This window comes from Kitasatospora sp. NPDC023118, assembly GCF_055560875.1.
Map to the genome: position 1 here is coordinate 306,978 of NZ_JBVHHW010000003.1, position 89,479 is coordinate 396,456.

Annotated in this window: 81 protein-coding genes, 3 tRNA genes and 6 pseudogenes (1 of these 90 running past the window's edge); 54 read left to right on the plus strand and 36 right to left on the minus strand. The window is 72.3% G+C overall.

Translation table 11 applies throughout. The features are described from left to right. The 10 genes and pseudogenes from ACZ3UD_RS05875 to ACZ3UD_RS05920 form a co-directional block, all read left to right on the plus strand. Positions 1 to 151 carry the 3' portion of an MBL fold metallo-hydrolase gene (locus ACZ3UD_RS05875; protein ID WP_465582668.1) on the plus strand. 815 nt of this gene lie to the left of the window's left edge, so only the last 151 of its 966 coding nucleotides appear in the window; its start codon lies off the left edge, out of view; its stop codon occupies positions 149 to 151. A gap of 46 nt (positions 152 to 197) precedes the next feature. After that, positions 198 to 779, plus strand: a complete 582-nt coding sequence (gene mobA / locus ACZ3UD_RS05880; protein ID WP_465582670.1) for a molybdenum cofactor guanylyltransferase — start codon at positions 198 to 200, stop codon at positions 777 to 779. A 106-nt stretch (positions 780 to 885) separates the two neighbouring features. Then, positions 886 to 1,167 (plus strand): annotated as a pseudogene (locus ACZ3UD_RS05885) (DUF6457 domain-containing protein); the annotation flags it as partial. Continuing rightward, positions 1,164 to 2,372 carry a molybdopterin molybdotransferase MoeA gene (locus ACZ3UD_RS05890; RefSeq protein WP_465582673.1) on the plus strand — a complete coding sequence of 403 codons (1,209 nt, stop codon included), beginning with the start codon at positions 1,164 to 1,166 and terminating at the stop codon, positions 2,370 to 2,372. The pseudogene ACZ3UD_RS05885 and the gene ACZ3UD_RS05890, both read left to right, overlap by 4 nt. A gap of 130 nt (positions 2,373 to 2,502) precedes the next feature. Further along, complete coding sequence (locus ACZ3UD_RS05895) at positions 2,503 to 2,682, plus strand: hypothetical protein (protein ID WP_465582675.1); 180 nt, start codon at positions 2,503 to 2,505, stop codon at positions 2,680 to 2,682. A 36-nt stretch (positions 2,683 to 2,718) separates the two neighbouring features. After that, the gene (locus tag ACZ3UD_RS05900; RefSeq protein WP_465582677.1) at positions 2,719 to 3,696 is read left to right on the plus strand and encodes an NAD(P)H-quinone oxidoreductase; all 978 of its coding nucleotides are present in this window, start codon (positions 2,719 to 2,721) and stop codon (positions 3,694 to 3,696) included. A 141-nt stretch (positions 3,697 to 3,837) separates the two neighbouring features. Further along, complete coding sequence (locus ACZ3UD_RS05905) at positions 3,838 to 4,509, plus strand: hypothetical protein (RefSeq protein WP_465582679.1); 672 nt, start codon at positions 3,838 to 3,840, stop codon at positions 4,507 to 4,509. A gap of 259 nt (positions 4,510 to 4,768) precedes the next feature. Beyond that, on the plus strand, positions 4,769 to 5,383 hold the full coding sequence (locus tag ACZ3UD_RS05910; protein WP_465582681.1) for a bacterial proteasome activator family protein: 615 nt from the start codon (positions 4,769 to 4,771) through the stop codon (positions 5,381 to 5,383). A gap of 270 nt (positions 5,384 to 5,653) precedes the next feature. Beyond that, on the plus strand, positions 5,654 to 7,078 hold the full coding sequence (locus tag ACZ3UD_RS05915) for a protein kinase domain-containing protein (RefSeq protein ID WP_465582683.1): 1,425 nt from the start codon (positions 5,654 to 5,656) through the stop codon (positions 7,076 to 7,078). 112 nt (positions 7,079 to 7,190) lie between these two features. Beyond that, positions 7,191 to 8,933, plus strand: coding sequence for a protein kinase domain-containing protein (locus ACZ3UD_RS05920; protein WP_465582685.1), 1,743 nt, complete (start codon positions 7,191 to 7,193; stop codon positions 8,931 to 8,933). 18 nt (positions 8,934 to 8,951) lie between these two features. On the opposite strand, the gene ACZ3UD_RS05925 is transcribed toward ACZ3UD_RS05920, so the two are convergent. Both ACZ3UD_RS05925 and ACZ3UD_RS05930 read right to left on the minus strand, forming a co-directional pair. Beyond that, positions 8,952 to 10,040, minus strand: a complete 1,089-nt coding sequence (locus ACZ3UD_RS05925) for a phosphotransferase (protein WP_465582687.1) — start codon at positions 10,038 to 10,040, stop codon at positions 8,952 to 8,954. Positions 10,041 to 10,105: 65 nt separating this feature from the next. Continuing rightward, on the minus strand, positions 10,106 to 10,765 hold the full coding sequence (locus tag ACZ3UD_RS05930) for a response regulator (protein WP_380608838.1): 660 nt from the start codon (positions 10,763 to 10,765) through the stop codon (positions 10,106 to 10,108). A gap of 426 nt (positions 10,766 to 11,191) precedes the next feature. Here ACZ3UD_RS05930 and pdhA point away from each other — a divergent pair, with 426 nt between their 5' ends. From pdhA to ACZ3UD_RS05945, 3 genes are read left to right on the plus strand one after another with little or no spacing between them, the layout of a single operon-like run. After that, on the plus strand, positions 11,192 to 12,346 hold the full coding sequence (gene pdhA / locus ACZ3UD_RS05935; protein ID WP_465582689.1) for a pyruvate dehydrogenase (acetyl-transferring) E1 component subunit alpha: 1,155 nt from the start codon (positions 11,192 to 11,194) through the stop codon (positions 12,344 to 12,346). Beyond that, positions 12,346 to 13,320 (plus strand): alpha-ketoacid dehydrogenase subunit beta, encoded by a 975-nt coding sequence (locus ACZ3UD_RS05940; RefSeq protein ID WP_465582691.1) that lies wholly within the window; start codon positions 12,346 to 12,348, stop codon positions 13,318 to 13,320. The genes pdhA and ACZ3UD_RS05940 overlap by 1 nt, the downstream gene beginning before the upstream one ends. A 15-nt stretch (positions 13,321 to 13,335) precedes the next feature. Beyond that, on the plus strand, positions 13,336 to 14,760 hold the full coding sequence (locus ACZ3UD_RS05945) for a dihydrolipoamide acetyltransferase family protein (protein ID WP_465582693.1): 1,425 nt from the start codon (positions 13,336 to 13,338) through the stop codon (positions 14,758 to 14,760). An 88-nt stretch (positions 14,761 to 14,848) separates the two neighbouring features. On the opposite strand, the gene ACZ3UD_RS05950 is transcribed toward ACZ3UD_RS05945, so the two are convergent. Further along, positions 14,849 to 15,787, minus strand: a complete 939-nt coding sequence (locus ACZ3UD_RS05950) for an LAETG motif-containing sortase-dependent surface protein (RefSeq protein WP_465582695.1) — start codon at positions 15,785 to 15,787, stop codon at positions 14,849 to 14,851. Between the two features lie 204 nt (positions 15,788 to 15,991). Between ACZ3UD_RS05950 and ACZ3UD_RS05955 the strand changes: the two genes are divergently transcribed. From ACZ3UD_RS05955 to ACZ3UD_RS05965, 3 genes are all read left to right on the plus strand, one after another. Beyond that, complete coding sequence (locus ACZ3UD_RS05955; protein WP_465582698.1) at positions 15,992 to 17,221, plus strand: benzoate/H(+) symporter BenE family transporter; 1,230 nt, start codon at positions 15,992 to 15,994, stop codon at positions 17,219 to 17,221. A 144-nt stretch (positions 17,222 to 17,365) separates the two neighbouring features. Beyond that, a complete protein-coding gene (locus ACZ3UD_RS05960) occupies positions 17,366 to 18,598 on the plus strand; it encodes a M64 family metallopeptidase (RefSeq protein ID WP_465582700.1) in 1,233 nt (410 codons plus the stop codon). A 60-nt stretch (positions 18,599 to 18,658) separates the two neighbouring features. After that, positions 18,659 to 20,011, plus strand: coding sequence for an MFS transporter (locus ACZ3UD_RS05965; protein WP_465582702.1), 1,353 nt, complete (start codon positions 18,659 to 18,661; stop codon positions 20,009 to 20,011). 71 nt (positions 20,012 to 20,082) lie between these two features. Here ACZ3UD_RS05965 and ACZ3UD_RS05970 read toward each other — a convergent pair whose 3' ends face one another. Then, complete coding sequence (locus tag ACZ3UD_RS05970; RefSeq protein ID WP_465582704.1) at positions 20,083 to 20,904, minus strand: maleylpyruvate isomerase family mycothiol-dependent enzyme; 822 nt, start codon at positions 20,902 to 20,904, stop codon at positions 20,083 to 20,085. A 173-nt stretch (positions 20,905 to 21,077) separates the two neighbouring features. Here ACZ3UD_RS05970 and ACZ3UD_RS05975 point away from each other — a divergent pair, with 173 nt between their 5' ends. The 3 genes from ACZ3UD_RS05975 to ACZ3UD_RS05985 all read left to right on the plus strand — a co-directional run bounded on the left by ACZ3UD_RS05975 (position 21,078) and on the right by ACZ3UD_RS05985 (position 23,773). Continuing rightward, positions 21,078 to 21,875, plus strand: a complete 798-nt coding sequence (locus ACZ3UD_RS05975) for a carbon-nitrogen family hydrolase (RefSeq protein ID WP_465582706.1) — start codon at positions 21,078 to 21,080, stop codon at positions 21,873 to 21,875. Between the two features lie 138 nt (positions 21,876 to 22,013). Next, a complete protein-coding gene (locus ACZ3UD_RS05980; protein ID WP_465582708.1) occupies positions 22,014 to 23,009 on the plus strand; it encodes a GntR family transcriptional regulator in 996 nt (331 codons plus the stop codon). Positions 23,010 to 23,125: 116 nt separating this feature from the next. Next, positions 23,126 to 23,773 carry a hypothetical protein gene (locus tag ACZ3UD_RS05985; protein WP_465582710.1) on the plus strand — a complete coding sequence of 216 codons (648 nt, stop codon included), beginning with the start codon at positions 23,126 to 23,128 and terminating at the stop codon, positions 23,771 to 23,773. A gap of 73 nt (positions 23,774 to 23,846) precedes the next feature. Here ACZ3UD_RS05985 and ACZ3UD_RS05990 read toward each other — a convergent pair whose 3' ends face one another. Further along, positions 23,847 to 24,632: an SLATT domain-containing protein gene (locus ACZ3UD_RS05990; protein WP_465582712.1), complete on the minus strand. Its 786-nt coding sequence runs from the start codon at positions 24,630 to 24,632 to the stop codon at positions 23,847 to 23,849. 363 nt (positions 24,633 to 24,995) lie between these two features. Here ACZ3UD_RS05990 and purD point away from each other — a divergent pair, with 363 nt between their 5' ends. The 4 genes from purD to ACZ3UD_RS06010 all read left to right on the plus strand — a co-directional run bounded on the left by purD (position 24,996) and on the right by ACZ3UD_RS06010 (position 31,223). After that, positions 24,996 to 26,243, plus strand: coding sequence for a phosphoribosylamine--glycine ligase (gene purD, locus ACZ3UD_RS05995; protein WP_465582714.1), 1,248 nt, complete (start codon positions 24,996 to 24,998; stop codon positions 26,241 to 26,243). A 592-nt stretch (positions 26,244 to 26,835) separates the two neighbouring features. Further along, complete coding sequence (locus ACZ3UD_RS06000; RefSeq protein WP_465582716.1) at positions 26,836 to 28,419, plus strand: hypothetical protein; 1,584 nt, start codon at positions 26,836 to 26,838, stop codon at positions 28,417 to 28,419. Positions 28,420 to 28,695: 276 nt separating this feature from the next. Continuing rightward, positions 28,696 to 30,234 (plus strand): N,N-dimethylformamidase beta subunit family domain-containing protein, encoded by a 1,539-nt coding sequence (locus tag ACZ3UD_RS06005; protein WP_465582718.1) that lies wholly within the window; start codon positions 28,696 to 28,698, stop codon positions 30,232 to 30,234. An 89-nt stretch (positions 30,235 to 30,323) separates the two neighbouring features. After that, positions 30,324 to 31,223 (plus strand): phosphoribosylaminoimidazolesuccinocarboxamide synthase, encoded by a 900-nt coding sequence (locus ACZ3UD_RS06010; protein ID WP_465582720.1) that lies wholly within the window; start codon positions 30,324 to 30,326, stop codon positions 31,221 to 31,223. Positions 31,224 to 31,248: 25 nt separating this feature from the next. On the opposite strand, the gene ACZ3UD_RS06015 is transcribed toward ACZ3UD_RS06010, so the two are convergent. The 7 genes from ACZ3UD_RS06015 to ACZ3UD_RS06045 form a co-directional block, all read right to left on the minus strand. Next, positions 31,249 to 31,869, minus strand: coding sequence for a response regulator (locus tag ACZ3UD_RS06015; protein ID WP_465582722.1), 621 nt, complete (start codon positions 31,867 to 31,869; stop codon positions 31,249 to 31,251). Between the two features lie 28 nt (positions 31,870 to 31,897). Continuing rightward, positions 31,898 to 33,124 (minus strand): sensor histidine kinase, encoded by a 1,227-nt coding sequence (locus tag ACZ3UD_RS06020; RefSeq protein WP_465582724.1) that lies wholly within the window; start codon positions 33,122 to 33,124, stop codon positions 31,898 to 31,900. Between the two features lie 91 nt (positions 33,125 to 33,215). Beyond that, positions 33,216 to 34,052, minus strand: a complete 837-nt coding sequence (locus ACZ3UD_RS06025) for an ABC transporter permease (protein WP_465582726.1) — start codon at positions 34,050 to 34,052, stop codon at positions 33,216 to 33,218. Further along, positions 34,049 to 35,059: an ABC transporter ATP-binding protein gene (locus ACZ3UD_RS06030; RefSeq protein ID WP_465582728.1), complete on the minus strand. Its 1,011-nt coding sequence runs from the start codon at positions 35,057 to 35,059 to the stop codon at positions 34,049 to 34,051. The genes ACZ3UD_RS06025 and ACZ3UD_RS06030 overlap by 4 nt, the downstream gene beginning before the upstream one ends. Before the next feature lie 169 nt (positions 35,060 to 35,228). Further along, positions 35,229 to 35,304 (minus strand) — tRNA-Gly (locus ACZ3UD_RS06035). A 40-nt stretch (positions 35,305 to 35,344) separates the two neighbouring features. Continuing rightward, a tRNA-Gly gene (locus ACZ3UD_RS06040) sits at positions 35,345 to 35,417 on the minus strand. Positions 35,418 to 35,559: 142 nt separating this feature from the next. Beyond that, positions 35,560 to 35,877: a histone-like nucleoid-structuring protein Lsr2 gene (locus ACZ3UD_RS06045; protein ID WP_238860361.1), complete on the minus strand. Its 318-nt coding sequence runs from the start codon at positions 35,875 to 35,877 to the stop codon at positions 35,560 to 35,562. A gap of 468 nt (positions 35,878 to 36,345) precedes the next feature. Between ACZ3UD_RS06045 and purS the strand changes: the two genes are divergently transcribed. The 4 genes from purS (at position 36,346) to ACZ3UD_RS06065 (ending at position 40,410) form a co-directional block, all read left to right on the plus strand. Continuing rightward, complete coding sequence (gene purS, locus ACZ3UD_RS06050; protein WP_465582730.1) at positions 36,346 to 36,600, plus strand: phosphoribosylformylglycinamidine synthase subunit PurS; 255 nt, start codon at positions 36,346 to 36,348, stop codon at positions 36,598 to 36,600. Further along, a complete protein-coding gene (purQ, locus tag ACZ3UD_RS06055) occupies positions 36,597 to 37,274 on the plus strand; it encodes a phosphoribosylformylglycinamidine synthase subunit PurQ (RefSeq protein WP_465582732.1) in 678 nt (225 codons plus the stop codon). Before purS ends, purQ begins: the two co-directional genes overlap by 4 nt. Further along, entirely contained in the window at positions 37,274 to 39,529 is a 2,256-nt protein-coding gene (gene purL / locus ACZ3UD_RS06060; RefSeq protein ID WP_465582734.1) for a phosphoribosylformylglycinamidine synthase subunit PurL, read from the plus strand. The genes purQ and purL overlap by 1 nt, the downstream gene beginning before the upstream one ends. Positions 39,530 to 39,597: 68 nt before the next feature. Beyond that, positions 39,598 to 40,410 (plus strand): maleylpyruvate isomerase family mycothiol-dependent enzyme, encoded by an 813-nt coding sequence (locus ACZ3UD_RS06065; RefSeq protein ID WP_465582736.1) that lies wholly within the window; start codon positions 39,598 to 39,600, stop codon positions 40,408 to 40,410. Here the strand turns inward: ACZ3UD_RS06065 and ACZ3UD_RS06070 are convergent. Next, on the minus strand, positions 40,407 to 41,117 hold the full coding sequence (locus ACZ3UD_RS06070) for a hypothetical protein (RefSeq protein WP_465582738.1): 711 nt from the start codon (positions 41,115 to 41,117) through the stop codon (positions 40,407 to 40,409). The two genes, ACZ3UD_RS06065 and ACZ3UD_RS06070, sit on opposite strands and share 4 nt — an antisense overlap. A gap of 61 nt (positions 41,118 to 41,178) precedes the next feature. Then, positions 41,179 to 41,973, minus strand: coding sequence for a DUF3152 domain-containing protein (locus ACZ3UD_RS06075; protein WP_465582740.1), 795 nt, complete (start codon positions 41,971 to 41,973; stop codon positions 41,179 to 41,181). A 309-nt stretch (positions 41,974 to 42,282) separates the two neighbouring features. Here ACZ3UD_RS06075 and ACZ3UD_RS06080 point away from each other — a divergent pair, with 309 nt between their 5' ends. Beyond that, the gene (locus ACZ3UD_RS06080; protein ID WP_465582742.1) at positions 42,283 to 42,702 is read left to right on the plus strand and encodes a DUF3151 domain-containing protein; all 420 of its coding nucleotides are present in this window, start codon (positions 42,283 to 42,285) and stop codon (positions 42,700 to 42,702) included. 160 nt (positions 42,703 to 42,862) lie between these two features. Here the strand turns inward: ACZ3UD_RS06080 and fbaA are convergent, their stop codons facing one another. Further along, complete coding sequence (fbaA, locus tag ACZ3UD_RS06085; protein ID WP_380608809.1) at positions 42,863 to 43,885, minus strand: class II fructose-bisphosphate aldolase; 1,023 nt, start codon at positions 43,883 to 43,885, stop codon at positions 42,863 to 42,865. Positions 43,886 to 44,208: 323 nt separating this feature from the next. Between fbaA and ACZ3UD_RS06090 the strand changes: the two genes are divergently transcribed. After that, on the plus strand, positions 44,209 to 44,922 hold the full coding sequence (locus ACZ3UD_RS06090) for a DedA family protein (RefSeq protein ID WP_465582744.1): 714 nt from the start codon (positions 44,209 to 44,211) through the stop codon (positions 44,920 to 44,922). 89 nt (positions 44,923 to 45,011) lie between these two features. Here ACZ3UD_RS06090 and pyrE read toward each other — a convergent pair whose 3' ends face one another. The 4 genes from pyrE to ACZ3UD_RS06110 all read right to left on the minus strand — a co-directional run bounded on the left by pyrE (position 45,012) and on the right by ACZ3UD_RS06110 (position 49,093). Continuing rightward, a complete protein-coding gene (gene pyrE, locus ACZ3UD_RS06095) occupies positions 45,012 to 45,548 on the minus strand; it encodes an orotate phosphoribosyltransferase (protein ID WP_465582746.1) in 537 nt (178 codons plus the stop codon). Positions 45,549 to 45,619: 71 nt separating this feature from the next. Beyond that, complete coding sequence (locus tag ACZ3UD_RS06100) at positions 45,620 to 46,639, minus strand: CoxG family protein (protein WP_465582748.1); 1,020 nt, start codon at positions 46,637 to 46,639, stop codon at positions 45,620 to 45,622. A gap of 140 nt (positions 46,640 to 46,779) precedes the next feature. Next, a complete protein-coding gene (locus tag ACZ3UD_RS06105; RefSeq protein WP_465582750.1) occupies positions 46,780 to 48,411 on the minus strand; it encodes a polyamine aminopropyltransferase in 1,632 nt (543 codons plus the stop codon). A 154-nt stretch (positions 48,412 to 48,565) separates the two neighbouring features. Then, the gene (locus ACZ3UD_RS06110) at positions 48,566 to 49,093 is read right to left on the minus strand and encodes a DUF2617 family protein (protein WP_465582752.1); all 528 of its coding nucleotides are present in this window, start codon (positions 49,091 to 49,093) and stop codon (positions 48,566 to 48,568) included. A 618-nt stretch (positions 49,094 to 49,711) separates the two neighbouring features. On the opposite strand from ACZ3UD_RS06110, the gene ACZ3UD_RS06115 reads away from it, so the two are divergent. Next, positions 49,712 to 50,299, plus strand: coding sequence for a histidine phosphatase family protein (locus tag ACZ3UD_RS06115; RefSeq protein WP_465582754.1), 588 nt, complete (start codon positions 49,712 to 49,714; stop codon positions 50,297 to 50,299). 176 nt (positions 50,300 to 50,475) lie between these two features. Then, positions 50,476 to 50,886 carry a PPOX class F420-dependent oxidoreductase gene (locus ACZ3UD_RS06120; RefSeq protein WP_465582756.1) on the plus strand — a complete coding sequence of 137 codons (411 nt, stop codon included), beginning with the start codon at positions 50,476 to 50,478 and terminating at the stop codon, positions 50,884 to 50,886. 154 nt (positions 50,887 to 51,040) lie between these two features. Here the strand turns inward: ACZ3UD_RS06120 and ACZ3UD_RS06125 are convergent. From ACZ3UD_RS06125 to ACZ3UD_RS06135, 3 genes and pseudogenes are all read right to left on the minus strand, one after another. Next, positions 51,041 to 51,238: pseudogene (locus tag ACZ3UD_RS06125) on the minus strand (NUDIX hydrolase); the annotation flags it as partial. Positions 51,239 to 51,373: 135 nt separating this feature from the next. After that, the gene (locus ACZ3UD_RS06130; protein WP_465582758.1) at positions 51,374 to 52,534 is read right to left on the minus strand and encodes a pyridoxal phosphate-dependent aminotransferase; all 1,161 of its coding nucleotides are present in this window, start codon (positions 52,532 to 52,534) and stop codon (positions 51,374 to 51,376) included. A 117-nt stretch (positions 52,535 to 52,651) separates the two neighbouring features. Next, positions 52,652 to 53,206: a type III secretion system chaperone family protein gene (locus tag ACZ3UD_RS06135; RefSeq protein WP_380608803.1), complete on the minus strand. Its 555-nt coding sequence runs from the start codon at positions 53,204 to 53,206 to the stop codon at positions 52,652 to 52,654. Between the two features lie 333 nt (positions 53,207 to 53,539). Here ACZ3UD_RS06135 and ACZ3UD_RS06140 point away from each other — a divergent pair, with 333 nt between their 5' ends. Next, positions 53,540 to 53,821, plus strand: a complete 282-nt coding sequence (locus ACZ3UD_RS06140) for a helix-turn-helix domain-containing protein (RefSeq protein ID WP_465582760.1) — start codon at positions 53,540 to 53,542, stop codon at positions 53,819 to 53,821. 119 nt (positions 53,822 to 53,940) lie between these two features. On the opposite strand, the gene clpB is transcribed toward ACZ3UD_RS06140, so the two are convergent. Both clpB and ACZ3UD_RS06150 read right to left on the minus strand, forming a co-directional pair. Then, entirely contained in the window at positions 53,941 to 56,547 is a 2,607-nt protein-coding gene (gene clpB, locus ACZ3UD_RS06145; RefSeq protein ID WP_465582762.1) for an ATP-dependent chaperone ClpB, read from the minus strand. A 197-nt stretch (positions 56,548 to 56,744) separates the two neighbouring features. Continuing rightward, a complete protein-coding gene (locus tag ACZ3UD_RS06150) occupies positions 56,745 to 57,677 on the minus strand; it encodes a LysR family transcriptional regulator (RefSeq protein WP_465582764.1) in 933 nt (310 codons plus the stop codon). A 70-nt stretch (positions 57,678 to 57,747) separates the two neighbouring features. On the opposite strand from ACZ3UD_RS06150, the gene ACZ3UD_RS06155 reads away from it, so the two are divergent. Together ACZ3UD_RS06155 and ACZ3UD_RS06160 are read left to right on the plus strand one after the other, a co-directional pair. Then, entirely contained in the window at positions 57,748 to 58,866 is a 1,119-nt protein-coding gene (locus ACZ3UD_RS06155; RefSeq protein WP_465582766.1) for a TDT family transporter, read from the plus strand. A 641-nt stretch (positions 58,867 to 59,507) separates the two neighbouring features. Next, positions 59,508 to 60,500, plus strand: a complete 993-nt coding sequence (locus ACZ3UD_RS06160; protein ID WP_465582768.1) for a LuxR C-terminal-related transcriptional regulator — start codon at positions 59,508 to 59,510, stop codon at positions 60,498 to 60,500. Positions 60,501 to 61,038: 538 nt separating this feature from the next. Here ACZ3UD_RS06160 and ACZ3UD_RS06165 read toward each other — a convergent pair. Then, the gene (locus tag ACZ3UD_RS06165; protein ID WP_355668839.1) at positions 61,039 to 61,656 is read right to left on the minus strand and encodes a hypothetical protein; all 618 of its coding nucleotides are present in this window, start codon (positions 61,654 to 61,656) and stop codon (positions 61,039 to 61,041) included. Between the two features lie 356 nt (positions 61,657 to 62,012). Between ACZ3UD_RS06165 and ACZ3UD_RS06170 the strand changes: the two genes are divergently transcribed. After that, positions 62,013 to 62,174, plus strand: a complete 162-nt coding sequence (locus ACZ3UD_RS06170) for a hypothetical protein (RefSeq protein ID WP_465582770.1) — start codon at positions 62,013 to 62,015, stop codon at positions 62,172 to 62,174. A 70-nt stretch (positions 62,175 to 62,244) separates the two neighbouring features. Here ACZ3UD_RS06170 and ACZ3UD_RS06175 read toward each other — a convergent pair whose 3' ends face one another. The 5 genes from ACZ3UD_RS06175 to dnaK form a co-directional block, all read right to left on the minus strand. After that, complete coding sequence (locus ACZ3UD_RS06175) at positions 62,245 to 63,231, minus strand: hypothetical protein (protein WP_465582772.1); 987 nt, start codon at positions 63,229 to 63,231, stop codon at positions 62,245 to 62,247. 198 nt (positions 63,232 to 63,429) lie between these two features. After that, entirely contained in the window at positions 63,430 to 63,942 is a 513-nt protein-coding gene (locus tag ACZ3UD_RS06180) for a heat shock protein transcriptional repressor HspR (protein WP_465582861.1), read from the minus strand. A 22-nt stretch (positions 63,943 to 63,964) separates the two neighbouring features. Continuing rightward, on the minus strand, positions 63,965 to 65,116 hold the full coding sequence (gene dnaJ / locus ACZ3UD_RS06185; RefSeq protein WP_465582774.1) for a molecular chaperone DnaJ: 1,152 nt from the start codon (positions 65,114 to 65,116) through the stop codon (positions 63,965 to 63,967). A 223-nt stretch (positions 65,117 to 65,339) separates the two neighbouring features. Continuing rightward, entirely contained in the window at positions 65,340 to 65,960 is a 621-nt protein-coding gene (gene grpE / locus ACZ3UD_RS06190) for a nucleotide exchange factor GrpE (protein ID WP_465582776.1), read from the minus strand. Next, a complete protein-coding gene (gene dnaK / locus ACZ3UD_RS06195) occupies positions 65,957 to 67,798 on the minus strand; it encodes a molecular chaperone DnaK (protein WP_465582779.1) in 1,842 nt (613 codons plus the stop codon). The genes grpE and dnaK overlap by 4 nt, the downstream gene beginning before the upstream one ends. A 378-nt stretch (positions 67,799 to 68,176) precedes the next feature. Between dnaK and ACZ3UD_RS06200 the strand changes: the two genes are divergently transcribed. The 4 genes and pseudogenes from ACZ3UD_RS06200 to ACZ3UD_RS06215 all read left to right on the plus strand — a co-directional run bounded on the left by ACZ3UD_RS06200 (position 68,177) and on the right by ACZ3UD_RS06215 (position 73,954). Continuing rightward, positions 68,177 to 70,399 (plus strand): (Fe-S)-binding protein, encoded by a 2,223-nt coding sequence (locus ACZ3UD_RS06200; protein ID WP_465582781.1) that lies wholly within the window; start codon positions 68,177 to 68,179, stop codon positions 70,397 to 70,399. Positions 70,400 to 70,689: 290 nt separating this feature from the next. Continuing rightward, positions 70,690 to 71,763: pseudogene (gene manB, locus ACZ3UD_RS06205) on the plus strand (mannose-1-phosphate guanylyltransferase); the annotation flags it as partial. A gap of 182 nt (positions 71,764 to 71,945) precedes the next feature. Beyond that, positions 71,946 to 72,977: a Yip1 family protein gene (locus ACZ3UD_RS06210; protein ID WP_465582783.1), complete on the plus strand. Its 1,032-nt coding sequence runs from the start codon at positions 71,946 to 71,948 to the stop codon at positions 72,975 to 72,977. 86 nt (positions 72,978 to 73,063) lie between these two features. Continuing rightward, positions 73,064 to 73,954, plus strand: a complete 891-nt coding sequence (locus ACZ3UD_RS06215) for an alanyl-tRNA editing protein (protein ID WP_465582786.1) — start codon at positions 73,064 to 73,066, stop codon at positions 73,952 to 73,954. A 67-nt stretch (positions 73,955 to 74,021) separates the two neighbouring features. Here ACZ3UD_RS06215 and dcd read toward each other — a convergent pair whose 3' ends face one another. Next, entirely contained in the window at positions 74,022 to 74,597 is a 576-nt protein-coding gene (gene dcd / locus ACZ3UD_RS06220; protein ID WP_465582788.1) for a dCTP deaminase, read from the minus strand. A gap of 72 nt (positions 74,598 to 74,669) precedes the next feature. Then, positions 74,670 to 74,891 (minus strand): hypothetical protein, encoded by a 222-nt coding sequence (locus tag ACZ3UD_RS06225; RefSeq protein WP_465582791.1) that lies wholly within the window; start codon positions 74,889 to 74,891, stop codon positions 74,670 to 74,672. A 278-nt stretch (positions 74,892 to 75,169) separates the two neighbouring features. On the opposite strand from ACZ3UD_RS06225, the gene ACZ3UD_RS06230 reads away from it, so the two are divergent. The 6 genes and pseudogenes from ACZ3UD_RS06230 to ACZ3UD_RS06255 all read left to right on the plus strand — a co-directional run bounded on the left by ACZ3UD_RS06230 (position 75,170) and on the right by ACZ3UD_RS06255 (position 78,817). Further along, positions 75,170 to 75,243 (plus strand) — tRNA-Gly (locus tag ACZ3UD_RS06230). A 288-nt stretch (positions 75,244 to 75,531) separates the two neighbouring features. Next, positions 75,532 to 75,927 (plus strand): hypothetical protein, encoded by a 396-nt coding sequence (locus ACZ3UD_RS06235; RefSeq protein ID WP_465582794.1) that lies wholly within the window; start codon positions 75,532 to 75,534, stop codon positions 75,925 to 75,927. Continuing rightward, complete coding sequence (locus ACZ3UD_RS06240) at positions 75,920 to 76,492, plus strand: hypothetical protein (protein WP_465582796.1); 573 nt, start codon at positions 75,920 to 75,922, stop codon at positions 76,490 to 76,492. The genes ACZ3UD_RS06235 and ACZ3UD_RS06240 overlap by 8 nt, the downstream gene beginning before the upstream one ends. 4 nt (positions 76,493 to 76,496) lie before the next feature. Then, positions 76,497 to 77,270, plus strand: a pseudogene (locus tag ACZ3UD_RS06245) (putative T7SS-secreted protein); the annotation flags it as partial. A gap of 369 nt (positions 77,271 to 77,639) precedes the next feature. After that, complete coding sequence (locus ACZ3UD_RS06250) at positions 77,640 to 78,218, plus strand: scabin-related ADP-ribosyltransferase (protein ID WP_465582863.1); 579 nt, start codon at positions 77,640 to 77,642, stop codon at positions 78,216 to 78,218. Positions 78,219 to 78,268: 50 nt separating this feature from the next. After that, positions 78,269 to 78,817, plus strand: a complete 549-nt coding sequence (locus ACZ3UD_RS06255) for a type VII secretion system-associated protein (RefSeq protein ID WP_465582799.1) — start codon at positions 78,269 to 78,271, stop codon at positions 78,815 to 78,817. A 21-nt stretch (positions 78,818 to 78,838) separates the two neighbouring features. Here the strand turns inward: ACZ3UD_RS06255 and ACZ3UD_RS06260 are convergent, their stop codons facing one another. Further along, complete coding sequence (locus tag ACZ3UD_RS06260) at positions 78,839 to 79,159, minus strand: hypothetical protein (RefSeq protein WP_465582800.1); 321 nt, start codon at positions 79,157 to 79,159, stop codon at positions 78,839 to 78,841. Positions 79,160 to 79,435: 276 nt separating this feature from the next. Beyond that, positions 79,436 to 79,573, minus strand: a complete 138-nt coding sequence (locus tag ACZ3UD_RS06265) for an alpha/beta fold hydrolase (RefSeq protein WP_465582802.1) — start codon at positions 79,571 to 79,573, stop codon at positions 79,436 to 79,438. Positions 79,574 to 79,882: 309 nt separating this feature from the next. Here ACZ3UD_RS06265 and ACZ3UD_RS06270 point away from each other — a divergent pair, with 309 nt between their 5' ends. Next, positions 79,883 to 80,344 carry a hypothetical protein gene (locus ACZ3UD_RS06270; protein WP_465582805.1) on the plus strand — a complete coding sequence of 154 codons (462 nt, stop codon included), beginning with the start codon at positions 79,883 to 79,885 and terminating at the stop codon, positions 80,342 to 80,344. A 471-nt stretch (positions 80,345 to 80,815) separates the two neighbouring features. Here the strand turns inward: ACZ3UD_RS06270 and ACZ3UD_RS06275 are convergent. Continuing rightward, positions 80,816 to 81,373: pseudogene (locus ACZ3UD_RS06275) on the minus strand (LuxR C-terminal-related transcriptional regulator); the annotation flags it as partial. On the opposite strand from ACZ3UD_RS06275, the gene ACZ3UD_RS06280 reads away from it, so the two are divergent. The 6 genes from ACZ3UD_RS06280 to ACZ3UD_RS06305 all read left to right on the plus strand — a co-directional run bounded on the left by ACZ3UD_RS06280 (position 81,273) and on the right by ACZ3UD_RS06305 (position 87,116). After that, positions 81,273 to 81,698: a YunG family protein gene (locus ACZ3UD_RS06280; RefSeq protein WP_380608779.1), complete on the plus strand. Its 426-nt coding sequence runs from the start codon at positions 81,273 to 81,275 to the stop codon at positions 81,696 to 81,698. The pseudogene ACZ3UD_RS06275 and the gene ACZ3UD_RS06280 sit on opposite strands and share 101 nt — an antisense overlap. A 153-nt stretch (positions 81,699 to 81,851) precedes the next feature. Continuing rightward, on the plus strand, positions 81,852 to 82,739 hold the full coding sequence (locus ACZ3UD_RS06285; protein WP_465582807.1) for an NAD(P)-dependent oxidoreductase: 888 nt from the start codon (positions 81,852 to 81,854) through the stop codon (positions 82,737 to 82,739). 95 nt (positions 82,740 to 82,834) lie between these two features. Further along, positions 82,835 to 83,413 carry a flavodoxin family protein gene (locus ACZ3UD_RS06290; protein ID WP_465582810.1) on the plus strand — a complete coding sequence of 193 codons (579 nt, stop codon included), beginning with the start codon at positions 82,835 to 82,837 and terminating at the stop codon, positions 83,411 to 83,413. A 306-nt stretch (positions 83,414 to 83,719) separates the two neighbouring features. Next, positions 83,720 to 84,895 (plus strand): LPXTG cell wall anchor domain-containing protein, encoded by a 1,176-nt coding sequence (locus ACZ3UD_RS06295; protein ID WP_465582812.1) that lies wholly within the window; start codon positions 83,720 to 83,722, stop codon positions 84,893 to 84,895. 136 nt (positions 84,896 to 85,031) lie between these two features. After that, the gene (locus ACZ3UD_RS06300; protein ID WP_465582815.1) at positions 85,032 to 86,261 is read left to right on the plus strand and encodes a hypothetical protein; all 1,230 of its coding nucleotides are present in this window, start codon (positions 85,032 to 85,034) and stop codon (positions 86,259 to 86,261) included. Positions 86,262 to 86,339: 78 nt separating this feature from the next. Then, the gene (locus ACZ3UD_RS06305) at positions 86,340 to 87,116 is read left to right on the plus strand and encodes a MerR family transcriptional regulator (protein WP_465582817.1); all 777 of its coding nucleotides are present in this window, start codon (positions 86,340 to 86,342) and stop codon (positions 87,114 to 87,116) included. A 110-nt stretch (positions 87,117 to 87,226) separates the two neighbouring features. Here ACZ3UD_RS06305 and ACZ3UD_RS06310 read toward each other — a convergent pair whose 3' ends face one another. Then, complete coding sequence (locus ACZ3UD_RS06310) at positions 87,227 to 88,303, minus strand: helix-turn-helix domain-containing protein (RefSeq protein ID WP_465582820.1); 1,077 nt, start codon at positions 88,301 to 88,303, stop codon at positions 87,227 to 87,229. Between the two features lie 233 nt (positions 88,304 to 88,536). On the opposite strand from ACZ3UD_RS06310, the gene ACZ3UD_RS06315 reads away from it, so the two are divergent. Both ACZ3UD_RS06315 and ACZ3UD_RS06320 read left to right on the plus strand, forming a co-directional pair. Continuing rightward, positions 88,537 to 89,214 carry an RNA polymerase sigma factor gene (locus tag ACZ3UD_RS06315; protein ID WP_465582823.1) on the plus strand — a complete coding sequence of 226 codons (678 nt, stop codon included), beginning with the start codon at positions 88,537 to 88,539 and terminating at the stop codon, positions 89,212 to 89,214. Next, positions 89,211 to 89,479 (plus strand): annotated as a pseudogene (locus ACZ3UD_RS06320) (hypothetical protein); the annotation flags it as partial. The gene ACZ3UD_RS06315 and the pseudogene ACZ3UD_RS06320, both read left to right, overlap by 4 nt.

Genomic DNA, 89,479 nt, shown 5'->3' on the forward strand with positions numbered 1-89,479 from the left:
GGAGGCGCTGGTCACGGCGATGAACGAGCGGTACGGGGAGCTGACCCTGCCGTCCTTCCTGGAGCTGGGCGCGGCGGCGAACACCGCCCGGGCGGCGGCGGAGGACGGGATCATCGACGCGGAGATCGTCGAGGACGACCCGGCCGAGTAGCGCCCGGCCGAGTAGGGCCCGGCGCGGCCGGGCGGATACTGGCCGCATGACGCCGTACGACGTGATCGTCCCCGCGGGTGGGGCCGCCCGCCGCCTCGGCGGGGCCGACAAGCCCGGTCTGACCGTGGGGGAGACCACCCTGCTCGACCGGGTGCTCGCCGCCTGCGCGGGCGCCCGCACCACCGTGGTGGTCGGCCCCGCCCGGCCGACCACGCGCGACGGGGTCCGCTGGACCAGGGAGCAGCCGCCCGGCGGTGGGCCGGTCGCCGCCGTCTCAGCCGGGCTCGACCTGGTCACCGCGGACACCGTGCTGCTGCTCGCCGCCGACCTGCCCTTCCTGGACCGGCGGACGGTGGACCGGCTGGTCGGCGCCCTCGACGCGGCCGACCCGACCGTGGCGGCCACCGTCCTGGTCGACGCCGGCGGACGCGAGCAGCCGCTCGCCGCCGCCTACCGGACCGCCCCGCTGCGGGCCGCGCTGGCCGGGCTCGGCGACCCGGACGGGCTGCCGCTGCGCCGGCTCGTCGGAGGGCTGTCCCGGCTGCTGGTGGCCGACACCGACAACGTCGCGTACGACTGCGACACCTGGGAGGACCTGGAGCAGGCCCGGGAGCGGGAGAAGTCCTGAGGGTTCGCCGCGCGGCGGTCGGCGGGGACCTCACGGGGTCCGGCGTCGGCCCGTGAGGGAAACGACGCGCCTCGCACACGGGGTGAACACCTCGGGGAAACCGCCGATCAGGCAGCATGGGCGCATGGAGCGCACGCTGGAAGACTGGATCGCCGAGGTCAAGGCCGACCTGGGCATCGACCTGGACGTGGACGTCCGGGGCCTGCTCGACACGGCCCGGGTGGTCGCGCACGGGGTCGCCCGGCCGGCCGCACCCCTGACCGCCTTTCTGATCGGCTACGCGGCCGCGCAGCGGGGCGGCGGGTCGCAGGCCGTGGCCGAGGCGTCCCGGCGGACCGCGGCGCTCGCCGAGAGCTGGAGCGCCGCCGCCGGGCCGGGCGAGCCGTGAGCGCGGTCGGGCAGACCACGGTGGCCGCCCCGTCCACCGGCCCCGGTCTGCTGAGCTGGCCGCGGGCCCGGGAGGCCGCGCGCCGGGCCGGGCTGCGCCCGCTGCCGGTGGTCGGGCTGCCGCTGGCCGAGACGCTCGGCCACACCCTCGCCGAACCGCTGGGCGCGCTGACCGACCTGCCCGCCTTCGACACCTCCGCGATGGACGGCTGGGCGGTCGCCGGCCCCGGGCCCTGGCGGGTCGCCGGGCGGGTGCTGGCCGGCCGCACCGAGGTGGCGCCGCTGGCCGACGGCAGCGCCGTCGAGATCGCCACGGGGGCCCAACTGCCGCCCGGCGCCACCGCCGTACTGCGCCGCGAGCACGGTCGGACGGACGGCACGCTGCTGCGCGACCGCGGCCAGCAGCCGCTGACCACCGGTCAGGACGTCCGCCCGCGCGGCCAGGAGTGCCGCCGGGGCGAGGAGTTGCTGCCGGCCGGGACGGTGATCGGCCCGGCGGTGCTCGGCCTGGCCGCCGCCTGCGGCCACGACCGGCTCGCCGTCCGCCGCCGTCCGGTGGTCCAACTGCTGGTGCTGGGCGACGAGTTGCTCGCCTCCGGGACTCCCGGGCCGGGGCTGGTCCGGGACGCACTCGGTCCGCTGCTGCCGCCCTGGCTGCGGGCGGCCGGTGCGGAGGTGGCCGAAGTCCGGTGCGTCCGCGACGACTTCGGGCTGCTGCGGGACGCGCTGCGGCACTCCACCGCCGACGTCGTGGTGACCACCGGCGGGACGGCCGCCGGGCCGGTGGACTTCCTGCACCGGGCGCTCACCGAGTCCGGTGCCCGGCTGCTGGTGGACGGCGTCGCGGTGCGGCCCGGGCACCCCATGCTGCTGGCCGAACTCTCCGGCGGGCGCCACCTGGTGGGCCTGCCGGGCAACCCGCTGGCCGCGGTCGCCGGGATGGTCACGCTCGCCCTGCCGCTGCTGCACGCCTGCGGCGGGCGGTCCGTCGCCGCCCCCGCGCTCGCGCCGGCGGCCGTGCTGCTGCCCGGGCACCCGGCGGACACCCGGCTGCAGCCGGTGCGGCGCACTGTCGAAGGGGTCGTACCGCTCGCCTTCGACGGGCCCGCGATGCTGCGCGGCCTGGCCCGGGCGGAGGCGCTGGCCGTGGTCCCGCCCGGCGGGGCGGCGGCCGGGCAGACCGTCGAGCTGGTGGAGGCGCCGTGAGCGCGTGATGGGGGTACCGCCGGCCGGAGGCTGGGGGGAGCGAACCGTTGAGAGGTGCGCGTGAGCGAGCGGAGCGAGGTCACCGTCGAGAGGTGCGCGTGAGCGGACGCCGGGATCGTACGAACTGGACGTGGTGGAGCGGCCGGTCACCCGGGCCGGGGCCGGGCACGGTCCGCGCGAGTGCGCGGACCTGGTGGTCGCGGTGGTCCGGGGCCGACGGGTGCTCGACTGCACCGAGCCGGAGGCCGCCGTGCCGCAGCTGACCGACCGGGTGATCGTCATCAAGTCGACCGGCCGGGGAGGGGGCTGACCCCCGAACTGCCGTGAGGCGCAGTAGGTTCGGGGCATGTATGCGATGACGATTCCCGTACCCGGCGGCCCCGAGGCACTGGTGTGGGCCGAGGTGCCCGACCCGGTGCCCGGCGAGGGCGAGGTCCTGGTCGAGGTGGCGGCCACCGCCGTCAACCGGGCCGACCTGCTTCAGCGGCAGGGCTTCTACAACCCGCCGCCCGGCGCCTCGCCCTACCCGGGGCTGGAGTGCGCCGGGCGGATCGTCGCGCTCGGACCGGGGGTGTCCGGCTGGGCGGTCGGCGACGAGGTGTGCGCGCTGCTGGCCGGCGGCGGGTACGCGCAGCGGGTCGCGGTGCCGAGCGGGCAGCTGCTGCCGATGCCGAAGGGGCTGAGCGCGGAGCAGGCCGCGGCGCTGCCGGAGGTGGTCTGCACGGTCTGGTCCAACGTGTTCCTCACGGCCCACCTGCGGCCCGGTGAGACGGTGCTGCTGCACGGCGGCGCGAGCGGCATCGGAACGATGGCGATCCAGCTGGCCAAGGCGGTCGGCGCGCGGGTAGCGGTGACGGCGGGCAGCGCGGAGAAGCTGGCCCGGTGCGTCGAGCTGGGCGCGGACATCGCGATCGACTACCGCGAGCAGGACTTCGTCGAGGTGCTCCGGGAGGCCACCGACGGGGCCGGGGCGGACGTGATCCTGGACATCATGGGCGCCAAGTACCTGCAGCGGAACGTGGACGCGCTGGCGGTCAACGGACGGCTGGTGATCATCGGGCTGCAGGGCGGGGTGAAGGGCGAGCTCGACCTCAACGCGCTGCTGCGCAAGCGGGCGGCGGTGATCGCCACCAACCTGCGCGGGCGGCCGCTGGCGGAGAAGGCGGCGATCGTGGCGGCGGTGCGGGAGCACGTGTGGCCGCTGGTCGAGTCCGGCGTGGTGAAGCCGGTGGTGGACCGGGTGCTGCCGCTGGTCGAGGCCGGTGCGGGGCACCGGGTGCTGGAGGCGGGGGAGCAGGTCGGAAAGGTCGTGCTGAAGGCCTGAGGGGCGGGTCCGCGGGGTGGCGGCGAGGTGGCCCGAGGTGTCTGAAATGCCGCATTAGTCGGAATGTGTGAGGCTGGTCCGGAGCTGTCTCGCCGCCGACCCCGCCCCCGGGCGCGGTCGGCCGTCGGAAGGACTCCGACCGTGGCCGCATCATTCCACTCACCCCTCGGGCCGCTGCCCGCCGCGCCGCACCACCGTCGTACCCACCGCACCCGGAGGCTGCTCGCGGCGGCCGTGCTGGGGCTGATGCTCCCGCTGGCCGCCGCGACGACGGCCGTCGCGACGACGACCGTCTCGGGGGCCCTGTCGGACACCGGGCTGAGCGTCGGGGCGGAGCCCTCGGCCGCACGGCCACAGCATCAGGGGCCCAGGGCACGCCGGGTCGCCGGCGACTTTCCCCGGACCCATCGCCACCGCCTGGCGTCGGCGCCGGAGCGCCCCGGCGCGGCGGTCAAGCAGGCGCCGGACCAGGCGCCGGACCAGGCCGTCCAGCAGCCTCCCGCGCAGGCCCCGGACCAGAGCGTCGAGCAGGCCCCTGACCAGGTCCCCGACCAGGCCCCGGACCAGGCCCCGGACCAGAGCGTCCAGGCCGACCGGTCGGCCAGCGACGCGGGCACCCCGGCCCGCGTCGATCCCACCGCCCCGGACACCGTCACGGGGACCTCCGACCAGCCCGTCGCGGCCGCCGCCGTCCCCGCCGTCCTCCCGGCGCGCTGGCAGGACCCCTCCACCCTCCAGCTCCCCCTGGGCGTCGGCCTCGGCCTGATCGGCTGCGGCCTCGGCCTGATCGGCCTCCGCCTGCGGAAGGGCTGAACCGGGACCGCGTCGGCCCGCCTCGGCCCGTCGAGAGCACCCCCTCCGGCGCCGCCGGGGTGGAGGTTCGGTGCGGGTTCCGGGGCGGGCTCCTGGGGGGCGTGCGGCGGGAGTCGGTCGGGGCGGGGCGGGAACTCTGAGTATCCGTACGGATTCCCGGGCGGGGCGTGGGAGCGTACCGTCGTGACGGGGCGGCGCAGGATGGCGGGACGAACGGGGGCTTCCGCCCGACCAACCCCAGTGAGAGAGAATGTTGTTCATGACGAATCCGATGAACGAGCGCTCGTCGCAGGAGCCCTTCCGGGCCGCCGGCGGGCAGTCGCACGACGGCCAGAAGGTGCTGATCGTCGGACCGGACGGGCTGCCGGTGGGCCAGGGGTTCGCCGGGCCGGCGGGAGACGGGGACGACGAGGGCGACCTCCCGCGTGAGCTCCCGGTGACCGAGATGGTCGAGCAGCCCGCCAAGGTCATGCGCATCGGCAGCATGATCAAACAGCTGCTGGAGGAGGTCCGGGCCGCGCCTCTCGACGAGGCCAGCCGGGCCCGGCTGAAGGACATCCACGCCAGCTCGATCAAGGAGCTGGAGCTCGGGCTGGCCCCGGAGCTGGTCGCCGAGCTGGAGCGGCTGTCGTTGCCGTTCACCGAGGACAGCATCCCGACCGAGGCCGAGCTGCGGATCGCCCAGGCCCAGCTGGTGGGCTGGCTGGAGGGCCTGTTCCACGGCATCCAGACCGCCCTGTTCGCCCAGCAGATGGCCGCGCGGGCCCAGCTGGAGCAGATGCGCCGCGCCCTGCCGCCCGGTCTGCACGGCGGCGAGCCGGACGAGGAGGACCCGGGTCACGGCCGCGGCATCCGTTCCGGCCCCTACCTGTAGGCCGCAGCCCGTAGGCCGTCGCGGGACCGGACGTACCGTGACGATCCGCCCCGGGCCGCAGCGCCGTGGAAGGGCGCCGACGGCCCGGGGCCAGGACCGGCCCTGCACCGGTCGCCGTCGGCGAGAGCCGATACCCTGACCCCTGTCGCTGGCCGGTCGAGCCGCCGCGACAGGGGTCCGCCAGGCCAGCGGGCCGGGCCCACCACGCACGGACGAGACCGAACGTCACGGCTGCGGCAGCACGGCCGCGCCGAGGGGGAGCAGAGGACCATGAGCGAGCACGGCAACGCGGCCGAGGGCTTCTCCCTGGGCAACGGCCGCTATGTGCTGCAGCGGCTGCTGGGTGAGGGCGGCATGGCCTCCGTGCACCTCGCGTACGACAGCGTGCTCGACCGGCAGGTCGCGCTGAAGAGCATGCACAGCGAGCTGGGCCGGGACGACTCGTTCAAGGAGCGGTTCCGCCGCGAGGCCCAGGCGGTGGCCCGGCTGGAGCACCCCAACATCGTCACGGTGTACGACAGCGGCGAGGACGTCGCCCCGGACGGCTCCAGCACGCCGTACATCGTCATGCAGCTGATCGACGGCAAGGGCCTGCGCGAGACGATCAACGAGGCGGTCGCCCAGTACGGCGCGGTGCCCACCGAGGAGGCCCTCAAGGTCACCATCGGCGTGCTGAACGCGCTGGAGGCCTCGCACGACATGGGCCTGGTGCACCGCGACATCAAGCCCGGCAACGTCATGTTCGACCGCAAGGGCAACGTCAAGGTCATGGACTTCGGCATCGCCCGGGCGCTGGAATCCGGCGTCACGTCGATGACCCAGACCGGCATGGTGGTCGGCACCCCGCAGTACCTCTCGCCCGAGCAGGCGCTCGGCAAGCCGGTGGACGCCCGCTCCGACCTCTACTCGGTCGGCGTGATGCTCTTCGAGATGCTCACCGGCCAGCTGGTCTTCGACGGCGACTCGGCCTTCTCGATCGCCTACAAGCACGTCCAGGAGGAGCCGCAGGCGCCCTCCAGCCTCAACCGCTCGATCACCCCGGCTGTGGACGCCTACGTCGCCCAGGCGCTGCGCAAGGACCCGGCGCACCGCTTCCAGAGCGCGGCCGCGATGCGGGACGAGGCGGAGCGGCTGATCGCGGAGCTGAAGGGCGGGGGCGGACACTCGCTCCAGGCGAGCACCCCGCTGATGATCAACGAGGGCCCGCGCTCGGTGCACGCCGCGCCGCAGACCCCTCATCCCTTCCCTCAGCAGCCGCAGTACCGGACCCCGCCGCCCGCTTACCAGACCCCTGCCCCGCAGGCCCCGCACACGCCGCACCCCCAGTACCTCCAGCAAGGGGGGCAGCCGCAGTACCGGACGCCGCCGCCCGCCTACCAGACGCCGCGTCCGCAGGCCCCGCAGCCGCAGTTCCACCAGCAAGGCGGGCAGCGGCCGATGCACACCCCGGTGCCGCAGCCGATGCCCCAGCCGATGCCGCCGTACCAGCAGCCGAAGCCCAACAGCGGCGGCTGCTCCACGGCGTTCGTAGTCGTCGCGATCATCGTCGGTGTGCTGGTGCTGGCCGGCATCATCATCGCGATCGTGGTGAACAACGCGCAGGACAAGACCAAGACCAAGTTCGGCGGGCACGCGGAGCGGCCGGCCGAGGTGCTGGTGCTGGACCAGCCGACCGGCCGGAATGGCCTGCTCTGACGGTTTCCGGCCGGTTCGGGCTGTCACGGGTGCGCGCCGGAAGCGGTAGCGTTCGGGGATACGTAAGCGACAGGGCACCGCGATTCCGAGCGCACGCCCGGGGCGAGGAGCGATGGCACAGACGCAGCAGCCGGACGACGACGCGGGTGCCCGAGCGGACGGACGGACCGGCGGGACGCCGAGGATTTCCGAGCCGGGCAACGAAGCCGCGACCTCCGCGCTGCCGCCGTTCGGCCGGAGCGGGCCGCAGACCCCCGGCCGCGGCACCGCCGCCCCGCTGGGCACGGTCGGCGATGGCCGCTACCGGCTGACCCACCGGCTCGGCCGCGGCGGCATGGCCGAGGTCTTCGCCGCCGAGGACGTGCGGCTGGGCCGCACCGTCGCGGTCAAGTTGCTCCGCGGCGAGCTGGCCCAGGACGACGTCGCCCGGCTGCGCTTCACCCGCGAGGCACACGCCGTCGCGGCGCTGAACCACCACTCGATCGTCTCGGTCTACGACACCGGCGAGGAGTACGTCGGGGACGAGTCCACGCCGTACATCGTGATGGAGCTGGTCGAGGGCCGGACCGTCCGCGAGCTGCTGGTGGACGAGGAGGCGCCGCCGGTCGACCAGGCGCTGATCATCATCGCCGGGGTGCTGGAGGCGCTGGCCTACAGCCACCGGAACGGCATCGTGCACCGCGACATCAAGCCCGCCAACGTGAGCATCACCAACGCCGGCGCGGTCAAGGTGATGGACTTCGGCATCGCCCGGGCGCTGACCGGCGGGGCCACCACGATGACCCAGACCGGCATGGTCATGGGCACCCCGCAGTACCTGTCGCCCGAGCAGGCGCTCGGCAAGGCGGTCGACCACCGCTCCGACCTGTACGCGGCCGGCTGCATGCTCTACGAGCTGCTCACGCTGCGCCCGCCGTTCACCGGCGACACCCCGCTCTCGGTGGTCTACCAGCACGTCCAGGACCCGCCGGTGCCGCCCTCGCAGGCCAACAGCCGGGTGCCGCTCGGGCTGGACCCGCTGGTGCTGCGCTCGCTCGCCAAGAACCCGGACGACCGCTTCCAGGACGCCGACGAGTTCCGCGCCCACGTGCAGCACGCGCTGCGCGAGATGCACGGCGCGGCCGGGGCCGATTGGCTCGGCGCGGCGGCCGCCGACACCGGCGCCACCCAGGTGATCCGTCCGGACCAGTCGGCGGCCACCCAGGCCTTCGGTGCGGTCGGCGCGGGCGACCAGACCTCCGTGCTGCCGTACTCGACGGGCGGCCCGCACACCCCCTCCTCGCCCTACCCGGCGGCCGGCGGCCCGTACGGCGGCGGTGGCGGCGAGGACGACGGCGACCACGGGGACCACGGCCCCGGCCGTCGGCGCGGGCCCTGGGGCTGGGTGGTCGGCGGGATCGCCGTGCTGCTCGCGGCCGGTGCCGGGATCGCCTTCGCGCTCGGCGGCGGCAACGACCACACGACGATCACGCCGAACACGCCCGCCCCGGTGGTCAGCACCACCGAGCCGACCACGCCGACCCAGGGCGCCCAGGTGACCCAGCCGCCGTCCGTCTCCGGCAGCCGGCGGCCGCAGCAGCCGACCGACAACGGCAGCTACACCGGGAACGGCGGTGGCTACAACAACGTGTCGCCGTCGCCGAATTCGGGCAGGCACACGCCGACCCCGACGCCGACCCAGACGGCGACGTCGACGCCCACCCACGTCCCCACGGCCACCTCGACGGGGACCGGCGGGCCGACCTCGGCGCCGACGACCCCGAGTTCGGGCGGCGGTGGCAACACGGGCACCTCGAACCCGGTGCCGACGCCCCCCAAGCCGACCGGCGGCAGCACGGTGCAGCCGGGGGGCTGAGGTGCCCGGCCGACGGGCTCAGTTGGCGAAGGCGTCCAGGACCTGCTCGTACTCCTGGCACCACCACGCCAACTGGCCCGCCGAGGCGGGGTAGAGCGGGTCGGCCCGGTGGTCGGCCCGCTGGTAGCGCCACTGCAGCATCCAGAAGTCGTTCAGCCGCTCCCACCAGACCCGGTGGACGGCGGCGGCCAGGTGCTCGGCGGTGGCGGCCCCGGAGGCCCGGTAGGCCTGTGAGTAGCGGCGGACCCGGACCAGGTCGAGGGTGCCGGTGGTCCGGTCGTTGAAGAGCAGCGTGGCCCCGCGGACGGCCTCCTCGGCGCGCGGCTGGGGGCCGAGCTTGTCCCAGTCCAGGACGGCCGCGACCCGGTCGCCGTCGTACAGCAGGTTGAGGCCGTGGAAGTCGCCGTGGGTCCAGCCGGTGGGCGGGGCGGCCTGCGGGTCGGGGCGGCGGTGGGCGTGCTCGGCGAGCAGTTCCAGCCGTTCGTCGAGCCGTTGTTCGACCAGGGCGTCCAGTTCGCCGTACGGGCGGTGCTCGCGGGCGTGGCGGCGCAGTTCGCGGGCGAGTTCGGCGCTGTCGAGGGGGTCGGCGCTGCGGTAGCCGACGGGCTGGTCGAGGGGGGCGCAGACGTCGTCGAGCGCGCCGTGCAGTCGGCCGAGCAGCGCGCCGAGCGCGTCGCACTGTGGCAGGGGGAGCTCCGTACCGTGCTGGTGTCGGCCATCGACCCAGGGGAAGATCGCGAACAGCCGGCCGCCCAGGCCGGCCACCGTACCGGCCCGTTCGGTACAGGTCAGCGGGGGTGAGACGGGCAGTCCGAGGGCGTGCAGGTCGGTCATCGCGCGGTGGTGGGCGAGGATCTTCGGGCGGTTGGCGGTGGCGGCGTCGACGTAGCACTTCAGGAAGTAGGCCCCGGCCTCGGTGGTGACCCGGTAGCCCCGGTTCAGCAGGCCTTCGGCGACCGGTTCGGCGGTCAGCAGCCGCCCCACCCGGTAGCGGGCCAGGACCTCGTCGAGTGCGCTGCGCGGGACGGGCGGACTGAGGGTCCCTATCGGCGGGGCGGAGAGGTCGGGGCGGGCCGGGGCGCAGGCGAGGGTCTGGCTGAAAGTCACGTGCAGAGGTTATGGCCCCCTGGTGGGGGTCCTTGACAAACCGTCAGATGTGTGAAGTGACCGGATCAGTACTGATGGTCGGCCTGGTGCCGCGCCACGAAGGCGGCCGCCTGGGTGCGCCGCTCCATGCCCATCTTGGCGAGCAGACTGGAGACGTAGTTCTTCACCGTCTTCTCGGCCAGGTGCAACTCGTTGCCGATCTGACGGTTGGTCATTCCCTCGCCGATCAGATCGAGGATCCGCCGCTCCTGCTTGGTGAGTTGGGACAGTCGCTCGTCCTCCTTCTCGCCGCCGTCGCGCAGCCGGGCGAGCACCCGGCTGGTGGCGACCGGGTCGAGCAGCGAGCGGCCGGCCGCGACGTCCCGGACCGCGGTGATCAGGTCGGTGCCGCGGATCGCCTTCAGGACGTAGCCGGAGGCGCCCGCCATGATCGAGTCGAACAGCGCCTCGTCGTCCGAGAAGGAGGTCAGCATCAGGCACTTGATCTCGGGCAGCCGGGAGCGGACCTCGCGGCAGACCTCGACCCCGTTGCCGTCCGGCAGCCGGACGTCGAGCACCGCGACGTCGGGGTGGACCGCCGGGATCCGGGTGAGCGCCTCGGCGGCCGTGCCGGCCTCGCCGACCACCTCGATGTCGTCCTCGACCGAGAGCAGGTCGTGCACGCCCCGTCGGACGACCTCGTGATCGTCGAGCAGGAACACCCTGATTTGTCCGTTATCAGTCACGCCCAAAGCCTCCCATATCACCCTACATAAGGCCTGTCGTTCGCATCGGCGTAAAGACGTGATCAGGCCACAGTCGCCGAAACCGATACCGAGAACCCCCTTTCGTACGGACGTCTGCCCGGATAACGTGCGCTGGTGTCCTGAAGGCGCTCGAATTGAGAGCTGCGTCACGCCGACCGTCACCCCCACCCTTCCGACGGCGAGCCCCGGCGCGGCACCCTCGGGGTTGTAGGCCCTGAACAAGTAGGACGTCCTAGCGCAAGCGCGCCAAGGGCGGACGCTGGGTAACGTTCTCGTGAGGGACGCCGTCGGAACAGGATCACCACCTGCCACGCAGTAGGTGCGCACACCCACGCGCGCCCCGCGAGGCGGTGACCGGACCGGTCACCGGCGACCCCGGGCGGCCGGACAGACCGAGGAGTGAACGTGACCGTCAAAAGCACGGCGAGGGCTCGCAAGAAGGCGGCCCCCGGCGTCCCTGACACCCTCCGCGCCACGGGTAAGGATGCCCAGCCGGAGCTCGTACAGCTGCTCACCCCGGAAGGCGAGCGGGTCGAGCACCCGGACTACCCCCTCACCACCACTCCGGAGGAGCTGCGCTCCCTCTACCGCGACCTGGTGCTGGTGCGCCGGTTCGACGGCGAGGCGACCGCCCTCCAGCGCCAGGGCGAGCTGGGCCTGTGGGCCTCGCTGCTCGGCCAGGAAGCCGCCCAGGTCGGCTCCGGTCGCGCCATGCGCACCGGCGACTACGCCTTCCCCACCTACCGCGAGCACGGCGTGGCCTGGTGCCGCGACGTCGACCCGCTGAACCTGCTCGGCATGTTCCGCGGCGTGAACCACGGCGGCTGGGACCCGAACGAGAAGAACTTCCACCTGTACACCATCGTGATCGGTGCGCAGGCCCTGCACGCCACCGGCTACGCGATGGGCATCACCAAGGACGGCGCCGACGACGCGGTGATCGCGTACTTCGGCGACGGCGCCTCCAGCCAGGGCGACGTCAACGAGGCCTTCACCTTCGCCTCGGTCTACAACGCGCCGGTGGTGTTCTTCTGCCAGAACAACCAGTGGGCGATCTCCGAGCCCACCACCACCCAGACCAAGATCCCGCTGTACCGCCGCGCCTCCGGCTTCGGCTTCCCGGGCGTGCGGGTGGACGGCAACGACGTGCTGGCCTGCCTCGCGGTCACCCGCTGGGCGCTGGACTACGCCCGCAGCGGCAACGGCCCGGTGCTGATCGAGGCCTTCACCTACCGGATGGGCGCGCACACCACCTCCGACGACCCCACCCGCTACCGGCTCGCCGAGGAGACCGAGGCCTGGAAGGCCAAGGACCCGATCCTGCGGCTGCGCACCCTCCTGGAGAAGGAGGGCCTGGCGGACGAGGAGTTCTTCGCCGCCGTCGACGCCGAGAGCGAGCAGCTGGGCCTGCGGGTGCGCGAGGGCGTGCGCAGCATGCCGGACCCGGACCCGACGCTGATCTTCGACCACGTGTACAGCGAGCCGCACGCGCTGGTCGATGAGGAACGGGCCGAATACATCGAGTACGCGGCCTCCTTCGAGGCGGGGGAGAACCACTGATGGCCGGTCAGCTGAGCATCGCCAAGGCGCTCAACGAGGCGCTGCGCAAGTCGCTGGAGAACGACCCGAAGACCGTCCTGATGGGCGAGGACATCGGCAAGCTCGGCGGCGTCTTCCGGATCACCGACGGCCTGCAGAAGGACTTCGGCGAGGGCCGGGTGATCGACACCCCGCTGGCCGAGTCCGGCATCATGGGCACCGCGATCGGCCTCGCGCTGCGCGGCTACCGCCCGGTCGTGGAGATCCAGTTCGACGGCTTCGTCTACCCGGCCTTCGACCAGATCGTCTCCCAGCTGGCCAAGATGCACGCCCGTGCGCTGGGTCACGTCAAGATGCCGATCACCGTCCGCATCCCCTACGCGGGTGGTATCGGCGCGGTCGAGCACCACAGCGAGTCGCACGAGGCGTACTTCGCGCACACCGCCGGTCTGCGGGTGGTCACCCCGGCCAACGCGCACGACGCGCACTGGATGCTGCGGCAGTCCATCGAGTCGGACGACCCGGTCATCTTCCTGGAGCCCAAGCGGCGTTACTGGGACAAGGGCGAGGTCGGCGCCGCCGCCGACCTGGGCCTGCACGACGCCCGGATCGTCCGCCCGGGCGCCGACGCGACGCTGATCGCGTACGGCCCGATGGTCAAGGTCTGCCTGGAGGCCGCCGCGGCCGCCGAGGAGGACGGCCGCCGGCTGGAGGTCGTCGACCTGCGCTCGCTCTCCCCGGTGGACTTCACCACCCTGGAGGAGTCGGTCAAGCGCACCGGGCGGGCCGTCGTGGTGCACGAGGCGCCGGTCTTCCTGGGCATGGGCGCCGAGCTGGCCGCCCGGCTCACCGAGCGGTGCTTCTACCACCTGGAGGCGCCCGTCCTGCGGGTCGGCGGCTACTTCGCGCCGTACCCGCCGTCCCGGGTCGAGGAGTCCTTCCTGCCCGACCTGGACCGCGTGCTCGACGCCGTCGACCGCGTGCTCGCGTACTGATACCGGGGAGCGAAGATGACCACCGAAGTTCGCTCGCTCCGCGAGTTCAAGATGCCCGACGTGGGCGAGGGCCTCACCGAGGCCGAGATCCTCAGCTGGTACGTCAAGCCCGGTGACACCGTCACCGACGGGCAGGTCGTCTGCGAGGTCGAGACCGCCAAGGCGGCCGTGGAGCTGCCGATCCCGTTCAACGGGGTCGTCGAGCAGCTTTTCTTCCCGGAGGGCGCGACGGTCGACGTCGGCACCGTGATCATCTCGGTCGCGGTGGCCGGCGAGGCGGCCGCTCCGGCCGCCGTGCCCGCGCCCGCCCCCGCCGCCGAGGCGCCGGCCGCCGAGGCCGAGCCGGAGCGCCGGGAGGTGCTGGTCGGGTACGGCCCGCGCACCGGCGGCAGCCAGCGCCGGGCCCGGCGGACGACCACCACCAAGACCGTCACCGCGGCGAAGCCGGCTCCGGTCGCGCCCGCCGCCCCGGTCGCCCCGGCTCCGGTCGCGCCCGCCCCGGTGGCCGAAGTGCCGGTCGGTGAGCGGCCGTTGGCCAAGCCGCCGGTGCGCAAGCTGGCCAAGGACCTCGGCATCGACCTGCGGGCCGTCGCCCCGACCGGCCCGGACGGCGTGATCACCCGCGAGGACGTGCACGCCCACGCCGCGGCCCAGGCCGCTCCGGCGGCTCCGGCCGTCGAGGTGGCCGAGGCCGCCGAGGCCGCCGCGGTCGAGGTGCCGGTGTCCGCCCCCACCGCGGGCGACGTCCGGGTGCCGATCAAGGGCGTCCGCAAGGCGACCGCGCAGGCGATGGTGGCCTCGGCCTTCACCGCCCCGCACGTCACCGAGTTCGTCCAGGTCGACGTGACCCGCACGATGAAGTTCGTCCGCCGGCTCAAGGAGAGCGGCGAGCTGGGCCGGGACGTCCGGGTCAGCCCGCTGCTGCTGGTCGCCAAGGCGCTGCTCACCGCGATCAAGCGCCACCCGGAGATCAACGCCCAGTGGGACGAGGCGGCCCAGGAGATCGTGATCAAGGGCCAGGTGAACCTCGGCATCGCCGCGGCCACCCCGCGCGGCCTGATCGTCCCGAACATCAAGGACGCCGGGTCCAGGACCCTGTCCGGCCTGGCCGTCGCGCTCGGCGAGCTGGTGGAGACCGCCCGCCAGGGCAAGACCTCGCCGGCCGACATGCAGGGCGGCACGGTCACCATCACCAACGTCGGCGTCTTCGGCGTCGACACCGGCACCCCGATCCTCAACCCGGGCGAGGCGGCCATCCTCGCCTTCGGCGCGGTCCGGGAGCTGCCGTGGGTGCACAAGGGCAAGGTCGTCCCGCGTCAGGTCACCACGCTCGCGCTCTCCTTCGACCACCGCCTGGTGGACGGGGAGCTGGGCTCCAGGGTGCTGGCCGACGTGGCCGCGCTGCTGGAACACCCGAAGCGCCTGATCACCTGGGGCTGACGGCCCGTCCGGCCCGAGACGGAAGGAGGGGCCCTCCACCGCACCGCCGTGCGGAGGAGGGCCCCTCCTTCGTGTGCTCGCCCTTCGACTACCGCTGGTGGCGGAGTCGGCGGACGGCGATCAGGACGCCGGCCCCGAGGGCGAGGAGTGCGGCGGAGCTGACGGCGAGGAAGGTGTTGGTGGAGGAGGAGCCGGTCTGCGCGAGCTCCGGGGTGCCGGCGGGCGCGGTGGTGGCCGGTGCGGCGGACGGGGTGGCGGCGGGGGCCTTGGCGGGCTCGGCGGCCTTGGCGGGGGTGCGGTCGGCGGCCGGCTCGGCCGGGGCCGGGGCGGCGGGCCTGGCCTCCTTGGTCGGCGCGGGCTTCGGCTTGGCCGGGGTGGTGGGCTTGGTGGTCTCGGCGGAGGCCTGGCGGACGACCTTGACCGTCGTCATGGCACCCGAGAAGTTGGCGCCGTCGCCGTACACCTGGAGTTCCTTGACGTCCTTGGGGGCGTCGGCCGAGATCGAGACCCGGAACAGGTAGCGGCGGGCGTGGCCGACCGTGAGCGGCTCGGCGATGGACTCCAGCCCGGTGGCGTGGATGGCCGGGTCGCAGCCGCCCGCCATGGTCAGGTGCTTCCACTGGCCGTGGTTCATGACGTCCACGCTGACCTGGGACGGCCTGGGGGTGGCGCCGCTCGGGTTGAAGAGCCCGAAGCCGGCAACGGCCTTGTGGAAGTCGGCCTTGGTGAAGTTCGCGATCTCCACCCCGAATTCGGCCTTGGGGCCGCCGATGGTGATCGTGGTCGGGGTGGGGCTGATGAACGCGGACTTCGCACCGGGGCCGTGCAGGTCGAAGTCGCTGTCCTGGATGACCTCCTGGGAGACCGGGGCGGTGGCGACGCCGTCCCCGCAGGCCCAGGCGGCGTCGGTGGCGAGGAGCTGGATGCCGCCGGCGAGGACGGTGGCGGCGGCGAGTGTGGCGATGCGGCGGCGGCCGGAGAAGGCGCGGTCGTTCTTCGCGAAACGGGTGATAACGGACGAACTCATGACGTGACTCCCCAAGGTCATGTGACTGACGGTGTGTTGGTGAAGACGACCGGCCCCGCTCCTCGTGAGCGGAAGCGCCCCCCGGCTCTGCCGGTCTCGCTCTCCGTGCCTTCATCTGTATGGACGCGCATCCCCGCGGGGGGTTGCAGGTGAGTTCAAAAGTTTTTTCGGGAGTCTTCCGACGGGCTTCGGGATACTGCCGAAATGACGGATGAGCTGACTGTCCGACCGGAGACGCCGGTCGGAAGCGGGGATCGCCGGTCGCTGCGGCGGGACGTGTCGGGGCCGGCGCTGCTGTCGGGGCTGGTGTGCGTCGCGGTGTCGTTCTCGGGGCCGCTGGTGGTGGTGCTCGCGGCGGCGGCCGCCGGACGGCTGGACGCGGTGCACACGGCGTCCTGGATCTGGGCGGTGGCGATCGGCAGCGGGGTGAGCGGCTTCGCGCTCAGCTGGTGGACCCGGACGCCGGTGATCACCGCCTGGTCCACCCCGGGGGCCGCGCTGCTGGTGACCAGCCTGGGCGACTACCCGTACCGGGAGGCGGTCGGGGCGTTCCTGGTGAGCGCTGCGGTGGTGACGCTGTTCGGGGTGACCGGCTGGTTCGGCCGGCTGATCGCGGCGGTGCCGGTGGGGATCGTGAACGCGATGCTGGCGGGCATCCTGTTCTCCTTCGGCGCCGGGATCTTCGGCGCCGTGCACAGCGCGCCGGTGCTGGTGGTGGGCGGCTTCGCGGCCTTCCTGCTGGCCAAGCGGTTCGCGCCCCGGTACGCCGTACCGGTCGCGCTGGTGGTCGGCGGGGTGCTGGCGGCGCTGACCGTCGGGCTGCCGCTGCACCTGGGCTCGGGCGGGCCGACCGTGCCGGTGCTGACGGTGCCGGCCTTCTCCTGGTCGGCCCTGGTGGGGCTGGCGCTGCCGCTCACCATCGTCACGCTGGCCTCGCAGAACGCCCCGGGCCTCGGGGTGATGCGGGCCTTCGGCTACCAGGCGGACGACCGGCTGCTGATCGGCTCGACCGGCGCGATGGCGATCCTGATGGCGCCGTTCGGCTCGCCCGGGGTGAACCTGGCGGCGATCACCGCGGCGATCTGCTCCGGCCCGGAGGCCCACCCGGACCCGCGCCGGCGGTACGTCGCGGGGATGTCCTCGGGCGTGCTGTACGTGCTGGTGGGCAGTTTCGGCGGGGTGCTGGTGAGCCTGTTCACCGGGCTGCCGAAGGAGTTGATCGCGGTGATCGCCGGGGTCGCGCTGCTGGCCTCGCTGCAGGGCAGCCTGGCGGCGGCGGTCGCCGAGGAGCGCGGGCGGGACGCGGCGGTGGTGACCTTCCTGGCGAGCGCCTCGGGGATGAGCCTGTTCGGCATCGGCTCGGCCTTCTGGGGGCTGCTCTTCGGGCTCGGGACGCACCTCGTGCTGAACCTGGGGAAGCGTTCCCGGGATTGATTGGTATGAATGGCGCGATAGGAATCGTTGGGCCAGGTCGGTGACATTTTCTTCGGCCGGTTGGGGCGACACACCGGTCCGGGTACGTCTCCGCTCCACCACCCGGGCGACGCCGGGTGACCGGAGCCCCGAGGACGAACCCGTATGCCTTCTGGCACCCCAGGCCGTCTCGTCCGGAGTCTGGCCGCGTTCGTGCTGGTGTCCACCGCCGTACTCCCCGCCGCTCTGGAGGCGGTCGGCCCCTCGCCGTTCGGCGTGATCGGGGCGGGTGCCCCGGCCGACCGGGCGGTGCCGCCGCACACCTCGCTGCGCGCCGACCGGCGAATACCCGCGGCCGCCCCGACCTTCGACATACGCCGAACCGGGGACCCGGCCAACCGGATCACCCTGGTCCTGCTCGGCGACGGCTACACGGGCGACGAACAGGAGCTGTTCCGGCAGCAGGCAGACAAGGCCTGGCACGCGCTGATGGACATCGAGCCGTTCCGCACCTACCAGGGGTTCTTCAACATAAGGCGGGTCGAGGTGGTCTCCCCGGTCTCCGGGATAGCCGAGACCGAGAGCCGCGGCCGCAACCCCGCCACCCCGCTCGGGATGCACTTCTGGTGCGAGGGGACCGCCCGGCTGCTCTGCGCCGACGAGTCCGCCACCGCCCGGTACGCGGGGGACGGCGCCGGGCCGCAGTACCTGATAGCGCTGGCCAACTCCGCCGAGTACGGCGGCGCCGGGGGCACCGGGGTGACCACCCTGGCCGGGGGCAGCCCGGACTCCGGGCGGATCATCCAGCACGAGATCGGGCACACCGTGGGGGACCTCGGGGACGAGTACGACAGCGCCCCGGACGACGCCGACTACCCGAACCTCTCCACCCTCAACGCCGACGACATGCGCAAGAAGCAGACCAAGTGGTGGCGCTGGCTGGGCGCCGACTCCCCGGACGGCGCCGGGACCATCGGGGCGTACCGCGGCGCCAACGGCCTCTACCGGCCCACCCCCGACTCGGTGATGCGCACCCTGGGCAGCACCTACAACCTGCCCTCGCGCGAGGCGATCATCGAGGAGGTGTACCGCAGGGTCCGGCCGACCGACACCCCCTCGCCGCCGCCCGGCGAGGTGACCGGGCGCCCCCGGCTGGACGTCCGGCCGCTGCCGCTGACCGGCACCCGGCAGCTGAAGGTGGAGTGGAAGGTGGACGGCGTCCCGGTGACGCCGCAGGCCCCGGGCGGCGGCTCGCTGGACACCGCGCAACTGGACCTGGCCCCGGGCCGGACGGCCACCGTCACCGCGACCGTCCGGGACACCACGGACTGGGTGCGGGACGAGGCCTTCCGGGACCGCTACATGACCAGGTCGGTGTCCTGGACGGTGACCGGCTGACGGGCCCGCCCTCACCCCAGGCTGGGCGTCCAATCATGGGATGACTAATCTGGGCGAACTATGACCGTGGAGCCAGCTCGTTCAGCCCCGTCCCTGTCCGTCCCCGCTCCCCGACCCACCGTCGAGCCCCCGACCGCCACCGCGCCCCCGACCGCCACCGCGCCCTCGCCGCCCGGCGGCCGCGCGGCCTGGCTGGCCTGGTCCATCGGCGTCAGTGTCTACGTCCTGGCCGTCATCCACCGCACCAGCCTCGGCGTGGCCGGACTGGACGCCGCCGAGCGCTTCGGCATCGGCGCCTCGGCGCTGTCCGCCTTCTCGATCCTCCAGGTGCTGGTCTACGCGGCCATGCAGGTCCCGGTCGGGCTGCTGGTCGACCGGTTCGGGCCGCGCCGGGTGCTGCTGCTCGGCGTGCTGCTGCTGAGCACCGGCCAGCTGGCCTTCGCGTTCAGTTCCTCCTTCGCCCCGGCACTGGCCTCCCGGGCGGTGCTCGGCTGTGGCGACGCGATGACCTTCATCAGCGTGCTGCGGATCGCCGCCCGCTGGTTCCCGGCGGCCAAGAACCCGTTCGTCGCCCAGCTGACCGGCCTGGCCGGGATGGGCGGCAACCTGGTCACCACGGTGGTGCTCGCCCAGGTGCTGCACAGCGAGGGCTGGACGCCCACCTTCGCCGCGATCGCGCTGCTCGGCGTGGCGGTGTGCGCGCTGGTCGCGCTGTTCCTCAAGGACGCACCGGCGGTCGTACGACCGGTCGACCCGCCGGCTGCCCGCCCGAAGGTCCGCCGCCAGGTCCTGGACTGCTGGCGGGAGCCGGGCACCCGGCTGGGCCTGTGGGTCCACTTCACCACCCAGTTCCCCGGCAACGCCTTCGGCCTGCTCTGGGGCATGCCCTACCTGGTCGAGGCACAGGGCATGTCCCGGGCCGCGGCCGGCGGGCTGCTGACCCTGCTGGTGCTCTCCAACATGACCTGCGGCTTCGTCTTCGGCCGCCTGCTCTCCCGCACCGCCCGGGCCCGCATGCCCATCGTGCTCACCGTCATCGCCACCACCGCGCTCGGCTGGGCACTGGTGCTGGCCTGGCCCGGCGGCCACCCGCCGATGTGGCTGCTGATCGGGATCATCCTGGTGATGGGCAGCAACGGCCCGGCCTCACTGGTCGGCCTCGACTACGCGCGCTCCCGCAACCCGGTCGAGCGGCTCGGCACCGCCTCCGGCATCGTCAACATGGGCGGCTTCATCGGCACGATGATCACCCTGTTCGGCGTCGGCGTGCTGCTGGACGCGCTCTCCCCGGCTGGCGCCGGGGCGTACTCGGCCGCCGCCTTCCGCTGGGCGTTCTGCTGGCAGTACGTGCCGCTGGCGGTGGGTACGGCGATGATCCTGCGGCTGCGCCGGAAGGTCGCAGCCGCGTCCTGATCCGTACTCCTGGTCCGTACTCCTGTGCACCTGACCCGTACTTGTGATCCCTACGAGGAGCTCGGCGGGCCTCAGACGGTGACCGAGAAGTTGGCGAGCACCCGCTCGGCCAGCTCCTGGTCGCCCTCGACGCCCACCGGGCCGGGCCGGCCGCGCCCGCAGGCGAGCCGCAGGTAGGTCTCCCAGCCCATGGTGAGCTGGACGTCGGGGGCCAGGCTGATCGACTCGTCCACCGTGCCGCGCCCGGCGGCGTCCACCCGGACGGTGCGCAGGAACTCCACCGGGCCGGTGACGTCCACCACCAGGGCCGTCCCGGCCGGGGCGCCGGCGTTGTGGGCGACGGCCTTGGGCAGCCGCTCCAGCAGGAAGTCCCGGGTGATCAGTGCGCCCGGGGCGTCCAGGTTGCCGGGGGTCTCCAGGGCCCGGCGCAGGTCCTGCTCGTGCACCCAGACGTCGAACGCCCGCATCCGCAGCAGTTCGTGGTACGGGACGGTCCCGGCGAGCGGGCCGGCCGGCCGGCGCACCGGCTCGTCGGGCGTCTGCTTGGCGTTCCGCAGCGCGCGGGAGCGGCGGATGATCGTGTACTCCAGCTCGCTGGTCATCTCCAGCGCGGTGTGGCAGCGGCGCTTGTCGACCGGCAGCTCGACGTAGCGGGCGAACTCGGTGGTCACGTGGCGAAGATCACGCGGCAGCGAGTGGATCGGACGGGGATCGCCGAGCAGCTCGGACTCGACCGCGATCACGTGCGACACGATGTCCCGGACCGACCAGCCGGGGCACTCGGTCGCCCGGTTCCAGGATCCCTCGGGGAGGGGGGCGACCAGCTCCGATATGGACTCGATGCTGTGCGTCCACGCCTCGGTGTAAGCCTGCACGGTCTGGTTGTCCGTCACGGGAATCTCCGGCCCTCCGTCAGCTTTCCTACGGTCCGCGCCCGGTCATCGCGGCCGGCCGGGATGGTCCGGCTTCCGGGCGCTCACGCTAACCGCACGTTACGCTGCCGGGAGACAGCTGGGCAGCGCTTTCGGGTGACGATCGTAGGACTCTTGCCGTGGACGGTGGTACTGTGCGCGCTTCATTGATCCAACTCGCGGTCTCCGACGCCGAGCCGCCCGCCGAGCGACGGGCCCGCGCCGCGGCGCTGGTACGGGCGCAACAGGACGCCGACCTGGTGGTGCTGCCGGAGCTGTGGCCGCTCGGCGGCTTCGCCTACGACCTCTGGTCGGAGGGCGCCGAGACCCTGGACGGGCCCACCTCGGACGGGATGGCGGCGGCCGCCCGGGCCGCCGGGGTCTGGCTGCACGCCGGTTCGATCGTCGAACGCGACCCGGACGGGCCGATCTACAACACCTCGATGCTGTTCGCCCCGGACGGCGAGCTGGTGCACACCTACCGCAAGATCCACCGCTTCGGCTTCAACAGCGGCGAGGCGGTGGTGATGGGCGCCGGGCAGGAGATCGTCACCGCGCCCACCGACTTCGCCACCCTGGGCCTGGCCACCTGCTACGACCTGCGCTTCCCGGAGCTGTTCCGGGCGCTGCTGGACGCCGGCGCGCAGTTGCTATTGGTCCCGGCCGCCTGGCCGGCCCGGCGGCGCGAGCACTGGACGCTGCTGGCCCGGGCGCGGGCGGTGGAGGAGCAGGCCTTCGTGCTGGCCTGCAACACCGCCGGGACGCACGCCGGGGTCGAGCAGGCCGGGCACAGCATCGTGGTGGACCCGTGGGGCCGGGTGCTGGCCGAGGCCGGGGACGACGAGCAGGTGCTGACCGTCGACTTCGACCCGGCCGAGGTGGGCAAGGCGCGTGAGGAGTTCCCGGTGCTGCGGGACCGCCTGCTCGGCATCCCGGCGCCCGTCCAGCGGTAGGGCCCGAGGCGTTCCGGAGGGTTGGTTCGTACCTGCTCCGGGCCGGTTTGAGAAGATGAGCACTCGTCGTGTTCCCTGCCGCTGGTCGGCCGGTCCGTCGCGGGTCGGCCTGGCGGCCTGCCCGAGGAGGTCGCGCGCATGTCCGGCAACGGCGCAAGCGACACCCCCCGTCCCGTCATCCACCGCAACAGCCTGCGCGAGCAGATCGCCGGCGCGCTGCGCGAGGAGATGATGGCCGGCCGGCTGGCGGCCGGCCGCAACTTCACCGTCAAGGAGATCGCCGAGCTGTACGGCGTCTCCGCGACCCCGGCCCGCGAGGCGCTGGTCGACCTCGGCGCCCAGGGACTGCTGCGGGCCGAGCACCACCGCGGCTTCACGGTGCCGGAGTTGTGCTGGGAGGACTTCCTGGAGATCTTCGAGTCCAGGGTCCTGCTCACCGACAGCTTCTACCGCCAGTTCTCCACCCGCCGGGCACTGCCCGACCTCACCCGGCTGCCCTCGCTGAGCCGCCGGGCCGACGCGGCGGTGCGGGCCGCCCGGGCCGGGAACCTGGACGTGATGGTGGGTTGCGACCGACGATTCTGGCAGGAGGTCTCCGCTCTGCTCGGCAACCGGCGGATCGGCGACTACCTGGACTGGCTGCGGGTGCAGTCCTGGATGTTCGCCGCGCCCTACCTGCGGGAGATGCCCGCGCTGGCCGGGGTCTGCTGGGACCGCCACCTGGACCTGGTCGAGGCGATCGGGGCCCACGACCTCGAAGGCGCGCACCGGATCATCTGCGAGTACAACCTGTTCACCGTCCGGCTGCTGGCCGGGCTGGCCGGGCGCCCGCTGGAGTCGGTGACGGTGCTCGGGCTGCTCACCGAGGCCGCCGGGGCGGAGCCGCTGCCGGTACCCGTCGAGCCGCCGGTGTCCTCGCCGCCGTCCCCGGCGGAGCCCGGGACGGCCCGGGCCGGGCGGCCCCGGCAGGGCGGGGAGGTCGGCCGGGAGCTGGGCCGTGAACTGGGCCTGGGCCTCGGCCTGGTGCCGCAGCCGCGCTGGGTGCCGCACGGGCGGTTCGGCCGGCGGCTGGCCGAGCCGCCGACCGGGGCTCCGCAGGGGCGGCCCGATCCGCACGCCGCGCCGGGCCGGTAGGGTGGGCGGGCGTCGAACCCGGTGCCCAGGCAAGGGCCGCCCGGGTACCGACTCCGCCCCCCGTCGTCGTCCCGCCCCGCGGGCGATCCCCGCCGTCCGGAGAGGAACTGCCGGCCATGGCCTGCGACCTCTGGCTCGTCCCGCTGGTGGACGTGCTGAGCCACAGCACCGACAACCCCTTCCGGGACGACCTCGCGCTCTACAACGCGGTGCTGACCTCCCGTGGGCTGCCCCAGGTGCCGGTCTACCAGTACGTCCCCGGGCTGAGCGGAGCGGTCGAGCCGATAGCCGCCTTCGACTACGACTCGCTGCACTTCCTGCGCCGCGCCTACCTGCTGGGCCTCACCGGTCTGGACATCACCCCGGTCGACGCGCTCGGCGGCGACTACGAGCAACTGCTGGAGATGTTCGAGAGCAGCGCCGAACAGTCGCACCTGGTCTGGCACTTCGACCACGCCGGCGCGTACGTGCCGATCGAGTTCCCGACCCCGCTGGTGGACGACGCGCTGCTCGCCGGCGGCGGCCCGCTCGGCTCCAGCCACGGGCTGCTGCGCGAACTGCAGGCCGTGGCACCGGCACTGGGCATCGATCCGCTCAACCCGCCGGACCCGACCCGGCCGCTCGGCCCGACCGGCCTGGAGCAGCCGTTCGGGCCGCCGATCGACGACGTGCACCCCTTCGCCCGCGAGCGCCACGCCTGGTCGGGCCTGTACGCGGCGGCGACCCGGAGCGTCGCCCAGGGCTCGATGATCGTCTTCGCGTAGCGCCATCCTCCCGGGGCGCGTCCGTCGATCCGCGCACCCGGCGGGAACCGTCGGACACGCCCAGGGGCGCGTCCTACCGCAGCGGACCCTCCGGCGGCCGCTGGCGCGGCATGGTGGGCCTGGCCCCGGGCGGCGGCAGCACCCGCACCTGGGCGCCCATCCCGGGCTCGGTGCGCCCGCCCCAGGCCCCGGGGGCCTGGGTGGGCAGCTGGGTCATCGAGGCGCGGAACTCCAGCATCCACTCCGAGGTCTCGGTGCGGACCATGTCCGAGACGTCCTCGCAGAACCGCCGCAGCACGCCCAGGCAGCGCTCGGCGGCCTCGCCCGCGGTGCCCTCGGTCGGGCCGAGCACCTCGCGCACGCACTCCGACGCCCAGTCGAACTGGAAGGCCTCCAGGCGGCGTTGCAGCGCCTGGGCGGTGGAGACGTCCCGCATCCAGCCGGAGGTGAGGCCGAAGGCCCGGTCGGTGCCGTAGCAGGCGGCGGCGAGCGCGAAGCCCACGTAGCCCCAGCCGGCGCCGTGCGAGAGCGCGCCGGTCAGGTCCACCAGCGGGGCGGTCACCCCGCCCACCGCGAAGCCGGCCGTGCCGAAGCGCAGCAGGCGCGCCCAGCGGCGCTTCCAGACCCGGTCCCGGCGGTACCACTCGATCGCCTCGACCGCCCGCTCCTCGGACCAGCGGTAGAGCTCCTCCAGCCGCTCGGCGGGCTCTCCCCAGTCCCCGAGCGGGAACTGTCTGGTGCTCAGATCGGTCCGGCGGCGGGTGGAGGCCCGCCGGGCGACGGCGGCGGCGGGCGGGTCCTCCTCACCGATCTCCTTGCCCCAGGCACTCTCCTCGGGCTGCATTTCCGGCTGGCTCACCTGTGGGGCTCCCTGTGGCGGGCGGCTTGGTCTGGCGGCGCATCGGCTGACGTGGCGTCTGCCGGTGGTTGTCCAACAGCACTTCTTACCGCCAAATGGCTGACCGTGGGGGCGCTTCCACGGTGATCGTTATCGGTTTCGGCCACCGGAACCCGAGGTGAGCGGGTTGCGGGGGGCGGCGAGATTTCACCCGTCCGAGCGAGGCCCCGGTGACCCGTCGTCCTGACCCGGACGCCCGCCGCGCATCCGGACCCTCCGGGCTTGGAGGTTCCTCCGATGCGGTCGGCGTACGGAGCTCTTCTCCTGGAGGATCCGACGGGACCGGAGAGCGGCCGGAACAGGCCACCGACTACGCTGCCTGGCGTGAAGGTCCTCGTCATCGGCGGCGGCGCCCGCGAACACGCCCTGTGCCGCTCCCTGTCCCAAGATCCCTCCGTGACCGAGCTGCACTGCGCCCCGGGCAACGCCGGGATCGCCCGCGTCGCGACGGTCCACCCGGTCGACCAGCTGGACGGCGCCCAGGTCGCCGAACTGGCCGCGCGGCTGGGCACCGACCTGGTCGTGGTCGGCCCCGAGGCCCCGCTGGTGGCCGGCGTCGCCGACGCCGTGCGCGCGGCCGGCATCCCGGTGTTCGGCCCCTCCGGCGCGGCAGCGCAGCTGGAGGGCTCGAAGGCCTTCGCCAAGGACGTGATGGCCGGGGCCGGGGTGCCCACCGCCCGCTCCTACGTCTGCACCACCCCCGAGGAGGCCGCCGCGGCGCTGGACGCCTTCGGCGCGCCGTACGTGGTCAAGGACGACGGCCTGGCCGCCGGCAAGGGCGTCGTGGTCACCTCCGACCGCGAGGCCGCGCTGGCGCACGCCGCCGCCTGCGAGCGCGTGGTCATCGAGGAGTACCTGGACGGCCCCGAGGTCTCGCTGTTCGCGATCACCGACGGCACCACCGTGCTGCCGCTGCAGCCCGCGCAGGACTTCAAGCGCGCGCTGGACGGCGACGAGGGCCCCAACACCGGCGGCATGGGCGCCTACTCGCCGCTGCCGTGGGCGCCGGACGGCCTGGTCGAGGAGGTCCTGGAGACCGTCCTGCAGCCGACCGTGGACGAGCTGCGCCGCCGCGGCACCGAGTTCTCCGGCCTGCTGTACGCGGGCCTGGCGCTCACCTCGCGCGGCACCCGGGTGATCGAGTTCAACGCCCGCTTCGGCGACCCGGAGACCCAGGTCGTGCTGGCCCGGCTGCGCACCCCGCTGGCCGGCGTCCTGCTGGCCTCCGCCACCGGCACCCTGGACCAGCTGGAGCCGCTGCGCTGGGACGAGGGCGCCGCCGTCACCGTGGTGGTCGCCTCCGAGGGCTACCCGGCCGCACCGCGCACCGGCGACCCGATCGAGGGCCTGGCCGAGGCCGAGGCCGACGGCACCGCGTTCGTGCTGCACGCCGGCACGAAGGCGGACGAGGACGGCCGGGTTCTGAGTGCCGGCGGCCGCGTCCTGTCGGTCACCGCGACCGGCGCCGACCTGGCCGAGGCGCGCGACCGCGCGTACGCCGCCGTGGACCGGATCTCCCTCAAGGGCGGGCAGCACCGCACCGACATCGCGCTCAAGGCGGCCACCGCCTGAGGCACCGCGCGCCCCCTGCGGCCCCTGTGCGAATCGCTCGCACGGGGGCCGCGCTCGTCAGGCGAGGAGCGCCTCCGAGGCGAGCGAGCCTCCGGAGAGGGGCAAACAACCCGCAGGGCGCAGCGCCCTCGGCGTTTCCCGGGCCGGAGCGGTTCCGGGGGCCGACGCACCGTTCGGCGGCCGGATTCCAGCCCATCGGGTGACAGCAACCGCATCCAGCTGACGTAACCGCGTGCTCGGCCTTATGGTGCGCTGGATCGCAGTGCGACGGGGCCGTGCGCCGGGGTCGCCGCCGGGTAGCGGCGCGTCCGCGGAGGGATGCTGGACGGCGTCCGGCCGGGCGGTCGCCCGGGTGCTTCGCACCGGACCGGTCGCAGGCGTCCGGAATCCGGGCGGCGTCACCGGGACGAGTGGAAACCGGGTCGTTCCGGAACGCCCGCCCGGACCGGGGCGTCGAAAATGTCAGTAGCGCCACACAGCCTGCACTGCCGGGGATCGGACGCCTCCGCTTCCCGGTCGGAACTGATCATTTCGAGTCGGCTCAGGGCCCGGATCCGGGCGCCCGAGGGCTCCGAAGGGGGTGCCGCACCGTATGGCCGTAGTCGACACCGCGCGCGCTCACGCCCAGGCGGTCCTGCGGGTCCGAGGCCTGGCCCTGGCCGCCGCCGTCGTGCCCGCCGCCGTCACGGTGGTCCTGCTCGCGGGCCGGTTCACCGGCCGGATCGGCGCGCCCGGCTCCCCGGACGCCGCCGGCTGGGACGCCGCCCGCTGGGCCTTCGGCGCGGTCGCCGCGCTGACCCTGTTGGTGGCCGGGCTGACCGCTGGCGCCTACCGCCGGGCCGTCCCGCCGCAGATCCCGGCCGTCCCGGTCGCCCGGGCCGAGGCCCCCGAGCTGTACCGGCTGATCGGCGAACTGGCCGACCGGCTGGATGTGCCCGCGCCCTCCGCCATCGCCCTCACCCCGGACTGCGACAGCTGGCTGGAGGACCTCCCGCCGGTGCGGCGGCCCGGACCGCTGCGGCCGCACCCCGTGTCGCCCGCGCCGGTGCTGGTGATCGGCTCGCCGTTCCTGTGGTGGATGCGGGCCGGCGAACTGCGCGCCCTGCTGGCCCCCGTGGTGGCCGGCACCGCCGCCTCCGCCGACCCGGAGATCGCCGCCGCCCGCCGCTTCCTGCGCAGCCTGGACGCCTGCCTGGACTCCGGCGCGGGCGCGGCCCCCGGCCTCGGCGGCGGCACCCTGGCCGCCCCGCCCCGGCCGCCCCGCCGCGGCCCGGCCGCGCTCGCCGACCGGATCACCCGACGGATCACCCGCCGAATGCTCGGCGCCTGCCGCGGCCACTCCGCCGAGCTGGAGCGCTCCGTCGCGAGCTGGGCCTCCGAGCAGGCCCGGACGGTCGACTACGGCCTGCGGATCGCCGCCCAGGAGCAGGTGGGCCTGGCCTACGCCGGCTGGGACCGGCTGCTCACCCGGGTCGCGCTGCCCGCCTGGCGGCTCGGTCGCCACCCCGCGCACCTCAACGCCGGAGTGGCCGCCGCGCTCACCGAGCTGTCCCGCCGCGACCGGCTGGCCGACGGCTACGGCAACCGGCTCGGCGACCGCCCCGCCTGCGACCTGCTGGAGGAGCCCGGCACGGTGGACCAGGCGGTCTCCCGCCTCGCGGCCGAGCTGTTCTTCGGCCGCCCGCCGGCCGGCACCTGGGACGAACTGGAGTGGGCCGACTACCCGGGCGACGTGGTGGACGCCGGCTGGCGGGCCCGCGCCGCCACCCTGCAGTCCGCCCTGGACCGACTCGCCCCGCAGTCCCGCCCCGGCGCCCCGACCCTCACCCGGCTGCTGGTCCGGCTCGCCGAGGGCGACGGCGAACGGCTGGCCGCCGCGCTCGCCGCCCAGCTCGCCCGCACCACCGCCCCGGCCCCGCTGCTCGAACCCGACCGCTCCGGCCGCGACCTGCTGGTCGACCACGTCACCGCGATGGTCTGCTGCGCGGCCGTGGACACCGCCGGCGGCGCCCCCGGCCTGGACTGGCTGGACGGCCCGGTGCTGCTGCTCGGCGGGGTCCGCCGCACCGACCTGGCCGGCCCGGTCGCCCAGGCCGTCGAGCAGGGCCAGGACGGATCGCTGCGCGCCTGGCTGGACGCCGCCGAGGTCCGCCTGGAGAAGCCCGTACGCCTCTAGGGCGCGGCTGGCCGTTCCCACCGGGCGCGAACGGCCCGACACGCCTCTGCCGCCCCATCGGCCGCAGACGGCGCTCGGCGCCCGGTGCGCGCCCCCGTCGGGCCCCGCCTCCGGCCGTCTCCGCAGGCCGGAGGCCCTGTCCGGACGGCTCGCGAGATTTCCGACACCAATTGCTACCGTAGGGTGACGCAGCGCCAGCACTGTGTGGTGTATTAGACCGCACGCACATCCGGGGGGCACGTGCCAGCCGGACGGAAGTGCACCTGGGAGGGGCGCGTGGGGACCGAACTCAACCGCCGCTGGGAGTCGGGAACGCACGCTTACAGCGTCTCCGACCCCTTCGGCCAGGGCCCGCTGCCCTGGCTGCGCAGCCCCGACCAGTACCTGGCGGGGGCGGAGGGCGCCGTGCCCTGGTACGTCTCGGTGGACGCGCCCGGCCAGCAGCCGCTGTCGGCCGGCGCGCGGACCAAGCCGCCGGTCGGCACCCCGCAGAGCTCCAACGACGTGGACCAGCAGATCAAGGGCTTCGCCTCGGCCGGGGTGGTCCGTCCCGGCGGTTCGGTGGACTTCCGGGTCACCGTCAACCCGCCCCGTGACTTCACCGTGAGCGTCTACCGGATCGGCCACTACGGCGGCGACGGCGCCCGCCACATGACCGACAGCCCACTGGTGGCCGGCCTCGTCCAGCCGGCCCCGCTGGTGGTCGAGCGGACGGTCTCCTGCCACCACTGGTGGCACTCCTGGCGGCTGCAGATCCCGGCGCACTGGAAGCCCGGCGCGTACGTCGCCGTGCTGACCACCGCGGACATGCTGCACCGCAGCCACATCCCCTTCACCGTGCGGGACTTCGCGGACCAGGGGCGCAAGGCCGAACTGCTCCTGGTGCTCCCGGACGTGACCTGGCAGGCGTACAACCTGTTCCCCGAGGACGGCCGCACCGGCGCCAGCCTCTACCACGCCTGGGACGGCCGGGGCGGCCTGGTCGGCGAGCCGGAGGCGGCCGTCACCGTCTCCTTCGACCGCCCGCACGCCACCGCCGGGCTGCCGCTGCACGTCGGCCACGCGTACGACTTCATCCGGTGGGCCGAGCGCTACGGCTACGACCTCTCCTACGCCACCGCCACCGACCTGCACGCCGGCCTGGTGGACCCGGCCGAGCACCGGGCGCTGGTCTTCCCCGGCCACGACGAGTACTGGTCCGAGCCGATGCGCCGGGCCGCCGAGCGGGCCCGGGACGGCGGCACCTCGCTGGTCTTCCTGTCCGCCAACACCATGTACTGGCGGGTCGAGCTGACCGCCGCCGCCTCCGGCGAGCCGCACCGGCTGCTCAACTGCCGGAAGCGGCAGAAGGTCGCGCCCGGCAGCCCGGCCGGCGGGGTGCCCGGCGCGGCCAGCGCGCTGTGGCGGGACGCCGGCGAGCCCGAGCAGCACCTGCTCGGCGTGCAGTACTCGGGCCGGGTCGCCGCGCCCGTCCCGCTGGTCGCCCGGCACACCGCGCACTGGCTCTGGGACGGCACCGGGCTGCAGGAGGGCGACGAGCTGCCCGGCCTGGTCGCGGGGGAGGCCGACCGGTACTACCCCAAGGTGGCGCTGCCCGAGCACACCGAGCGGGTGCTGCTGGCGCACTCCCCGTACCAGGACCTGTCCGGCCGCACCCGCTACCAGGAGACCTCGCTGTACCGGGCGCCCAGCGGCGCGTACGTCTTCGCGGCCGGTACCTTCGCCTGGTCGCCCGCGCTGGGCCGCCCGGGACTGACCGACGAACGGATCCAGCGGGCCACCGCCAACCTGCTGGACCGGCTCTGCAAGATCTGACGTTCAGCGGTCGTGAAAGACTGCGGGGGCAGTGACCTCCCCTTTCGCGGTGCCCCACGCCCGTGAACGACCCCTGAGGACTGAACACCTTGAGCGGATTTGTCACCAAGCCCGAGCCCGTCCAGGTACCCGGCCTGGTCCACCTGCACACCGGCAAGGTGCGCGACCTGTACCGCACCGAGTCGGGCGAGCTGGTGATGGTCGCCAGCGACCGGACGTCCGCCCACGACTGGGTGCTGCCGAACGAGATCCCGGACAAGGGGCGCATCCTCACCCAGCTCTCGCTGTGGTGGTTCGAGCGGATCGCCGACATCGTCCCCAACCACGTGATCTCCACCGAGATCCCGGCCGGCGCCCCGGCCGACTGGAAGGGCCGCACGCTGGTCTGCAAGAGCCTGGAGATGATCCCGGTCGAGGCGGTCGCCCGCGGCTACCTGGCCGGCTCCGGCCTGACCGAGTACAACGAGAGCCGTACGGTCTGCGGCATCGCCCTACCGGAGGGCCTGGAGAACAGCTCCGAGCTGCCCGCCCCGATCTACACCCCGGCGCTCAAGGCCGAGGTCGGCGAGCACGACGAGAACGTCCCCTACGAGGAGACCGCCCGCCGGATCGGCGCCGAGCTGGCCGGCCGGCTGCGCCGCACCACCCTGGACATCTACGCCCGGGCCCGGGACATCGCCCGCGAGCGCGGCATCATCCTGGCCGACACCAAGTTCGAGTTCGGCCTGCTGGAGGGCGAGCTGGTGATCGGCGACGAGGTGCTCACCCCGGACTCCTCCCGCTACTGGCCGGCCGACGAGTACCAGCCTGGCCGCTCGCAGGCGTCCTTCGACAAGCAGCTGATCCGCGACTGGCTGGTCTCCCCGGCCTCCGGTTGGGACCGCTACAGCGAGCAGCCGCCGCCGGAGCTGCCGGCCGAGGTGGTCGAGCAGACCCGGGCCAAGTACATCGAGGTGTACGAGCGGCTGACCGGCACCAGCTGGGTCTGATCCGTGGCGGTGACGCCCGCGAGCACTAGATCCAGCCGTGCTCGCGGGCGATCCGCACCGCCGCGTGCCGGTTCTCCGCGCCCAGCTTGGTGGCCGCCGAGGAGAGGTAGTTGCGCACGGTTCCCTGGGAGAGCGCGGCCCGTTCGGCGATCTCCGCGATCGGGGTACCGTCTGCGGCCAGCTCCAGGACGTCCGTCTCGCGCGGGGTCAGCGGGGTCTCCCCGGCGCTGATCGCGTCCGCCGCCAGCTCCGGGTCCACGTACCGTCCGCCGGAGCGCACGGTGCGGATGATGCCGGCCAGGTCGGCCGCCGAGACGGTCTTCGGCAGGAAGCCGCGCACCCCGACCTCCAGTGCCCGCTTCAGGTAGCCCGGGCGGCCGTGGCCGGTGACGATCATGCAGCGGCAGTCCGGCAGCAGCCGGCGCAGCTCGGTGGCCGTCTCGATGCCGTCCTTGCCGGGCATCTGGAGGTCCAGCACCGCGATGTCCGGCCGGTGCGACTGGGCCATCGCCAGCGCCTCCGGACCGGAGCCGGCCTGGGCGACCACCTCGATGTCGTCCTCCAGCGAGAGCAGCGCGGCCAGCGCGCCGCGGATCAGGTGCTCGTCGTCGGCGAGCAGGACGCGGACGGGCGCGGTGTCGGTCATCGGCGGGCCTTCCTCAGCAGCGGGGGGATCAGAGCGGGACGGTGGCGAGCATCCGGAAGGTACCGGGTGCGGCGGTCGGGACGGTCAGCTCGCCGTCGTGGGCGGCCAGCCGCTCGCGCAGGCCGCGCAGCCCGGTGCCGCTGCCCTGGGAGGGGATCGGCACGGCGGGCACCCCGTCGTTCTCCAGCTCCAGCACCGCCCGGCCGTCCTCCTGCCGCAGCCGGATGAGGCAGCGGGCGGCCTCGCTGTGCCGCAGCACGTTGGTGGTGGACTCGCGGATCACCCAGCCGAGCACCGACTGCACCGGCAACGGCAGCCCCTCGGCGTGGTCGCCCAGGTCGATCTCGCAGGCGATGTCGGCGGAGCGCAGCACGGCGCGGGCGCCGATCGCCTCGGCGTGCAGGTCGGCGGTGCGGTAGCCGCGGATGACGTCCCGGACCTCACGCTGCGACTCCTGGGCGATCTTCTGCACCTCGGCCATCTGCTCGGCCGCCTCCGGGCGCCCGCGCCGGGCCAGTTGGACGGCGAGTTCGCTCTTCAGCGCGATGGTGGTCAGGTTGCGGCCCATCACGTCGTGCAGGTCCCGGGAGAAGCGCAGCCGCTCCTCGGCGACGGCCAGCCGGGACTGCGCCTCTCGGGCGGCGTCCAGCTCCCAGACGACGGCGGTCACCCAGGCGAAGCTGCGGCAGCTGCCGACCACGATGGCGAGGCTGACGGCCGCGCCGCACGCCCAGCCCGCGGTGGTGGCGACGTCCGTCCCGGCCAGCAGCATCGCCGGGGTGACCAGGAGCAGCAGCGCCGGCCCGGCGAGGAAGGCCCACCGCATCCGCAGGCCCACCCCCATCGGGCCGACCGCGGCTCCCACCAAGGAGGCGGCGATCACCGCGGTGAACGGCGGGCCCGGGTGCTCCGGTGTCCCGTCGGCGGACGGGCCGAGCAGCAGAACGGCCCAGGACCCGGCCAGGGTGAGCGCGGCGTTGACGGCCAGCCAGCGCCGGTGCTCGGCAGGCCGTCCCAGGTAGTGGTCCAGCGAGGTGCGGTACGCCCGGAGGGTGACCAGGACGGAGGCGAGCGACAGGACCAGGCAGACCCGGACGGCGGTGACCGCGCCCTCGACGCGCGCCGCCGAGGCGCAGGCCAGCAGGTTGATCGGCAGCGTGAACAGCGCCATCAGGTAGAGCGACCAGCGGAAGTACAGCTCGGCGCGCTGCGGCTTGCCGTAGCCCTTCCAGCGGCGGATCGGCCCCCGGACCATCGATGTGCCCCCGTCTGATCACGATCGTGTCGCTGCTTTCCTATCAGAGGCGGTACGGCGGCCGGTCCTTTGGATTGCCTTTCTATGGGGCTCAGCGACGCGGCTCCCAGCGGAAGTAGCGCACCGCGCCCCAGACCGCCAGACCGAGCCAGACGGCGCCGGTGACCAGGTGCGGGGCGGCGGCGCCCCAGCTGCCGAGGAAGTCGGTCGCGGCGGCGGAGCCGTCGGTGCCGAACCAGCCGACCCGGATCAGCTGGAAGGCCGGGGTGGTCGGCAGCAGGCGGCAGACGTCGGCCAGCTGCGAGGGCATGACCTCCAGCGGGACGAACAGGCCGGAGCCGACCTGCATGACCAGCATGACCGGCAGAGTGGTGATGCCCGCGCTCTCCACGGTCTTGGTGAAGGCGCTGGACAGCGCGGCCAGGGCGATCATGGTGGCCAGCAGCATCACCAGGCCGACCAGCATCAGCACCGGGTTGACCGGCACGGCCAGGTGCAGGCCGACGCTGCCGCCGATCCCGATCAGGGCGGCCATCAGCAGCCCGAGGGCGAGCGAGGGGACGGCCGTGCCGAGCAGGATCTCCAGGTCCTTGGCTTCGCCGGTGCGCAGCCGCTTGAGCACCAGTTCGCCGCGCCGGCCGACGTATGCGGCGGTCAGGTTGTAGTACACGACGAAGGCCAGGATCATCCCGACCGAGCCGTAGATCAGCAGCGAGTGGACGTCCAGCCCGGGGTTGTTCTCGGACTGCTTCTTGAGCATCCCTTGCAGGGTGCTGATCAGCACCACCGGCAGCACCAGGGCGGTGAACAGCGCGGTGCGGTTGCGCAGCAGCAGGGTGGCCTCGGCGCGGCCGAGGGCGAGCAGCCGGCCGGTCGTGGTGCTCTGCGGACCGGTGGCGCGGGTGTCGGTAGGAGCGGCGGTGGTCATCGGGCGGATCCGATCAGGCGGCGGCGGGCGGGACGGGCGGAGGCGGCGGGGGCCTGTGGCGGGGCCTGGTGGGCGGCCTCGGAGGCGATCGCGAGGAAGGCCTCCTCCAGCGAGGCGCTGCGGGCGTCCAGGGCGCCGAGCGCGATCGAGTGGTGCCGGGCCCAGCCGAGCAGGTCGGTGAGGGTGTCCTGGAGGCCGGCGGTCTGCACGGTGACCTTGCGGCCGTCGACGGCGACCTCGGCCCCGGACAGGACGGGCAGCGCGGTCCCGGTGAACTCGGGGAGCTCGAAGGTGATCCGGGAGGGCCGGCCGGCGATCACCTCGGCGACGGTGCCGGTGGTGACGACCTGGCCGCCGTGCATGATGGCCAGCCGGTCGGCGAGCTCCTCGGCCTCCTCCAGGTAGTGGGTGGTGAGCAGCACCGTGGTGCCCTGGGCGCGCAGTTCGCGGACCAGCCGCCAGACGGCGGCGCGCGCCTCCGGGTCGAGGCCGGTGCTGGGCTCGTCCAGGAACAGCACCTCGGGGCGGCCGAGCAGGGCCATCGCGAGGTCCAGCCGGCGCCGTTCGCCGCCGGACAGCTGCTTGACCCGGACGTCGGCGCGGTGGCCGAGGCCGACCAGCTCCAGCGCCTCCGCGACCGGGCGGGCGCCGCTGGTCATCCCGGCCCAGGTGCGGCCGGTCTCGGCGGCGGTGAGCTCGCCGGGGAAGCCGCCCTCCTGGAGCATGACGCCGATCCGCGGGCGGACGGCGGCGCGCTCGGCGAAGGGGTCGCGGCCGAGCACCCGGACGGTGCCGCGGGTGGGAGCGGCCATGCCCTCGATGACCTCCATGGTGGAGGTTTTGCCGGCCCCGTTGGTGCCGAGCAGGGCGAACAGCTCGCCGCGGCCGACGGTCAGGTCGACGCCACGGACGGCGTGGTACTCGGTGGCGCCGGTGCCGTAGCGGCGGTGCAGGTCGGTGACCTCGATCACGCTGTCGCCGGGGCGGGAGGGCTGGCTCGTTTCCATGCCCCCAGCCTTCCGCCGCCCCGGTCGTGCGGGCAGTGCGCGCCGTCATGAGTCGGCGGTGCGAATCCACGGGTCGGCGATGACAAATGTCATGGGAGGAGCGCCGGTGGACCGCGGTCAGGGGAAGCGGGAATGCCGAAGGCCCCCTCGATCGAGGGGGCCTTCGTTCTGGAGCGGACGACGAGATTCGAACTCGCGACCCTCACCTTGGCAAGGTGATGCTCTACCAACTGAGCCACGTCCGCAGGATTGAACTATTGAGTTGTGCTGTGCTCGCGCACTGCGAGCGGACGACGAGATTCGAACTCGCGACCCTCACCTTGGCAAGGTGATGCTCTACCAACTGAGCCACGTCCGCATGGTGCCTGGTGGGGCACCCGCCGCCTCTTCGGATCTCTCCGTTGCGGCGACGAGGAATACTCTACAGCATCGTTCGGGGTGGTCGCCCCACCCTTTCGGTCCGGGTGGGCGGGGCGACCAGGGGCTGTGCCCCGGGAGGGTCAGTTCGCCTCGGCGAACGCCTCGTACACGTGCTTGGGGATCCGGCCGCGGGCCGGGAGTTCCATGCCGCGGGACTGGGCCCAGGCGCGCACGGCGGCCGGGTCCGGGGTGAGCGCGGTGCGCCGGAAGGACTTTCCGGTGCGGCTCTGACGGCGGCCCGCGGCGACGAACGGGGCGAGGGCCTCCCGCAGCTTTTCCGCGTTGTCCAGCGACAGGTCGATCTCGTACGACTTCCCGTCGACGCCGAAGTGGACGGTCTCCGCGGCGGCGCCGCCGTCCAGGTCGTCGGAGAGCGTGACAACTACACGCTGAGCCATGGGTGTCAATCCTCTCGGGCAATTCGGCCGCCGGTTCGCGGGGTACGTACCGTGGCCTGATGTGCACCAACTCGCGCAAGCGCACACGGGCAGGCCTGGTGGCCCGCCGGATACGCAGCACTTGCCGCGACAGGTGGCCCTATTCTGCACCCGAAGGGGGTCGAAATCGAAGAGTCCGGCATTCTTTTCCGGATATTCACGAATCTTCGTGGGCCTCCCGGATACCGATGTGCGGGACGGGCCGATCTGTCCCCAAGTGCCGTATTCGGGTGTTCTTCGGGCGTCCACGCTCGGGGGCATGAATCACCGGAAACGGAGCGGTCCGGGCGGGGGGTCGGGGGCCCGGATCCCTTGTGGCGTAAGGGTCCTGGGTCTACGCGCGTCACCCTCCCCGGCCAGCAATGCTGCCCGAAACGGCCGGTAGTCTGGAGTTCCCCCGCCTCACCGAAGACACCACCGGGAGTGCCAGTGGCACGCGTCGTAGTCGACGTCATGCTCAAGCCGGAGATCCTCGACCCCCAGGGACAGGCGGTGCAGCGTGCACTGCCCCGTCTCGGATTCACCGGGATCACCGACGTCCGCCAGGGCAAGCGTTTCGAGCTGGAGCTGGAGGGCCCGGTCGACGACGCCGCGCTCGCCCGTATCCGCGAAGCCGCCGAGACCTTTCTCGCCAACACCGTGATCGAGGACTTCACCGTCCGGGTCGAGGAGGCGGCGAAGTGACCACCCGCGTCGGCGTCGTCACTTTCCCCGGCTCCCTCGACGACCGCGACGCCCAGCGTGCGGTCCGCCTGGCCGGTGCCGAGCCGGTCGCCCTCTGGCACCGTGACAAGGATCTCCACCAGGTCGACGCCGTCGTCCTGCCGGGCGGATTCAGTTACGGCGACTATCTGCGCTGCGGCGCGATCTCCCGCTTCTCGCCCGTGATGGAGACCATCATCGAGCAGGCGAAGCTCGGAATGCCGGTGCTCGGTATCTGCAACGGCTTCCAGGTGCTGTGCGAATCGCACCTGCTGCCCGGTGCGCTCACCCGGAACGACTCGCTGCACTTCATCTGCCGCGACCAGAAGCTGCGGATCGAGAACGCGGGCACGGCCTGGACCCGGGATTACTCGGCGGGCCAGGAAATCGTCATCCCGCTGAAGAACGGCGAGGGCCGCTTCGTCGCCGACGAGCACGTCCTGGACGAACTGGAGGCGGAGGGCCGGGTGGTCGCCCGCTACCTGGACGTCAACCCGAACGGTTCGTACCGCGACATCGCCGGCATCACCAACGCCGCCGGCAATGTCGTCGGCCTGATGCCGCACCCGGAGCACGCCGTGGAGCCGCTCACCGGTCCGACCACCGAGGGCCTGGGCTTCTTCACTTCCGTCCTGAAGCAGCTGGTGAACGCCTGATGAGCCTCGACACCGTCAAGAACGCCGAGCAGACCCCGGACACCGCCCAGCCCTGGGCCGAGCTCGGCCTCAAGGAGGACGAGTACGCACGCATCCGGGAGATTCTCGGCCGCCGCCCGACCGGCGCCGAACTCGCGATGTACTCGGTGATGTGGTCGGAGCACTGTTCGTACAAGAGCAGCAAGGTCCACCTGAAGCAGTTCGGCGAGAAGAAGCCGGATTCGGACGCGATGCTCGTCGGCATCGGGGAGAACGCCGGCGTCGTCGACGTCGGCCAGGGCTACGCGGTCACCTTCAAGGTCGAGTCGCACAACCACCCGTCGTACATCGAGCCCTACCAGGGCGCGGCCACCGGCATCGGCGGCATCGTGCGCGACATCCTGGCGATGGGCGCCCGCCCGGTCGCCGTGATGGACCCGCTGCGCTTCGGTGCGGCCGACCACCCGGACACCCGGCGCGTGCTGCCCGGCATCGTCGCGGGCATCGGCGGCTACGGCAACTGCCTGGGCCTGCCGAACATCGGCGGCGAGGTCGTCTTCGACTCCTGCTACCAGGGCAACCCGCTGGTCAACGCGCTGTGCGTGGGCGTCATGAAGCACGAGGACATCCACCTCGCGCAGGCCTCCGGCGCCGGCAACAAGGTCATCCTGTACGGCGCCCGCACCGGCGGCGACGGCATCGGCGGCGTCTCGGTGCTGGCCTCCGAGACCTTCGACGACACCAAGCCGGCCAAGCGCCCGGCGGTCCAGGTCGGCGACCCGTTCCAGGAGAAGCTCCTCATCGAGTGCACCCTGGAGATCTTCCGCGAGAAGCTCGTCAAGGGCATCCAGGACCTCGGCGGCGCCGGGCTGTCCTGCGCCACCAGCGAGCTGGCCTCGGCCGGCTCCGGCGGCATGCGGATCGACCTCGACACCGTGCACCTGCGCGACCACACGCTCTCGCCGGAGGAAATCCTCATGAGCGAGTCGCAGGAGCGCATGTGCGCGATCGTGGAGCCCGACAAGGTCGCCCGCTTCCTGGAGATCTGCGAGAAGTGGGACGTCATCGCCAACGTCATCGGTGAGGTGACCGACGGCGAGCGCCTGGAGATCTTCTGGCACGGCGAGCTCGTGGTGGACGTCCCGCCGCGCACCGTCGCCCACGAAGGCCCGACCTACCAGCGTCCGTACGCCCGCCCGAGCTGGCAGGACGCGCTGCAGGCCGACGCCCCCACCGCCGAGCGGCTGGCCCGCCCGACCACCGGCGAGGGCCTCAAGGCCGACCTGCTGAAGGTCGTGAGCCACCCGAACCAGGCCTCCAAGTCCTGGATCACCGACCAGTACGACCGCTACGTGCTCGGCAACACCGTGCTCTCGGTCGGCGAAGACTCGGGCATGATCCGGATCGACGAGGAGACCAACCTCGGCGTCTCCGTCGCCACCGACGGCAACGGCCGCTACGCCAAGCTGGACCCGTACACCGGCGCCCAGCTGGCCCTGGCCGAGGCGTACCGCAACGTCGCGGCCGGTGGTGCCAAGCCGCTCGCCGTCTCCGACTGCCTCAACTTCGGCTCCCCCGAGGACCCGGACGTGATGTGGCAGTTCGCCGAGGCGACCCGCGGTCTGGCCGACGCCTGCCTGACCCTCGGCACCCCGGTCACCGGCGGCAACGTCTCGCTGTACAACCAGACCGGCGAGGTCGCCATCCACCCGACCCCGGTGGTCGCGGTGCTCGGTGTCATCGACGACGTCACCCGTCGCACCCCGGTCGCCTTCGCCGAGGAGGGGCAGCTGCTCTACCTGCTCGGCGACACGGCGGACGAGCTCGGCGGCTCGGCCTGGTCGCAGGCCGTCCACGACCACCTCGGCGGCCTGCCGCCCAAGGTGGACCTGGAGCGCGAGCGGCTGCTCGGCGAGATCCTGATCGCCGCCTCGCGCGACGGCATGATCGACGCCGCGCACGACCTGTCCGACGGCGGTCTCGGCCAGGCGCTGGTGGAGAGCTGCCTCAAGGGCGGTCACGGCGCGCGGATCGTCGTGCCCGAGGGCATCGACCCGTTCGTCCTCCTGTTCTCGGAGTCGGCCGGCCGCGCCGTCGTGGCGGTGCCGCGCAGCGAGGAGCTCCGGTTCAACGACATGTGCACCGCGCGTGGCCTGCCGGCCGCCCGGATCGGTGTCGTGGACGGCGACAGCCTGGACGTCCAGGGGCAGTTCACCGTCTCGCTGGCCGAGCTGAAGGACGCCCACACCGGCGTCATCGAGGCCCTGCTGGCCTGACCGGCGCGCCTTCGAGGGGCGGGCGGTTCTTTCGGGAACCGTCCGCCCCTCGGCGTATGTTGGGCCCCATGCCTGCCAAGTCCCGTACGTACCAGCCGCAGAAGGTCCGCGCCGCGCTGGCCGCCCAGACCGGGGCGCTGCGCGCCGCCGTGGACGGTCTCACCCCGGAGCAGCTGGATCTGCCGACCAGGCTGGGGGACTGGCGGGTGCGGGAGCTGCTCGCGCACCTGGCCGTCCAGCTCGACTTCCTCCCCGTGCACCTGGACGACCCGCTGGAGGGGCGTCCGGCGCTGGACCTGCTGGGCTGGGTCTCGGCGGTCGGCACGGTCGCGCCGGCGCTGGACGCCCAGACCCGGGAGCGGGCGGCCGCCGGGTTCGGCGGGGACGCGGCCTCGGTGGCGGCCGCCTTCGGACGGGCCGCCGACGCGCTGACCGGGCTGCTGGAGCGGCCCGAAGCCGCCGACCCGGTACGGCGGTTGGAGATCCGGCTGGGCTCGATGCTGCTCTCCGACCTGCTGGTGACCAGGCTGGTCGAGACGGTGGTGCACGCCGACGACCTGGCCGACGCGCTGGGCCTCGCCGCCTTCCCGCACGACCGCCAGGCCGTCGCCGCCGTCACCCGGCTGCTGGCGGACGCCTTCGCCGACCGCGTCCCCGGCGGCGCGGTCGAGCTGCGGATCCCGCCGTACGCGGTCGTCCAGGCCGTTCCGGGCCCGAAGCACACCCGCGGCACCCCGCCGAACGTCGTCGAGACCGACCCGCTGACCTGGATCCGGCTGGCCACCGGCCGGACGGACTGGGCGACGGCGGTGGCGGACGCCGGGGTGTCCGCCTCCGGGGAGCGCAGCGACCTGGGGGAGCACCTCCCGATCCTGGGTTAGCCCTTGAGCTGGCCGGCCAGGGCTTCGGCGGCCTTGCGCAGCGGCTCGCCGGCGAGGGCCGGGTTCGGGGCGTCCTGGTCGGTGGTGTTCTGGTCGAGCATCAGCACCAGGTCGCCCTCGCCGTGGAGCGCGACCCGGGCGACGGCGGCCGTGCCCCCGCCCGGGGTGAGCTCGGTCTGCCCGACGGCGGGCCGGTGGGTGGAGAACTGGGACAGCTGGTCCACGCTGAGCAGCCCGGCGCGCGCGATCGAGGGGAGCATCATGCTGATGCCGTAGTCGTTCTTCGGCACGGCCAGCAGCTCGACGTCGACGGTGGAGGGGCCGACCGTGTACGAGCAGGTGATCTGGGCGTTCGGGGGAGTGGCCGGCATCTCGGTCATGGTCGGCGGGTGGGTGGCTCCCGAGGGCCAGGGCTGAGCCGGGACGCCGTCGCCGGCGTTGCCCTTGACGGAGTGTCCGTCCGTCACGGCGGGGGCGACGGCGCCGGTGATCCCGGCCTCGGACGCGGCCTTGGCGAAGTCGAGGCCGAACGGGCAGGTGCTGGACTTGCTCTTGAACAGGTCCAGGGCGGTCGACCGGACGCGGTCGTAGGAGAGCGCTCCACCGCTCGTGGCGGTGTCGGTCGAGGACGAGCAGGCGGCGGCGCCGAGCGTGATCCCGGCGATGGCGAACGCGGCGGTGAGCCTTCGGCGTTGGGCAGCGGTCATGATCGCAGGCTAGTGCGGGGCCGTCCCGTCCACTTGACGTTCAGGTCTCAACTCCGTTGCACTACGGGACGGCCGGGCCGCTCAGGTAGGTGCCGTCCGCCGAGTACGGCCAGGCGTTCGGCGCGCAGCCCTTGAGGCCGTAGATCTGCTGCATCATCGCGGGCGCGGGCTTGCCCGGGCCGGGGCAGGTCTCGTGGGCGTGGCCGATCCGGTGGCCGACCTCGTGGTTGACGATCAGCGCCCGGTACTCGTCCAGCGGGCCGCTGAACTGCGGTGAACCGGTGTTCCAGCGCTTGGAGTTGACGAGTACCTGGTTGCCGACGTTGCAGTTGACCTCGCCGTGGGTGTCCAGGCCGGAGGCGCCGCAGATCTTGTCGACGGTGGCCGGGGAGGCGATCTTCACGGTGAAGTCGTACGAGCCGCCGGCGACCAGCTGGAAGCCGTTCCTGTGGTCGTTGGTCCAGCCGCGCCGGTCGCCGAGGATGCCGTGGACCTGCGCGGCGGCGGAGGCGGCGTCGATGCCGATGCCGTCCTCGACCTCGACCCGGTAGCGGCGCACGGTGCCGCTGCCGACCGCCTTGGCGCTGGCGGGGGCGATGCTGAAGGTGCCGGAGCCCTTGGTGGGGCCGGGATCGGGCGCGGTGGGCGTGGCGGCGGGGGTCGCCGCGGGGGTCGTGGTCGGGGTGGGGGTGCCGGTGGGCGTCGGCGCCGCCGGCGCCGTGCCGGGTGACTGCTCGCCCGGCGGGGCGACGCGGGCCTGGGCGGTCGCGGCGGGGGCCGGGTCGTTTGAGGGGCGGTTCAGCGCGAAGCCGGCGACGGCCAGCAGCAGGACGGAGGCGGTCAGTGCCGTGAGCATGCTAGGGCTGATCCGGCGGCGTGACCCGCGTCGCCGCCGGCCGCTGCGAGCGTTCTTCGGTGGAGCGGCCCGCCTGCGGGCGGATCTGGCTGCGGGCACGAGCGACACTTTGGCATGCGAACGGGTGAATGTCTACATACCTGGTATGCAGCCCCGGTCCCCGGCGGCCTCCGCTGCCCAGCCCCGGGGATCGGACCAGATCCGGCAGTTGCGGGATCGTGGTCACCGTCCGGCACTGAGCGGCCCGCGGGGGCGGCCGATCACAGCGGGGCGGTTGACCCCTGGGCCTCGGATGGCAGACTGCACTGCATGGCGATTCACAAGAATCTTCTCGACGGCCCCGAACCGACCCTCCTGCCGGAGGACGAGCAGCCCTACCGGATGCTGGCGGAGGAGTCGGCCTCACCGACCCAGGTGGCGGCCGACTTCCCGGCCTTCTGCCTCGCCTGGGCCATGCTCGCCGACGACGCCTACGCGGCCGGTCGCTACGTCGAGTCGTACGCCTATGCCCGGACCGGCTACCACCGCGGCCTGGACGCGCTGCGCCGCAGCGGCTGGAAGGGCCACGGGCCGGTGCCGTGGGACCACCGCGGCAACCGCGGCTTCCTGCGCTGCCTGGCGGCGCTCGCCCGGGCGGCCGGCGCGATCAAGGAGACCGAGGAGGAGGCCCGCTGCTGGCAGTTCCTGAAGGACAGCAGCTCGGAGGCGTACGCGGAGCTCAAGCAGTAACTCAAGCAGTTGCCGGCCCAAGCGGCAGCGACCGCGGAGCTCGAGCGGTAGGGACCGCCGAGCCCGAGCGGTAGGACGCCCGAGCAGTAGGACCACATGACCGTGCCCCCGGCGGAGGACCGCCGGGGGCACAGCCGTTGTCACGCTCGTTTCAGCGGGCTCACTTCAGGCGCTTGCCGGCCGAGCGCAGCTGCTCGGCGGCCTCGACCACGCGGGCGGCCATGCCGGCCTCGGCCAGCTTGCCCCAGGTGCGGGGGTCGTAGGTGTTCTTCTTGCCGACCTCGCCGTCGACCTTCAGCACGCCGTCGTAGTTGGCGAACATGTGGCCGGCCACCGGGCGGGTGAAGGCGTACTGGGTGTCGGTGTCCAGGTTCATCTTCACGACGCCGTTCTCCAGCGCGGTGGCGATCTCCTCGGCGGTGGAGCCCGAGCCGCCGTGGAAGACGAAGTCGAACGGGTCGGTCTTGCCGTACTGCTTGCCGATCGCGTCCTGCAGCTCGCGCAGCAGCTCCGGCTTCAGCACGACGTTGCCCGGCTTGTACACGCCGTGCACGTTGCCGAAGGAGGCGGCCAGCAGGTAGCGGCCCTTCTCGCCCAGGCCCAGCGCCTCGGCGGTGCGCACGGCGTCGTTGACGGTGGTGTACAGCTCGTCGTTGATCTCGTGCGAGACGCCGTCCTCCTCGCCGCCGGTCGGGGTGATCTCGACCTCAAGGATGATCTTGGCGGCGGCGGCCTGGGCCAGCAGCTCCTGGGCGATGGCCAGGTTGTCGGCCAGGGTCTCGGCCGAGCCGTCCCACATGTGCGACTGGAACAGCGGGTTCTCGCCCTTGGCCACGCGCTCGGCGGAGATCGCCAGCAGCGGGCGGACGTAGCCGTCCAGCTTGTCCTTCGGGCAGTGGTCGGTGTGCAGCGCGACGGTGACGTCGTACTTGGCGGCGACGATGTGCGCGAACTCGGCGAGCGCGACCGCGCCGGTCACCATGTCCTTGTTGTGCTGGCCGCCCAGGAACTCCGCGCCACCGGTCGAGATCTGGATGATGCCGTCGCTCTCGGCCTCGGCGAAACCACGCAGGGCGGCGTGCAGGGTCTGCGACGAGGTGACGTTGATGGCCGGGTAGGCGAACTTGCCCGCCTTGGCCCGGTCCAGCATCTCGTTGTAGACCTCGGGAGTTGCGATGGGCATGCGATCCGCTCCTGTCGGGTTGCGGCGTACGGACGGTGCTGTCCGACGCTGTGTACGCCTTCGTGACGACTCCGTGCCGGCCCGCCGACGCGCGGCGCTGCGGTGTGGCTCTCCGGCACCAAGGTTCGAGGCGGCCTCCGCGGTACGACCATGAGGGTGGTGGGCCGACGCGGGGGCAGGACGCCGGTGCCATCTTCCCAGACTCGTGCCCGCAGGTCAGCAGGAGCCCGCCTGTCGGAACGTCGAGCCGGGATGCTCGGCCGGAAGCCGTCGCAGGGCTCGGCCGGAAGCCGTCGGCAAGGTACGCCCGCTATCCTGCGCCCGTGGACTACAACCTGGCCGTCAATCTGCTCGACGCCAAATCCCTGATCTCGTCCCTCGGCGCCATCGGGCTCATCGCGATCATCTTCGCGGAGACCGGCCTGCTGGTCGGCTTCTTCTTCCCGGGTGACTCGCTGCTGATCCTCGCGGGCGTCGCCGCCTCGAACGCCGCCTCCTCGGTGCTCGGCGACGGCGCCAAGCTGCCGATCGCCGTCCTGCTGGTCGGCTGCCCGATCGCGGCGATCGCCGGCGCCCAGCTGGGGCACCTGATCGGCGCCAAGGTCGGGCCGAGGATGTTCGACAAGCCCGATTCCAAGATCTTCCGCCGCGAGTACGTGGTGAAGGCGGAGGAGTACTTCAACAAGTTCGGCTCCGGCAAGGCCGTGGTGCTGGCCCGCTTCATGCCGATCATCCGGACCTTCCTGAACCCGGTCGCCGGCACCCTGGAGATGCCCGCCAAGACGTTCTTCCTGTGGAACGCCATCGGCGGTGTGCTCTGGACCGAGTCCATGCTGCTGATCGGTTACTTCTTCGGCGACGCGCTCGCCCCGGTGATCGACAAGTACCTGATCCCGGCGGTGCTGCTGATCGTCCTGCTGTCGATCTCGCCGATCCTGATCGAGGTCATGCGGGAGCGCCGCAAGAAGAAGGCGGGCGTCGCCGACACCGCCGCCGAGACCGCGCAGAGCGGCGGCGGGCGGCACCGGCGCGGCTGAGGTCGAACGGCTGGGTTCAACGCGAAGGGCCGGGCCGTTCCACGTGGAACAGCCCGGCCCTTCGCGTTGTCCGTTCGGGCTCGATGGGGTCAGAGGCCCAGGTCGTCCAGGTCGTACGCGGTCACGTACTCCAGGCCCTGCTCCTCGACGGCACCCGCGCCACCGCGCTCGACGATCACCGCGACGCCGACCACCTCGGCGCCCGCCTCGCGCAGCGCCTCGACGGCGGTCAGCACCGAGCCACCGGTGGTGGAGGTGTCCTCGACCGCCAGCACCCGGCGGCCCTTCACGTCCGGGCCCTCGATCCGGCGCTGCAGGCCGTGCGCCTTGCCCGTCTTGCGGACCACGAAGGCGTCCAGCTTCTGCCCGCGCGCGGCGGCGGCGTGCAGCATCGACGTGGCCACCGGGTCGGCACCCAGGGTCAGGCCGCCGACGGCGTCGTACTCCAGGTGCGAGGTCGCGTCCAGCATCACCCGACCGACCAGCGGGGCGGCCTCGCCGTCCAGCGTGATCCGGCGCAGGTCGACGTAGTAGTCGGCCTCCTTGCCGGAGGAAAGGGTGACCTTGCCGTGCACGACGGCCTTGTCCTTGATCTGTGCCAGCAGGGCGTCGCGGTCGTTGCTCATGAGCGTTCAGTCTAGGGCCTGTCCTCAGACCCCCGCCTGCCCCGCCGCGCGCGGCGCTTTCGGCTGAGGCCCTAGCGGCGGCGCAGCGCCCTCACCAGCACCACGGCGCCGCCCAGCAGTGCCACCGAGCCGCCGATCACCCACGGCACCGCGTTGCGGCCACCGCTGCCCGGCACCACGATGCCGCCGGCCTCGCCGCCCCAGCGGGACGCCGCCCGGGCCCGCGCACTGCGGGGCGGCATCGCCGGGGCGTACCGGCCACGCGGCGGGGCGTGGTCCACCTCCTCGGCCGAGCGGCCGACGATGCTGCGGCGGACCGGGCCGCTGAGCTCCGGCTCGTCCTCGTAGGCGAACAGCGGCTCGACGGGCACCTCCTCGGCGACCTCGTCCGTGCGGCCGCCGCCCTCGGCCCCGCCGTCCTCGCCGTCCTCGTGGTCGTCGGCGGAGCCGGTGGGGAGGCCGAAGCGCTCGGCGTCGGCGTCGGAGAAGGCGATCAGGTCGGAGAGGTCGTCGTCCAGGTCGTCACCGGGCAGGTCCTGGCGGTCCTCGATGGAGACCACCTCGGCCTGGGTCCCGGTCTCCTCCCCGGTCTCCTCCCCGGCTTCCTCGCCGGTCTCCTCCCCGGCCGACTCGTCCGCCGGTTCGGCGTCCTGGGAGGTGAGCGCGGCGGCGAAGCGCTCCAGCAGACGGCGGCCGGTGGCGTCGAGGGTCTCGGCGTCGAACTCGGTCAGCCGGCCGGTGGCGCTCAGATCGCCGGTGAAGCGGATCGCCGCGGTGCCCTCCTCGGCGCCGTCCACGACGCTGACCCGAACGGTGGCGGTCGCCTCGCCGCCGCCCCGGGCCTCCTGCCCCTCGGCGAGCACGGTGAGCACACCCTCCCGGCCCTCGATCAGCGACAGCACGCCCTTGTAGGTGATCGTGGAGCCGCCGACCCGCAGCTTCAGCCGCCCGCCGATCTCCTCGGCCGACCCACTCCCGACCGCCGCCGGCTCGGTGCTCAGCCCCGGCACACTCCGCGCCAGCAGCGCCGGATCCTGCAAGGCCTCCCGCACCAGCTCTGCGGACATCGGGACGACAACCTCATGCTCCATGTCAAGGAGCCTACCGACTGGGCCCGGCCCGGTCCCTACCTACCGCCACCCGACTTTCCCCCACCCCACCCATCACGGCCCGCACCCCGCTACTCCCGTCGGGAACAGGCCCTTTCGCTGCCGGGCGGGCCCGCCTCTCCTCAGCGCAGCCCCAGCAGGGTCAGTGGCGCCGGGGGGCGGGTGGGGCGGAGGGAGGTGAGGTGGGCGGTGGAGGTGCGGAGGGTGTCGGGGGTGAGGGCGCGGGGCGGTGGGGCGTCGGGGGCGAGGGCGAGTGGGGGTTGGGTGGCGGCGGCGAGCAGGAAGTCCTGGGTGGTGTCCGCGGGTCCGGGGCGACAGGTGGCGGTGGAGCTGCCCAGGACGGCGTACGGGGTGGTCCGCAGGCCCGCCGCGCGGAGGCCGGACTCGATCTGCCACAGGCCGCCCTCGTCCCCGCCGGCCCGGACGGCGATCCGGCCGCCGGGGGCGAGCAGCCGGGCCGCGAGGCCGTAGAACTCCTGGGAGTGGAACTTGACCGGCCCGCCGTCCGAGGGGGCGGGCAGGTCGGCGAGCACCACGTCGTACTCCGCGTCGGGCGCACCGCGCAGCCAGGCCATCGGGTCGGCCGCGATGGTGCTGACCCGGGGGTCGTCCAAGGAGTGGCCGGTGAGGTCGGCGAGCCCGGGGTCGGTGCGGGCGAGCCGGGGGAGGGCCGGGTCGGCGTCGACCAGCCGGACGGAGTGGACGCCGCGGTGCCGGAGCACCTCCCGCAGGGCGAGGCCGTCGCCGCCGCCGAGCAGCAGGACCCGGGTGTCCGGCCCGGCGGCCATGGCCGGGTGGACGAGTGCCTCGCTGCCCCGGTACTCGTCGGGTCCGCAGACCGTGAGTCGTCCGTCGAGGTAGAGCCGGAGCGGGCCCTCGGCGGGGCCGGTGAGCACGATCTCCTGGTACCGGCTGCGGGTGGCGAAGCGGATCTGGTCGCCGTAGAGGGCGTGCCGGGCGGCGCGTTCGATCGTGTCGGAGCCGACGGCGGCGGCCGCGAGCAGGGTGAGGACGACTGCGCAGCCGAGCCAGAGCAGGCGTCGTATCCGGGGGGCTGGTTCCTCGCGGAAGAGCCAGAGCACCACGGCGGCTCCGGCGACGGCGTTGACCGCTCCGGTGAGCAGGGCGCCGTCGCCGGGCCCGAGGCCGGGGAGGATGAGGAAGGGGAAGGCGAGGCCGCCGATCAGTGCCCCCACGTAGTCGGCGGCGAACAGGTCGGCGGCGGCGCGGCCGGCGTCCTCGCGGCGGATCCGTTGGATGAGGGTCATCAGCAGCGGGATCTCGGCGCCGATCAGGATGCCGATGACGCAGGTGAGGCTGACCGTCGCGGCCTGGTAGCGGCCGATCCAGGCCCAGCAGGAGTACAGGGCGAGGACGGAAAGTCCGCCGGTGAGCGCGAGGGCGCATTCGATCAGGGCGAAGGCGGTGGCGGGCCGGCCGGTGAGCCGTTTGGCGAGCAGTGAGCCGAGGCCCATCGCGAAGACCATCACGGAGAGCACGACCGAGGTCTGCGTGACGGTGTCCCCGAGCAGGTAGTCGCCGAGCGCCACGAGTTCGAGCTCGTAGACGAGTCCGCAGGCCGCACAGACGAACGCGGCCAGCAGGACGGCCAGGCGGGCGAGCCGGGGGCGGGATCGCAGCCGGGATCGACGGCGGGCGGGCAGGGGGGTGAGGCTTCGCCCGGTCAGGGGTGGGGTGCCGTCGTCGAGGTCCACTCGCGGGCGTGCGGGCGGACCGGCCGGATGGTTGATCACGAACAAACGCTAGGGGACGTGCGGGACGGATAGCTGCGCCCATCCGACGGACAGTGTGGGCCCTTGGATTGACGAACCGTTCCTGCGTACGATTCGTCGGCTCGCGCCGTGTGACGTATGACCGGATCGGTGCTCCCGCCCGGGCCTCGGGCGGTCACGCCCCCGACACCACCAGCGAGGAGCGGGTGCAGACCAGCTGCCCCTCCTGCGGGTAGGCGTGCCAGGTCCGCCAGAGCAGCCGGTCCGTGCCGCCCTGGGTGACCAGCGCGGTGAAGGCGCTCGGGTCGCCCGGGAAGACCCCGGCGAGGCCGCGCGGGTGCCCCTCGACCAGGGCCAGCAGTTCCTGGGCGCGGGCCGCGAAGTCGTGCGGGGGCAGGGCCTCGATCCGGGCGGCGAACTCGTACTCCCAGCCCCCGACCTGTTTGGCCACCCGGGCGGGCAGCGGGGTGCGGCGGCCGGGCAGGCAGGCGACGGTCTCCAGACAGCGGCCGGGGGCGGCGTCGATCACCACCTGGTGCGAGGCGCCCAGCAGGCGCAGCTGGAGGGTGCCGGGGGTGCCGGGGCGGCCACCGTCGAGTCTGAGGTCGCGGACCGCGAGCGCGGGCAGCGGTTCGCCGCCGAGGCACCAGGCCAGGTCACCGGCGCGGGTGTCCGTGTAGGAGGTCTGCAGTGTGGTGAGCATGCTCGGCTCCGCGTTTCAGCTCCGTGCGCGCCCGCCGAGCAGCAGCGAGTAGGCCTAGGCGATGGCGAGGCTGTTCGTGGCTGTGCGGCCCTGGGCGCGGCCGACCGTGGAAGGAAGGATTCCGGCTGGAGATTCAGCAGCAGAGAAGCACGAATACGCCGGGTCCGTCGGTGATTTACCCATCCTTGTCAAGCATTCACCGTTTCGAGCACACCTGCTTCCCGGCTCTGATCGACCCGGTGTGCGACTCTGCACAGCGCGCGCCCCTGCAACCGGCCTGTGCGCCGTGCGCGCCGGGAGTGCGCTGTCCGCGCGCTTTACGCGCCGCCGCCTTCCACGCACCGGGCGTGGAGGGCGGACGGGTGTGCCAGGGAGGTCGGCTGAATTGCCTCCTTGGCAGCAAATGAGCATGCCACCCAGGTGAGTTGATGGTCAGTCAAACCTGATGTCGGGCCAGAATTGCTTCCGTTCGAGGGGGCGCGCGAGCGCTCAGAGGCGCCGCAGTAGCGCTACGACCTCCTGGAGCACCTCGTCCTTTTTGCAGAAAGTGAAGCGGACCAGGCTACGGCCCGCAGAAACCGTCTCGGAGTGCCACGAGATCAGATAGCGTGCGCGGCTATGGGGGAGCTGATAGTGATCAGGCACGGCCAGACCGAGTGGAGCCTGTCGGGCCAGCACGCTGGACGGACCGACGTCGCGCTGACCGCAGCGGGCGAGGCTGCGGCCAGTGCTCTCGCTCCGAGGCTGGCCAACCGCCGTCTGGTTGCCGTGTTCAGCAGCCCGCTGAGCCGCGCCATGCGGACGGCTGAGCTCGCCGGACTGACCGGCGCCAAGCCCGATCCCGATCTGCTGGAGTGGGACTACGGCGGCTATGAAGGCATGACCGCAGAGCAGATCCGCGAGGCGAGGCCGGGCTGGGACCTGTGGCGCGACGGCGTCATCGCCGGTGACGCCGACCATCCCGGCGAGGAGCTCCGGCAGGTTGCCGCACGCACAGACGCGGTGCTGGACCGCATCCGTCCGCTGCTGAGCGAGGGCGATGTCGCCGTGGTCGCACACGGCCACCTGGCGCGCGTGCTCACCGTGCGCTGGCTCGGCCTCGACGCGTCCGCGAGCCGACTGCTCGGCCACCCGCATCCGGGCACTCTCAGCTTCCTGGCCACCGAAGACGGGCAACCCGTCATCTCCGCTTGGAACGTCCCGTAGGGCAAGGCCGCCGCGTCACATCTGACGTGACAGGCGCCGGAAGCAGATGAGTGCCGCGGCGCCGGCGGCGTCGGGGTCTCGCGGTTTGCGATCTCGGTCGGCGGGCTGTCGCGCGTGCGCCGGCAGGGGATAGATGTCGGTCGACACTGCCTGACAACCTGGCTAGGGTCGCAGGCGTGAGGATCAAGTTGAACGACGCTGCCCGCAGGCTTCTTGACGATGTGAATCCTGCGGTGCTGGCCACCTTGAACCCCGACGGCAGCCCGCAGACCTCGGTGGTCTGGGTCGCCCGGGACGGCGACGACCTGCTGCTCTCTTCGGCAGCCGGCCGCCGCAAGGTCACCAACATGGAGCGCGACGCGCGGGTCAGCCTGACGGTCTACGACCGGGCCGACCCGCTGCGATACCTGGAGGTGCGCGGCACCGCGACGGTGGCCGAGGACCTGGGCCGGAAGGTCGCTGTCGCACTGGCCGAGCAGTACGAGGGGCCCGGCGCGGGCAAGGAGTACCTTGAACTGCCGCCGGAAGTGGTGCGGGTGGTCGTCAGGATCGCCCCGCAGCGGCTGGTCGGCACCTTCGCCGACTGACTGATTTCAAGATGGCACAGGCTCCGTGATCGACATCAGGGAAATGCGACACACCTGGGATATCGACTCTCCGCCAGGCTGAACCAATAGCCCTACGGGCGGCCACCCGGCGGATGGCCGCCCGTAGAGCCTCGGTCAGGCCCGTGGGCGCAATGTCCAGGTACGCCTGCACCGGCTCGAAGAGCCCGTACGGCACGTACTCGGGGATCTCGGCGAGTGCCACCCACGCGAGGGCGTCCAGCTCGTCCGTGTCCACCGCCTCGGCGGTACCGCTGACGATCTCGCAGGCCGTGTACGGCATCCACCGGCCGGTCTCCGGGTGGACGCGCTCGCCGAGGAGCTTGATGGCGGCCCATCGCCGGTGCCACCTGTGCCCGCACCGCACTCCGGGCTGCCAGGACCGGGCTGGGTATCGGTCGGCAGGCGGCTCCGGCGGCAGGGCAGGCGTGCTGGTGAGACCGCCCTTGGGCGGCCTCACCAGCACCCGTCAGAGCTGCTGGAGCCGGGCCACAGCTTCGGTGATCACATCATCGCGCTTGCAGAAAGTGAAGCGGACGAGGGATCGACCGGCCTCGGTGTTGTCGTAGAAGACGACGTTGGGGATGGCGACGACGCCGCAGCGCTCGGGGAGGGAACGGCAGAACTCCAGGCCGTCCTTCTCTCCGAGCGGGGTGATGTCGGTGGTGATGAAGTACGTGCCCTCCGGGTGGAAGACCTGGAAACCGGCTGACGCGAGGCCGTCGGCGAGCAGATCGCGCTTGCGGAGCAGGTCGGCGCGGAACGAGTCGAAGTAGCTGTCGGGGAGCCGGAGGGCCTCGGCGACGGCGTACTGGAACGGGCCCGCGCTGACGTAGGTGAGGTACTGCTTGGCCGTGCGGACCGCCGAAATCAGGGCCGAGCCGGCCGTTACCCATCCAACCTTCCAGCCGGTGAACGAGAAGGTCTTGCCGGCCGAGGAGATGGAGACGGTGCGCTCGCGCATGCCGGGCAGGGCGGCGATGGGGTGGTGGCCGGTGGCGAACACGAGGTGTTCGTACACCTCGTCGGTGACGACCAGCAGGTCGTGCTCGACGGCGAGCTCGGCGATGGTGGCGAGCTCGTCGGGGTTGAGGACGAGTCCGGTCGGATTGTGCGGGGTGTTGATCAGCAGCAGCCGGGTGCGCGGGGTGATCAGGGTGCGCAGCTCGTCCAGGTCGGGGCGGAAGGACGGCGCGCGGAGGGTGAGCGGCACGCGGGTGGCGCCGGCCATGGCGATGCAGGCGGCGTAGGAGTCGTAGAACGGCTCGAACGCGATCACCTCGTCGCCCGGCTCCAGCAGCGCCAGCAGGGCGGCGGCGATGGCCTCGGTGGCGCCGGCGGTGACCAGCACCTCGGTGTCCGGGTCGTAGGTCAGGCCGTGGAAGCGCTGCTGGTGCTCGGCGACGGCCTGCCGCAGCTCGGGGATGCCGGGGCCGGGCGGGTACTGGTTGCCCCGGCCCTCGCGCAGGGCCCGTACGGCCGCTTCGCGGACCTCCTCGGGCCCGTCGGTGTCCGGGAAGCCCTGCCCGAGGTTGATCGAGCCGGTGGCCGTGGCCAGGGCCGACATCTCGGCGAAGATCGTCGTTCCCATCCCGGCCAGTCGGCGGTTCAGCAGCGGCCTGGTACCCATCGGTGGCTCCTCACGCGTCGTCGTCGCGCCCATCCTGGGACAGCCGGGGGCCGGGGACAAGGACGGCCCGCCACCGCGACGTGAGCGCGGTGGCGGGCCGTACGGGGGGAAGCGGGGTCAGGCCTCGTCGGAGCCCTCGTCCTCGCCCTCCTCGCCCTCGATCTCGTTCTGCAGGCCCAGGCGCTCGACGATCCACTGCTCGAAGCCGACCGCGGCCTGGGTCCAGTTCGCGGTGGTGGTGACGAAGTAGTCCAGGTTGACGCCGGTGCCCACGATCATCTGGGCCTCACCGATCAGACGGACCACGCCGTCCTCGTGGGTGTGGGTGTAGACCTTCGGCCAGAGGGTCTCGCGGTTCCACTCGTCGATCAGGTCGAGGATCTCGCCCTTCTTCTCCAGCGGGTACGCGCGGTCGTAGAAGGCGCGCACCGCGAAGAGCTCCTTCTGCTCGCCGCGGAACATGTAGTAGACGCGGAAGCCCTCCCAGGGGGCGGTGAGGTCGCCCTCCTCGTCCACGACGTGCTTGAGCTGCATCTGGTCGAGCAGCTGGGTGACCAGACCCTGGTCCGGGACGATGATCGGCGGAGGGCCGGCCGGCCGCCCGCCCTGGCCACCGGGCTGGCCGCCTCCGGGTACGCCGAAGGACGGGATGGACGACGGGTCGATGCTCATGGGGGTCCTCTTCCTCAGTGCACGTGGTGGCCGGCAATGAGAGGCCGCCCTTTCCACCTCCCATCCTGCCTCATTCGGGGCCTCGCTCACAGGGGCACCCGGGGGCGCGTCGATCTTCCTTCGGCGTGTGGCGGGCACCGGTCGCCCAGGGTGCCCGGCGGGCGGCGGCCGGGCGGCGCGCCGGGTGCGCGGGTGAGCCAAGTCACGCGCCCGGTGCGCGGGTTCGGCTGCCGTACCGGCCGGATGCGGTTAGCGTGCGACGGAACTCGCCGTTGGCAACGTCCTTATCCGATGGGCGAGTTGATGTTATTTGAGCTGAAGGGGGGAAGCGGGATGGAGCGTACGGTGACCGGGGAGGGTGCCTCGCTCGGGAGGCTGCTGCGGAACATCCGGCTGGAGCGGGGGATGACGCAGGAGCAGTTGGGGGAGGTGTCGGGACTGAGCGTGCGGTCGATCCGCGACCTGGAGCGGGGGGTGTCCTGCCCGCGGGTTTCCACGCTGCGGCTGCTCACCCAGACGTGGAACCTGCCGCAGGGGCAGGGGGCCGAGCTGCACCAGCTGGCGCGCACCTGGCGGGACCGCTCGCGGCGGCAGCGGCGGGGCGCGGCGGACTGACCGCGGGGAGCCGACCGGCCACGGGGAGTCGGCACGACGCGGTTCGGGCCGCTCCGCGCGCCTGAGCGCGGGGAGCGGCCCGTACCAGCCCGTACTGGCCCATACCGGCCCTTCCGGTGTTACTTCTCCAGCCGGCCCCGACCGCGGACGGTGAGGCGGTCGCTCGCCTCGTCCCGCTCGACCAGGACGGTGTCCCCGTCGTGCACCTGGCCGGACAGGATCGCCCGGGCCAGCTGGTCGCCGATCGCGGACTGCACCAGCCGGCGCAGCGGGCGGGCGCCGTACGCCGGGTCGTACCCGGTGAGCGCCAGCCAGTCCCGGGCGGCCTCGGAGACGTCCAGGGTGAGCCGCCGCTCGCGCAGCCGCTCGCCGAGGCGGGCCACCTGGATGTCGACGATCCGGCTGAGCTCGCCGGTGCCCAGCGGGTCGAAGACCACGATGTCGTCCAGCCGGTTGAGGAACTCCGGCTTGAACGCGGCCCGGACGGAGTCCAGCACCAGGGCCTTCTTCTTGTCCTCGGGGATGGCCGGGTCCACCAAGTACTGGCTGCCCAGGTTGGAGGTGAGGATCAGGATCGCGTTGCGGAAGTCCACCGTGTGGCCCTGGCCGTCGGTGAGCCGGCCGTCGTCCAGCACCTGGAGCAGGACGTCGAAGACCTCCGGGTGGGCCTTCTCCACCTCGTCCAGCAGCACCACGCTGTACGGGCGGCGGCGGACCGCCTCGGTGAGCTGGCCGCCCTCCTCGTAGCCGACGTACCCGGGCGGGGCGCCGACCAGGCGGGAGACCGAGTGCTTCTCGCCGTACTCGCTCATGTCGATCCGGACCATCGCCCGCTCGTCGTCGAACAGGAAGTCGGCCAGCGCCTTGGCGAGTTCGGTCTTGCCGACACCGGTCGGGCCGAGGAACAGGAAGGAGCCGGTCGGGCGGTCCGGGTCGGCGATGCCCGAGCGGGTGCGGCGCACCGCGTCCGAGACCGCCTGCACGGCCTCCGCCTGGCCGATCAGGCGCCTGCCCAACTCCTCCTCCATGCGCAGGAGTTTGGCGCTCTCGCCCTCCATCAGGCGGCCGGCCGGGATGCCCGTCCAGGAGGCGACCACATCGGCCACGTCGTCCGGGCCGACCTCCTCCTTGACCATCGACGCCGAGGCATCCTGGTCGGCGGCGCGATCCTGGGCGTCGGTGAGCTCCTTCTCGGCCGCCGGGATCTCGGCGTACATCAGCTTGGACGCCCGCTCGAAGTCCCCGTCGCGCTGGGCCCGTTCGAGCGCACCGTGCAGGTCGTCCAGCCGCTCCTTGAGCTCGCCGACCCGGTTGAGGCTCTTCTTCTCCTGCTCCCAGCGCGCCGTCAGCACGCTCAACTGCTCGTTCCGGTCGGCGAGATCGCGCCGCAGCCGGGCCAGCCGGTCGATCGAGGCCTGGTCCGACTCCTTCTCCAGGGCCAGCTCCTCCATCCGCAACCGGTCGACGGCGCGCTGGAGTTCGTCGATCTCGACCGGGGAGGAGTCGATCTCCATCCGCAGCCGGGAGGCCGCCTCGTCGACCAGGTCGATCGCCTTGTCGGGCAGGAAGCGGGAGGTGATGTAGCGGTTGGACAGGGTGGCGGCGGCGACCAGGGCGGCGTCCGAGATCTGCACCTTGTGGTGCGCCTCGTACCGGCCCTTGAGACCGCGCAGGATGGCGATCGAGTCCTCCACGCTGGGCTCGCCGACCAGCACCTGCTGGAAGCGGCGCTCCAGGGCCGGGTCCTTCTCGATCCGCTCGCGGTACTCGTCCAGCGTGGTGGCGCCGACCATCCGCAGCTCGCCGCGGGCCAGCATCGGCTTGAGCATGTTGCCCGCGTCCATCGCCGAGTCGCCGCCGGCGCCCGCGCCGACCATGGTGTGCAGCTCGTCGATGAAGGTGACGACCTGGCCGTCGGAGGCCTTGATGTCGTTCAGGACGGCCTTCAGCCGCTCCTCGAACTCGCCGCGGAACTTGGCGCCGGCCACCATCGCGCTGAGGTCCAGCGCGACCAGCCGCTTGCCGCGCAGCGACTCCGGCACGTCGCCGGCCACGATGCGCTGGGCCAGGCCCTCGACCACGGCGGTCTTGCCGACGCCGGGCTCGCCGATCAGCACCGGGTTGTTCTTGGTCCGGCGGGAGAGCACCTGGACCACCCGGCGGATCTCGTGGTCACGGCCGATCACCGGGTCGAGCTTGCCGTCCCGGGCGGCCTGGGTGAGGTCGGTGCCGTACTTCTCCAGCGCCTTGTAGGTGCCCTCCGGGTCCGGCGAGGTGACCCGGCCGCTCCCCCGGACGTCCTTGAAGGCGGCGAGCAGCGCCTTGGGCGTGGCGCCCTGCTGCACCAGCAGCTCGGCCACCGGCCCGCCCTCGGCGGCCAGGCCGACCATCAGGTGCTCGGTGGAGACGTACTGGTCGTCCAGGTCGTCCGCGCGCTTGCCGGCCTCGGTGAGCACGGCGAGGGTGTCCCGAGCGAGCTGCGGGGCGGCGACCGTCGAGCCCATCGCGCTGGGCAGCGCGGTCAGCTGGCGGCGCGCCTCGGCGTCGATCCGGGCGGCGTTCGCCCCGACCGCCTCCAGCAGGGGCCGGGCGATGCCCTCGGGCTGCTCCAGCAGGGCGATCAGGATGTGCACCGGCTTGACGTCCGGGTTGCCGTCCGCGCCCGCCTGCCGGATCGCGGCGGACAGGGCGTCCTGCGTCTTGGTGGTGAACTTGCTCGCGTCCACTGCTGGGGGATCCTCCCTCGTCGTCCTTCACTACTGCCACGTACAGCATGCACTAACTTGAGTCTATTCCGCTCAAGTTTTCATCGGGCCCGGGTTTCCCCCGGCTCGACCTTTCGCCGGGGTCGGGTTCCCCGGGGTCAGGTTCCCCGGGCTCAGGTTCCCCGGGCTCAGGTTCCCCGGGCTCAGGTTCCCCGGGCTCAACTCCTCCTCTTGGCGGTCCGGCCGTTCGTCCGCCGGGTCAGCCCCAGCAGCTCCCGGGCCGGTCCGCTCGGCCGGTGCCCGGCCGGCCACACCGCGCGCAGCGGCCGCCGCAGGTCCAGCTCCTCCGCCAGCGGCACCTCGACCAGCCGCCGGGTGGCCAGTTCCTCCACCACCGCCAGCTCGCTCAGGCAGACCGGCCCCGCCCCGGTCATCGCCGCCGCCTTCAGCGCGGTGGACGAGGCCAGCTCCAGCCGGGGCCGCGTCGCGCCCCCGTACGGTGTCAGCGCCATCTCCAGCACCTCCCGGGTGCCCGAGCCGGGCTCCCGGAGCACCAGCGGGGTGGCCGCCAGCTCGGTCCCGGTCAGCGGGGTGCGCCGACGCGCCCACGGGTGGCCGGGCGCCACCACGACCACCAGCCGGTCCGCCGCCACCACCGCGCCGGCCAGCCCGGGCGGGGTGGACGGGCCCTCGACGAAGCCGAGGTCGGCCTCCCGGGCCAGCACGTGCCCGGCGACCTCCGCCGAGTTCGCCGTCCGCAGCGTCACCGCCGTCCCCGGGCTGGCTTCGGAGAGCGCCAGCAGCCAGCCCGGCATCAGGTACTCGGCGACGGTCAGGCTGGCCACTACCCGCAGCTTGGCGTCCCGGCGTTCGCGCAGCGCGTCGATCCCGGCGTCCAGCGCCTGGGCCGCCTCCACCACCTGTCGGGCCCACTCGACCACCAGCCGGCCCGCCTCGGTGGGCCGGCTGCCCCGGGGCGAGCGCTCCAGCAGCGGGACGCCGATCTGCCGTTCCATGCCCTTGATCCGGGCGCTGGCGGTCGGCTGGCTGACGCCCAGCTCGGCTGCGGCCCGGCCGACGCTGCCCAGCCGGGCCACCGCGAGCAGCAGTTCCAGGGCGCCCAGTTCGGGGACGTGCGGGGAGAGAGCCATAGGTTCAGGCTATGTCCTCATAGGATCCGTGGCGCTACCGGCGGCCGGGCCGCCGGGCCAGGGTAGAACCATGTCCACCCTGGCCGATGTCCGCCCGCTCACCCGTCCCGCCCTCCGCACCCGGCTCCCCCGGTTCGACCTCGCCCAGCTCGGCCCCAACTGGTACGCCGCCGTGATGGGCACCGCGATCATCGCCAACGGCGCCGCCGCCCTGCCGGTCCGGGTGCCCGGGCTGATCGGCTTCGGCGAGGTGATGTGGGCGCTCGGACTGGCCGCCCTGCTGGTGCTGGCCGGGGCCCGGCTGGTCCACCTCACCCGGCACCGCGAGGCGGCCCGCGCCCAGCTGCTGGACAACCCGGCCACCGCGGTCTTCTACGGCTGCCCGCCGATGGCGCTGCTGGCGGTCGGGCTCGGCACCCTGCTGCTCGGCTCCCGGGTCATCGGCACCGGCCCGGCGGTCGCCCTGGACGCCGTGCTGTGGGGCGTCGGCACCCTGTACGCGCTGACCGTCGCCGCCGGCATCCCGTACCTGATGATCACCCGGCACCCGGTGTCCGCGCTGGAGGCCAACCCGACCTGGCTGCTGCCGGTGGTCGCCCCGCTGGTCGCCTCCGCCTGCGGCCCGGCCCTCGTCCCGCACCTGCCCGCCGGACTGCCCCAGCAGGCCCTGCTGTACGGCTGCTGGGCGCTGTTCGGGGTCGGCCTGCTGGCCACCCTGGTGCTGCTGCCGGTGGTGTTCACCGGGCTGTTCCACAGCAAGCCGCCCGCCCTGACGCTCACCCCCGCGCTGTTCCTGGTGCTCGGCCCGCTCGGCCAGTCCGTCACCGCGATCCACCAGTTCGCCGACGCCGCCCGCACGGTGCTGCCCTCCCTGGCGCCCGTCATGCTGCCGCTGGCCGAGCTGTACGGCACCGCGGTGATCGGCGTCGCGATGCTCTGGCTGGCCGTCGCGCTCACCGCCAACCTGCGGGCCCGCCGGGCCGGGATGCCGTTCGCGATGACCTGGTGGGCCTACACCTTCCCGATCGGCACCTGTGTCACCGGCGCCGCCGCGCTCGCCCGGCACACCGGCTTCGGCGGCTTCACCGCGCTGGCCGCCGGGCTCTACCTGCTGCTGGTCGTCGCCTGGGTGCTGGCGGCGGGGGGCACCGCCGCGGGGCTGGTGCGCGGGCGACTGCTGGCGCGCTGACCCGGCCGGACGCCCGGTCGGAGGAACGGCCCCAGCTCAGGAGCACGCCGCCCTTCTCAGGAGCACGCCGCCCTTGCAGGAACGCGCACCTTCAGGCTGACCGTGCACAGCCAACCGGCCGTCGCCGCCCGTACCCCACGCTGGCCTCGGGCTTTACCGGAATCCCGCCCGCCGCCCACGGCACCGCTCCGGCGCCGGGATGCAGGTAACTGCAAATGCGCGAACCTGCACTCGGGCGGCACTTGTCCACCGGGCGTCACGCTGTGAGGGTGGAGGCACGCCAAGGTCGCCGGGCAACCGCAGCCCGATGGTGGCGACTTGCTCTTCAGGTCTGACCGCGTGTGCGACGTTCCGCACGCGTGGAACGGGGGGGAAGAGCGCCGGCCGGGGTCCATGTGTGGTGATGGGCTCCGGATCCGGATCCGTCGTAGCGTCGCTGCTCCGCCTCGACGGAAGCGCCCGGGCATTGGCGTGCTGACGGCGGCCCCCGGGCACCCGGTGTGCGACGGCGCCCGGACCCGGGGGCCCGCCGTCCGACCGGTACCGTGAGCACACCCGGCATCCGGTACCGCGCACCCGCGACTCGCGCGTACGGGCAGGGGCAACACCAGGGGAGAGGCGTCCGGCAGGGAGAGTGTGACGTGACGGCGGAACCGGCGGTCACGCCGCACCACGCGGCACCCGTGGGCGGGGGACCCGACGAGGCGGCCCGAAAGCTCTACCTGGCGATCATCGCCGAAGGCGGCCGCATTCCCTGCGCCGACATCGGGGACACCGACCGCGACGCGCTCCGGCAACTCCTCGACATCGGCCTGCTGATGGCCAACCGGATGGATCGCTGCTACACCGCCGTCAGCCCGCGCTCGGTCAGCGACCGCCTCGGCGCCGAACTCCGCAGCGAGGCGACCCGCCTGCTGGTCCGCGCGGAGAACCTCCCGGGTGCCCTGGACACCCTCACCCGCGCCTACGACACGATGCCCCGCCCGTCCGGCCGCTCCGGCGGCGCGGTCTACGTCGAGGGCCACGTGCACATCCGTCAGCGGATCTCCCAACTGGTCTCCGACTGCCGCTCCGAGGTGCTGACCGCCCAGCCCGGCCACCGACCGGCCGACACCCTCCAGATCGCCCTCGCCCAGGACGTCCAACTCCTCCAGCGCGGCTGCTCGCTGCGCACCATCTACCAGCCGGTCGCGTTCGCCGACCCGCCCGCGCTCGCCTACGCCGAGGAGGTCACCCGGTACGGCTCGCAGATCCGGGTCCTCGACGAGGCCTTCCAGCGGATGATCGTCTTCGACCGCAGCGTCGCCGTCATCGCCGCCAACGACGACAACAGCACCGCCGCCTTCATCAGCGACCCGGCCGCCCTCACCTTCCTGATCGGCGCCTTTGAACGCGACTGGGCCCGCGCCGACACCACCGAGGCCGCCGGCTGCCTCGGCCAGAGCACCGCCCGCACCATCCCCGACCGGGTCGGCCGCCTGCTCGCCCGCGGCCTCACGCAGCGCGCCGTCGCCACCCGGCTGGGCCTGAGCGAGCGCACCGTCGCCGCCCACATCTCCCGACTGCGCGACCGCTACGGCGCCCAGACCCTCTTCCAGCTCGGGTGGCTGATGAGAGGCTCCCGCGATGACTGACGAGCCCGGCCCGGCCGAACGCGTCCTCCACCTCGCCGCCTCGACCTGGGCCTGCTGAAGCCGTACATCTCGGACGGGTCGCTCAGCGCGATCAACCCGCGCTCGGTCACCGCCCGCCTCGGCGTCGGCCTCCGGGCGGCGGGGACCCGCCTGTTGGTACAGGCCGAACAACTCCCGGACCTGTTGGGAGACTTGACCGCGGCCTACGACACCACTCCGCGGCGCCACGACTGCACCGGAGTCGTCCGGATCGTCGGGGGTGCCGGCTCGCTCGGGGGCTCACACAGCGGGCGATCGCCGGCCGCAGGGGGCTGAGCGAGTGGACCGTGGCCGGCCACATCGCCCGCCTGCGCGAACTGTACGACGCCGAGACGCTCTTCCGGCTCGGCTGGCAGATGAGGGGAGTCCGCGGTGCCTGAGCCGGTACTCGACCTGCCCGGGGCCGTTGTTCGCCGCGCAGCCCGGGCGGAGACAGCCGGGCTGCGCGGCGATCGGCGGAAGCAAGAGCCCGGAGGGGAGTCCGGGGGGTGCGCTCTGCTCAGCCGGTGGCGGCGCCGGTCGGCCAGTAGCCGGGGACGGAGGACTGCTGTCGGGGGACGTTGAACTGCTCGCCCGGCGCGGTCCAGAAGCCCTCGCGGAGGGAGAGCGCCATGCCGGCCCAGTCCAGGGCGGTCTCCACCGTGTGGTTGAGGGCCTCCTGCGACCAGGTGTCGTCGAAGACCAGCGGCAGGACGGGGGCGACCTGCTCGATGGTGGCGATCAGCGGGTTGTGGGTGATCGCCTCGTCGACGAGCAGGACGATCGGCTTCCGCAGGGCCGACGCCCAGCCCAGTTCCAGACTCACCCCGGCCGAGAGCGGCGCTCCGACGTAGGCGAAGACCAGGTCCGCGGACTGCAGGGCGCGGAAGTCGGACGGCACCCGGGGCTCGGGCGCGCGGCCGGCGACGGTCCAGGCGTCGCTGTGGTGCGCGCTGTACACGGCGGCGCCGCTGCGGAGCAGGGTGGTGCGGAGCGTCGTCAGCCGCGTCCGGCTGGCGAGGGTCACCACGCTGTCGGCCGGGCCGGTCAGCCGCATCAGCGGCGCGGCCAGGAACACACGTGCACGCCGACCCTCAGGGGCCTGGCTGTCGTGGTGACGCAGGTAGGGCTCAGTCATGTCGACTCCGGGGGAAGGCCGACCGGGTTTGGGATGCGGCGCCGGTGGGCGTTGAAAGTGGTTGCTGCTTCAAGTTGTCCGGTGCCCTGCTGTGGTTAGACTTTGACAGTACAGCAACAGTTTGGCCTGCCATTGCTGGACCATCGGGGGCGAACTGATCGTCTATCAGCGGTCACTGCCGAGTCCAGGTTTCGGCCCTGTCATCTGGATGCCTGGCAGGGAGATGACGCAGCCGTTCGAGGCCCGGGGCGTGACACCGCAACTCTGAGTGCGGCATCATATGGACTCCAGTGCTATTAGTGCGGCTCGCGGAGCTTACGGAAAGGGGCGGGCAGTTGTCCGGTATGTCCAGGATTATGCGTAAGGTCGCGTTCTCGGTCGCCATTGCGGCCACGGCCCTGGTCGGCGTCTGTGTCGTAGCGGGCGGTGCCGGGTCGCAGCCGGACCTGAAGGCGGACAGCGGCGCCCAAGCCCTTTCGACGGCTCAGCGTATTGCCGACGACATCAACTGGGGTTGATGGAAGCCTGCTCTGTCGGGCCGGATGTCGTCTTTGCGTGACCCTGACCGGGGCTTGACCTCGGGGTGGCTCATTCCGGTCTGTGTTGGGAGGAGCGGCCCAGCATGTAGCCGAGCTGGAAGAGGGAGTCGACGTTGTATTCCTCTCTCATCTCAGCTATGTGGCGCGCGAGAGTGCGTTCGCTGATCCCCAGTCGACGTGCGATGACGCGGTGATTGGTGCCCGACAGCAGTAGGTCGACAATTGTCTGTCGCAGTCTCGGGATGACTTCCTGGGGGATGGCAGTGTCGCCGTCGAACTCCAGAGCTCGACTCCAGTTGCGTTCGAAAACCTCCTCGACAAGGAAATTTATAACGCCTGGGTCGTGGATGAAGGCCGCTATGTCGTCGCCCTTCACCGGAATTATCGCGAGGCGCTTGTCGAGAATGATGAGCCGAGCGTACGGTTCGTCCAGGGTGCGAAACTGATAACCTTCCTTGGTCAGCCTGGAAACGTATTCGCGAGTAGGCTGATGGTGGCGCGTGCTTGCATTGTAAATGCTGCGCATCGTCGCACCCTGTTGCAGGCTCTTGAGGTCGCGCTCCATCCCTGCGGCGAGCAGTTCAGGAGGCCGCGGTCCCCCGGGCTGCATGGCCAGGCCCTCAGTTATCCCGGCCGCTGAGATCTGCTGGAGGCGCTGGTTGATGTGTGCCTTGCCTCGAACATATTCAATTGGTCCGCCTTCCTGATCCGGACTGTGAAAGGCTTCGGCCAGCTCGCTGAGGTCGGCGGGCAATGTAACGGCACGTGACAGCAGGTCGAGGGCCTGGTGCTGCCACGCGGTGCTCAGCCTGAATGACAGGCGGGCCGGATCGACTGCGATGAACAGGTCTGGGTCGCCGCCGTCGGGGACCAGGAGGCCTAGATCGAGAAGCTCGCGAAGGGCATCGCATTCTGCCGATTTCGCTTTCTCTGTCGTGCCGCCATTGTGGACAGTCTTGAGATACAGCGCTCGGGCATCGGGAGACAGTATTCGTGATCCGCCGGTCGGGAGACCTGGCTTTTCTCGTCCACTCACCTTCGACTCCCTGTCATCGACCGAGCAAGTAGTCATCGCTGTTGTCAGTTTTAACCGGAACCATCAATTGAGCTGCGCTGGCCGGCTATAGCCGACCATGACGCGCTTCGGTCCAGCACTCTCTCACATATCCGTCAGCCGCCGGCACCCCCCGAACAGGAGGGAGCCGGCGGCTGACGAGGTGAGCTGTGCCCCGGGTCAGCGCTTGGGGCGCCAGACGACGAGGGCGCTGGACTGGGGGGTGGGGGGCTGGTACGGGACGAGGTCGCGGCGGTAGGAGGCGTGGACGGCGGCCTCGCGCTGCTGGAAGGCGGTGGCGGCGCCTTCGAGCGAGTCGACCAGCTCGGTGATGCGGGCCTGGAGGGCGGTGACCTGGTTCTCCAGCTCGATGATCCGCTTGATGCCGGCCAGGTTGATGCCCTCGTCCTGGGAGAGCCGCTGGACCTCCCGCAGCTGCTGGATGTCGCGGGCGGAGTAGCGGCGGCCGCGGCCGGCGGTGCGGTCGGGGCAGACCAGACCGAGGCGGTCGTACTGGCGCAGGGTCTGCGGGTGCAGGCCGGACAGCTCGGCGGCGACCGAGATGACGTACACCGGGGTTTCCTCGGTGAGCACGTACTGCGGCGGGGCCGCGGCGGTGCGCCGGGTGCGGCGGTGGCCGTCACCGGGAAGGCCCTCGCCGAGGCCGGGGCCGATCGGGCTGTCGGGGGTCATCGGGTTCGGGGTCATCTGGTCGTCACGCTCCCTTCGCCGCCCGGAAGAGGGCGGCTCGTGGGTCGTCGGAGGCGGTGGCCTCGCGGTACTGCTCCAGGGCGTTCAGCGCGTCGCCGTCGACGTGCTGAGGCACCACGACCTCGACGGTGACGAGGAGGTCGCCGCGGGTGCCGTCCTTGCGGGTGGCGCCCTTGCCGCGGGCGCGCATGGTGAGACCGTTGGCGCTGCCCGGGGGCAGCTTGAGCTTGACGGCGGGGCCGCCGAGCGTGGGCACCTCGATGGTGGCGCCGAGGGCCGCCTCGGGGAAGGTGACCGGGACGGTGACGGTCAGGTTGTCGCCCTTGCGGCCGAACACCGGGTGCGGGTCGACGTGGACGGTGACGTAGAGATCGCCGGGCTGGCCGCCGCGCTCGCCCTGGGCGCCCTTGCCCTTGAGCCGGATCCGCTGGTCGGCCTGGACGCCGGCCGGGATGCGGACCTGCATGGTGCGGGCCGAGCTGGCCCGGCCGCTGCCGTGGCAGTCGGTGCACGGGTCGTCGACGATCATGCCCCGGCCGCGGCAGTCCTTGCACGGCTCGGAGAGCGCGAAGGCGCCCTGGCCGCGGCTGACGGTGCCGGCGCCGACGCAGGTCGGGCAGACCCGCGGGGTGGTGCCGGACTTGGCGCCGGTGCCGTTGCAGACGCGGCAGGGGGCCTGGCTGGTCATCCGCAGCGGGACGGTCGCGCCGTCCACCGCCTCCTCGAAGGAGAGCGTCACCTCGGTCTCGACGTCGGCGCCGCGCCGGGGCTGGGCCTGCCGGGTGCCGCCGCGGTTGAACAGGCCGCCGAAGACGTCGCCGAGCCCGCCACCGCCGCCGCCCTGGTTGCCGCTGAAGAGGTCGCCGAAGTCGAAGCCGTAGCTGCCGGTGCCGGGGCCGCCGGTGCGGAAGCCGCCGTTGGCGAAGAGGCTGCGGGCCTCGTCGTACTCCTTGCGGCGCTTCTCGTCGGAGAGGACGTCGTACGCCTCGGAGATGTCCTTGAAGCGCTCCTCGGCCCTGGCGTCGCCCTTGTTCGCGTCCGGGTGGAACTCGCGCGCCAGCTTGCGGTAGGTCTTCTTGATCTCGGTGGCGGTGGCGTCCTTGGGCACGCCGAGGACCTTGTAGTAGTCCTTCTCGACAAAGTCCTTGCCGCTCATGCGCCCACCTCGCTTCGCTCGGCAGCCGATTCGCGGCACGCGCACCTCTTGACGGTTCGCTCGCTGCGCTCGCTCACGGCCTCCGCCACCTCCCGATGTCCATCGTCACTGCGCTGTCAACAGCAACTGGCAGAAGAGCCGTTGACAGCGCGCTGCGGAGCCGGCCGCCGTGTTGGCCGGCGTACGACTCCGCAGCGCACTGGTTGTCAGCTGTCACAGGTTGTCAGCTGTCCGAGCCGCCGTCGGACGTGTCCGCGTCGGCGGACTTCGCCTCGGCGTCCGGGGCGGACGTCGTCTGGGTGCCCGGCTGGGGCTCCGCCACGGCGACCATCGCCGGGCGGATGATCCGCTCGCCGATGCGGTAGCCGGGCTGGAGGATCTGCACGCAGGTGTCCTCGGTGACGTCCGAGGAGTAGCTGTGCATCAGCGCCTCGTGCTGGGTCGGGTCGAAGGGCTCGCCCTCCTTGCCGAACTGCTGGAGGCCCAGCTTGGCGACGACCGTCTCCAGGGACTCGGCGACGGACTTGAAGCCGCCCGTCACCTCGCCGTGCTCGCGGGCGCGGCCGATGTCGTCCAGGACCGGGATCAGGGACTCCAGGATGTTGGAGACCGCGATCTCGCGGACGGTCAGCCGGTCGCGCTCGACCCGCTTGCGGTAGTTCTGGTACTCGGCCTGCAGTCGCTGCAGGTCCGCAGTGCGCTCGGCCAGCTCGCGCTTGGCCGTGGCGAGGTCCTCGGAGTCCTCGCCGGAACCCGCCGCCGCGGCCTCCTCGGCAGCCTTGATCACGGCCTCCTCGGCGGCGGAGTCGTCGTCGGGCTTGCCGTCCTGCGGCTTGTCCGTCATGCCGCCGCACCGCCCTTGGGCTTCTCGTCGTCCACGATCTCGGCGTCGACGACGTCGTCCTCCTTGGCGTGGGTGGACTCACCGGCCGCGGCCGCACCGGCACCGGCGGCGTCGGCGTACAGCGCCTGGCCGAGCTTCTGGGCGGTGGTGGAGACCTTCTCCGAGGCCTCGCGGATCTTCGTGATGTCCTCGCCCTTCAGGGCCTCCTTGAGCTCGCCGATGGCGGTCTCGACCTCGGTCTTGACGTCGGCCGGGAGCTTCTCGGCGTTGTCGGCGATGAACTTCTCGGTCGAGTAGACGAGCTGCTCGGCGGAGTTGCGGGTCTCGACGGCCTCGCGGCGCTTGTGGTCGTCCTCGGCGTACTGCTCGGCCTCGCGGCGCATGCGGTCGACCTCGTCCTTCGGCAGCGAGGAGCCGCCGGTGACGGTCATCTTCTGCTCCTTGCCGGTGCCGAGGTCCTTGGCCGCGACGTGCATGATGCCGTTGGCGTCGATGTCGAAGGTGACCTCGATCTGCGGCAGGCCGCGCGGCGCCGGCGGCAGGCCGGTCAGCTCGAACATGCCGAGCTTCTTGTTGTACGCGGCGATCTCGCGCTCGCCCTGGTAGACCTGGATCTGTACGGACGGCTGGTTGTCCTCGGCCGTGGTGAAGATCTCGGAGCGCTTGGTCGGGATCGTGGTGTTGCGCTCGATCAGCTTGGTCATGATGCCGCCCTTGGTCTCGATGCCGAGGGACAGCGGGGTGACGTCCAGCAGCAGGACGTCCTTGACCTCACCCTTGAGGACGCCGGCCTGGAGCGAGGCGCCGATGGCGACGACCTCGTCCGGGTTGACGCCCTTGTTGGCGTCCTTGCCGCCGGTCAGCTCGCGGACGAGCTCGGCGACGGCCGGCATGCGGGTCGAGCCACCGACCAGGACGACGTGGTCGATCTCGGAGAGCGAGATGCCGGCGTCCTTGATCACGTTGTGGAACGGGACCTTGCAGCGCTCCAGCAGGTCCGAGGTCAGCTGCTGGAACTGGGCCCGGGTGAGCTTCTCGTCCAGGTGCAGCGGGCCCTCGGCGGAGGCCGTGATGTACGGCAGGTTGATCGAGGTCTCGGAGGACGAGGACAGCTCGATCTTGGCCTTCTCGGCGGCCTCGCGCAGACGCTGCAGGGCCATCTTGTCCTTGGACAGGTCGACGCCGTGGCCGGACTGGAAGACCTTGACCAGGTGGTCGACGACGCGCTGGTCCCAGTCGTCACCACCGAGGTGGTTGTCACCGTTGGTGGCCTTCACCTCGACGACCCCGTCGCCGATCTCCAGCAGGGAGACGTCGAAGGTGCCACCGCCGAGGTCGAAGACCAGGATGGTCTGGTCGTCCTTGTCCAGGCCGTACGCGAGGGCGGCCGCGGTCGGCTCGTTGACGATGCGCAGGACGTTCAGGCCCGCGATCTCGCCGGCCTCCTTGGTGGCCTGGCGCTCGGAGTCGTTGAAGTACGCCGGGACGGTGATGACGGCGTCGGTGACGGTCTCGCCCAGGTACGCCTCGGCGTCGCGCTTCAGCTTCTGCAGCACGAAGGCCGAGATCTGCTGCGGCGTGAAGTCCTTGCCGTCGATGTTGATCTTCCACCCGGTGCCCATGTGGCGCTTGACCGAGCGGATGGTGCGGTCGACGTTGGTCACCGCCTGGCGCTTGGCCACCTCGCCGACCAGGACCTCGCCGTTCTTCGCGAAGGCGACGACGGACGGCGTGGTCCGGGCGCCCTCGGCGTTCGTGATGACGGTGGGCTCGCCACCCTCGAGAACGCTGACGACCGAGTTCGTCGTGCCGAGGTCGATGCCGACCGCGCGTGCCATCGTAGATACCTCCACGGAAGAGTTGAGCTTTACGGGCTCAAGGATGCATGACTCGGCGGGGAGCGTCAACAGCCATGAGTGCGATCCGCTCAACTTTGCTGAGCCGTCGATCGGGTCGGACACCGACGACCGGGTTCACCGGGTTCACCGGGTCCGCCGGACCCCGCCCGGGCGCGATCGGGCGCGATCGGGTGCGTCGGGTGGGAGTCACGTGACTGCCGCCATAGCTTGGGAACCTTCTGGAGAACTGTTGACGACCGGTAATGTCCGGGCCGTCGGCCCGGCAAGTTACCGACCAGTACAATCACTTTAGAGAACAAGCAGACCCGCAGAACCGCAGAGACTGCTCAACCGCAAGCCGCAGGAGACGGAGAGCCGATGCAGCTAGCAGCGATCGTCATCTCGCTGGTCACATTCGTGATCGGCACCGCGCTCGCCCTTCGTGCGGCGTGGCACATCTTCAGGGTGGTGCTGGCCGGCTCGCCGGACTCCACCCGCTTCGGAAAGCCCGTCCAGCGCGTGAAGACCGTGGCGGTCGAGTTCATCGGCCACACCCGGATGAACCGCTGGGGGATCGTCGGCATCGCCCACTGGTTCGTCGCGGTCGGCTTCTTCAGCCTGGTGCTGACCATCGTCAACGCGATGGGCCAGCTGTTCGACGCCGAGTGGGAACTGCCGATCATCGGCGACTGGATGATCTGGCAGCTCTTCGTCGAGCTCGTCGGCACCCTGACCACGCTGGGCATCGCGACCCTGATGGTGATCCGGCTGATGAGCCTGCCGTCCAGGTCGGGCCGCAAGTCCCGGTTCGCCGGCTCGATCGCCTGGCAGGCCTTCTACGTCGAGTACACGATCCTCGGCATCGGCATCTGCATCCTGATGCTCCGCGCGCTGGAGGGCGCCCTGGCCGGCGTCGACTCGTACGGCCCGGAGCACCTGGTCTCGTACCCGATCGTCTCCGCGCTCAGCGGGCTGTCGCACGGCACCCTGGAGAACCTGGTCTACCTGTTCGCGACGCTGAAGATCTGCATCTCGTTCGCGTGGGCCATCACTATCGGCCTCAACCCCTCGATGGGCGTGGCCTGGCACCGCTTCCTCGGCTTCTTCAACATCTACTTCAAGCGCGAGGAGGACGGCGGCACCGCGCTCGGTGCGCTCCGTCCGATGACCAGCAAGGGCCAGCCGATCGACTTCGAGGACCCGGCCGAGGACGCCGTCTTCGGCGTCTCCCAGGTCGAGCACTTCTCCTGGAAGGGCATCCTCGACTTCTCCACCTGCACCGAGTGCGGCCGCTGCCAGTCGCAGTGCCCCGCCTGGAACACCGGCAAGCCGCTCTCGCCGAAGCTGCTGATCATGAGCCTGCGCGAGCACGCCTACGGCAAGGCGCCGTACCTGCTGGCCGGCGGCGGCAAGGACATGGAAGGCACCGAGCAGGCCACCGCGGAGCAGCTCAAGGACGTCCCGGCGAGCGCCATGGCCGAGGCCGAGCGCCCGCTGATCGGCACCGCCGAGGAGAACGGCGTCATCGACCCGGACGTGCTGTGGTCCTGCACCACCTGCGGTGCCTGCGTCGAGCAGTGCCCGGTGGACATCGAGCACATCGACCACATCGTCGACATGCGCCGCTACCAGGTGATGATCGAGAGCAACTTCCCGACCGAGGCCGGGACGATGCTCAAGAACCTGGAGAACAAGGGCAACCCGTGGGGCATGGCCACCAAGGCCCGCCTGGACTGGGTCAAGGAGCTCAAGAAGGAGACCGGCATCGAGGTGCCGGTGATCGGCGAGGACATCGACCCGGCCGAGGTCGAGTACCTCTACTGGGTCGGCTGCGCCGGCGCCCTGGAGGACCGCGCCAAGAAGACCACCAAGGCCTTCGCCGAGCTGCTGCACACCGCGGGCGTGAAGTTCGCGATCCTCGGCAAGGAGGAGACCTGCACCGGTGACTCCCCGCGCCGCCTGGGCAACGAGTTCCTGTTCCAGATGCTCGGCGCGCAGAACGTGGAGACGCTGAACGCCGCGCTGGAGGACGCCCCGACCAAGCGGATCGTGGCCACCTGCCCGCACTGCTTCAACACCATCGCCAACGAGTACCCGCAGCTCGGCGGGCACTTCGAGGTGATCCACCACACCCAGCTGCTGCAGCACCTGATCGACGAGGGCAAGCTCGTCCCGGTCAACCCGGTCGAGGGCCTGATCACCTACCACGACCCCTGCTACCTGGGCCGCCACAACAAGGTCTACAGCCCGCCGCGCGAGATCATGGACAAGGTCCCCGGTCTGCGCCAGCAGGAGATGCACCGCCACAAGGAGCGAGGCTTCTGCTGTGGCGCCGGTGGTGCCCGGATGTGGATGGAGGAGCGCATCGGCAAGCGGATCAACACCGAGCGCGTGGACGAGGCGCTGTCGCTCAACCCGGACATCGTCTCCACCGCCTGCCCGTTCTGCCTGGTGATGCTCTCCGACTCGGTCAACGGCAAGAAGAACGAGGGCGCGGCCAAGGAGCACCTGAAGGTGGTCGACGTGGCCCAGCTGCTGCTCGACTCGGTGAAGGCGACCCCGCCGGCCGAGGCCGAGGAGCCCGCGACGGTGGACGCGTAGCGACTGCTGTTCGACAGTTCTGCTACAACTGCCCGGCTCGGTGGACGCCGCCAACGCGCCCGCCGGGCCGGGCTTTCGGCGCCCCCGGCCGAGGCCCCGGGGCCGGGCGGCCGGGCGGAGAGTGACGCCGATCGCACGGCCGCCGGACGGGCATTCGGTCGGAAGGAAATACAGTAGGCGCCGGACCGGCCGCGAGGCCGGTCGGCCCGTTCCGGACGGGTCAGAAGACCGACGGAGGTATCGGCCCGCCGGGCCGGGCCGCAGAGACCACAAGGGGAACAGCGCAGACCATGACCGAGGCGATCATGCTCGTCGGTGGTAAGGGCACGCGACTGCGTCCGCTGACCACCCACACCCCCAAGCCGATGCTGCCCGTGGCGGGCGTCCCGTTCATCGCGCACCAGCTGGCCCGTGCCGCCGCAGCCGGGGTCACCCGCGTGGTGCTGGCCACCTCGTACCTGGCCGAGGTGTTCGAGGACCACTTCCAGGACGGCACCCCGTACGGCATCGAGCTGGTCTACCTGACCGAGCGCGAGCCGCTGGGCACCGGCGGGGCCATCCGCAACGCCGCCTCCGGGCTGACCTGCGGCCCGGACGATCCGGTCCTGATCTTCAACGGCGACATCCTCTCCGGGCTGGACATCGCCGCCCTGCGCGACGGCCACGTGGCCGCCGGGGCCGACGTCACCCTGCACCTCACCCGGGTCGAGGACCCGCGCGCCTTCGGCCTGGTCCCGACCGACGGGAACGGGCGGGTGCTGGAGTTCCTGGAGAAGCCGGAGACCCCGGAGCAGATCGTCACCGACCAGATCAACGCCGGCTGCTACGTCTTCACGCGTTCCGTCATCGACCGCATCCCGGCCGGCCGGGAGGTGTCCGTCGAGCGCGAGACCTTCCCCGAGCTGCTGGCCACCGGCGCGCTGCTGCGCGGTGTCGTCGACACCTCGTACTGGCTGGACCTCGGCACCCCGGCCGCGTTCGTCCGCGGCTCGGCCGACCTGGTGCTCGGCAAGGTCGACTCCCCGGCCGTCCCCGGCCCGACCGGCGACGCCCTGCTGCTGCCCGGCGCCACCGTCCACCCGGGCGCGGTGCTCAGCGGCGGCACCGTGGTCTCCGAGGACGCGGTGGTCGAGGCCGGTGCGATCGTCGAGGGCAGCGTCATCCTGCCCGGCGCGGTGATCGGCCCGGACACCCTGGTCAAGGACTCGATCGTGGGCGCCTTCGCCACCGTCGGCGACCGCTCGGCGCTGGACGGCGCGGTGATCGGCGACGGCGCGATCGTGGAGTCCGACAACGAGCTGCCCAGCGGCATCCGGGTCGCCTGCGGCACCCTGCTGCCGGTCGGCGCGGTGCGCATCTCGGCCGGCCCGGGCGGCTGCCCGGCCGGCACCACCGCGGCCGCCGCGGTGCACGGGCCGTCGGTCACCGCCCAGCGGTAGCGGCATCCCGGGGGGCTTTCGGACCCGTTCGTCTCAGGCTCGCTGCAAACCGGCCCCGGCTCCGTACGGGGCCGACGCGCGTTGGGCCGGACGGGTACCTTCGGAGCGTGGCTGGTAATCGATACGACAGCGGTCAGGGCGCCGACCGCCCGCACGGCGGATGGTCGGCCCCGCCACCGGCGGGGGCGCCCGGGGGGCACGGGCAGCCGGACGGGCCGGAGTACTTCACGGCCCCGCACCCGACGGCGGCCGGTGGTCCGGGTGGTCCCGCCGGCGGTTCCGGGGGTCCCGGGGGCACGGTCGGAGACGGGTACGACCCGTACGCGGCCGACCGGCCGGGCAGCACCCGCTCCTTCCCGGTCGGCGACCCGTACGGCCGGCAGCCGCCGTACGGTCACGAGCCCGGTCCGGGCCAGGACCGGGGCTGGTACGGCCAGGGCCCGGGCCCCGGCCACTACGACGGCGGCTACGGGCAGCAGTCGCCGTACGGCCAGGACCAGCACGCGCCGTACGGCCAGGAGCCGCAGCCGCCGTACGGCCAGGACAACGTCGCGGTCTACCGGGCCGGCGGCCAGTCCGCGCCGCACGTCGCCGGGCCCCGGCCGCAGTGGCGCGAGCTGTTCACCGGCCTCTTCCGCAGCCCGACCGCGATCTTCGACCGCACCCGCGACCACCAGGTCTGGCTGCCCGCCCTCACCGTCTCGCTGCTGTACGGCGCGCTCGCGGTGCTCGGCATCGGGCTGACCCACGACGACATCGTCAACTCGACCTTCTCCGTGGCGCTGACCGGCCTGCTCGCCGCCGCCGTCGGCTTCACCCTGGTCGGCGGGATCTTCGGCGCGGTCACCTACGCGCTGGCCCGCCAGCTCGGCGGCGACGGCCCGTGGAAGTCGACGGTCGGCCTGGCGGCGCTGATCGGCTGGCTGACCGACGCTCCCCGGCTGCTGCTGGACCTGGTGCTGCCCTCCGGCAGCGCGGTGGTCCAGGTCGTCGGCTGGGTCACCTGGATGTTCTGCGCGTACCTGCTGACCAGCATGGTCCGGCGGCTCCACGACCTGCCCTGGGGCAAGGCGGCGGCGGCTGCGGCGGTGCAGCTGGTCGCGCTGCTGGTGCTGATCAAGCTGCCGACCCTGGGCTGAGGGGCGGGAGGCACAATGGTGGGCGGGTCGGGCCGGTAGGCCCGGGCCCGCTCGACCTTGTTCGTCCACAGCCACCGGAGCCAGCCATGACCCTCCCCACCACCCACGTCAGCTTCCCGGCCGGGGCGGTGACCGGAGAGTCCCCGGTGCTCGCGGTGCACCCGCTGGCCGACGGCCGGTACGCCGTGGTGACCGGGGCGACCCCGTTTCACCCGCTCGACCACACCTGGCCCGACCAGCCGGCCGACCACGGCACCCTGACCGTCGACGGCGCCGAGCTGGCCGTGGTGGACTGCCTCACCGGCGCGGTCGGCCCGGACGGCGGCGCGCCGCTGGTCGGCGCCGAGATCCCGGTGAAGCGCGGGGACGAGGAGTGGTCCTGGCTGGTCCTGCACGTCCTCGACACCGACCCCGGCGACATCACGGGCCGCACCGCCGCCCTCGCCGTCGACGCCGGGCGCCGGGCCGCCCTGAGCGCCTCGCACAGCGGGTGCCACCTGCTCGCCCTCGCCCTGAACGCCGCGCTCGCCCCGCGCTGGCGCAAGGATCCGGGCCGCTCGGACGCCTTCGGCAACCCCGACTTCGACAGCCTCGCGATGGCGAGCTCGGTGATGGACACCGAGGCCAGCACCGACACCTACCGGCTCGGCAAGTCGCTGAAGAAGAAGGGCTTCACGGCGGACGCCACCGAGGAGTTCCCCGCCCTCGCCGACGCCCTGCCCGCCCTCACCGAGGCCGTCAACGCGCGGCTCGCGGCCTGGGTCGCGGCCGACGCCCCGGTCCGGATCGAGGTCCCCGGCCCCGAGCTCACCGCCCGCCGCCAGTGGCACTGCGAACTGCCCGAGGGCGGCGCGCAGATCTTCTGCGGCGGCACCCACCTGCACCACCTCGGCGAGCTCGCCGAACTGCGCACCGAGCTGCGGCTGTCCGAGGACGGCACCGAGCTGGTCGCGGTCACCAGCCCCAAGCGCGCCTGAGAACGCCGCGGGCGGCCACCCCTCGCGGTGAGGGGCGGCCGCCCGCCGTGCGTGCACTCTGCCGGGATCAGACCTCGGTGCGGTGGAAGTTCAGGAAGGAGCGGGACGGCGTCGGGCCGCGCTGGCCCTGGTAGCGCGAGCCGTAGCGCTCGGAACCGTACGGGTGCTCCGACGGCGAGGAGAGCCGGAACAGGCAGAGCTGCCCGATCTTCATCCCCGGGTACAGCTTGATCGGCAGCGTCGCGACGTTCGACAGCTCCAGCGTCACGTGGCCGCTGAAGCCGGGGTCGATGAAGCCGGCCGTGGAGTGGGTGAGCAGGCCCAGCCGGCCCAGGCTCGACTTGCCCTCCAGCCGGGAGGCCACGTCCTCGGGCAGCGTGATGACCTCGTACGTCGAGGCCAGCACGAACTCGCCCGGGTGCAGGATGAACGCCTCGTCGCCGTCCGGCTCGACCAGCCGGGTCAGGTCCGGCTGCTCCTCGGAGGGGTCGATGTGAGGGTACTTGTGGTTCTCGAACACGCGGAAGAAGCGGTCGAGGCGCACGTCGATACTCGACGGCTGGATCATCGCCGGGTCGAACGGGTCGATGCCGACCCGGCCCAGGTCGATTTCGGTCCGGATGTCCTTGTCAGAGAGCAGCACGGTTCGAGGTTACGTGCACGACGGGGCCCCGGACGAATCCGCCCGGGGCCCGTTACGTCCTTCCGACGGCCGTCAGGCCAGGAACTCCGCGGCCTCCGTCCGCATCGCCCGCGCCAGTTGCGCCGTCGACAGCTCCCGTACGTCGGCCAGCACCGAGCTCCTGAGCCGTCCGCACTGCGGACAGCGGATCAACCGCCCGGGCCCGAGCCGACCGGGACCGAGGTTCTGCATCGGGAACGTGGTGGTGCTGAACAGGTGCCCCTCGGCACAACGAACGACGGCGCGCTGCTCCATCGATCCCCTTCCCATCCCTAACCCAGTACTCACCCGTACTCATCGCGCCCCGGCGGCCAGGCCCCGGGACAGCGTCACATTAGGGGATGTTCCGGACATTCCACACCATGGCTCGCCGCCCCGACCCCACACCCACCGGAGCACTCACACGCGGCCCAAACAGTACGCCCCCGGCCCACCCCCACCCCGCTCCGCCACGGCCTCGGACCGGCCGTGCAACCACAGTCACGGATGGGGTACAGTGACACTGGATCGAGCGGTCTCTGACGGCTCATCAGGCGGGCGTAGTTTAATGGTAGAACATGAGCTTCCCAAGCTTAGAGCGCGAGTTCGATTCTCGTCGCCCGCTCCAGCAGTAAAGCCGCAGGTCAGCGACCTGCGGCTTTCGCATTGTCTGGACCAATTCGAACCGGCCGTGCCAGATCCGTGCCAGAAGGTCTCTGGCTGAGCAGTGCGGCGGTCGGTGAGCGGATGGTGCTTGAGTCCGACGCGCCGTGCGCGCGCCAATTTGAGGTGGGCCCGTCGCCTGGGTCGGTCAGCGCCGCCGCTCTGGTCGGGCGGCTTTGGGGCTGGATTCGTGATCCTTGGATATGTTTGACATCAAATATGTTCTGGGGCGGAGTTGGGTAACGCGGGCCTGGTGCACCAGGTGCGGATGCTGCGGGTGGGGGCCGGGGATCCGTCGGTGATGCTGGCGCAGTTCCGGCTCAGTGCCGTGCTGGTGCCGTTGTGGGGCGATGAGGCGGTGTGGACGGCGGACGAGGGGGGTCTGCGGTGGATCTTCGCGTTCTCGTCCGAGGAGGAGCTGGCGGCGTTCGTCCGGTCGAAGGAACTGCCGGTGGATGGGTTCCCCTACATGACGGTGCTGGGCAGTCGGTTGCTCGACGTCGCGGTGCCGGAGCTTGGTGTGCCCGGGGGGATCGCGCTGGACGTGGTGGGGAAGGAGCCGATGCTCTTTCCTCCGGTGCGGGGGATCGTGCCGGATGAGGTGGCTCTGGACGGGCCGGGAACGACGGGGGGTGTGGGCGTTGGGTGAGGGCTATCAGGCGGATCCCGAGGCGTTGAAGTTGGTGGCGGACGGCCTCAACGGGGTGATCGCCGAGTTGAAGTCGATCGGCATAGCCGGGATCGCGGAGGGCGGGCGCGGTTTCACCGAGCTGGAGCTGGGTGGGATGGAGGCCGGCGACTTCGAGCTGTCGACGACGTTCGGGGAGTTCTGCGAGCGCTGGAGCTGGGCGGTCAGGTCGCTGGTGGTGAAGGGCTCGGACATGGCGAGCAAGGTCGGCCTGGCGGCCGGCACGTACTACGAGCAGGAGCAGTACGCGAGCGGGCTGGCGAAGGACGTCGTTTCCGGCGTGTTCGGCAACCCGCACCTGACTGAGGAACAGGTCGAGCACGAGTCGTGGTCGCAGGTGTGGGCTGACAATCCGATCAACGACATTATGCATCCCGACTACTCCGGCAAGTCGTTCGACAAGGCTGGGGACGACATCAAGCAGCAGTGGCAGAAGGCGGCCCAGGACGCGGCCCGGAAACCCGGCCTGGTCAACATGACGCTGACCGCGACGGTCGGCCCCGTCCCGCCGGACCCGGAGAAGTGACGGCATGGGATTCCTCGACGACGCTGTGGACTTCGTCGACGATGCCGTCGACAGCGGGACGAAGTTCGTCGCCAAGGGTCTGCAGAAGGGCGGGCACCTGGCCGGGAAGGCACTCGACGCGGCCGGCCTGCACGGCGCCGGACAGACTGTCAGCGGCTGGGGCGACGATATCGCCGACGACGCCGGCCTCAAGGTCAAGGAACGCAACCTCGACCAGAGCGACGATCCGAAGGAACTGCTGCACGGCGACGCCAAACGGCTGAACGAGGTCGCCGGACACCTGCAGAAGTTCCACGACGCGTTCGACAAGGCCGGCCAGGGCCTGACCCGCCTGGACACCGGCCACTGGACCGGAGAGGCCGCCGACAACTTTCGCCGGGAGTTCGACCCCCAGCCCAAGCAGTGGCTGGCGGCGGCGGATTCCTTCGCGAAGGCCGGCACCGCCCTGTCCACCTACGCCCACACCGTCAGCTGGGCGCAGGACTAGGCCAAGGAGGCCGTCAGGATCTGGAAGGAGGCGCAGAAGAAGTCCGACGCTGCCGCGAAGTCCTTCATGAACGACGCGATGACCTACGACCTGCGGCTGAAGGCGTACAACGCGACGCCGGCCGACCAGCGGCAGGGCGACCCGCCGGCCAAGCCCGGCGAGTTCACACCCCCCGCGGACGCGGTCGCCCAGTTGAAGGAAGCCGAGGACAAGCTGGACGCCGCCCGCACCCAGCGCGACTCCGCCGCCCGCACGGCACTCGCGGCCGTCAAGGCGCTCGTGGAGTCCGCCCCGGCGATGCCGAGCCGCACGGAGATCCTCAAGGCCGACCTGATGGACACCGCCACGTCCGTCCCGCAGCTAGCCGAACACTTCGGCGGCGGCGTCGTCAAGAGCGTCGTCGACCTGAACAAGCTCCTGCGCAGCGTGAACCCGATCGACCCCTACAACATCACGCACCCCGCCGAGTACGTCACGGGCCTCTCCGGCCTCGTAGCCGGCCTGTCCACGACCGCCAACAACCCCGTCGAGGCCGTCAAAGGCCTCGTCGGCAGCGGCTCCGACCCGGCCGAAGCCGGCGGCAAACTCTTCGGCAACCTGCTGCTCGCCCCCGAAACCGGAGGCGGCAGTGCCGCCGCCACCGTCGCCGAACGCGAAGCCATGGCCGTAGCCGAGAACGCGGCCAAGAACACCGCCAAGGAAGCCGCCGAAAACGTTGCGAAGGAAGCGGCGGAGAAGGCCGCGCGTGACGCTGGCAAGACCGACGCAGCCGTGACCTCGGTTGACATCGATAAGATCGATGTCGGTGCACGCGGATACAAGCCTGTTTGGCGCGAGAGCAATGAGCCGTTGTGGCGCTACGATGACCGGCATCCCGACGAGATATTCGGGGAAGGGAGCCCCGGCTTCAAGCCGCAGGACAACGACAACTACAACCTCTGGGGTTATACGCAGAAAAACCGCGAGTCAATATTTGTGGGTACGACCCGCGATCCGGCCTATAGTCTTCCAAGGAATTTCAAGTACGAGATCGATGCCCCGGGCGGTATCGACATAAATAAGACGCTTGAGGATTTCGACTACAACCACGCCCACGAGAGCGAGATCGCCTTCCCTGGCGGCATCAAGGCAGAAAATGTCAAGGGCGCCTGGCGATTGGATGACAACAGGAACCCGGTCGAATGGATCCCGAACCCACGATATAGGCCCGCTCACGGGGTCAATCCATCCGCGCCTTAGTCTCAGGTGATCCGGCAACTCGATAAGTGGTTTGAAAGGTAGGGGAGGCAGTGCATTACGGCCCGGTCAACCCCCCGATCGCCGAGGCCCTACGTGCCGAGGCTCGCCGTCGGTGCGGGGGCTGGATTTACACGATCGATCCAGCTTGCGATCCGAACGGAGAAGTGCCCAGCTATGCGGTGATGGGGGGCTGGCAGGTCGACTCCAACGGAGAACTGGTTCGTTTTCGGCACAACCCGAACTACCGACCTTCACCGCAGTCGCGAGGCTGGTCGAGGCCGGAGAACGCAGCTGAGGAAGCGCTCCAGTGGGCGGCAGCCGGTTACGGCAGCGAGGAGGCCCTGAAGGCAGCACTTCTCGATTCCGACCTGCTTCTGTTCGCGCAGCCGGGTCACCTGACCCTCCACGTCGTACCGGGCGCGGACGGACCGGACATCCTGGAGGCGTGCACGTCGGAGCGCTACCTGCCGCCGCATTGGCCGGGAGCAATGAGGTTGACCGGGCGGCAGCTTACCGAGATGACGCGCGGGCTGGATCTGCGCATCAATCCGGGTGCCGTTCCCTCGGTCACCCTTTCCTTGGATGACTTGGCAGGCTGATAGGCGACCGGCACGCCCCGCTCAGTAGTATCTGGCCGCGGCCTTCACGGGCTCCCGCAGCGATTCGGGCAGGAGCGGGCTGTCTCGCCAGACCTCAAGCATCTCAAGAACGATTCGCCATGCCCGAGTTGCAGCCTGGACCGCTTCGGGCGTAGCCCGCTCCTTTCCGAGCAGAGCGACGTAGCCGATGGCCATCCGATCCCACGCGAGATAGATGGAGTTCACTGCTGGCCCGAGCTTCTGCCCGCGCCGCTCAAGTTCTGCTTGTCGTTCGAGGTTGCGCACGAAATCTCGCAGATCGCTGTACTGCGTTTCCGTGGGCAGGTAAGGCTCGTTGCTCATCGAAAGACCTCCATGGCCGGTCGGAGGCCATGAAGGATACTGAATGCATGACTGAGGCTGTCACGCGAATCGGTCAAGGGGCAGTCGGTAGCGCCTGGGACGGCGGGCGGAGCAGGAGCGAGGCGAAGGAAGCGAAGCCCGGCCAGCGGGAGGCTGTCCGGGCTCCATCCCTTGTAAGGGCGTCCGCCAGTAGGTGCCGAGCTAATCGGCAGTAGCAAGGCAGGCACGGTTCGCCCGATCACGGAGTCCTACCTTTCAGGCATGGGTTCGCACTGGTCACTCGGTGAAGGCGTCCAGCACGGCGTCCCACATGCCGGAGCCGGGGCCGGTGCCGTGGACCAGGACGAGGGTGTCGGGGCCGTCGCCGACGACGCGGTAGGGGATGCGGGCGGTGCCGACGGTGATGGTGGGCATGGCGGGGTTCCTCCTGGTCTGGTCCGGTTCGGGCTGGCCGACCGGGGGAGAAGTAAACTGCACGGTGCAGATCAGTGATTCAACTGCACCGTGCAGTGCAATTCGAGATGGAGGAACGGTGCGGAGCGGAACTGTCCGTGCCCGGCCACCGTCCAAGGAGTGACGGAATGCCTGCCCGGGTTGAACGCCGGGAGGAGTACGGAGGATCCAGTGCAGTCAGGTGGTGCCGAACTGAACCTCGGATGCCCGGACGGTTGTCGCGACGACTCCTCATCCGCGCCCGCCTGGTGGCCGGTGCTGGCTCCGGAGGTGACGGCCGATCAACTCGACGCGGCGGAACGCTGCGAGGCGCTGCTGCGGGAAACCGTGGACGCCGTCCGGCCGGCGCCGGCCTGGCGCGCGGCGGCGCCCCGGGCGGGCGCCCGACTGCCGTTGCCGGGGCGGGAGTCGGAGGCGCACTGGTACGTCACCCGGGGCCGGCACCTGCTCACCGTCGTATCGCCGTGCCGCCGGGCGGAGTTGGCGGGGGTGGTGGAGCGGCACTGGCGGCGGCGGGGGTGGACGATCACCTCGCTGAATGCCGGGCGGGATCGGACGGGGGTGGCCGCCGTCACCCGGGATGGGTATCAACTGGCGCTGGGCATCGGTGAGTTCGGTGAGATCGCGCTGACCGCGAGCTCGCCCGGGGTGGCCTGCCCGGAGCGGCCGGGGGCCGGCGGGTCCGCGCCGCTGCCGGACGTGCACTGCCCGTACTGGAGCGCGCTGATGTGATGCGGGGCTCACGGGGGAGGCGTGGAGCGAGTCCCCCCGGACCCGCTCCACGCCGCCTCGTCGCGCGGCTTCGGCGCTGCCGCTCCCCCCGACACCCCGGCAGTCCCGCCGTCCCCCCCCCTGGCAACACCCTCCGGCGAGAGCGGTCCGCACAGGCCCCGGCGAGCCCCCGCCTCCGGGGACGTCGTGGTCTCACGCTAACAAACCGCTTGGTTGGTTTGTCAATAGTGAGATCCACGAAAAATCCACAATCGTGGGGGCGGGTTCTGGTTGCTCCGACAGGCGTCCCACCAGGCGGTTGTGTGCCGGTCAGGATGGCGTACGGCGGCCGGGTGCGCGCCCGGGACCGGCCCGGCATGCGGAGTGCGGTGCCTGGAATCCGACATTCCGAGCATCATGGCAGCACACAGTGACACCGCGCGAGTGCCCAGCGCAGCCACCGCCTCTCCTGGCCGTGCGGCCGGCTCGGCGCAGCAGTCGGCGCTCCTTGGCCACTGCCACCGCTCCGGCCCGGGTGTCCACGCCCAACTCGTCGTAGATCCGGCCCAGATGGGTCTTCACCGTCGCCTCGCTGATGAACAGCGCCCGCGCGATCTCCCGGTTGCCCAGGCCCTGCGCCAGCTGTTCCAGGATGTCCTGCTCACGCTCGGTGAGCTGCGGCGCGGGCGCCCGCATCTGCGCCATCACCCGGGAGGCGACCGGCGGTGAGAGCACCGTCCGGCCCTGGGCGGCCGCGTAAACGGCGGCGGACAGCTCCTCCGGCCGTTCGGCCTTCAGCAGGTAGCCGGTGGCGCCCGCGGCGATCGCCCGGGTGATGTCGGCGTCGGTGTCCTCGTTCGGGTGAACACCGGGAGGGTCGTCGCAGAACAGGCGGTGACCCTTTGAAAAGCCGGTGTCGTTGTCAGTGCCGCGTGGCAGGCTTCCCGGTATGACGGCGTGGACCCTCAACGACATCGAACGTGCGATCCGCTCCTCCTGGGGTGTCGACACCTGTGCGCCCGAGGACCTGGCCCACTGGCGTCCCGACAATCCCGCCCGTGGCCAGTGCGGGGTGACGTCGCTGGTGGTGAACGACCTGCTCGGCGGCGAGCTGATGATGGGCGAGGTGCACGTCGACGGGGTCCGGACGGACCTCCACTGGTGGAACCGCTTCGCCACCGGCTTCGAGATCGACCTCACCCGCGAGCAGTTCGGGCCGGACGAGCTGGTCGGCCCCGGCCGCCCGGTCGCCCGGCCGGCCCGCCCCGGCCGGCTCCAGGCCCAGTACGAGTTGCTGCGCCACCGGGTGGTGACCGAGCTGGAGCGCGGGGCCGCCGCGAACCGCAGCCGTCGGCGTGCGCGCGTCTGCGCCTGACCACCCTGGGGCCTGACCACCCCGAGGCCTGACCACCCCGGCCTCCGAGCACCCCAGCGTCCGACGACTCCGGAACCGGACCACCCCGGCGCCGGGCCCACCCTGACGTACAGTCGGCCACGAACGGACGGCTACGGCGACGGGAGTACGCGGATGACCGGGACGACGACGGTCGGTTTCGTGGGGCTGGGCGCGATGGGGCAGGGCATGGCCGGCAGCCTGCTGCGGGCCGGCCACGCCGTACGGGTCTGGAACCGTTCGCCCGATCCGGTGGCCGCCCTGGTGGCCCAGGGCGCGGAGGCGGCCGGCACGGTCGCCGAGGTCTTCGCCGCCGACACGGTGGTCTCCATGCTTGCCAACGACGAGGCGTTCGAGCGGCTGTTGCTCGACCCCGGGCTGCTGGCGGGCGCGGGCGCGACCCTGCACGTCAACATGGCCACCGTCTCGCTGGCGCTCGCCGAGCGCGCCGAGGCGCTGCACGCCGAGCACGGCATCGGCTACGTCGCCGCGCCGGTCCTCGGCCGGCCCCCGGTCGCGGCGGCGGGCCGGCTCAACATCCTGGCCGCGGGCGCGCCGGAGCTGCTGGAGCGGGCCGAGCCGCTGTTCGCCGCGATGGGCGAGCGCACCTGGCGGTTCGGCGGCAGTCCCAGGCAGGCCAACACCGCCAAGATCAGCACCAACTTCCTGCTGGCCTGCGCGATCGAGTCGATGGCCGAGGCGTGCAGCCTGGCCGAGGCCCACGGGGTGCGGCCCGCCGACCTGGTCGAGATGCTCACCGGCACGCTCTTCCCGGGGCCGGTCTACTCCGGCTACGGCTCGATGGTCGCGGAACGCCGGTACGAGCCGGCCGGGTTCCGGCTGCCGCTCGGGCTCAAGGACGTCGGACTCGCCCTCGCGGCCGGGGCCGAGCGCAACGTCCCGCTGCCGTTCGGCGGCATCCTGCGGGACGCCTTCCTGGACGCGCTGGCCCACGGCGACGGGGACAAGGACTGGGCCGCCGTCGCCGAGGTCGCCCGCCGCCGGGCCGGGCTGAAGGACTGACCCACCTGCGGTTCTCCGGGGCGCGGGCGCGGAATAACCGGCGCGCGACGGGTGCTCACACCTCCGTCCGCAGCACCCGACCGGGGGAGTCTCCGATGTCCGACCAGCCGTCCGGCGCCGAGGCGCCACGCCGTTTCCTGTTCCTCGACGCGAGCGCGCGCGTCGGCGGCAACTCCGAGCGACTCGCCCGGCTGGCCGCCGAGTCGAGCCTGCCGGCCGGCGCGGAGCAGCGCTGGCTGCGGCTCGCCGACCGCCCGCTGCCGCCCTTCCAGGACCTGCGGCACACCGGTGACGGCCGCTACCCCGAGCCGGTCGGGCACGAGCGGACCCTGCTGGAGGCCACCCTCGAAGCCACCGACCTGGTCTTCGTCGCGCCGCTGTACTGGTACTCGCTGCCGACCACCGCCAAGCTCTACCTCGACTACTGGTCGGCCTGGTTCCGGGTCCCCGGCCTGGACTTCCGCGCCGCGCTTCGCGGCGGCACGGTCTGGGGCGTCACCGCCCTCGCCACCGGGGACGACAAGGCCGAGCCGCTCATCGGCACGCTCCGGCTGACCGCCGAGTACATGGGGATGCGCTGGGGCGGCGCGCTGCTCGGCAACGGCACCCGCCCGGGGGACGTCCTGCGCGACGAGCGGGCGCTGATCGCGGCCAAGTCCTTCTTCGCGGACTGAGGCTCCCAGGCCTCCCGCGGAGTGACGCATTCACGCCATCCGGGCCCGTGCGATACCGTCATCCGGACGTGTACCCGTCAGTCCGCGGTCATCTCCTGGCGAAGCGCAAAAGCCTTATGGACGGACGGACTTGGACGATTCGGGCGCTCCGGGGCCGGGTGTGGACCGCAGCACGGCACCTGCCTTCCGGAGTGGCTGGATCGTTCGGTACTCTCCGTCGGACTTTCAGCTTCGCGGGGGGTTTCGCGCCGTCTGCGGCCGCCCCCTCGCGCCCGGGCCTCGCCCGGACACTTCCGTGAGGTCTCCTTGTTCATACGTCGCAGTCTTGCCCTTGCCGGCGCCGCCGCGCTCGCGTCCTCGCTCGTGCTGGCCGGCGCCCAGGGCGCCATGGCCGTCGGTGTCACCGGCACCCCGTCCGCCGCCGCCCAGGCCGAGAAGGCGAGCCACCAGGCCCTCGACCTCTCGGTGCACGGCGTTCCCGGCACCTTCATCGCCGGTGGTGACGCCCGCGAGTTCACCTACCGGATCGACAACTCGACGAAGACCGACTTCGTCGCCTTCCCGCTGCTGAAGTTCAAGAACAAGGCGGGCACGCTCAAGGCGAAGGACCTCAAGCTCGAGTACCAGCTGCCGGCCTCGCTGCCCGGCGGCGGCACCTGGAAGACCGCCGTCATCGCCCCCGGTGGCGGCGACGGCGACGACAGCGCCGTGCTGATGTTCCTCGGCGACGTCACCGACGGCGGCGACGCCGCCGACGGCGCCCTGCTCTACCTCGCCCAGGGCAAGAGCGTCGACATCAAGGTCCGTGCCTCCTTCACCAAGGACACCCCGCTGGGCAAGGCCGGTGTCGTGCCGGTGGTCTACTCCGCCGACGCCAACGACGAGAACGACCACGGCGGCTTCAGCTGTGACGGGATCAAGGGCGCCGGCTTCACCATCAAGGCCGGCGGCGGCAAGCCCACCCCGACCCCCACCCCGACCAAGACCGGCAAGCCGAGCCCGACCGCGAGCAGCTCGCCCACGGCCAGCCATACGCCAACCTCCAGCGCGTCGCCGACCGCCCCGGCCACCGCCACCGCGACGGCCACCTCGACCCCCACCACCGAGCCGACGAAGCCCACCGCCGAGCCGACGACGCCGACCACGGCGCCGACCACCCCGGCCACCGGCACCGGTTCGCCGTCCGCCTCGCCGTCCGACTCCGGAGCGACCGGCGCCCCGGCGCCGTCCGGCGGCAGCAGCACCGACGCCCCGCAGCCGATCGACTTCCCGGTGCAGAACCCGACCGTCACCCCGCCGAAGATCACCCCGGGCGGTGTCACCAAGGCCAAGACCGCCGCCGCCAACGCGGACAAGTCCCTCGCCACCACCGGTGGCGGTGATCACACCACCGCGATCGCGGCCACCGGCGGCGCCGTCCTGGTCGCCGGTGTCGGCACCCTCGTGGTGCTGCGTCGTCGCAAGTCGGGCCAGCAGAGCTGACCCCGGGCGGAGCTCCGTGAGTGCCGCCGTGCCGCCCGGCCGTCCGTTCGTACGGACACCCGGGCGGCACGGACGGTACTTCTCCGTCACATAGGATGTCCGGCCGGAGGGGGCGGAACGGCGGGGAGAGGGACAGGTGCGGGTAGCACGCACGGCACAGGCCACCACCGACTACGAAGCCGCGACCGGGCGGATCGCGGGACTTCCGCTCCGCAGGCACCACGTCCTGCTGACTGCCTGGACGATCCTCTGGTTCTTCCTGGTCGAGCCCAGTGGCGGGTTCTCCTGGCACTACCTGCGCCAGGGCGAGCAGCTGCTCTTCAGCCACCAGGCCGACGGCGGCCTCTCGCTCTACGCCCACCACCCCGAGCTGCAGATCGGCCCGGTCAGCCTGGCCGCCGCCCGGCTCACCGCCCCGTTCTCACCGCACATCGGCCAGCTGGTCGCCGAGGCGGTGAGCGCCGGGCTCGGCCTGGTGATGCTGGTCCTGATCGGCCGCACCGCCGCCCTGTACTACCTGGGCACCGGCACCAACCACCGCCGGCTCCAGCAGCGCTTGCTGATCGCCGGACTGGCGTTCATCCCGATGTGGGTCGAGGTCTCGGTCCGCTTCGCGCACCTGGACGACGTCCTCGCGCTGTTCTTCACCACCCTCGCCGCGCACGCCCTGGCCCGCGGCAAGCCCACCCAGGTCGCGATCTTCCTGGCCCTGGCGGTGGACTCCAAGCCCTGGGCGATCGCCTTCGCCCCGCTGATCCTGGCCCTGCCCCGGCCCGCCTGGCTGCGCGCCGCCATCTGGTTCGGCGTCCTGGTGGCGGTTGCCTGGCTGCCGTTCTACCTGGGCAACCTGGACACCCTGGCGGCCGCCAAGTTCACCATCCCGAACCAGCCCGCCTCCGCGCTGCGCTGGTTCGGGGTCACCGACCCCTCCACCCCCTGGTGGGACCGCCCGACCCAGTTCGCGCTCGGCATCGGCCTCGGCTGCGTCGCCGTCTGGCGCGGCCGCTGGCCGGCCGTGGTGCTGCTCGGCGCGGACGCCCGGATCCTGCTCGACCCGAGCGTCTACACGTACTACACGGCCTCGATCCTGCTCGGCACCCTGCTCTGGGACGCGGTCGGGCAGAAGCGGCTGGTCCCGTGGTGGAGCTGGATCGCGCTGGCCGCGCTGTACGGCGGCACGCTGTTCCTCCCGTCCGACCCGGCCCGCGGCTTCGTCCGGCTCGCCTTCGTGGTGATCTCCGCCGGGTACGTGCTGTTCTGGCCCACCCAACGGACCCGGCGACCCCGCCCCCCGGCCCAGGGCGGCGACGGACGCCGCCGGACCGCCCGGCGGCGCGAGCGGGTACTGGCCGGCGCCGGCACCTGAGACCCTCCGCGGCGACGGCTTGACCCTCACGCGACGTGAGAGCGGAGGGTTGTGGTCAGCACCAGGGAGGAAACCCGGATGAACGAGAACCAGGGCTACTCGGTCGGTGCCGTGGCGAAGATCGCCAAGGTCACCGTCCGCACCCTGCACCACTACGACGAGATCGGACTGCTGTCCCCCGCGGGCCGCACCCGTACCGGCTACCGCCGGTACGTGGACGCCGACCTCGACCGGCTGCAGCAGATCCTGTTCTACCGCGAGCTCGGATTCCCCCTGGAGGAGATCGCGGCGATCCTGGACGACGACTCGGTCAGCCCGAGCGAACACCTCCGGCGGCAGCACCGACTGCTCACCGACCGGATCAGGCACCTCCAGGAACTCGCCACCGCCGTCGAACACGCCATGGAGGCACGCAGGATGGGCATTCAGCTGACCCCGGAGGAGAAGTTCGAGATCTTCGGCGAGGGCTACCGGGAGGAGTGGGAGCAGGAGGCCGAGCAGCGCTGGGGCGACACCGAGGCCTGGGCCGAGTCCCAGCGCCGCACCGGCGGCTACACCAAGGCCGACTGGCAGCGCATCCAGAGCGAGATGACCGAGCTCAACCACCGCCTGGTGGAGGCGGTCACCGCCGGCGAGCCCGCCGACGGCACCGCGGCCATGGACCTCGCCGAGGCCCACCGGCAGCACATCTGCCGGAACTTCTACGACTGCACGTTCACCATCCACCGCGGTCTGGCGTGCCTGTACGTCTCGGACCCGCGCTGGACCACCACCTACGAGGACCTCGCCCCCGGCCTGGCGCAGTGGCTGCACGACGCCATCCTCGCCAACGCCGACCGGAGCGAGAAGGCGTAACCGCCGCCACGGGGGAGCCGGCGGTACGGGGGAGCCGGCGGTACGGGGGAGCGGCGGCCACGGGGGAGCCGCCGCCACGCCGGGAGGCGGCGGCACAGGGGAACCGGCGGCTACGCCACCCCGCGCCCGAAGGAGCGCCGGTAGGCGGTCGGCGAGGTGCGCATCACCCGACCGAAGTGGTGGCGGAAGGTCGCCGCGCTCTCGAAGCCGACCGCCGCGGCGATCTCCTCCACCGTCCCCTCCGGGGACTCCAGCAACGACAGACTGGCCGCGATGCGCTGGGTGACGACCCAGCGCATCGGGCTGGTGCCGTTGCGCGCGGTGAAGTGCCGCAGGTACGAGCGGTCCGACATCCGGGCCGCCCGGGCCAGCACCGAGACGGTCAGCGGGTCGGCCAGGTGGTCCAGCGCCCACTGCATGCTGCGGGCGATCCCGTCGTCCTCCTCCTCGACCGGCCGGACGGCGGCCTCGATGAACTGCGCCTGCCCGCCGTCCCGGTGCGGCGCCACCACGAAGCGGCGGGCCACGCTGTTGGCCACCTTGGCGCCGTGGTCCCGCCGGACCAGGTGCAGGCACAGGTCGATCCCCGCGGCGCTGCCCGCGCTGGTGAGCACGTCGCCGTTGTCCACGTACAGCACGTCCGGGTTGACCAGCACCTTCGGGTAGCGCTGCTGGAGCAGTTCGGCGTACCGCCAGTGGGTGGTCGCCTCCCGGCCGTCCAGCAGCCCGGCGGCGGCCAGCGCGAAGGCGCCCGAGCAGATCGACACGATCCGGGCGCCGCGCTCGTGCGCCGTCCGCAGCGCCCCGACCAGTTCGGCGGACACTTCGCCGCTGAAGGCGTTGCGCACCCCCGGGACCACCACGGTGTCGGCGGCCGCCAGGTCGTCCAGCCCGTACTTGGCGGTCAGCGCGAAGCCGCCCACCGCGTCCAGCTCCGTCCCGGGCCGGTCGGCGCACACCTTCAGCCCGTACCAGGGCGCGGCCAGCAGGCCGCTCAGCTCCGGCCGTGCCAGCCCGAACACCTCGACCACCACGCCGAGTTCGAACGGTGCCATGCCCTCGAAGGCGTACACCGCGACATCGTGCACGGGCTCCGGGCGACGGCCGATGACGACGGCCACCGGGCGCGGTCGGACGCCCGCGCCGGCCGCGCTCTCGACTTGCTGTCCGGCGTGCTGCTCGGCCATGCGAACCCCCTGCTCACGGGTGGCGGAATCCCGGTGAGTGTAGCCGCCGCGGCCACCCCGGAACTTTCCGCGAATCCCCCTGCAACCTCCACGCCCGTCACGCGTCCATTGCTACGGGGGCGGAGAGAACCGGGCCGAGGGCGGCTGCGAGGATCCCCCCGATCGCGATCTTGATCAGGTGACCTGACGGTCCGGCGAACGCCGTCACCGTCCCGGGGGAAAGCAGACCGCACATGTCCATGGCCATCGGGCCGATCGCCGCGCCGGCGGGGCGGCGCGGCTTCTCCGTTCGCGGTGTGGTCGCCGCGCTGTTCGGCGCGCAGGAGGCCGGCGAGCCGACCGCCGGCCTCAGCTCCGACCAGCAGGCGGCCCAGCGCCGCTCCGGCTTCCGGCTGCTGCGCGGAGGCCGCAAGCCCGTGGAGGACCGGCCCACCCTGACCGACCTGTACCACGCCCACCGGCTGGGCCTGGTACGGATGGCCGTGCTCCTGGTGGACCACCAGGACCTGGCCGAGGACGTCGTGCAGGAAGCTTTCACCCAGCTCTACCAGCGCCACGGCGAGAACCTGGACGACCTCGACAACGCCCTCGGATACCTGCGGACCGCGGTGGTGAACGGTGCCCGCTCGATGCTGCGCCGTCGCAGGACCGCCCGGGAGTACGTGCCCCCGCACGAGGCCGACGCGCCCTCCGCCGAGGACCACGCGGTGCTCAACGACGAGCACCGGCGAGTCCTCGTCGCCCTGCAGGAGTTGACCCCCCGCCAGCGTGAGGTGCTGGTGCTGCGCTACTGGTCCGACATGTCGGAGGCGCAGATAGCCGAGACCCTGGGACTCTCCCGGGGTGCCGTGAAGTCCACCGCCAGCCGGGCCCTGGACGCCTTGGAAAAGCACCTGGAGAAGGTTCGATGACCGACAAGCTCCCCCGCCCGGGCGGCGGTGACGACGACGGATCGGCCGGGACCCCGATGGAACGGCTGCTCCGCGAGGCGATGAACGCCCGGGCCTCCATGGTCACCGCCCACGACCTGCGCCCGGCCGCACCCCCGAAGGACCGGATCCGCAGGCTGCGCCCGCTGTACCTGACCACCGCGCCGATCCTCGCCCTGGCCGCTTCCCTGGCCATCGGCGTGCTCGCCTTCCACGGCGACCCGGTCGCCAAGCAGGACGTCCCCCC

Bases quoted from the DNA above. Each gene is read 5' to 3' on its own strand.
- mobA (WP_465582670.1), top strand. From the start codon at position 198: ATGACGCCGTACGACGTGATCGTCCCCGCGGGTGGGGCCGCCCGCCGC.
- ACZ3UD_RS05900 (WP_465582677.1), top strand. From the start codon at position 2,719: ATGTATGCGATGACGATTCCCGTACCCGGCGGCCCCGAGGCACTGGTG.
- ACZ3UD_RS05910 (WP_465582681.1), top strand. From the start codon at position 4,769: ATGACGAATCCGATGAACGAGCGCTCGTCGCAGGAGCCCTTCCGGGCC.
- ACZ3UD_RS05915 (WP_465582683.1), top strand. From the start codon at position 5,654: ATGAGCGAGCACGGCAACGCGGCCGAGGGCTTCTCCCTGGGCAACGGC.
- ACZ3UD_RS05920 (WP_465582685.1), top strand. From the start codon at position 7,191: ATGGCACAGACGCAGCAGCCGGACGACGACGCGGGTGCCCGAGCGGAC.
- ACZ3UD_RS05940 (WP_465582691.1), top strand. From the start codon at position 12,346: ATGGCCGGTCAGCTGAGCATCGCCAAGGCGCTCAACGAGGCGCTGCGC.
- ACZ3UD_RS05945 (WP_465582693.1), top strand. From the start codon at position 13,336: ATGACCACCGAAGTTCGCTCGCTCCGCGAGTTCAAGATGCCCGACGTG.
- ACZ3UD_RS05950 (WP_465582695.1), bottom strand. From the start codon at position 15,787: ATGAGTTCGTCCGTTATCACCCGTTTCGCGAAGAACGACCGCGCCTTC.
- ACZ3UD_RS05955 (WP_465582698.1), top strand. From the start codon at position 15,992: ATGACGGATGAGCTGACTGTCCGACCGGAGACGCCGGTCGGAAGCGGG.
- ACZ3UD_RS05960 (WP_465582700.1), top strand. From the start codon at position 17,366: ATGCCTTCTGGCACCCCAGGCCGTCTCGTCCGGAGTCTGGCCGCGTTC.
- ACZ3UD_RS05965 (WP_465582702.1), top strand. From the start codon at position 18,659: ATGACCGTGGAGCCAGCTCGTTCAGCCCCGTCCCTGTCCGTCCCCGCT.
- ACZ3UD_RS05980 (WP_465582708.1), top strand. From the start codon at position 22,014: ATGTCCGGCAACGGCGCAAGCGACACCCCCCGTCCCGTCATCCACCGC.
- ACZ3UD_RS05985 (WP_465582710.1), top strand. From the start codon at position 23,126: ATGGCCTGCGACCTCTGGCTCGTCCCGCTGGTGGACGTGCTGAGCCAC.
- ACZ3UD_RS06000 (WP_465582716.1), top strand. From the start codon at position 26,836: ATGGCCGTAGTCGACACCGCGCGCGCTCACGCCCAGGCGGTCCTGCGG.
- ACZ3UD_RS06015 (WP_465582722.1), bottom strand. From the start codon at position 31,869: ATGACCGACACCGCGCCCGTCCGCGTCCTGCTCGCCGACGACGAGCAC.
- ACZ3UD_RS06020 (WP_465582724.1), bottom strand. From the start codon at position 33,124: ATGGTCCGGGGGCCGATCCGCCGCTGGAAGGGCTACGGCAAGCCGCAG.
- ACZ3UD_RS06025 (WP_465582726.1), bottom strand. From the start codon at position 34,052: ATGACCACCGCCGCTCCTACCGACACCCGCGCCACCGGTCCGCAGAGC.
- ACZ3UD_RS06030 (WP_465582728.1), bottom strand. From the start codon at position 35,059: ATGGAAACGAGCCAGCCCTCCCGCCCCGGCGACAGCGTGATCGAGGTC.
- ACZ3UD_RS06045 (WP_238860361.1), bottom strand. From the start codon at position 35,877: ATGGCTCAGCGTGTAGTTGTCACGCTCTCCGACGACCTGGACGGCGGC.
- purL (WP_465582734.1), top strand. From the start codon at position 37,274: ATGAGCCTCGACACCGTCAAGAACGCCGAGCAGACCCCGGACACCGCC.
- ACZ3UD_RS06065 (WP_465582736.1), top strand. From the start codon at position 39,598: ATGCCTGCCAAGTCCCGTACGTACCAGCCGCAGAAGGTCCGCGCCGCG.
- ACZ3UD_RS06070 (WP_465582738.1), bottom strand. From the start codon at position 41,117: ATGACCGCTGCCCAACGCCGAAGGCTCACCGCCGCGTTCGCCATCGCC.
- ACZ3UD_RS06075 (WP_465582740.1), bottom strand. From the start codon at position 41,973: ATGCTCACGGCACTGACCGCCTCCGTCCTGCTGCTGGCCGTCGCCGGC.
- ACZ3UD_RS06080 (WP_465582742.1), top strand. From the start codon at position 42,283: ATGGCGATTCACAAGAATCTTCTCGACGGCCCCGAACCGACCCTCCTG.
- fbaA (WP_380608809.1), bottom strand. From the start codon at position 43,885: ATGCCCATCGCAACTCCCGAGGTCTACAACGAGATGCTGGACCGGGCC.
- pyrE (WP_465582746.1), bottom strand. From the start codon at position 45,548: ATGAGCAACGACCGCGACGCCCTGCTGGCACAGATCAAGGACAAGGCC.
- ACZ3UD_RS06100 (WP_465582748.1), bottom strand. From the start codon at position 46,639: ATGGAGCATGAGGTTGTCGTCCCGATGTCCGCAGAGCTGGTGCGGGAG.
- ACZ3UD_RS06110 (WP_465582752.1), bottom strand. From the start codon at position 49,093: ATGCTCACCACACTGCAGACCTCCTACACGGACACCCGCGCCGGTGAC.
- ACZ3UD_RS06115 (WP_465582754.1), top strand. From the start codon at position 49,712: ATGGGGGAGCTGATAGTGATCAGGCACGGCCAGACCGAGTGGAGCCTG.
- ACZ3UD_RS06130 (WP_465582758.1), bottom strand. From the start codon at position 52,534: ATGGGTACCAGGCCGCTGCTGAACCGCCGACTGGCCGGGATGGGAACG.
- ACZ3UD_RS06135 (WP_380608803.1), bottom strand. From the start codon at position 53,206: ATGAGCATCGACCCGTCGTCCATCCCGTCCTTCGGCGTACCCGGAGGC.
- ACZ3UD_RS06140 (WP_465582760.1), top strand. From the start codon at position 53,540: ATGGAGCGTACGGTGACCGGGGAGGGTGCCTCGCTCGGGAGGCTGCTG.
- ACZ3UD_RS06150 (WP_465582764.1), bottom strand. From the start codon at position 57,677: ATGGCTCTCTCCCCGCACGTCCCCGAACTGGGCGCCCTGGAACTGCTG.
- ACZ3UD_RS06155 (WP_465582766.1), top strand. From the start codon at position 57,748: ATGTCCACCCTGGCCGATGTCCGCCCGCTCACCCGTCCCGCCCTCCGC.
- ACZ3UD_RS06165 (WP_355668839.1), bottom strand. From the start codon at position 61,656: ATGACTGAGCCCTACCTGCGTCACCACGACAGCCAGGCCCCTGAGGGT.
- ACZ3UD_RS06170 (WP_465582770.1), top strand. From the start codon at position 62,013: ATGCGTAAGGTCGCGTTCTCGGTCGCCATTGCGGCCACGGCCCTGGTC.
- ACZ3UD_RS06180 (WP_465582861.1), bottom strand. From the start codon at position 63,942: ATGACCCCCGACAGCCCGATCGGCCCCGGCCTCGGCGAGGGCCTTCCC.
- dnaJ (WP_465582774.1), bottom strand. From the start codon at position 65,116: ATGAGCGGCAAGGACTTTGTCGAGAAGGACTACTACAAGGTCCTCGGC.
- grpE (WP_465582776.1), bottom strand. From the start codon at position 65,960: ATGACGGACAAGCCGCAGGACGGCAAGCCCGACGACGACTCCGCCGCC.
- dnaK (WP_465582779.1), bottom strand. From the start codon at position 67,798: ATGGCACGCGCGGTCGGCATCGACCTCGGCACGACGAACTCGGTCGTC.
- ACZ3UD_RS06200 (WP_465582781.1), top strand. From the start codon at position 68,177: ATGCAGCTAGCAGCGATCGTCATCTCGCTGGTCACATTCGTGATCGGC.
- ACZ3UD_RS06215 (WP_465582786.1), top strand. From the start codon at position 73,064: ATGACCCTCCCCACCACCCACGTCAGCTTCCCGGCCGGGGCGGTGACC.
- ACZ3UD_RS06225 (WP_465582791.1), bottom strand. From the start codon at position 74,891: ATGGAGCAGCGCGCCGTCGTTCGTTGTGCCGAGGGGCACCTGTTCAGC.
- ACZ3UD_RS06250 (WP_465582863.1), top strand. From the start codon at position 77,640: ATGGCCGTAGCCGAGAACGCGGCCAAGAACACCGCCAAGGAAGCCGCC.
- ACZ3UD_RS06260 (WP_465582800.1), bottom strand. From the start codon at position 79,159: ATGAGCAACGAGCCTTACCTGCCCACGGAAACGCAGTACAGCGATCTG.
- ACZ3UD_RS06265 (WP_465582802.1), bottom strand. From the start codon at position 79,573: ATGCCCACCATCACCGTCGGCACCGCCCGCATCCCCTACCGCGTCGTC.
- ACZ3UD_RS06280 (WP_380608779.1), top strand. From the start codon at position 81,273: ATGACGGCGTGGACCCTCAACGACATCGAACGTGCGATCCGCTCCTCC.
- ACZ3UD_RS06285 (WP_465582807.1), top strand. From the start codon at position 81,852: ATGACCGGGACGACGACGGTCGGTTTCGTGGGGCTGGGCGCGATGGGG.
- ACZ3UD_RS06290 (WP_465582810.1), top strand. From the start codon at position 82,835: ATGTCCGACCAGCCGTCCGGCGCCGAGGCGCCACGCCGTTTCCTGTTC.
- ACZ3UD_RS06305 (WP_465582817.1), top strand. From the start codon at position 86,340: ATGAACGAGAACCAGGGCTACTCGGTCGGTGCCGTGGCGAAGATCGCC.
- ACZ3UD_RS06310 (WP_465582820.1), bottom strand. From the start codon at position 88,303: ATGGCCGAGCAGCACGCCGGACAGCAAGTCGAGAGCGCGGCCGGCGCG.
- ACZ3UD_RS06315 (WP_465582823.1), top strand. From the start codon at position 88,537: ATGTCCATGGCCATCGGGCCGATCGCCGCGCCGGCGGGGCGGCGCGGC.